The sequence below is a fragment of the Burkholderia ubonensis genome (genome assembly GCF_001718695.1).
GTDB classification, from domain to species: Bacteria; Pseudomonadota; Gammaproteobacteria; order Burkholderiales; family Burkholderiaceae; genus Burkholderia; species Burkholderia ubonensis_B.
Genome location: NZ_CP013420.1, coordinates 1,536,453 through 1,647,129, shown reverse-complemented (window position 1 = coordinate 1,647,129; position 110,677 = coordinate 1,536,453). Strand labels below are relative to the sequence as shown.

The window sequence follows — 110,677 nt, the reverse complement described above, 5'->3', positions numbered from 1 at the left end:
AGCGCGTTCGCGTGCGTGCGCTGGCTGCTGCGTTACGTCGCGTCGCACGATTTCACCGCGTTCGCGTGGTACCGGATCGTGTTCGGCCTGTTCGTGCTGCTGGTCGGATACAGCGGCTGGCTGAACTGGGCGTGACGCGGGGCGGCGCAGGCCGGTCCTGACGCCTGACGCGCGGTTCGGCGAGCCCAATGACGGACGGCCCGGCCGGCAGATGCCGGCCGGGCCGTCGTTGCTTGTGCGGCTTGCGTGACGCGGGGCGATCAGCCTGCGCGCTTGCGGAAAATCAGGTCCCAGACGCCGTGGCCGAGCCGGATCCCGCGCCGCTCGAATTTCGTCACCGGGCGGTAGTCGGGGCGGGGCGCGTAGCCGTCGGCGGTGTTCTCGAGCGACGGCTCGGCGCCGAGCACTTCGAGCATCTGTTCCGCGTAGTTCTGCCAGTCGGTCGCGCAATGCAGGTACGCGCCGGGCTTCAGCCGCGACGCGAGCAGCTTGACGAGCGGCGGCTGGATCAGCCGGCGCTTGTGATGCCGCGCCTTGTGCCACGGATCGGGGAAGAAGATGTGCACGCCGTCGAGGCTGTCCGGCGCGAGCATGTGCTCGAGCACTTCGACCGCGTCGTGCTGGATGATGCGGATGTTCGTCAGGTCCTGCTCGCCGATCAGCTTGAGCAGCGCGCCGACGCCCGGCTCGTGCACCTCGACGCCGAGGAAGTCGTCGTCCGGACGGTGCGCGGCGATTTCGGCGGTCGACGCGCCCATCCCGAAGCCGATTTCGAGGATGCGCGGCGCGTTGCGGCCGAACACGGCGCTCCAGTCCGGCGTTTCCGGCGTGTACGGGACGACGAAGCGCGGGCCGAGGTCGTCGAGCGCGCGGCGCTGGCCGGTCGACACGCGGCCGGCGCGGGTCACGAAGCTGCGGATGCGGCGGCGGTGCAGCGGATTGACTGCGTCGTCGCCGGCGGCGGCTTCGTCGTGGATGGCGTCGTCGTGCGGCGGCAGGCCGGCTTCGTTCGGGTCGTCGTGCATCATCGGTGACAGAGAAAGGCTCGGTTCGGGCGCGAGGCCGTTACGCGTAGCGGTGCGCCGGATGAACGGGCACATGGTACAAAAAAGCCGCCTTCGACGAGGCGGCTGACGCGCAGGCTGCGATGCAGCCGGAAAGTGGAGCGGGCGATGGGAATCGAACCCACGTCATCAGCTTGGGAAGCTGAGGTAATGGCCATTATACGACGCCCGCAGAACGCGCAATTGTACAGGGGGTTGGGTGGGGATGGCAAGGGGGTGGTGGGGCGAGTCTCCGAGCGGTTTGCGGAATGTGCCATTCACGCGAACTGCGCATTTTCGTGGCGCTGCGCAGCATCGGTGCCCAATATCAACGGCTCGACGGACGTGGCGAGTACTCTTCCCGGCAGAGCGGAAATGATCGGCCAAGATCAGACAGGAAGGCTATGCGCGGCGAACCACTGCCGTTGTCGGAAAACAATCGACTGAAGAACAGAACCAATGATGCTGAATACTCTCACCATGACTCCAGAGCAGGAGTCCGATGCGCGCGCCAAAGCGTTTCACCTCCTCAAGAAATGGACGAGTGTTACGTTCCTCGATCATGCAGTTGATCTGTTCAGGGATTTCCTTCACGCGTACGCCAGGCAGTTGGACACGCCGCGCCCGAATCAACAGGAATTGGAGGCAGCGTATGTCAACGATTTCCTGAGCGCGTTGATAAGGATGGATCAAGGCATTGAGACACTGCGACAAGGTGCCGACAAGCGATCGGCTTACGATGCGCTCATAACGGGGAGCGAAAAAGGTGGTGAGCTTTTGCTCGGGCGGAGTGCGCACGAGGTTGGTCGAACGTATGACCCGTTTTTCCACGCACTTGGCGTGAGGGACTCGAGATTTTCGGATTTCGAATACGCAACTGGGTATGCGGAAGGGGCGTGGATTGAAGAGTTGAGCTGTCAGGCGCTCAAGTGCACTGTCGGACTCGATTTTTCCGAATACCTCAGCTATGGCAAGCGTGCCGACGGCGGTACTCGTGTGTTCAAGCACTGGACGTATGAGTCGTTGTTCCAGGACCCGTTGTTTCCAGCATGGCGATATTGGCCGCCCGGTCGCAGCTATCCCGCCGACCTTCCTCCGTGCCCGCCGAAGAACGAATCCGCGGCCGGGGAGATTCACAGCGGCGAGGAGATTCCAGTCGAGGGTATCTGGGAGCCATGGTTTCCGGCCGGCAAGGTCGGTTGCCCGAGTTACTTCCTGAAAGGCAGTATCGCCCACACCTACTTGCTGGAAGGCACCAACGACGAACATGCGGTGGCCTGGCGGCTGCTGTGGGAAGACAAGCGTTACCGGGACGGCAGCATTCCGGCGGAAGAGGCGACTTATTTCCCGACGCCTGTCGTGCAACCGAGGCTCCGGGCCCTGCCCGGGGAGCCTTGTCCGCGCAGAGGTTACTGGCAAAGTCCGGCTGTCAAGGATTCGGTTCACGTCGAAGCCGGAGCGCCGATGCCGGGGCCGCAGCGCACGACGTGGGGAATGGTCATCTGGCATTACGCGGACCCGCAGCCCCATCACGCGAGTTGAGCGACAGGTTTGCTGCCCATCGGGGCGACGATGGGCCCAGTCCGGTGTGCAAGACAATCGGCGCGATCGAGTGTGATGCTCGTTGCCGCCGCCGTCTATGACCTAGCGCCGCTCGCGCACAGGTCGAACAGCACCGGAATGATCATCGACGACGAGCCTGACGCGTGCCTCGAAGCGACGCGGCTCCCAAAACGCACTCGCCACCCCTCCGCCCGCCCATGTCGAAAATGAACGACTCGATGTCGGAACGACACAAGCCGTGCGCGACCATTCGAACTAACGTGACAGTCCTCTCATCCGTTCGTTCTTCAGGAGCTGACATGTCCGATTTCATCACCGTTTTGCGCGAAACCTGCCCGACGCCGGTCCTTGACGCGACCAAGTGGAAGCGCATCGGCGGCGATCCGCACACCGTGAACCTCAACGCTTACGTCTCCAAGGACGGCAGCAAGATCATGGGCACGTGGATCTGCACCCCGGGCAAGTTCGAGGTGAACTACGAGAAATGGGAGTTCTGCCACTTCCTCGACGGCTACTGCATCATCACGCCGGAAGGCGAGGAGCCGGTGCACCTGAAAGCCGGCGATGTGTTCGTGATTGAACCCGGCATGAAAGGGACCTGGGAAGTGGTGGAGACTGTGCGCAAGTATTTCGTCTTCGCGTGAACGAACCGTTCGGTCCGTCCGGTGCGAAAGCGCCGGTCGGAGACCGATGCGTCCAACCGCGCGCTCCGCTAATCGACGCTCAGCGCCTTTTCGATCGCGGCGATCAATTTGAACGCGTCGTCGCGACCGATCCGCAGGCCGCGGCTGGTGTACTCGCAGCCGAACGCGTAGAAGCTCGGCAACAGCGTGATCGCATCGTTCTGTCGATCGAAGTCGACTTCGCATTTCGTCAATGGAAAGAACGGACGCACTTCGACGGGCGGCTCGTACACGACTCGCGCCCTAGTACAGCTTCCGCGGCGGCAGCATGCGCTTCGCGCGGAGTCGCTGTCTCGACACGGCGCTCGCTTTCTTGCGTTTGCGCTCGGTGGTCGGTTTCTCATACCCGGTGCGGCTGCGCAACTCGCGGATGAGTCCGGTTTTCTCGATGTTTCGCCGGAAGCGGCGCAGCGCGACCTCGACTGGTTCGTCGGGCTTGAGGATGATGGTCGTCATGCAGATCCTGTTCTAAAAGCGTGTGGTGGGAAGCTAGCCGAGTCGCGTCATGACGGCGCTCGCTATCCCGTCGGACTCGAACTCGGAATATCCGGCGCCGATCGACAGTGCGCGCACGGCAGCGAACATTTGCAACTCGGGTTGATGGCGCAACGCGGATCCGGCAAGCCGGTGTTGCGGGACAGCGTCGGTCGGGGAAATCTCGTGTCGCTCGATCAGGCCGAGCAATTCGTCGATGATCATTTCGCGCTCCGAATCGCCAGCCGACTGTCGCCGGCCGCGTCGACATGCATCGGTGGAATCGGTGGAACTACGCGAACAGCGGCTGCTCGCCGCGATTGCCATCGATGACCTGCTCTGCGTACAGCACCGACGCCCGCCGCGCATCGCCCGCCGATTCGAACGGCGTCTTGCTGGCCAACCGGAACGTCTCGCTGCGGGTCAGCGTGTCGATGGTGCCGCGCAGGCAGATCTTCACGGCCGCGTCGAAGCCGCCGTCGTAGTTGTGCGCACTGCCGTTCCGCGACGGAACGTGCGGGTAGATCAGCGGGTAAATTTCGAAGCCACGATACAGATGCATGCTCATGAGGAACTCCTCTGTTCGTCGCGACAAATCGCACGGACGAACGCAACCGACCGGTATCACCGCTACGCGGCGCGACGGGTGGGGGTGAAAAGAAAACGATGCGTGCGGATGACGGCGCAACGCAGCAAGAGGGCAGAGGGCGGGACGAGCGATCTGGGACGTGACGCGCGCTCGGATGAATTGATCATACGCGCTTCGTGGCCGATGTCCATCTTATTCTCGACGGGGGCGCTGCAAGGCTTCGACCCCTAGCGACGCGCGTCTCGCCAAGTCGCAAATCCCCGTTCGTCATCCAATATCGCGCGGTGCGCCGACGGCTCGCGGCGCGGTCGCCGACGTCAGCCGATCGCATGCATGACGACCAGCAACAACGCCCCGACGACGATCAGCAGCACCGCATGAACGCGCGTGAGCATCACGCATGCAGTCGACGCAAGCGCGATCGCGCGGGCCGGCCACCCGCCGTCGAGCGCCTGCAGCAGCACCCAGGCCGACGCCAGAATCATCCCCGCTGCAACCGGCCGCAGGCCGGCCTCGAGGGCGACTTGCCAACGTGCGCCCTGGTGCCGCCGCCATAGATGCGCGACGCCGTAAATGAGGAACGCGGTCGGCCCGAACAGCGCGAGCGTCGCGATCACCGCGCCCCAGAAGCCGGCCACCTGCCACCCGATCAGCGTTGCAAGCAGAGAGCCGGGGCCCGGCGCCATCCGCGCAATCGCGAAGTCGTTCACGAACTGTGCGGCCGTCATCCAGTGATGAACATCGACGACCTGCCGCTGGATATCGGCGACGATCGCCTGGCCGCCGCCGATGGTGGCGATCGACAGCGGCGCGAACACGCCGGCCAGCGCGACATAGCGGGACAGCGTGATCATCGGCCGCTCCCCCCGGCCGTCGCGCGCGCCGCACGACGGTATTCGAGTGCGACGCTCAGCGTGCCGCCGATCACCACGGTCCACACGAGCGGCCAGTGCAGCACGGCCACCGACACGAACGTGAGCGTCATCACCGTCAGCGGCAGCGCACGGCGCGGCAGTCGGCGCACCGCGGTGATCGCCATCGAGATCGACAGCCCGATCGCCGCGGCCGCGGCGCCGGCGAGCGCGACGTGGGCGAGCGTGAAGCGCGTGAGTGCAGAGAGCGCGACGCCGAACAGCACGATCAGCACGGCGGGCGGCGCGATGACGCCGGTGAAGCCGGCCACCGCGCCGCGCCATCCGGCGAGCCGGTAGCCGATCCAGATCGCGAGGTTCTTCACATTGACGCCCGGCAACGCCTGCGACAACGCGAGTCCGTTCAGGAACGCCTCCTCGTCGAGCCAGCGCCGCTCGTGCACGAATGCGCGCATCATGCGCCCGCTCAATCCGCCGCCAAAGCTGGTCAGGCCGATCTGCGCGAACGCGGCGAACAAGGCGAGGATGCCCGGAGGCGGGGCGATAGCGTCTGGAACGGAGGTCGGGGCGGTCGGCATCGGGCGGGCGCTGACGTGTCGGTTGGGCAGTCGCCCATGGTAGCAAGGGCTGTCTGTCGGCACGCTGACGTGGGGCCGTCGGCGCTCATCCCGCTTTCCGCCGCGCTACGCGCGCACGACCGTCACGCCGGCCGCCTCGATCGGCTTCGTCAGCGCGGCGTCGGTCGCTTCCTCGACGACGATCGTCTGCGCGAGCGCGAGCTCGCCGATCACGAACGGCGACGCCGCGTTGAGCTTGGACGACGACGCGAGCACGACCGTTTCCGCCGCGCATCCCGCCAGCGCGCGCTTGATGCCTGCTTCCTCGAAATTGCCGGTGGTCAGCCCGGCCACCTGATGAACGCCCGTCACGCCCATGAAGTACAGGTCGGCATGGATGCGCGAGATACCTTCGAGCGCCGCCGCGCCGACCGTCACGATCGAGTGCTTGAACAGCTGGCCGCCGATCAGGATCACGTCGACCGACGGATGCGCGACGAGCGCGACGGCGACGCTCGGACTGTGCGTGACGACCGTCGCCCGCAGGTCGGCCGGCAACTGGCTGACGAGCAGCGCCGACGTCGTGCCGCCATCGACGATCGCGACTTGTCCCGGCGCGATCATCTGGGCGGCGCGACGCGCGATGCGCCGCTTTTCCGCGGTTTCCAGCGTCTCGCGCTGCGCGAACGGCGCGACGGCCGGCGACGCCGGCAGCGCGCCGCCGTGCACGCGCTGCAACAGCCCTTCGGCGGCCAGCTCGCGCAGGTCGCGCCGCACGGTGTCTTCGGATACGCCGAATTGCGCGCTCAGTTCGACGGCCAGCACCTGGCCGTCACGGGCGAGCGCGTCGAGGATCGCTTTCTTGCGTTGGGTCGTCAGCATCGCATTGCACGAAATATCTTGAAATTGCACGAAACTGCACGTTACCATGGGCGCCGTCCTATGTCGAATGGGGAGGCCGCGATGGCCGCAACGCATGAGCGCGTCCGTATCGTCGATACGACGGTGCTGTCCGATGACTGGTACGTGCTGAAGAAGGTGACGTTCGATTTCCTGCGCCGCGACGGCACCTGGCAGCGGCTGAGCCGCGAGACCTACGACCGCGGCAACGGCGCGACCATCCTGCTGCGCAATGCGGCGACGGGCGACGTGCTGCTCACGCGGCAGTTCCGGATGCCGGCGTTCGTGAACGGCCACGACGGGATGCTGCTCGAAGCGGCGGCCGGCCTGCTCGACGATGCGACGCCCGATGCGCGTATCCGCGCGGAAGCCGAAGAGGAAACCGGCTACCGCGTGCGCGGCGTGCGCAAGGTGTTCGAGGCGTTCATGAGCCCCGGCTCGGTGACGGAGAAGCTGCATTTCTTCGTCGGCGAATACGACGCGTCGCTGCGGATCGGCGACGGCGGCGGCGTCGCGGAAGAGGGCGAGGATCTCGAGGTCGTCGAGATGCCGCTGCGTGCGGCGCTCGACGCGATCGAGCGCGGCGAGATCGTCGATGCGAAGACCATCATGCTGCTGCAGTACGTCGCGCTGCGGGAAACCGCCGGCGTGCGCCCGACATGACGCCGCTGCTGGTGCTCGTCGCCGGGCCGTGGCGCAGCGGCACCGACGGCGACCCCGCGCGCATCGCCGCCAACCTGCGCCGGCTCGAGCAGGCCGCGCTCGCGGTGTATCGCCGCGGGCACGTGCCGATGATCGGCGAGTGGCTGTCGCTGCCGCTCGCCACGGCGGCCGGCGCCACGGCGATCGGTGACGCGATCAGCGAATCGTTCCTGTATCCGGCGGCGCACCGGCTGTTGCGGCGCTGCGATGCGGTGCTGCGGATCGACGGCGCATCGCGCGGCGCAGACGCGGACGTGACGCTTGCGCGGCAGCTCGGCAAGGCGGTCTACTCGTCGGTCGAGGCGATACCGGTCGTGCAGGAGAGTTCACAAGCCTGAACGCGATGCCGTGCGGCGTGCCCGACCGTGCGTGCGGCGGCCACGGCCGGTTCGCGGCGCGCTCGGCGCTCGGCGCGGCACTGCGCTGCGCAACACCACGCCACGCCACGCCGCCGCAGCATCGCGCTCGAACCGGCGTATGATCGCGCGACATCCGCCGCCTACCGTTCGATTCTTTGCCCAGCTTCGCCATGCCGCTTTCCCGTTCCTTCGATGCGTCCGCCGCACCACTCCCACTGCCCACTGATCGCGTCGGCGCCGCCGTCGAGGCGCTCGCGCGCGCCGATGCGCTGCTCGTCACGGCCGGCGCCGGCATCGGCGTCGATTCCGGCCTGCCGGACTTCCGCGGCACGGACGGCTTCTGGCGTGCGTATCCCGCGCTGCGCCACGAGCGCTTCGAATTCCACGAGATCGCCTCGCCGCAGGCGTTCCGCGCGCGGCCGCAACCCGCGTGGGGCTTCTACGGCCACCGCCTCGGGCTTTACCGGGCGACCGTCCCGCACGCGGGATTCGCGATCCTGCGCCGCTGGATCGACGCGATGCCGAACGGCGGCTTCGTGCTGACGAGCAACGTCGACGGGCAGTTCCAGAAAGCCGGCTTCGATCCGGCGCGGATCGTCGAGATCCACGGCTCGATCCACCGGATGCAGTGCCTGCGGTCGTGCACGGACGACACGTGGGATGCGGCATCGTTCGTCCCCGACGTCGACGCCGCCGCGTGCCGGCTGATCGGCGAGCCGCCGCGCTGCCCGCGCTGCGGCGGCCTCGCGCGGCCGAACATCCTGATGTTCGGCGACGCCGGCTGGATCGGCGCGCGCTACGACGCGCAGGCGCGCGCGCTGGAAGACTGGCTGGCCAGGGCCGGGCGCGTGGCCGTCGTCGAAGTCGGCGCGGGCACGGCGATTCCGACCGTGCGGCTGATCAGCGAACGGGTCGGCGCCGACGTGATCCGCATCAACGCGCGCGAAGCGCACGCACGGCGCGCGGACGTGATCAGCCTGAAGGGCGGCGCGCTGGCGACGCTCGTCGAACTCGAGCGCGCGTGGCACGGCGGTTGAACGCGGCGGCGGCGCGCGGCCGCCGCCGCCGGTTGTGCGGTTACGGCTGCGCGACGAGCGCCTGCACGAGCGACGGCGCGAGCGGCGAACCGAGCCCGGTCACGTAGTCGTAGCCGCCCGCGGCGGTGCAGATCGCGCCGCAACTGCCGTTGGCGCCGGTCGTCACGTCGTGATAGTTGCTGCCGTACGCGGCTTTCCCGGCCGCATACAGCGCGTCGTACGTGCCGCTCAGCCGTGCCTTGCCGGCCGCCGCGCGCAGCGAATTCGCAATCGCGACGAGCGCCGACCATTGCGGCGCGCCCGCGCTCGTGCCGCCGACCTGGAACCAGCCCGACTGCCCCTGATAGTTGACCGAATCGTAGACCGCGAACCCGCTGGACGGATTCGCGTCGTAGCTGACGTCCGGCACGCCGCGCTTGCCCGCGACCGGAATCGGCCACGCGGACTGTCCGGCGGGCTCGGCTTCGCCGCTGCTCACGCCGCCGCCGCTGCCGCTCCAGGCCGCCTCGCCGACGTAGTTGCCGTAGGTAGCGGTCGGTGGACAGCGTCGTGCCGCCGACCGCGACCACGTACGGCGACGCCGCCGGGTATTCGGTGCCGGTGCCGCTGTCGCCGGACGACGCGACGAAGGTGACGCCCGGCGCGCCGAAGTGGCCGTCGAAGCCGGATTCGCCGCTGAATTCGTTGCCGCCGAAGCTCATCGACACGACCGACGCGCCGCGCTGCACCGCGACGTCGACCGCGGCCATCAGGTCGTTGAAGCTGGCGGACGCGGCTTCGACGAGCACGATCTTCGCCTTCGGCGCGATCGCGTGCACCCATTCGACGTCGAGCGCCATTTCGAGCGACCAGCCGGCGTCGCCGCGGGGCCGGCTGCCGCGCGCGTACACCTTCGTGAAGCAGCCGTTCGACGTGGTGCAAGGCGGCAGCGAGAACGCGTTGCTGAACACGCCGAGATCGGATTCGATCCGCGGGTCGTCGTACGCGTCGACGATCGCGACGACCACGCCGTCGCCCTGGTTGGCGATCGCGTCGAAGCCGTATGCGTGGCGCGCGAGTGCGGGCGTGAGCCCGGCGACCGTGGCCGTGCTCGCGCGCGGCTTCGTGTGGAACGGCGGACGCGCAAACCCCTTCGGCGCGCGGTTGCCTTCGACGTAGGACGGCGGGCCGCCGCTTTCGGCGAACGCGACGGCCGACGTGAGCAGCGACATGCACAGCGCCGGAATCAACATGGACGACAGGCGGATATTGTTCATTTTGAGAATCTCCCCGTGCCGACGGATCGACGGCGAATTGATTCTATGAAATAGCCGGAATGAATTACATCGAATATCGGCAGGATGCGGGAATGTCTGGATGAGGGTAAATACGCGGAATGCCCGGCGCATGGGGCTTGTCATGACCGGAACGGACCGCCTGGCGCAGGTTTCTCCGACTTCCGAACGGCCGCTGACTCATTAATCGATTTATTTTGTGGATTTGTAATGTTCGGCGTAATTCATCGGAAAATGGCGAATCCGGCGGCCGTGTGCGAACGATACGACGCGCCGGCATTGCGGCCGCCGCACGATTGCGCATACAGTTCGGCGTACGCCGCGCCGGCCATCCGGCGCCGTCAGCAAGGAGTTTTCGTGTTCCCTTCGATCGTCGCGATCTTCGCCGGGGCCGGGCTCGGCGCGCTGCTGCGCTGGTTCCTGAGCCTCGCGCTCAACGAATTCTTCCCCGAGGTGCCGCTCGGCACGCTCGCCGCGAACCTGATCGGCGGCTACGTGATCGGCGTCGCCGCCGTCGTGTTCACGATGCGCGCGGGATTGCCGCCCGAGTGGCGGCTGTTCGTGATCACCGGCTTCCTCGGCGGGCTGACGACGTTCTCGACGTATTCGGTCGAGGTGATGACGCACGCGCTGCAGGGCGAGTTCGGATGGGCGTTTGCGGTGGCTGCCCTACACTTGATGGGATCGTTCACGTTGACGGCCCTCGGCATGTGGACCGCCCGTGCGTGGCTGGCCGCAGCGTAGGGAGGAGGCGATGGACAAGATTTTCTTGCGCTTCTACGTTCACGAGCAGCACCGCCTGCACTGGAAACCGCTGTGGGAATGGCTGCTCGAGGAAGGGCGGCGGATGGGCGTCGCGGGCGGGTCGGCGTTTCGCGCGATGGCGGGCTTCGGCGAGCACCGGGTGCTGCACGAGGACCGCTTCTTCGAACTGCAGGGGTCGCTGACGATCGAGGTCGAGTTCATCGTCACCGACGACGAGGCGCGGCGCCTGCTCGAGCGGCTCGGCCAGGAGAAAGTGCGGGTGTGCTACGCGATGATTCCGGCGCGCTTCGGCGTGATCGACACGCTCGGCGCGCCGGCGGCGCAGGGGCGGGAAGGCGCGTCTTAGATGCTGAACAGCATGAGCGCCGCGGCGGCGCGCGACACGATCATCAGCAGCACCTGCACGATCACGAACAGCAGGATCGGCGACAGGTCGAGGCCGCCGAGATTCGGGATCACGCGGCGCAGCGGATTGAGGAACGGCGCGGTCAGCTGGTAGAGGATCGGCATCGCCGGTGAGCGCGGGTTCAGCCACGACACCAGCGCCATCAGGATCGTCATCCAGATCACGAGATAGAGCACCCACTCCACGACGTGGAGCAGTGCGGCGACGACGATCGTCGGAATCAGCCCGAGCGGGTCGACGCCCGCCATCACGACCAACAGCACGACGTATACGAGCGCCGTCAGCAGCGCGGCGACGATGCTCGCCCAGTCGATCCCGCGCACGCCTGAGATCACGCGGCGCAGCGGCAGCACCAGCCAGTTGGTCGCCTGCAGCACGGCCTGCGTGACGGGGTTGTACGGCGGCACGCGCACGGCTTGCATCCAGACGCGCAGGATCAGCGCGGCGCCGAACAGCGTGAAGAGGGTATTGAGCAGAAAACGGGCGATCTCGCCGAACATCGTTGGCTTCCTTTTTATACGGTCGGGTAGCGTGCGGCCGCCAACGCCGGATGGCGGCGCATCGGCCGACACCTTATCACGCCTCGTCGCGCGACGGGGAGGGGCGCGCTGCCGCGCGCGCGAGCGACGCTTCCACGGCATCCGCGAGCGCCGGCAGGGCCGCGGGCGGGGCCGCGCGCTTCGCGGCGAGCGCGACGGCGCGGCGGGTCAGCAGCGCGTAGAGCGTTGCGTGATCTCCGCCGCGCGCCTCCAGCAGCGCGAGCTGGCGTTCGACGATGCCGGCGTCGCCGCGCGACACGGGGCCCGAGAGCGCATTCGAGAGCCCTTTGTCGCGCGCGGTCTCGATCGTGCCGGCCAGCATCGGCAGCAGCGCGCGCAGCGCGGCGTCCTCGTCGAAGCCGAGCGAGCGCCACAGCTCGACCGCTTCGGCGAGCCCGCACAGCGCGAAGCTCGCCGCATAGTGCGCGGCCGCGTGGTAAAGCATGCGGCCGCCCGCCGGGATCGACAGCGGATGGCAGCCGAGCGCGGCCGCGAGGCGCACGAGCGTCGCGTGCAGCGCGCCGTCGGCCTCGATCGTCACCGAGCAGCCGTCGATGCGGGTCAGGTCGGCGTCGCCGCCGCCGAACAGGTACAGCGGATGGAAGCCGCCCGTCGCTGCGCCTTGCCGTTTCGCCGGGTCCAGCAGGCCGACGTCCGACGCGCCGCTGCAATGCACGAGCGCCTGCCGCGCGGCGCGCGACGCATCGAAGCGCAGGCCCGCGGCGCTCGCCGCGAGATGGTCGTCGGGGACGGTCAGGAAGATCAGGTCGGCCGCGTCGACGACCGCCTGCGGGATCGCGACCACGCGGCAGCCGTCGAGCCGCTCGGCGAGCGCGGCGGCGGACGCCGGCGTACGGCTCGCCACCGCGACCACGGGAAAGCCGGCCTGCGCGAAACGCTGCGCGACGCAGCGCGCGAGGCGGCCGGCGCCGATGAAGCCGAGACGGGGCGTGACGGGGAGGGGCATGGCGGTCGACGAGGCGAAAAACGGGAAGCCGCCAGTATCGCAGGAATGGCGACGCGCTCGCGCCAGCCGCGTTTCAGCGCCACGTCGCGATCCGTCCCCGAGCGGCGGCTTCGCGAACCGTCGGATTCTTGTCTCAAATTTGTAATCGTTGATTACGACGCTTCGCGCGCGGCGCGCACGGCGATCGGTAAGACTGACCTGACGAAACCGCTTCCGCTGTCCGGTCCGACGGATTGCCGCGATCCGCGGCGGCCTCCGGCGGCCCGTCGCGCCGCGCGGCGCGGGGGCGCGATTGCAATTTGCAACAAATGCCCGACCCGGGGATTCCGGGTTTTCGCTACATTGCTTGCATGCGACGTGCATGCCCGCCGTTGCCGACAGGAGCGCCTGAAATGATCGCTCCAGCAGGAGAATCGAAGTGAAGAAGCTCGTTCCGTTCATCGCCGCCGCCGCGCTGGGCTTGGGTGCCGCTAGCGCCGCGCAGGCCCACGTGTCGATCGGGGTCGGCATCGGGGTTCCGGTCGCGCCCGCGTATCCGGTCTATGCGGCGCCGCCGCCCGTCTATTACGCGCCGCCGCCTCCGCCTGTCTATTACGCACCGCCGCCGGTCTACTATCCGCCGCCCGCCGTGGTCGTCGGCGGCTACGGCGGCTACTATGGCCGCCCGTACTGGCGTCATCACGGCTACTACGGCCACGGCTACTGGCGTCGCTGATTGATTCCCGCGCGGCTTGACCGCGCGTGGCGAACGGCGCAGCGTCTCGTGACAGGACGCTGCGCCGTTTTTTGCCGGCGCGGCGCGCTGGGTCAGACCGCGTGGGCGATCAGGTCGCGATAGCCGCCGACGATCACGCTGTACGAGAAATACGCGAACAGCAGCGCCGACGCGACATGGCAGGCGCGCATCAGCCCCGCGCCCGCGCGCTTGCGGCCCTGGCTCGCGAGCGTGCACATGAAGAGGGTCCACGCGAGGCCGCCGAGGAAGAAGCCGGACAGGAACACCGACGCGGTCGCCGGCGTGGTCGCGCCGGCCTTCGCGATCAGCGCGCCGCCGACTGCCGCGAACCACAGGATCGCGCTCGGCGACGACATCGCGAGCAGCATCCCGCGCATGAAGCTGCGCCGCGCGCTCGCACGGGGCGGCGCCGTGTCGTCCGCGCCGTCGCCGTCGGGCGCCTTGGCCGGCGCCAGCGCTTCGCGCGCCATCTTCCACGTCAGGAACAGCAGCACCGCGCCGCCGCCGATCCACACCACCCAGCGCACCGCGTCGAACTGCAGCAGCACGGCCATCCCCGCGAGCGCGAGCGCCGCGTAGACGAGATCGCCGACGCACGAGCCGACGCCCAGCCAGAAACCCGGCCGGAAGCCGTGCGAGAGCGTGAGCGACAGCATCGCGACGTTGACGAGGCCGATGTCGAGACACAGCGACAGCGACAGGAAGAATCCGTCGGACAGCATCGAGGCGGGTGGAAAGCTCATCGTCGTTGCTCGGGTGGAGTCGATGGTGCGTGCCGACGCGTGTCTGCGCACGGGCCGATCAAAGTCCGATCTCCTGCCAGAGCCGGTCCACGCGCGCCTTGACGGCCGCATCCATCTCGATCGGGCGGCCCCATTCGCGGGTCGTCTCGCCGGGCCACTTGTTGGTCGCGTCGAGCCCCATCTTCGAGCCGAGGCCGGCGACGGGCGACGCGAAATCCAGGTAGTCGATCGGCGTGCTGTCGACCATCACGGTGTCGCGCACCGGATCGACGCGCGTCGTGATCGCCCAGATCACTTCCTTCCAGTCGCGCACGTTCACGTCCTCGTCGACGACGACGATGAACTTCGTATACATGAACTGGCGCAGGAAGCTCCAGACGCCGAACATCACGCGCTTCGCATGGCCCGCGTAGCTCTTCTTCATCTGGACGATGGCCATCCGGTAGCTGCAGCCTTCGGGCGGCAGGTAGAAGTCGGTGATCTCCGCGAACTGCTTCTGCAGCAGCGGCACGAACACCTCGTTGAGCGCGACGCCGAGCACCGCGGGCTCGTCAGGCGGCTTGCCGGTGTAGGTCGAGTGATAGAGCGCGTCGCGGCGCATCGTGATGCGCTCGACCGTGAACACCGGGAACCACTCCTGCTCGTTGTAATAGCCGGTGTGGTCGCCGTATGGCCCTTCGAGCGCGTGCTCGTACGCGGCGGACGCACTGTTCGCCGGGCGCGGCGGCGCGCCGGCGGGGGCGGGCCCGGGCGTGCCGTCCTGCGGATAGATGAAACCCTCCAGCACGATCTCCGCGCGCGCGGGCACCTGCAGCGTGTCGACGCCGGGTGTCAGGCACTTCGCGAGCTCGGTGCGGCTGCCGCGCAGCAGGCCCGCGAACTGATACTCCGACAGCGAATCGGGTACGGGGGTGACCGCGCCGAGCGTCGTGGCGGGGTCCGCGCCGAGCACGACGGCGACCGGATACGGCTTGCCGGGGTTGCGCAGCGCGAATTCGCGGAAGTCGAGCGCGCCGCCCCGATGCGCGAGCCAGCGCATGATCAGCTTGTTGCGGCCGATCAGCTGCTGGCGGTAGATGCCGAGGTTCTGGCGCGGCTTGTTCGGCCCACGCGTGACCGTCAGGCCCCACGTGACGAGCGGGCCCGCATCGCCCGGCCAGCAGGTCTGGATCGGCAGCCTGGCGAGGTCGACGTCGTTGCCTTCCCAGACGATCTCCTGGCACGGCGGCGACGACACCGTCTTCGGCGCCATGTCCCACACGGCCTTCGCGAGCGACAGCAGCTTGCCGGCGTCCTTCAGGCTGCGCGGCGGATCGGGCTCCTTCAGCGCGGACAGCAGACGCCCGAGGTCGCGCAGCGACGCGAGCGCGGCCTCGTCGCCCGCATCGACGCCCATGCCGAGCGCGACGCGCCGCGGCGTGCCGAACAGGTTGCCGAGCACCGGGAACGCGTAGCCGGGCGGCGCATCGAACAGCAGCGCGGGGCCGCCGGCGCGCAGCACGCGGTCGCACAGCTCGGTCATTTCGAGTACGGGCGACACCGGCTGGTTGATGCGCCGCAGTTCGCCGAGCGCCTCGAGGCGCTGGATGAAATCGCGTAAGTCTTTGTATTTCATGAAGATGGTCCGGATTGCCCGCGACGCGGGCAACGGTGAGCGGGCGCAACTGCCGGTGCGGCCCCGAATCGATCGCCGATTTTACCCGCGCCGCCGCGCGCCCGCCCGCCAGTGAAAAAAGTAGACCGCGCTGGAAGCCCCTTCGGCAGGGGCCTCGCGATCTGAAGGCTGCTTCAACATTACTTTTTGTTATGATTTCGATGTTTTATAGTGTTGACGATCTATAAAACCCTGTTAGAATCCGCTGACATTGGTTGCAGGGTACAAGGCTTCAAGCCGCCAATCACCGATCCTTTGACGCAGCGCGTCACCGTCTGCCGAAACCTGCACGGCCTGTCCGACGGCTCTAGTCGTAGTCACAGCCAGCGCCTCCTGACGCTGGTTTTTTGCGTGAGTGCCACCGCGTTTGCCCACCTTGCACAAGATGCAAAGGTGCTGGCCTTCTTACACCGTGGCCTCGAACGGTACTTATACCGTTTCTCCGATGCCTGCCGTCCAGACCAGACGTGCGGCGTCGTGATTCCGCGGCGCATTCTGTCTCGCCATCGAGCTGAGCGAGCCGCACGAATCATGTTCATGGGAGATCTGAATGAACGCTTGGTTATCGTGGCGTCCCAGTGAGCAGCATGCACAAATCGTGCGCGATATGCTGCGTCGCGGGACGCGTGTCAGTCACCACTTATTCAGCGTCGTAGGCTGTCTCGCTGTTGCGATTGCGCTTGCCCTCTGGCTGATGCCAACCGCGCGCGGCACGCTCGCCGCGAAGCTGATGCCGGTCGTGTCCGCGGCCGTGCAGGCCGGTCCGGCGCGTTTGCTGACCGGCCATCCGCTGCCGAATTTCGCGCCGGCCGGCGCGCAGCCGCAGCAGGACGACGGTCCGGAAACCGACGCACTGGCGGTCGGTCTCGACGTCGCATCGGACGCTGTCGCGCAGAACGACGCGGCCGATGCGTCCCGCAACAGCCCGTCGCCCGTTACGCTCGCGAAGCTGATCCCGGCCCAGCGCGTCGCCGCCGATGCGCGCGACGACCGCTCGCTCGCGTCGAACCGCCAGCAGGCGCTCGTCGCCACCTATCTGTCGCGCCGCTACCGCGTCGCGCAGGAGCCGGTCGGGCAGCTCGTCAAGGCCGCGTTCCAGACCGGCCACGACATCGGCCTCGATCCGCTGCTGCTGCTGTCCGTGATGGCGATCGAGTCGGGCTTCAATCCGTATGCGGAGAGCGGCGTCGGCGCGAAGGGCCTGATGCAGGTGATGTCGAAGGTCCATTCCGACAAGTTCGAGTATTTCGGCGGCACCGACACCGCGCTGCAGCCGCTTGCCAACCTCCAGGTCGGCGCGCTCGTGCTGAAGGACTGCATCGCGCGCGGCGGCTCGCTCGCGAGCGGCCTGCGCCTGTACAACGGCTCGACGAACCCCGACGACAATGGCTACGGCTCGAAGGTGATGGCCGAGCGCGCACGCCTGCGTGACGTCGCGCGCGGCCGCAGCGTGCCGGTCAATGCGCCGCAGGCGCCGGCGAAGCCGATCGTCACCGCCGCGATGACGGCGGCGGCGGGCGGTGCGAAGCGCGTCCACGCGACGCTCGAAGCGGCCCAGCCGATGACGGCGAAGACGGGCGCGCCGAAGGCGCAGCAGCAGGACGATGCCAGCGTCGACACCGCGAAGCAGCCGCACGGCGATCACTCGGAGCTGGGCGCATAACGCGAGTAGCGTCCCCACCGGAAACAAAAAAAAAGCACCCAATGGGTGCTTTTTTTTCGTTTCTGCGCCGGTAAACCGCCGGTCAGCGCAGCCGGAACAGCGTCGCGAGCCGCTCGACCGCCTCTTCGAGGCGCGAGTAGGCGGTCGCATAAGACAGCCGGATATAGTCGCGCGGCGCATGGACGCCGAAGTCCATGCCCGGCACGAGCACGACGCCGGCATCGTGCAGCATCGCCTGCGTGAGCGCCGCGCTGTCGCCGGCCGCCGGATGCGCGACACCGCCGCAATGCGCGTAAACATAGAATGCCCCGTCCGGCATCACGGGCACCGTGAAGCCGAGCTGCCCGAGCGCCGGCGCGATGAAGTCGCGGCGCCGCTTGAATTCGAGGCGGCGCGCTTCGTAGATGTCGAGCGTGGCCGGCTCGAAGCACGCGAGCGCCGCGTGCTGCGCGAGCGCGGACGGGCAGATGAACAGGTTCTGCGCGAGCTTCTCGAAGGTGCCGACGAGCGCCGGCGGGACGACCAGCCAGCCGAGCCGCCAGCCGGTCATGCTGAAGTACTTCGAGAAGCTGTTGACGGTGACCACGTCGTCGCCGAACGACAGCGCCGACACGGGCGGCGCGTCGTAGCTGAGCCCCTGGTAGATCTCGTCGACGATCGTGAAGCCGCCCCGGGCGCGCACCGCCTCGACGATCCGCTTCATCTCGTCGGGCTCGAGCGACGTGCCGGTCGGGTTCGACGGCGACGCGAGCAGCACGCCGCGCGTCCTGTCGCCCCATAGCCGCCGGACGTCGTCCGCGGTGAGCTGGAAGCGCGCGGCCGGGCCGCTCGGCACGAGCACCGCGCGGCCCTCGGCCGCCGCGACGAAGTGCCGGTTGCACGGATACGACGGGTCTGGCATCAGCACCTCGTCGTCGCGGCCGACGAGCGCGAGGCATGCGAGCAGCAGCGCGGCGGACGCGCCGGCGGTCACGACGATCCGCTCGGGGCTGACGGTGAGGCCGTACGCGCGCGCATAGTGCGCGGCGATCGCCTCGCGCAGCGGCGCGATGCCGAGCGCGCTCGTATATTGCGTGACGCCCCGGCGCAGCGCCGCGGCGGCAGCCTCGACGACCGGCTCCGGCGCGGTGAAGTCCGGCTCGCCGATGCCCATGTGGATGATGTCGCGACCGGCGGCTTCGAGCCGCTGCGCCTCTTTCATCAGTTCCATCACGTAGAACGGCTGGATCGCGTCGACGCGCGCTGCGAGCGTGACGAGCGAATCGGCGGTGGTATTCATCGGCGGTCGGGGGAGGGGAGCGATAAAAAAAACGGGCGCATGCGCGCCCGTCGGAGGATCAGCCGTTGCGGCGCGCCTGCGTTTCGGCGGGGCGCAGCTTGGCGGCGAGCTTGTCGAGCACGCCGTTCACGTACTTGTAGCCGTCGGAGCCGCCGAACGTCTTGGTCAGCTCGACCGCTTCGTTGATGATCACGCGGTACGGCGTTTCGACGTGGTGCGTGAGCTCGAACGTCGCGATCAGCAGCACCGCCCGTTCGATCGGGGAGAGCTGGTCGATCGGACGGTCGAGGCACGGCGTGAGCGCTTCCGCGAGCGTCGCGTGCTCGCGGATCACGCCGTGCAGGATTGCGTCGAGCAGGTCCTTGTCAGCTTTGTCGTAACCCAGCGCGCCGCGCAGTTGCGCGTCGATCTCGCCTGAGGACGCGTTCGACAGCAGCCACTGATACAGGCCTTGCGTCGCCAGCTCGCGCGATTGTCGGCGGGCGCTCTTCTTCATGCGCGCTCCTCTTCGTCGTCTTCGTCCTCTTCTTCGTCTTCCTCGTCGCCGAGCTGGTCGAGCGCCATCGTCAGATTGGCCATCTCGACCGCGACGCGCGCCGCGTCACGACCCTTTTCGGTCATGCGCGCGACGGCCTGCTCGTCGGTGTCGGTCGTCAGCACCGCGTTCGCGATCGGCAGGTTGAAGTCGAGGCCGATGCGGGTAATGCCCGCGCCGCTCTCGTTCGACACGAGTTCGAAGTGGTAGGTCTCGCCGCGGATCACCGCGCCAAGCGCGATCAGCGCGTCGAACTGGCCGCTTTCCGCGAGCTTCTGCAGCGCGAGCGGGATTTCGAGCGCGCCCGGCACCGACACCAGCAGCACGTCTTCGCCGGAGACGCCGAGGCGCTCCAGCTCTTCGACGCACGCATCGGCGAGGCCGTTGCACACGGGCTCGTTGAAGCGGGATTGCACGATGCCGATACGCAGGCCGTCGCCTTCGAGATTCGGTTGGTATTGTCCGATTTCCATGATCTTTGTCCGTGGTGTGGATAAGCGGTTATAAGGCGAAAATGCCGTGACGGGTTACGCGTGCGGCGCGGAGCCGCAGGCCTTGGCTTCGCCGCCGGGCATCGGCACGAAGCCCGTGACTTCGAGGCCGTAGCCGGACATGCTGCCCAGCTTGCGCGGATTCGACAGCACCTGCATCTTGCCGACGCCGACATCGCGCAGGATCTGCGCGCCGATGCCGAACGTCTTGAAATCGACCGGCCGGCGCTTCAGCGCCGCGGCCTTCTCTTCCTCGTCGAACGCCTTGAATACGTCGACCAGATGTTCCTTCGTGTCGCCGCAGTTGAGCAGCACGATCACGCCGTGGTCGCGCTGCGCGATCTCGCGCATCGCGGCGTCGAGTGTCCACGAGTGCGTCGAGGTGCCGGTCTCGAGCAGGTCGAGCACCGACAGCGGCTCGTGCACGCGCACCGGCGTGTCGACGTCCGGCGACGGCGTGCCGCGCACCAGCGCGATGTGCGGCGAGCCGGTCGGCTGGTCGCGGTACAGCACCGCGCGGAACGTGCCGTGCGCGGTCTGCATCATGCGCTCGGCGACGCGCTCGATGATCGACTCGGTGCGGCTGCGGTAGTGGATCAGGTCGGCGATCGTGCCGATCTTCAGCCCGTGTTCCTTCGCGAACTCGATCAGGTCGGGCAGGCGCGCCATCGTCCCGTCGTCCTTGATGATCTCGCAGATCACCGCGGCGGGCGTGAGGCCCGCGAGCGCGGTGAAATCGCAGCCGGCCTCGGTATGGCCCGCACGCACGAGCACGCCGCCCGGCTGCGCCATGATCGGGAACACGTGGCCCGGCTGCACGATGTGCTCGGGGCGCACGTCGTGCGCGACCGCCGTGGCGATCGTATGCGCGCGGTCGGCCGCGGAGATGCCGGTCGTCACGCCTTCGGCCGCTTCGATGCTGACCGTGAACGCGGTGCCGTACTGCGTGCCGTTGCGGTACGTCATCAGCGGCAGGTGCAGCTGCTTGCAGCGTTCCTGCGTCAACGTCAGACAAATCAGGCCGCGGCCGTACCTGGCCATGAAGTTGATCGCTTCCGGCGTCACGAATTCGGCGGCGATCACCAGATCGCCTTCGTTTTCGCGGTCTTCTTCGTCGACCAGGATCACCATCCGGCCGGCTTTCAGCTCGGCGATGATGTCGGGCGTGGAGGCGAGCGTCATAAGGGGGCGAGAAAGAGGAAAGTGCGTATTTTACGCCAGCCGGACCGGGTTTCGGCTGGCGCGGGCGGCGCCGGCCGCGGGGCCGGTCCGGCACGGTCGCCGCGCCGCCCGGACCGGCGGCCGGGGCGCGTCACATGCGGCCGTCGCGGCCGCCGAGAAAATCGAGCTTGCCGAGTTCGACGCCGTTGTGGCGCAGGATGTCATACGCGGTCGTCACGTGGAAGAAGAAGTTGGGCAGCACGAAATTCAGCAGGTACGACTGGCCCGAGAATTCGAGCGGGCCGACGCGCATCTTGAGCACGATCTCGCGCGTTTCCGAGCCGTCGATCTGCGCCGCGTCGAAGCCGTTCAGGTAGTCGATCGTCTTCTGCAGGCGTGCGTGCAGCTCGTCGAACGTCTGCTCGACGTCGGGGTAGCTCGGAATCTCGACGCCCGCGAGCCGCGCAGCGCAGCCCTTCGCGGTGTCGGTCGCGATGTAGATCTGGCGCGCGAGCGGCGCCATGTCCGGAAACAGCCGGGCGCCGATCAGCACCGACGGATCGATCTGCTTTTCGGCCGCGTGCGCCTGGGCTTTGCCGAGGATGTGCTGCAGGTTGGTCAGGCCGCGGATCAGGACAGGCACCGAGGCCTGGTACATCGAAATGGACATGGAAACGACTCCTGGTGGAAAAGGGAGCAGCCGGTACGCGGCGTGGCGCCGAATCCGCTGCCGTTGCATCTTAGCGCGACGCGCCGGCGCGTGCGCGCCGTTGGCCGTCCGGCCAGGTGTCGGCACGCGCCGCCGACGGCCATCGGACGACCGCGGGCCCGCGCCCGTCGCATCAGTCCCGGTGCAGGCTCTGCGACGCGCAGATCATCCGCTCGATCGCGATGCTGTGGCCGAGTGCGCCATCGGGGGAGGTGGAGGCCGCCTGCGTGCACGGTCAGCCGCACGCAGGCGTCGGCGTCGTCCGGCGCGCCGAGCGGCCGGCGCGATTCGATGCGGCCGACGGCCGCGACAATTCCGGTAAACATCGTGACGGCGAAGGCGCCGTTCAGTGGGCGCCCGCGGGCGGCGCGAAGCGCGCCAGGATCCGCAGATCGTCGCCGATCCGCTCAATGCTGTGAAATGAGAGCCGCGCGCGCGCGTCGAGGCTTGCCGGCGCGGCGAGATCGAACATGCCGGCCGCGTCGGCGCCGAGCAGGCTCGGCGCGAGGTAGACCAGCAGCTCGTCGACGCAGTGCTCGCGCAGCAGCGAGCCGTTCAGCTTGTGGCCCGCCTCGACGTGCAACTCGTTGATGCCGCGCGCGCCGAGCGCCGTCAGCATGCCCGGCAGGTCGACCTTGCCGTGCGCGTTCGGCAGCGGCACGATTTCCGCGCCGCGCACCTTCAGCGCCGCCGCGCGCGCTTCGCCCGCGGCGTCGAGCCGGCCGCAGAAGATCAGGAGCGGCGCGCCTTCGAGCAGACGCGCGTCGAGCGGCAGCTCGAGCCGGCTGTCGACCAGCACGCGCCGCGGCTGGCGCGGCGTGTCGATGCCGCGCACGGTCAGCTGCGGGTCGTCCTCGCGCACGGTGCCGATGCCGGTGAGGATCGCGCACGCGCGCGCGCGCCATGCATGGCCGTCGAGCCGTGCGTCGTCGCCGGTGATCCACTGGCTCTCGCCGGACGGCAGCGCGGTGCGGCCGTCGAGCGACGCGGCGGTCTTCATCCGCACCCACGGGCGGCCGCGCGTCATCCGCGACACGAAGCCGATGTTGAGTTCGCCCGCTTCATGCGCGAGCAGCCCGCAGCGCACGTCGATGCCCGCGTCGCGCAGCATCCCGAGGCCGCGCCCCGACACCTGCGGATTCGGGTCTTCCATCGCCGCGACGACCTTCGCGACGCGCGCGTCGATCAGCGCGTTCGCGCACGGCGGCGTGCGGCCGAAGTGGCTGCACGGCTCGAGCGTCACGTAGACGGTCGAGCCCGCGACATCGTGGCCGCGCGAACGCGCATCCTTCAGCGCCTGCACTTCCGCGTGATCCTGGCCGGCTGGCTGCGTGAAGCCTTCGCCGATCACGTCGCCGTCCTTGACGATCACGCAGCCGACGCGCGGGTTCGGCGTCGTCGTGTACATGCCGCGCGCCGCGAGCGCGAGCGCGCGCTGCATGTGGGCGAAATCGGTATCCGAGAACATCCGCGCGGCCCCGGCTTACGCGGCGGCCAGCGCGGCGAACGCGCGGCGCGCGGCGGCGAGCGTCGCGTCGATCACCGCGTCGTCGTGCGTGCTCGACACGAACCCGGCTTCGTACGCGGACGGCGCGAAATAGACGCCCTCGTCGAGCATCAGGTGGAAGAAGCGGTTGAAGCGCTCGATGTTGCTCAGCGTGACTTCGGCGAAGCTCGCCGGCACGCGCTCGGCGAAGTAGAGGCCGAACATCGCGCCGATCGAATCGGCCGCGAACGGCACGCCGGCCGCGCGCGCCTCGGCGGCGAGGCCGGCGGCGAGGCGCTTGGTCTGCGCGGTGAGCGCGTCGTAGAAGCCGGGCGCCTGGATCAGCTGCAGCGTCTTCAGGCCCGCGGCGACCGCGATCGGGTTGCCCGACAGCGTGCCGGCCTGGTAGACGCCGCCGAGCGGCGCGAGGTGGGCCATGATGTCGCGCCGGCCGCCGAACGCGGCGGCCGGCATCCCGCCGCCGATCACCTTGCCGAGGCAGGTCAGGTCGGCCGTGATCCCGTAGTACGCCTGCGCGCCGCCGAGCGCGACGCGGAAGCCGCACATCACTTCGTCGAAGATCAGCACCGCGCCGTGCTTCGTGCACAGCGCGCGCAGCGCGTTCAGGAATTCCGGCGTGCCGCGCACGAGGTTCATGTTGCCGGCGACCGGCTCGACGATCACCGCGGCGATTTCGTCGCCGAACGCGGCGAACGCTTCCTCGAGCTTCGCGACGTTGTTGTATTCGAGCACGGTCGTGTGCTTCGCGATGTCGGCGGGCACGCCGGCCGACGTCGGGTTGCCGAACGTCAGGAGGCCCGAGCCGGCCTTCACGAGCAGGCTGTCCGCGTGGCCGTGGTAGCAGCCCTCGAACTTGACGATGCGGCTGCGGCCCGTGAAGCCGCGCGCGAGGCGCAGCGCGCTCATCGTCGCCTCGGTGCCGCTCGACACCATCCGCACCTGCTCGATCGACGGCACGAGCTTGCAGATTTCCTCGGCGATCTCGATCTCGGCCTCGGTCGGCGCGCCGAACGAGAAGCCGTCGCCGAGCACCTTCTGCACGGCCGCGAGCACTTCCGGATGGACGTGGCCGACGATCATCGGGCCCCACGAGCCGATGTAGTCGATGTACTGCTTGCCGTCGGCATCCCAGAAGTACGGGCCTTGCGCGCGCGACACGAAGCGCGGCGTGCCGCCGACCGAGCGGAACGCGCGGACCGGCGAGTTGACGCCGCCGGGAATGGTTTGCTGCGCGCGTTCGAAGAGGATCTGATTGTTGGACATGAGCGAAACCTGCGCGAGAGAACGGCGCGGGCGGGCCGGTGCACGGGCCGCGGCGCCTGGGCGGAACGATCGTCCGATTGTACCGGAGACGCGCGCGGCGAGCCGGCGGGCGGCGTGCGGCCATTCGGCGCGTGGGGGATTGGGGCAACGGCCCTAGCGCGCCGGCTTGCGCTTGCCGGTCAGCTCGGCCCAGCGCTTCTCGAGCGGGCCTTCGACCATCGGCTTGATCGACGTGCCGGAGGTCTGCGCGTCCCAGGTCTGCACCGAGTACGGGTGCGCGCGCAGCGCATCGCGCGGGATCGCGACTTCCTGGTGCGCGTCGACGAGCCAGTCGTAGACGAAGTCGATGCACAGGCGGTAGCCGCGCTTCGTCGACGGATCGGCCACCTCGTACGGCGCGCGCGTCACGTAGCCGGAGCCGAACACGCCCTTGGGCTCCTTCGCGACCCGGTGCAGGAACACGCGGTCGCCCGGCAGGATGCCGCGCGCGAAGCCGCAGCCCCACACGTCGTGCACGGCCTCGCCGGCCTTCACGCGCGCGGCGACGTCGGGCAGCTCGGGCCAAGGCCATTTCTTGGGGCTCCAGATCAGCAGGAAAGCGGTCATCGGTTCGGTCGGGGCGAGGATTGGTCAGACAAGGGAAGCAAGCTTAATCCAATCGGCGCGCGGCGGCGCGCCGCGCGCGCGGGTTGGCGCCGAATCAGGTGGCCTGAAAAAGTTGCGCGTACAATCATGGGCCTGGCGGCGCCGCACCCGGCTGCCGCGCTCCCGTCTTCACCGCCGCGCGCGCTCGATGCGCGCCGGCTCCTTTGCGGATTTCCATGCCTCACGTCGTCCGGCGCCGGCCCGATGCCCGGCTGATCCTGTTGCTCGGCGCGCTCGCCGCCTGCGGGCCGATCGCCACCGACATGTACCTGCCGAGCCTGCCGTCGATCGCGCAAGGCTTCTCCGTCAGCCCCGGCGCCGCGCAGCGCACGCTGACGAGCTTCATGGCCGGCTTCTCGATCGGCATGCTGCTGTACGGCCCGCTGTCCGACACCTGGGGCCGGCGCCCCGTGCTGCTCGGCGGCATCGCGCTGTTCACGCTCGCGAGCATCGGCTGCTTCGTGGCCGGCTCGATCGACATGCTGATCGTCGTGCGCTTCCTGCAGGCGCTCGGCGCCGGCGCGGCGTCGGTGCTCGCGCGGGCGATCGCGCGCGACGCGCACGAACCGACCGACGCGGCGAAGGTGCTGTCGATGGTGGCGATCGTCACCGCGGTCGGGCCGCTGCTCGCGCCCTTGCTCGGCGGACAGATCCTGCGCTTCGCCGGCTGGCGCGGCGTGTTCGTCGTGCTCGCGGCGTTCGGCGCGCTGTGCGCGGTGACCGCATATCTGCGCGTGCCCGAGACCTGGCCGAAGGAGCGACGCAAGAGCGCGGCGGTGCTCGCGTCGTTCGCGTCGTACGGACGCATCCTGTCCGATCCGGTCGCGTGGGGGCACATGCTGTGCGGCGGGATGGCGTTCGCGTCGATGTTTTCGTACATCACCGCGACGCCGTTCGTCTATATCGAGTACTTCCACGTGTCGCCGCAGCATTACGGGCTGCTGTTCGGCCTGAACGTGGTCGGCATCATGATCGGCAACTTCTCGAATACGCGGCTCGTCGGCCGGGTCGGCTCGCTGCGGCTCATCGCGGCGGCGTCGCTCGTGAGCTGCACCGCGTCGCTCGCGGTCGCGCTCGTCGCGCTGACGGGGTGGGGCGGGCTGTGGTCGATCGTGGTGTGCCTGTTCTTCGTCGTCGGTGTGGTCGGGATTCTGTCCGCGAACTGCACGACCGACCTGATGCACCGCTATCCGCACAACGCAGGCGCGTCGGCGGCCGTGTTCGGCGCGATGCAGCTCGCGCTCGGCGCGCTTGCGAGCGTTGCGATCGGCGCGCTCGCGGACGGCACGCCGTTCGCGATGGGCGTGACGATCGGCGTGACCGGCGTGCTGTGCTTCGTCGGGCGAACCCTGTTGCTGCGCTGGCATGGGCGGCCGGCGAGGGCGGGCGCCTGATTCACGGCTCCGGATAGAAAAACGCCACCGTGCGCGATGCGCCGGTGGCGTTTTTTCATGGAGCGGGCGAAGACACCGCGCGCGTCAGTCCCGCGCGGCGTCCCTCGCCGCCGGCGACGCGCCGTGGCTCAGCCAGTCGAGCACGTCGGCAGTCTCGTCGTCATTCGCGCGCGCCTTCGCCTGCGCGACGGCCTCGGTCAGCTCCGCGTTCGGCGCGGCGGCGCGGCGGATCGCGACGCCGACCGCGAGGATGTCGATCATCAGCAGATGCAGGATTCGCGAGATCATCGACAGCTGCGATTCGCGCATCTCGATGTGATCGGTCTCGAGCGCGACGGTCGCGCGCTTCGCGAGCGGCGTGTTGCTCGACGTGATCGCGATCACCTTCGCGCCGGCCTGCATCGCGACTTCGAGCACGCGCAGCAGCTCCGGCGCGCGGCCCGACTTCGACACCGCGACGATCACGTCGCCCTTGCCGAGCAGCGCGGCCGACGCGGCCTGCATGTACAGGTCGCCGTACGCGATGGTCGGAATCCCGAAACGGAAGAACTTGTAGTGCGCGTCCTGCGCGACGATGTTCGAATTGCCGAGCCCGTAGAACTCGATGCGCCGCGCGCCGTTCAGGATCTCGATCGCGTTCTCGACGTGCTCGAAGTTCAGGTGCTCGCGCAATTGCAGGATCGACGACACGGTGTTGTCGAGCACCTTCGCGCCGAAGTCGGTCGCGGTGTCGCCGAGATGCACCTGGCTGTGGCTCATCGGGATCGTGCCGGTGAGGCCCGTCGCGAGCTTCAGCTTGAAGTCGGACAGCCCCTGGCAGCCGAGCGAGCGGCAGAAGCGGATCACCGTCGGCTGGCTCACGTCGGCCTTGCGCGCGATGTCGACGATCGGGTCGTTGATGATCGAGCGCGGATGGTTCAGCGCGAGATCGGCGACGCGGCGCTCGGCAGGCGTGAGCGCGTCGCGCATCTGGCGGATCCGCTCGAACACGGCCGACGACGCGCCGCCCGAGCGGTTCGACAGCTGTTCCGCGAGGATCGCCGATACGCCGAGGAAGGCCGGATATTCGGCGGTGATCAGGTAGGTCGGGATGTTCGCGAGATACGCTTCGAAGCGGCCCTTCGCCTCGAAGCGCGCGCGGAACGGCGAGCGCGTGAACAGCTCGCCGAGCTTCAGCGCGACCCCGCCGCCGATGTAGACGCCGCCGAGCGAGCCGAGCGTCACCGCGATGTTGCCGGCGAACGTGCCGAGGATCGAGCAGAAGCACTCGACCGTCTCGAGCGCGAGCGCGTCGCCCGCATGCGCGCGCTCGACGATCTCGGCGGTGTCGACGCTCGCCGCGACGCGCTTCTTGTCGCGCGCGGCGAGCGCGCGATAGACGATCTCGATGCCGGGCCCCGCGCACACGCGTTCGAACGATACGTGCGCAAACTTCTTGCGCGCGTACTGCAGCACGAGATCCTCGCGCTCGTCCTGCGGCGCGAACGACGCGTGGCCGCCCTCGCTGCCGAGCGCGATCCAGCGGTCGTCGGCCGGAATCAGCCCGGACACGCCGAGCCCGGTGCCGGGGCCGAGCAGCCCGATCACGCCGTTCTGGCGGCGCGTGCCGCCGCCGATCTGCACGCGCTGCGCGTCGGTCAGGCCCGGCAGCGCCATCGCGAGCGCGGTGAAGTCGTTGACGACCAGCAGCGTGTCGAAGCCGAGCGCGCGGCGCGTTGCCTCGATCGAGAAGGTCCAGTCGTGGTTGGTCATCGTGACCTGGTCGCCGTCGACCGGGTTCGCGATCGCGATCGCCGCGTGGTTCACGCGGGCGATCTTCACGTCCTTCAGGTATTTGCGGATCGCGTCGGTGAGCGTCGGATACTCGGCGCCCGGGTAGACGCGAATCTGCGTGATCTCGCCCGGGCCGGTTTCCAGCGCGAAGCGCGCGTTGGTGCCGCCGACGTCCGCGAGCAGGCGCGGGCCGTCGGCATGCTGGCCCGCGGCGGCGACTTTACTTTGCGCACCAGTAGACATCGAGCTGGGTCCCCTTGTCGTTGGCCAGTTGCGAAATGGCGTTCTTCTGCGGCGACGAGGCGGCGGCCTCGAGCACCTCGCGCTTGCGGCTGCCCGCGATCAGCAGGAACAGCCGGTCGATGCGCTTGAGCGCATCGAGCGAAAAGCTCACGCGCGCATGCGGCGCGGCGCCGGGATGCACGGCGACGAAGCGATCGGCGGTCGTGATCGCATGGTCCCATTCGGGCGCGTCGGCGAAGATCGACGCGGTGTGGCCGTCCTCGCCCATGCCGAGCACCGCGACGTCGGGCAGGCGATGCGCGGGGTTCGCGTTCAGCGCGGCGACGTGCGCGTCGAGCGCGGCGCCGGTGTCGACGAGCGGCAGGAACGTGCGTGGCGGGCGCGGCCGCATGCTGCAGCAGCGTGCCGCGCACGAGGCGCGCGTTGCTCGCGGCATCGTCTTCCGGCACCCAGCGGTCGTCGACCAGCGTGACGTCGACGTGGGTCCAGTCGAGCGCGGCGTGCGACAGCGTCTGCAGGAACGGGCGCGGGCTGGTGCCGCCGGACACCGCGAGCGTCGCGCGCGCGGGGCGGGCGAGCGCCGCGCGCAGCGCGTCGCCGACGGCCTGCGCGAGCGCATCGCCTTGCGCTTCCTGGGTGTCGAAAGCGTGAATCTCGATCACATCTCCTCCGGACTGCTGTTGTCTGTTGAATCGTATGGTGTTTGGGTACGGCGGCGGACGCCGCGTGCGCAGCGCCCGCCCATTGCATCAGTTCTCTTCTTCGAGCCAGCAGGTGCCGTGCTGCGCGAGCATCGCGCTCGCCGCGGCCGGGCCCCACGTGCCGGCCGCATACGGCTTCGGCGGCTTCAGCGAGCGCGCCCATTCGTTCAGGATCGGCTCGACCCAGCGCCATGCGGCTTCCTGCTCGTCGCGGCGCACGAACAGCGCGAGGCGGCCGTTGATCACGTCGAGCAGCAGGCGCTGGTACGCCTCCATCTGGCCTTCCTTGAAGAACTGGTCGAACGCGAGGTCGAGGTGCACGCTCGCGAGGTTCATCCCTTCGCCGGGCTGCTTCGCGAGGCAGTACAGGCGAATCGTCTCGTTCGGCTGCAGGCGGATCACCAGGCGGTTCGAGCCGGGGCGCAGCGCGGTCGCGCCGAGCGCCGAGTGCGGCACCGGCCGGAAGTTGACGACGATCTCGGCGACGCGGTCGGCGAGCCGCTTGCCGGTGCGCAGGAAGAACGGCACGCCGGCCCAGCGCCAGTTCTCGATCTCGGCCTTCAGCGCGACGAAGGTCTCGGTCGGGCTGTCGGGCTTCACGCCCGGCTCGGTCGCGTAGGCCGGCACCTGTGCGCCCTTGATCACGCCCGCGTGATACTGGCCGCGCACCGCGACCTTGCCGATGTCGCGCGGATCGACGGGCTTCAGCGCACGCAGCACGCGCAGCTTCTCGTCGCGCACCGAATCGGAATCCATCGAGTGCGGCGGCTCCATCGCGACGATCGACAGCAGTTGCAGCAGGTGGTTCTGCACCATGTCGCGCAGCGCGCCGGTATTGTCGTAGAAATCGCCGCGCGCTTCGACGCCGAGCTCCTCGGCGATCGTGATCTGGATGCTCTCGACCCATTCGCGGCGCCACAGCGGCTCGAACAGCGCGTTGCCGAAGCGCAGCGCGAGCAGGTTCTGCACCGGCTCCTTTCCGAGGTAGTGGTCGATCCGGTAGATCTGGTCTTCCGCGAAGATCTCGCCGACTGCGTCGTTGATCGCGTTCGACGAGCGCAGGTCGTAGCCGAGCGGCTTCTCGAGCACGATGCGCGCGCCCTGGTTCAGGCCGACCGACGCGAGCGCCTTGCAGATCGGCTCGAACAGCGACGGGCCCGTCGCGAGATAGAACACCCGGGTGCCGGGCAACGGGGCGACCGTGTCGCGCAGCAGTGCGTAATCTTCCGCGCGGCCGAGGTCGAGCTTCACGTACACGATGCGCTCGACGAAGCTTTTCCAGGCGGCCTCGTCGAACGCGCCGCGCGATGCCTTCGCCGCGTGCGGCTTCACGTGTTCCTCGACCCACTCGAGATACTCGGCGAGATCGGCCGAGTGACGTGCGACCGCGACGATCCGGCCGCTCTGCGCCAGCATGTTCGCACGGTGCGCCTCGAACAGCGCCGGGAGGATCTTGCGCATCGACAGGTCGCCGGTGCCGCCGAAAAGTACGAAGGTAAAGCTGGAATCGGTATGCATGTGTCTCCGCCCGGGTTGGGGTGCTCTGAAGCGATCCGTAGTGCGATAAAAATATTTTTGACACTGAATTGTAGTTTAACTACAATCCGCCGCAAGGGGTAGCACCCGGACGAAGAAAAAATGAAGCGCGGTCGATGCAACAGCGCGTGCTTCGTCGCCGGGAGCACCATGTGCCGAATGTTATCGGACATTGATGGCGCGCATCGTGCGCACGTCGTCGGCCCCGGGCTCGCGCCGCGTCGCGGCGGGCCAGAAACACAAGAGGAGACACGCCGTTGAATCTCAAGTCACGCTTTCTGTAAGAGCCCGGCCGGTCATCGGCCCCGTACGCGCGCAGCGTCTCGCGGCTCGATTTCCCCGTCGTCACCAAGAAGCCGGTTCCTGAACGGAACCTCACGAGTTGATTCAGTCTGGAGGAGATAAGTAATGAAAGTTCGCGCGATCATGGGCGCGCTGTGCGCCGCAGGCCTGATGGCCGGCGCCGCGGCGGCGCAGGCGGCCGAGAATGTGACGGTGCTGCACTGGTGGACCTCGGGCGGCGAATCGAAGGCCGTCGGCGTGCTGAAGGACGACCTGCAGAAGCAGGGCTACGTCTGGAAGGACTTCGCGGTCGCGGGCGGCGCGGGCGCAGCGGCGATGACCGCGCTGAAGACCAAGGTGATCAGCGGCGACGCGCCGTCGGCCGCGCAGATCAAGGGTCCGCTGATCCAGGACTGGGCCGACCAGGGCGTGCTCGTCAACATCGACCAGGCAACCGGCGACTGGAAGCAGAACCTGCCGCCGGAAATCGACAAGATCATGAAGTTCAAGGGCCACACCGTCGGCGCGCCGTTCTCGGTGCACCGCGTGAACTGGCTCTATATCAACAAGGCCGCGCTCGACAAGGTCGGCGCGAAGGCGCCGGCCACCTGGCCCGAATTCTTCGCGGTCGCCGACAAGCTGAAGGCCGCGGGCATCCAGCCGATCGCGATGGGCGGCCAGCCGTGGCAGGACCTGACGCTGTGGGAAGACGTCGTGCTGTCGCAGGGCCCGGCGTTCTATAAAAAGGCGCTGGTCGATCTCGACCAGGCGACGCTGACGTCGCCGCAGATGCTGTCGGTGTTCAATACCGTGCGCAAGATCCAGGGCTACTTCGACAGCGGCCGCAACGGCCGCGACTGGAACCTCGCGACCGCGATGGTCATCAACGGCAAGGCCGGCATGCAGTTCATGGGCGACTGGGCGAAGGGCGAGTTCGAGACCGCGGGCAAGAAGGCGGGCAAGGACTACATCTGCGCGCCGGTGCCGGGCACCGCGAACGCGTTTACGTTCAATGTCGATTCGTTCGTGTTCTTCCAGCAGAAGGGCCAGAGCGCCGCGACGCCGGGCCAGCTCGCGCTCGCGAAGACGATCATGACGCCGGACTTCCAGGAGCAGTTCAGCCTGCTGAAGGGCTCGGTGCCGGTGCGCCTCGGCGTGAAGATGGACAAGTTCGACGACTGCGCGAAGAAGTCGTATGCGGACGAGCAGACCGCGATCAAGTCGGGCGGCTTCGTGCCGTCGCTCGCGCACGGCATGGCGCAGGGCGACGCGACCGCCGGCGCGATCACCGACGTCGTCACGAAGTTCATGAACTCGCAGCAGGATTCGAAGAGCGCGGTCGCTGCGCTCGCGAAAGCCGCGAAGGTGAAGTAACGCACGCGACGAACGCCCGGCTTGCCCCGTTTCATCCGCCGGGCGTTCTTGCATGCGCAGCAAACGGGCCCGTCCGCCGGGCCCGCGCCGCACCCGACGCCGGCCGGATCGAGGCCGGCGTCACTCTCGTTCCAGGAGTCGAATCAAGTGGCTGCCCCTCTTAGCGGAAACGGATCCGGCGCTGCCGTGCGGCGCACGTCGCCGATGTCGGCCTTCGCCGATCGCTGGATTCCGAAGCTGGTGCTCGCGCCCAGCGTGGCGATCGCCGTGGTGTTCATCTACGGCTTCATCCTGATTACCGGCTATCTGTCGCTGACCCGTTCGCGGCTGTTGCCGAACTACGAGTTCGACGGCTTCGGCCGCTACACGGACCTGTTCCAGAACGACGTGTGGTGGACCTCCGCCGCGAACCTCGGCTGGTTCGGCATTCCGTTCATCGCGATCTGCGTCGCGCTCGGTCTGTTCCTCGCGATCCTGCTCGACCAGAAGATCCGCAACGAAGGCGCGCTGCGCGCGATCTTCCTGTACCCGATGGCGCTGTCGTTCATCGTGACCGGCACCGCGTGGCAGTGGATCCTGAACCCGGGCCTCGGCCTCGAGAAGGTGATGCACGACTGGGGCTGGACGAGCTTCTCGTTCGGCTGGCTCGACGATCCGGACAAGGCGATCTTCTGCGTCGTGATCGCGGCCGTGTGGCAATCGACCGGCTTCGTGATGGCGCTGTTCCTCGCGGGCCTGCGCGGCGTCGACAGCGAGATCTTCAAGGCCGCGCAGGTCGACGGCGCGACGCTGCCGACCATCTACCGCAAGATCGTGATCCCGAGCATGCGCCCGGTGTTCTTCTCGGTGCTGCTGATCCTCTGCCACATCACGATCAAGACCTTCGACCTCGTCGTCGCGCTGACGGCGGGCGGGCCCGGCACGTCGTCGTCGCTGCCGGCGATGTTCATGTACACGTTTTCGTTCAACCGCGGCCAGCTCGGCCTCGGCGCCGCATCGTCGGTGATGATGCTCGCGACGGTGGTGGCGGTGCTCGTGCCGCTGATGTATATGGAATCGAGGAGCACCCGCAATGCAGCCTAAGATGCAAATCAGCCGGGCCGCGACAGGCCGGGCGGCGACAGGCCGGGCGGTGATCTACGCGGCGCTGATCCTGTTCGCGCTGTACTTCCTGTTCCCGATCTACGTGATGCTGTCGACGTCGTTCAAGGATCTCGACCAGCTGCGCACCGGCAACCTGCTGACGCCGCCCAGCACCCTGGACCGTCGAGCCGTGGGTGAAGGCGTGGAGCGGCGCGTGCACCGGCGTGCGCTGCGACGGCATGAAGCCGTTCTTCCTGAATTCGCTGCAGATGGTGATCCCGGCCGTGCTGATCTCGTCGCTGATCGGCGCGTTCAACGGCTACGTGCTCACGCACTGGCGCTTTCGCGGCGCGGACGCGCTGTTCACGATGATGCTGGTCGGCTGCTTCATTCCGTTCCAGGTGATCCTGCTGCCGATGGCGCGCCTGCAGGGGATGCTCGGGCTCGCGAACACGATTCCGGGCCTGGTGTTCGTGCACGTCGTGTACGGGATCGCATTCACGACGATGTTCTTCCGCAACTTCTACGTGAGCGTGCCGGCCGAGCTCGTGAAGGCGGCGCGCATCGACGGCGCGGGCTTCTTCACGATCTTCACGAAGATCCTGCTGCCGGTGTCGCTGCCGATCTTCATGGTGTGCCTGATCTGGCAGTTCACGCAGATCTGGAACGACTTCCTGTTCGGGATCGTGTTCTCCGGCGTCGACTCGATGCCGATCACGGTCGCGCTGAACAACCTCGTCAACACGTCGACGGGCGTGAAGGAATACAACGTCGACATGGCCGGCGCGATCATCGCCGCACTGCCGACGCTGCTCGTCTACGTGATCGCCGGCCGCTACTTCGTGCGCGGCCTGACGGCGGGCGCGGTGAAGGGCTGAGCGCGCGGTTTCATACGAGACGACGAACCGGCCGCGCGACGCGCGGCGCATCGAAACGATACCGACGCGGCGCGCGAGGCGCGCTGCTTGAGACAGAGGATTCACAGCATGGCAAGCCTTTCCATCCGTGACGTGTACAAGACCTACCCGAACGGGGTGCCGGTCCTGAAGGGTGTCGACATCGACATCGAGGACGGTCAGTTCCTGATTCTCGTCGGCGGCTCGGGCTGCGGGAAGTCGACGCTGCTCAACATGATCGCCGGGCTCGAGACCGTCACGAGCGGCGAGATCCGGATCGACGGCAAGGTCGTCAACGACCTGTCGCCGAAGGATCGCGACATCGCGATGGTGTTCCAGTCGTATGCGCTTTATCCGTCGATGACGGTGCGCGAGAACATCTCGTTCGGCCTGAACATCCGCAAGGTGCCGAAGAGCGAGCAGCAGCAGATCGTCGACCGCGTGTCGCAGATGCTGCAGATCCAGCACCTGCTCGAGCGCAAGCCGGGCCAGCTGTCGGGCGGCCAGCGCCAGCGCGTCGCGATGGGCCGCGCGCTTGCGCGCGACCCGGCGCTGTTCCTGTTCGACGAGCCGCTGTCGAACCTCGACGCGAAGCTGCGCATCGAGATGCGCGCGGAGATCAAGCTGCTGCACCAGCGCCTCGGCACGACGATCGTCTACGTCACGCACGACCAGATCGAGGCGATGACGCTCGGCGACCGCATCGCGGTGATGAAGGACGGCGTCGTCCAGCAGTTCGGCGCGCCGCAGGACATCTACGATTCGCCGTCGAACCTGTTCGTCGCGGGCTTCATCGGCGCGCCGCCGATGAACTTCATCAACGGCCGGCTGGTGGAGCAGGGCAGCGGCGTCGCGCTGGAGATCGACACGGGCGTCACGCGCGGCGCGCTGAACCTGCCGTTCGACACGGGCAAGCTGAAGGCGCACGTCGGCCGCGAGGTGATCCTCGGCCTGCGCCCGGAGCGCATCACCGACGTGCGCCACGCGCACAACGGCGACGCGTCGCACCTGCAGCCGCTCGATGTGCGCGTCGACGTGACCGAGCCGACCGGCCCGGATACGCACGTGTTCGCGCAGGTGAACGGCAAGCGCATCGTGAGCCGCGTGCACCCGGCCGCGAACCCGCAGCCGGAGCAGACGCTGTCGCTGCTGTTCGACGTGTCGAAGGCGGTGCTGTTCGATCCGGCGTCGGAGGAGCGGATCGCGTGACGCAGCGCGTGCGCTGATGCGCTGAATGAAACGGAACGGGGCCGTCGATGGACGGCCCCGTTCGTTTTCGGGCGCCGGCGCGGCACGGCATAGGGTGGGGCGCGACGATGTCAGTGCGGCAGCCGCACGTCGAACTTGAACGTGACGAGCCGCGCGACGAGGATGAAGCCGGTCGCCGTCAGCACGCTGTAGACCGAATCGACGTCCAGCCACATGAGCGCCAGGTAGAACCAGCAGCCGACGAACGCGCAGGTCGCGTACGGCCGCGAGTCGCGCAGGATCAGCGGGATGTCGTTGCACAGCACGTCGCGGATGATGCCGCCGACGACGCCCGTGATCACGCCCATCATTACCGCGATGAAGCGCGGCATCTCGGCGTCGAGCGCGATCGACGTGCCGGACACGCTGAAGATGCCGAGGCCGACCGCGTCGGCGACGAGCAGCGTCCGTTCGGCCGACAGCCGCGACAGCATCCGCAGCACGAACGGCGCGCACAGCGACAGCGCGAAGATCACCAGCACGTAGTCGTCGTGCACGACCCAGTAGAACGGCCGGCGTTCGAGCAGGATGTCGCGCAGCGTGCCGCCGCCGAACGCCGTCGCGAGCGCGACGACGAACGTGCCGACCGAATCGAGCCGGTTCTTGCGCGCTTCGATGAAACCGGAGATCGCGAACGCGAGCGTCGCAATGGCCTCGAGTACCGTGATCGCGAGCGTCAGCCTAGGATGCGGCACGCGGCCCCCGCTCGCCGGGCGCGGCCGACGGCTGCAGCAGCACGAGCACCGCGCCCGCGCCGCCGTCGTGGCCGCGCGCCTCGCAGAATGCGATCACTTCCTCCTTCTGCACGAGCCACGCGCGCACCTTGCCCTTCAGCACCGGCTCCTTGCCGACCGAGCCGAGGCCCTTGCCGTGGATCACGCGCAGGCAGCGCAGCCCCTTCTTGCCGGACTCGCGGATGAACCCGGCGAGCGCGTCGCGCGCTTCGTCGCGGCGCATCCCGTGCAGGTCGATCTGCGCCTGGACGATCCATGCGCCGCTCCTCAGCTTGCGCACGACGTCGCGGCTCACGCCGGGGCGGTGGTAATAGAGCGACTCGTCGCTGTCGAGCAGCGTCTCGGGATCGAACTCGTCGGACAGTGTCGCGTTCAGCACCGCCTCCTCGTCGCGCTGGGTCTGCTTCGGCACGGGCGCGGGCGGCTCGCGGCCGGAACGCGGCGCGCGCGGGCGCGTTGAGCGGCCGGATCGCGCCGATCTCGTTGCGGAACAGGTTCGCGTCGGCTTCGGCCTGGCGCGCGGCCTTCGCGGTTTCGACGCGATCGCGCTCGCGGCGCTCGGCTTCGCCCTTGAGCGCGGTGCGCAGCGCACCGAGGCCGGCGAGGCCCTGGCCGCGCAGCGCGGCGGGCTCGGGCGCCGGCGGCGCGGCCGGGGCGGGTTGCTGGGGACGGGCGGCGGCCTGCCGCTTCGCGGGGTCGCTCGGATGGGGCTGGTTCTTCGCCATGATTCACACACGCAAGGCAAACGCGCGCGGGCGCGCGGGCATGAAAAAAGCCGCTGCGCCGGCAGCGGCTTTTCGTCAAGCGTGCGTCGCGGCAGCGGACGCCATTGTAGCGCCCGGCGCGCGCGGCTTACTTGTGGTCGTGCAGGCTTTCGAGGTAGCGCTGCGCGTCGAGCGCGGCCATGCAGCCGGTGCCCGCGCTGGTGATCGCCTGGCGGTAGATGTTGTCCTGCACGTCGCCCGCGGCGAACACCCCCGGCACGCTCGTCGACGTCGCGTTGCCCTGCAGGCCGCTCTTCGTCAGGATGTAGCCGTCCTTCATCTCGAGCTGGCCCTGGAAGAGGTCCGTGTTCGGCTTGTGGCCGATCGCGACGAACAGGCCCTGCACCGCGAGGTCTTCCGTCGCGCCCGACTGCACGTGCTTGATGCGCAGGCCCGTGACGCCCGAATCCTCGCCCGTCACTTCGTCGAGCACGTGGTTCCACTTGATCTCGACCTTGCCTTCCTTTTCCTTCTCGAGCAGGCGGTCGACGAGGATCGGCTCCGCGCGGAACTTGTCGCGGCGGTGGATCACGGTGACCTTGTTCGCGATGCCCGTCAGGTAGAGCGCTTCCTCGACCGCGGTGTTGCCGCCGCCGATGACCGCGACGTTCTGGCCGCGATAGAAGAAGCCGTCGCAGGTCGCGCAGGCCGACACGCCCTTGCCCATGAACGCCTCCTCGGACGGCAGGCCGAGGTACTGCGCCGACGCGCCGGTCGCGATGATCAGCGCGTCGCACGTGTATTCGCCGGCGTCGCCGATCAGGCGGATCGGCTTCTCGTGCAGCTTCGCGGTGTGGATGTGATCGAACAGGATCTCGGTGTTGAAGCGCTCGGCGTGCTCGAGGAAGCGCTGCATCAGCTCGGGACCCTGCACGCCCTTCGCGTCCGCCGGCCAGTTTTCGACGTCGGTCGTGGTCATCAGCTGGCCGCCCTGCGCGATGCCGGTGATCAGCACCGGGGACAGGTTGGCGCGCGCCGCGTAGACGGCAGCCGTATAGCCGGCGGGGCCGGAACCGAGAATCAGGACTTTGGCGTGTTTGGGCGTGGACATGTGCGAAAATCCGTAAAAGGCGGCCGCGGCGGGCGGGGTGAGCGCGCCGGACGGTCGGGGTAGACCGGGATGCCACCGTAGATGGGTATCAGACGCGCATTATAAAGGCCCTGTTGTTGCGCTGCCGAACGAGAGTTTCAATCGGGGCGATAGCGTTCGGCGGGGCGGGGGCGACGGGGCGGTCGCCGGCCGGCGCCCATGTAACCGTCATTTACACTTGGCGGCGCGGCGCAGCGTTTACAATAAGCGGGCTCGAACGATCGGCGGGCGCGCGGCGTGCGCGGCGTGCGCGGCCCGTCTTCTCTATACGGATTCATGGCAAAAGCTCCTTATTCCGCTCAGGCACAGGCGTTGCCGCACCGGATGTCGAAGCTCCTCACGGAGATCCGCTGGATTCTCCAGGTCGCGCTGTGCGCATTTCTGGTGATGGCGCTGCTGAGCTACAGCCGGCGCGATCCGAGCTGGACGCACGCGGCGCAGGTCGATCACATCACCAACTGGGCGGGCCGCGTCGGCGCGTGGACCGCCGACATCGTGCTGCTGCTGTTCGGCCTGTCGGCCTACTGGCTGCTCGTGCCGCTCGGGCGCCGCATCAACGCCACCTATCGCCGCATCACCCGCCACGAAGCGCTGCCCGACGAGCCGGAGCGGCCGGTCGGCTGGCTGACCGAGGTATTCGCGTTCGTGCTCGTGCTGCTCGCGTGCGACGGCATCGAGGCGCTGCGGATGTGGTCGCTGAAGGTGCAGCTGCCGCGCGCGCCGGGCGGCGTCGTCGGCGAGGCGGTCGCGGGCGCGATGTCGCACGCGTTCGGCTTCACGGGCGGCACGCTGCTGCTCTTGATCGCGCTCGCGATCGGCCTGTCGCTGTATTTCCGCTTTTCGTGGCTGTCGGTCGCCGAGCGCGTCGGCGGCGCGATCCTGTCCGCCGTCAACGTCGCGAAGCTGCGCCGCGAGGCCGAGCGCGACCGCAGGCTCGGCGAGGCCGCGGCCGTGCGCCGCGAAGGCAAGGTCGAGGAAGAGCGCGTGCGCATCGAGGATCACGAGCCGGTGACGATCGTGCCGCCGGTCGTCACGCCGGTGAAGTCCGAGCGCGTCGAGAAGGAGCGCCAGGTGCCGCTCTTCACCGACCTGCCGGGCGATTCGACGCTGCCGCCGGTCTCGCTGCTCGACCCGGCGCCGAAGGCCCAGGAGGCGATCTCCGCCGACACGCTCGAATTCACGTCGCGGCTGATCGAGAAGAAGCTGAAGGATTTCGGCGTCGAGGCGAGCGTCGTCGCCGCGTATCCGGGCCCGGTCGTCACGCGCTACGAGATCGAGCCGGCCACCGGCGTGAAGGGCAGCCAGATCGTGAACCTCGCTAAGGATCTCGCGCGCTCGCTGTCGCTCGTGTCGATCCGCGTCGTCGAGACGATTCCCGGCAAGAACTACATGGCGCTCGAGCTGCCGAACCAGCGCCGCCAGACGGTGCACCTGTCGGAGATCATCGGCTCCGAGGTGTACGCGGCCGCGTCGTCGGCGCTCACGTTGAGCCTCGGCAAGGACATCGGCGGCAAGCCGGTGTGCGCCGATCTCGCGAAGATGCCGCACCTGCTGGTGGCCGGCACGACCGGCTCGGGCAAGTCGGTCGGGATCAACGCGATGATCCTGTCGCTGCTGTACAAGGCGACCGCCGACCAGGTGCGCCTGATCCTGATCGATCCGAAGATGCTCGAAATGAGCGTCTACGAAGGCATTCCGCATCTGCTGTGCCCGGTCGTCACCGACATGCGCCAGGCGGGCCACGCGCTCAACTGGACGGTCGCCGAGATGGAGCGGCGCTACAAGCTGATGAGCAAGCTCGGCGTGCGCAACCTCGCCGGCTACAACAACAAGATCGACGAGGCCGCGAAGCGCGAGGAGAAGCTCCCGAATCCGTTCAGCCTGACGCCGGAGGACCCGGAGCCGCTCGGCCGGCTGCCGAACATCGTCGTCGTGATCGACGAGCTGGCCGACCTGATGATGGTCGTCGGCAAGAAGGTCGAGGAGCTGATCGCGCGGATCGCGCAGAAGGCACGCGCGGCCGGCATCCACCTGATCCTCGCGACGCAGCGTCCGTCGGTCGACGTGATCACCGGCCTCATCAAGGCCAACGTGCCGACGCGCATTGCGTTCCAGGTGTCGTCGAAGATCGACTCGCGCACGATCCTCGACCAGATGGGCGCCGAATCGCTGCTCGGGATGGGCGACATGCTGTACCTGCCGCCCGGCACCGGGCTGCCGGTGCGCGTGCACGGCGCGTTCGTCGCCGACGACGAGGTGCACCGCGTCGTCGAGAAGCTCAAGGAGCAGGGCGAGCCGAACTACGTCGAGGGCCTGCTCGAGGGCGGCACCGCCGACGGCGACGAGGGCTCGGCCGGCGCGGGAACCGGCGAAGGCGGCGGCGAGTCTGATCCGCTGTACGACCAGGCGGTCGAGATCGTCATCAAGAACCGCCGCGCGTCGATCTCGCTCGTGCAGCGCCATCTGCGGATCGGCTACAACCGCGCCGCGCGGCTGCTCGAGCAGATGGAACAGTCGGGGCTCGTGTCGGCGATGTCGTCGAGCGGCAACCGCGAAATTCTTGTGCCGGCGCGCGACGCGGAATGAGTCCGCGGCGCACGCAGGCCACCCAGGGAGAAAACCGCATCATGCAGCAACATCCGTTCGCCCCTTCCCTTCGTTCGACGCGGCGCTGGCTCGGCGCGGCGCTCGCCGGCGCATCGCTGATGCTCGCGGCGACGCATGCGTTCGCGGGCGGCACCGAACAGCTGAAGGCCTTCGTGTCGCAGGTGCGTTCGGCGAAGGGCGAATTCACGCAGCAGATCGTCAAGGCGCCGGCGAAGGGCGCGAGCGCCGCGCAGGCAGCGCCGAAGTCCACCGACAACTCGAGCGGCACGTTCGTGTTCGCGCGTCCGGGCAAGTTCATCTGGACCTACCAGAAGCCGTACCAGCAGGTGCTGCAGGCCGACGGCGACAAGCTCTACGTGTACGACCGCGACCTGAACCAGGTCACCGAGCGCAAGCTGGCCGGCGCGCTGGGCGCGAGCCCGGCCGCGATCCTGTTCGGCAGCAACGACCTCGACAAGAACTACACGCTGCGCGACGCCGGCGAGAAGGGCGGCATCGAGTGGCTCGAGATGCTGCCGAAGGCGCAGGACACGCAGTTCCAGCGGATCGGCATCGGCTTCAGGAACGGCACGCTCGCCGCGATGGAGCTGCACGACGTGTTCGGCAACGTCACGCTGCTGACGTTCACGAACATCCAGACGAACCCGCCGCTGAAGTCGGATACGTTCAAGTTCGTCGTGCCGAAGGGCGCCGACGTGATCACCGGCTGACCGGCGCCCGCGCGCCGCAGTTGCCGACGGGCCTGCCAGCGATGGCAGGCCCGTGTCGTTTGCGGGCGCGGGCACCAGGCGCGGGCACCGGGCGCGGGCACCGGGCGCGGGCACCAGGCGCGGCGGTCGTGTCGCGCGGCTGTCATAATGTCGGGTCCGGCGGCCGCGTTCGGTCGCCACCGTATGATGGGGAGCGAGGGTTCATGTCCGACCTGTTTCAAGTCGAACCGCGCCGGCCGCTCGCCGAGGCGCTGCGGCCGAAGACGCTCGCCGAGGTGATCGGCCAGACGCATTTGCTGGGCGAAGGCAAGCCGCTGCGGCTTGCCTTCGAATCGGGCAAGCCGCATTCGATGATCCTGTGGGGCCCGCCCGGCGTCGGCAAGACCACGCTCGCGCGGCTTACCGCGCTCGCGTTCGACTGCGAGTTCATCGCGCTGTCCGCGGTGCTGGGCGGCGTGAAGGACATTCGCGAGGCGATGGAGCAGGCGAAGGACACGCTCAACCGCACCGGCCGCCACACGATCCTGTTCGTCGACGAGATCCACCGTTTCAACAAGGGCCAGCAGGATGCGCTGCTGCCGTTCGTCGAGTCGGGGCTCGTGACCTTCATCGGCGCGACCACCGAGAACCCGAGCTTCGAGGTCAACTCGGCGCTGCTGTCGCGCGCGCAGGTCTACGTGCTGAAGTCGCTGACCGACGACGAGATGCGCCAGCTGCTCAAGCGCGCGCAGGAGATCGCGCTCGAAGGGCTAGCGTTCGACGACAAGGCGGTCGATACGCTGGTCGGCTATGCGGACGGCGATGCGCGGCGTTTCCTGAACCTGCTCGAGCAGGCGCAGACGGCGGCCACGTCGGCCGGCGTGACGACGATCGACGCGGATTTCGTCAGCAGCGCGATGACGCTGAACGCGCGCCGCTTCGACAAGGGCGGCGACAACTTCTACGACCAGATCTCGGCGCTGCACAAGTCGGTGCGCGGCTCGAGCCCGGACGGCGCGCTGTACTGGTTCTGCCGGATGATCGACGGCGGCGCGGACCCGAAGTATCTCGCGCGGCGGATCGTGCGGATGGCGTGGGAGGATATCGGCCTCGCCGATCCGCGCGCGATGCAGATGGCGAACGACGCGGCCGAGACCTACGAGCGGCTCGGCTCGCCGGAAGGCGAGCTCGCGCTGGGCCAGGCCGTGATCTATCTCGCGTGCGCGGCGAAGAGCAATGCGGGCTACAACGCGTTCAACCAGGCGATGGCGTTCGTGAAGCAGGACAAGTCGCGCGAGGTGCCGGTGCATCTGCGCAACGCGCCGACCAAGCTGATGAAGGAGCTCGGCTACGGCCACGCGTACCGCTACGCGCACGACGAGCCGAACGCGTATGCGGCCGGCGAGACGTACCTGCCGGACGGGATGCGCGAGCCGCGCTGGTACAAGCCGGTGCCGCGCGGGCTCGAATCGAAGATCGCCGACAAGCTCGCGTGGCTGCGCGAGCTCGACCGCGAGGCGGGCAAGAAGGACTAACGAACGGAGCGCGGGCCGCTCAGCGCTTGCGGGCGGGCCGCTTCTTCCAGTAGTCGAACGGCTCCTGATGGCAGTCGATGTCGAGTTCGGCGACGCGCGTATGCAGGCTCGACTGCGCGTCGGCGATCGCGAGGTTGTAGATCGCGGGGCCGATCTCCTCGACGAAGAAATGCAGCAGCGCGCCGGCCTGGATGTTGCCGATCGGCTCGTCCATGTTTTCTGTGAAATAACGTTGCAGCGACGCGATCGCGCGGTCGCGTACGTCCTTGTCCAGTTCGATGGCCATCGGTTCTCGGGTCCCCTGCGTGGCGGTTTGCCGGCGGGCGACATGCGGCCGGCACCACGAGTCTGCCACGGCCGGCCGCGGCGTGTTCCGGCGTTGTCCATCCGGCCGATGCCGGCACGGGCGCGCGGTGCGTTAGAATTCCCGTCTTACACAACGAATTTCCTGTCCTCCCATGCTCGACATCCAGTTGCTGCGCAAAGACCTCGACGGCGTCGCCAAGCGCCTCGCCGATCGCGGCTACACCCTCGACGTCGCCGCGTTTTCCGCGCTCGAAGCGGAACGCCGCGCGATCCAGACCCGCACCGAAGAGCTCCAGGCGCGCCGCAACAGCCTGTCGAAGCAGATCGGCGCGATGAAGGGGCGGGGCGAGGACACGTCGGCGGTGATGGCCGAAGTCGGCGGCATCGGCGACGAGATGAAGGCGTCGGAGGTGAAGCTCGGCGAGATCCAGGCGCGCCTGTCCGACCTGCTGCTGCTCATGCCGAACCTGCCGCACGACAGCGTGCCGGTCGGCAAGGACGAGAACGACAACGTCGAGGTGCGCCGCTGGGGCACGCCGCGCCAGTTCGACTTCGACGTGAAGGATCACGTCGACGTCGGCACGCCGCTCGGCCTCGATTTCGAGACCGGCGCGAAGCTCGCCGGCGCGCGCTTCACGATGCTGCGCGGCGCGATCGCGCGCCTGCACCGCGCGCTCGCGCAGTTCATGCTCGATACGCACACGCTGCAGCACGGCTACACCGAGACGTATACGCCGTACATCGTGAACCCCGAGATCCTGTACGGCACCGGCCAGCTGCCGAAGTTCGCGGACGACATGTTCCGCGTCGAGAAGGGCGGGGCGGAGAACACCGTCACGCAATACCTGATCTCCACGTCGGAAATCTCGCTGACGAACACCGTGCGCGAGTCGATCGTCGAAGCGTCCGCGCTGCCGATCAAGCTGACCGCGCATTCGCCGTGCTTCCGTTCGGAAGCGGGCTCGTACGGCCGCGACACGCGCGGGATGATCCGCCAGCACCAGTTCGACAAGGTCGAGATGGTGCAGATCGTCGAGCCGGAAGCGTCGTATGCGGCGCTCGACGAGATGGTCGGCCATGCGGAAGCGATCCTGCAGAAGCTCGGCCTGCCGTACCGCGTGATCACGCTGTGCACCGGCGACATGGGCTTTTCGGCCGCGAAGACGTTCGACCTCGAAGTGTGGCTGCCCGCGCAGAACACGTATCGAGAGATCTCGAGCTGCTCGAACACCGAGGCGTTCCAGGCGCGCCGGATGCAGGCGCGTTTCCGTAACGCGCAAGGCAAGCCGGAGCTCGTGCATACGCTGAACGGTTCGGGCCTCGCGGTCGGCCGCACGCTGGTGGCCGTGCTCGAGAACTACCAGAACGCCGACGGTTCGGTCACGGTGCCTGAAGCGCTGCGCCCGTACATGGGCGGCGGGGAGCGGATCGACGCGCCTGCGCAGGCGTCGTAACGCGGGTCTTGCGAAGCCCTCGTAAAAAATTTTCAGAAAGGGCTTGTCAGCCGCGAAGAGATCGTCTTATAATCTTTTCTTTCCCGGAAACGACCAACCGGGGAAATGCAGTAAAGGAAGGAGAGGTGGCAGAGTGGTCGAATGTACCTGACTCGAAATCAGGCGTACGGTTTCCCCGTACCGTGGGTTCGAATCCCACCCTCTCCGCCAAAATACGAAGCCCCTTGATCCGGAAGGATCAAGGGGTTTTTCGTTTTGTCCGTGCGATCGCGAACGGAAGCGGTGTCGATGCCTTCGATGCCCCGCATGCGCGCCGGCAGGCATTCCGCTCCGCAACGTCGCCAGCACCGCCCATCCCCGCGGCTTCGCCGCTTCAGCCCCGGCCCCTTACGCCGTTAACAGAAGTCAGCAACGCGCGTTTTCCGCGTCGTCGCCGTCTTCCGATTCAAGGTCCCATGAAGCTAAGCTACAAGATTCCCCTCGCGTTCGCCGTCGCGCTGCTGCTGATGTTCGCCGGCGCGCTGTACGGCATTCACATCCTCAATCGCTCGATCGACACGTTCACGAACGACGTGCAGACGAACGTCACCAACGAGCGGCTCATCTCGGCGACGCTCGTGCAGTTCAAGCTGCAGGTCCAGGAGTGGAAGGACACGCTGCTGCGAGGCAAGCAAGCCGACAAGCTCGACAAGTACTGGAGCGCGTTCCAGACGCGCGAGCGTGCGGTCAACGCGCTCGCCGCGCAGCTCGACAAGCAATTGCCGGCCGGCGAGAGCCGCACGCTCGTCGAGCAGTTCATGCGCGCACACGCGACGATGGGCGACGGCTACCGGCGCGGCTTCGACGCCTTCAAGGCCGCCGGCTTCGATCCGACGGCCGGCGATGCGGCAGTCGCGGGCGTCGACCGGACGCCCGCCGCGTTGCTCGAACGCGCGGCGAAGGTGATCGCCGAGCAGAGCGCGGCGGTGTCCGCGCAGGCGAGCCGCGATGCGAGCTACGCGAGCGTGACGAGCATCGTGCTGATGCTGGTCGTGCTGGTCGTCGCGATGATCGGCGCGTTCCTGTTCAGCCGCGCGATCCTGCGGCCGCTCGACGCGGCGGTCGCGTGCGCGAAGGCGGTCGCCGACGGCGACCTGACGCGCGAGTTCTCCGTGGCCGGCCGCGACGAGATCGCCGACCTGCTGCGTGCGTTGCAGACGATGCAGGCAAGTCTGTCGGGCGTCGTGCTCGAGGTGCGCGCACACGCCGAGTCGGTCGCGACCGCGAGCGCGCAGATCGCGTCCGGCAATCATGACCTGTCGGCGCGCACCGAGGCGCAGGCCGCGTCGCTCGAGGAAACCGCGGCGAGCATGACCGAGCTGACCGGCATCGTCGGTAAATCGGCTGAGCACGCGCAGTATGCGGCGCAACTGGCGCGCGACGCGTCCGAGGTCGCGTCGGCCGGCGGCGGCGTGATGGCGCAGGCCGTCGAGACGATGAGCGGCATCGCCGACAGCTCGGCGAAGGTCGGCGAGATCATTTCGGTGATCGACGGGATCGCGTTCCAGACCAACATCCTCGCGCTGAACGCGGCGGTCGAGGCCGCGCGGGCGGGCGAGCAGGGGCGCGGGTTCGCGGTCGTCGCGGCCGAAGTGCGCACGCTCGCGCAGCGCAGCGCCGCCGCGGCGAAGGAAATCAAGGCGCTGATCGATCAGTCGACGCAGCGCGTCGATGCCGGCGCGGCGCTGATCGGCCGCGCGGGCGAATCGATTCGCGAGATCGTCGGCGCGGTGGAGCGGGTCACGACGATCGTCGGCGAGATTTCGTCGGCATCGCAGGAGCAGAGCGGCGGCATCCACCAGGTCAACATCGCGGTCACGCAGATGGACGACGCGACGCAGCGCAACGCGGCGCTCGTCGAGCAGGCGTCGGCCGCGACGCAGGCGCTTGCGGAGCAGGCGGGCGCGCTGCGGCACGCGGTGGCGGTGTTCAAGCTGCCGGCAACGGCAACGGCGACGGCCTGAGCGGGTGGCGGCGCGGCAAGCCGCACCGTCGCGCGCAACGCGTCGCAGGAAGGGCTCAGGCCGCCGCGCCGTACTGCGCGAGAACCTTCTCGCGGATCGACGGCTTGATGTTCGAATGCGCCATGTTGCCGCCGTAGTGCGCGACGACGCGCGGGTTCATCACGCGGTACCAGAGCGGCGGGACGTACGCGAGCAGGATCATCGTCGCGTAGCCGGCCGGCAGCTGCGGCGCATCGTCGAAGTGGCGCAGCGCCTGGTACGAGCGGGTCGGATTCGCATGATGGTCGGCGTGCCGCTGCAACTGATACAGAAACAGGTTCGTCACGACGTGATTGCTGTTCCATGAATGCTGCGGCGCGCAGCGCTCGTAGCGGCCGTTCGGCAGCTTCATGCGCCCGAGCCCGTAATGCTCGACATAGTTCACGACTTCGAGCAGCGACGCGCCGTACACCGCCTGGATCAGCAGGAACGGGACCACCACCTTGCCGGCCAGCGCGATCGCGATGCCCCACACGACGACGGTCATCGCCCACGCATGCAGCACCTCGTTGCGCCACGTCCACGGCGACTTCCCGAGCTGCGCGAGGCGCGTGTGCTCCAGATGCCACGCGGAGCGGATGCTGCCGGTCACGGTGCGCGGCAGGAACGCCCAGAACGATTCGCCGTAGCGCGCGCTCGCCGGGTCCTCGGCGGTCGCGACCCGTACATGATGGCCGCGATTGTGTTCGACGAAGAAATGGCCGTAGGCGACCGGCGCGAGCGTGATCTTCGCGAGCCGGCGCTCGAAGCGGCTGGTCTTGTGGCCGAGCTCGTGCGCGGTGTTGATCGAGATGCCGGTGGCCGCGCCGACCGACAGCGCGAAGCCGACGTAGTCGTACCATGCGAGCGTGTGCGTGCCGACGATCCAGACGCCCACGAAGAACGCGACGTATTCGACGAGCGTCGCGAGATAGACGATGAGCCGGTAGTAGCGGTCCTGTTCCAGGCGGGGCACGACGCTCTCGGGGGGATTGTCGCGATCGTCGCCGATCAGCGTATCGAGAATCGGGATCACGCCGAACGCGAACAGCGGCCCGAACCACCAGAACACGTGGATGCCCGTCGACAGCGCAAGCTGGGCGGCGAGGATCGGCAGCGTGATCGTCAGCGCGCCGAGCAGCCACAGGTAACGCTTGCCATCCGACCAGCCCGCGGCCGGTCCGTCGGTCGTCGCCATCGTCTCCCTCCATTGGGGGCCGGCTGCGCCTGCAAGCGCGACGGCCGCTCGTGTCATTTCGTCGTGGTGGTCCGCGATGCGGCGTGAGGCAGGCGCGGCACCGGATCGATCGTCCGGCTGTGCCAGTTATACGACGGGCGCGGCCGCTTTCCAAACTCCGGCGCTAGGCGCGAAACTCCAAACGGCGGACCGCATGTGGGGCTCGCGGGCGGGCGGCGACGCCGGGCGATTGAAACGGGCACCGCGCGGCGCGATCTGCCCGCGCGGCCCGCGTTCTGATCAGATGAATGCATGCCCGAAGCCTGTGCGACAGCCGACGACCGACGCTGCAACGAATGTTGCGTCGCAATATCGATCGCGCGACGAGGACGGCGCGCGCCGCGTTTTCGCATGTGCGGATGCCGGACGCTGACGGTTTCGACGTCTCCGCATCGGACGTCGATTGCTCGAATGCCCGAGTGACAAGCCGAGCGAGGCGCACGGTCCGAAGGCCGGACGCGCTCGTCGTGACGGTTCACCGACCGACGGCAGCATGCTGCACGTGCACAGCGGCGGCGGCCCGCACGCGCTTGCGTTGCGCGCCGACTCTCGATCGGCGCGGCCGTTTGAAAATAACGATTTGACTCATGCCCCGCTTTCGGATGAAGCTTATAGCTTGCTGTCCGAAGGGGGCTGTGCCTGCATGAGTTCGACCTTGACCGTTCGTCGTATCGCTGCCGACCAGGGCAACGTGTATCGCGAACTCCGCGCCGCGTCGCTGCGTGAGCCCTACGCACCTGGCGAAGCGCCGGAGGCCGAATTGCTGAACGTCGATGCCGACGCGGCGGCGGCCATTGCCGCGCAGCGCGCGACGTCCGATCAGTCGACGACGTTTCTGCTGTACACGGAAGGCCATCCGGCCGGCATGATCGGCGCGTATTTCGACAACACGCCCGAGCGCCGCGCCTTCGTGAGCGAGCTGTGGGTCGCGCATGCAGTCCGTCATCTGCGCGGCGGGCTGCTGCTCGACACCGCGAGCGCGTGGCTCGCCGAGCGCGGCGCGCAGGAAGTCTATGCATGGATCGCCGACGCGAACCGCAACGCGATCCGCTTCTACGAGCGTGCCGGCTTCGGCAACACCGGCGAGCATGCGCCGATCGCGCGAATGCCGGGCGCGATGAAGTCGTTGTTCGTATCCCACATCGATACGCCGTGACGCGCGCAGGTGCGGGCCCGCGCCGAGTGACGAAGGCCCGTGCGCGCGTCCCGCTGTCCGCGCGCCGGTCGCGCGCGTCTTGCGACACCGCTTGCCAGGTCGCCCAAAAATAATGGCTGGTCGCGTGGACGCCTGTAAAATACGCAAAAAATTTTTGCAGAGTGTCCATGTCGCTTAAAAAATCGCCATTCTTCGAACTGCGCAGCGGCTCGGTCGATACGTTGCTGTTTACCGTAAAGACGACCGATCTCGACGCGTTGCGCGCCGAGCTGGTCAAGCGCTTCGAAGCGACTCCCGAGTTTTTTGCCGACGACGTCGTGGTGATCGACGTCCGTCGTCTCGCGGAAGGCGAGCGCGTGGCGCTGGGTGACATCCGCCAGATGCTCAACGACGTGCGGATGCGCCCGGTGGGCGTCGTCGCGCTGGCGTCGCAGGGCTGGGCGGGCGAGGCGGGCCTGCCGCTGCTCGAGGCGCGCGATCGCCGCGGAGCCACGGCGAAGCCGGAGCCGGCCGACGAGGCCGAGCCGCCTGTCGCTGCGGCGGCAGCGGAAGCGGTGCCGGAACCGGCGCCAGAGCTCGCACCGAGCGCGCCCACGACGGGTGCGCAGACGCTCGTGGTCGATCGGCCGTTGCGCTCGGGGCAGCAGGTTTACGCGAAAGGAGACCTCGTGGTGCTCGCGCCGGTCAGTCACGGCGCCGAGATCATTGCGGAAGGCAATATCCACATTTACGCGCCGTTGCGCGGCCGCGCGTTGGCGGGCGTGCACGGCAATCACGACGCGCGCATTTTCTGCACGTGTCTGGAGCCGGAACTGATTTCGATTGCGGGTATCTATCGAACCACCGAGAACCCGCTGCCTGCCGACGTGCTGGGCAAAGCGGTGCAGATCCGGCTCGAAGAGGAAAAATTGATGATCGAACCGCTGCGCCTGACGTGAAGCACGCGGCGCACGCCGGATCGATCGGCTCTCATTGACGAACACAGGGTATAGGGGAAATGGCAAAAATCATCGTGGTGACTTCCGGCAAGGGCGGCGTGGGCAAGACGACGACGAGCGCGAGCTTCGCGTCCGGCATCGCGCTGCGTGGCCACAAGACGGCCGTGATCGACTTCGACGTCGGCCTGCGCAACCTCGATCTCATCATGGGCTGCGAGCGTCGCGTCGTGTACGACCTCGTGAACGTGATCCAGGGCGAAGCGAACCTGAACCAGGCGCTGATCAAGGACAAGAAGTGCGAGAACCTGTTCATCCTGCCGGCGTCGCAGACCCGCGACAAGGATGCGCTGACGCGCGACGGCGTCGAGAAGGTGCTGAACGACCTTGCCGCGATGGATTTCGAATACATCATCTGCGATTCGCCGGCGGGCATCGAGGCCGGCGCGCTGCACGCGATGTACTTCGCGGATGAAGCGCTGATCGTCACGAACCCGGAAGTGTCGTCGGTGCGCGACTCGGATCGCATTCTCGGCATCCTGTCGTCGAAGACCAAGCGCGCGACCGAAGGCAAGGACCCGATCAAGGAGCACCTGCTGATCACCCGCTACAGCCCGAAGCGCGTCAACGAAGGCGAGATGCTGTCGCTCGAGGACATCAGCGAAATCCTGCGCATCAAGCTGATCGGCGTGGTCCCGGAGTCGGAAGCGGTGCTGCACGCGTCGAACCAGGGCCTGCCGGCCGTGCACCTCGACGGCACCGACGTCGCCGAAGCGTACAAGGACATCGTCGGGCGCTTCCTCGGCGAGGACAAGCCGCTGCGCTTCACCGAATACCAGAAGCCGGGCCTGCTGCAGCGCCTCTTCGGCAGCAAGTAACGGAGGCCGCCCATGTCCATTCTGTCGTTTCTCCTCGGCGAGAAAAAGAAGTCCGCGTCGATCGCGAAGGAGCGCCTGCAGCTCATCATCGCGCACGAGCGGGTCGGCGGAAAGCCGCCGGCCGACTACCTGCCGGCACTGCAGAAGGAACTCGTCGCCGTGATCTCGAAGTACGTGCAGATTTCGAACGATGACATCCGCGTGAGCCTCGAGCGTCAGGACGATCTCGAGGTGCTCGAAGTGAAGATCGAGATTCCGCAAGCCTGACCCGCGTTGTTCCCGTTCCGCGCGGCGAGCACCCGCCGCCGCGCGCGTCTTACGCCCTGTTGCACTTTCGGGCACGCCGTAACACGGCGCCTGTCGGCCGTAACCCCTGCTCCCGCATTGAACGAATACGCTCGCGTTGCTTGTTCAATCAGGAGGTTGTAATGGCTGTCTTTACTGTTCAACGCCGTATCGTTTCGCTGGCCTTGTGCGTCGCGGGCCTGTCGGCCGTCGTCGCGCCGCTCGCCGCGCGCGCGGACGAGATTCTCGTCGGCGCGCCGCTGATGGTGCCGTCGGGCCGGATGGTCGTCGCGGAGCCGGTCGCGATGCCGGCCGAGCAGATCGTCGTCGTCGCGCCGAACGCGCCGCCGCCTGTCCGCCATGAAGTCGTGCCGGCCGCGCGGGTCGGCTACGTATGGGAGCGCGGCCACTGGCGCTGGGATCATGGCCAATACGTATGGATCGGCGGCCACTGGGAAACCGAGCGCATCGGCATGCACTGGGTACCGGGCCACTGGGACCAGCGCGGTCCGAACTGGTTCTGGACGCGCGGGCACTGGGCGTAACGGGGGCGTGCGATGAAAAGAACCGTATTCGTGATCGCGCTCGTCGCCGTCACGCTCGCCGGCTGCGTCGTCGTGCCGGCCCGTCCCGTCTACTACCGGCCGGCGCCGGTGGTGATCTACTGAGCGTCGCGCGGGTCGGCTGCCGTCGACGCCGGCGAGTCGGCATCGGGCCGTGCCGCAGAGGCGTGCGCTGCGTCGTGGCCGGCTGCGGGTGCCGATCCGGATGACGGCGATTGCGCCTGCGTCGCGACCTCTGCGTCGCCGTCTTCTTCGCGCAGCGTGTCGAGCGGATCGGCTGGCGCATCCTGCGGCTCCGTGACGCCGCTCGCGGCCGTAGCCGCCGCGGCAGCGGCAGCCGCCGCTGGTGCCGTAGCGGACGGTGCGGCGGCCGGCGGCGCGAGATAGCGCTGCGCGAGCGTCTCGTACAGCGGCGGCACGAAGAAGCGCGAGACGCGGCTCGAGATCAGCGCGGTGGCCATCAGCGAAATGACGAGCGCGTGGCCGTTGATCATCTCCATCACGATCACGAACGACGTGATCGGCGATTGCGTGACCGCCGCGAGGTAGCCGACCATCGCGAGCGCGATCAGCACCGGCAGGCTCATGTTGCCGAACACGACGTGCAGCAGGTTGCCGAAACCCGCGCCGATCGACAGCGACGGCGCAAAGATGCCGCCCGGGATGCCGGGCAGGTAAGACGCGACCATCGACACCATCTTCAGGAACGGATACAGCACGGACAATTGCTCGCGCCCGTCGAGCAGGCCGCGCGCTTCCGCATAGCCGCTGCCGAACGTCGTGCCGCCCGACACGAGACCGACCACGGCGATCACGAAGCCGCACAGCGCGGCGAACGCGATCGGCCGCTCGCGATACAGCGCGAGCAGCCGCGCCGGCAGCCAGCGGCCGGTATTGAGCAGCAGCCAGCAGAACAGCCCGCCGGCGACGCCGGTCACGACCGCGGCGACGAGCACCGCGACCGCGAGCAGCTTCGGGAAATGGGCGCCGGCGTCGATCGTCCCGAAATACGTGTAGTTGCCGTTCAGCCCGAGCGCGACCACGCCGGCGATGATGATCGCGGTGATCAGCACGCCGCTCGCGCGCGCGGAGAAGCTGCGCGTCAGCTCCTCGATCGCGAACACGATGCCGGCGAGCGGCGTGTTGAACGCGGCCGACAGACCGGCCGCCGCGCCCGCGAGCACGAGCTGGCGCTCGATCTGCGCGGTCGAGCGCGGATAGAAGCGCCGCAGGTTGAACATCAGCGCCGCGCCGACCTGCACGGTCGGCCCTTCGCGGCCGATCGTGAAGCCGCCGAGGATCGCGAAGAACGAAAGCAGGATCTTGCCGAACAGGATGCGCAGCGTCAGCAGCCGCGCGCCGAACGCGCCGGGGCGCGCGTGCAGCGTCGCGATCACCTGCGGGATGCCGCTGCCTTCCGCGCCGCGGAAGAAGCGGCGGGTCAGCCAGACCGAGCCGGCTGCGATCGCAGGAGTCAGCAGCAGCGGCAGCCAGGGCGCGTGCTGCCGCAGCGTGCGGAACGCGTCATACCCCCAGTCGATCAATCGCGCATAGAACACGGCAGTCAGGCCGACGGCGATCGCGCCGAGCCAGAACACGCCGTACTGGCGCCACAGGCGCCGGGTGCGGCGGGTGAGGGCGGGAAACAATGGCGGGGAACGTTGCATCGGCGCGGCCGCTGGCAAAGGACCGATTATAAAAAAGGAAATCGCGCCGTGACGTGTTTAACAAGCCGTCACAATAAAGATACATTTTGTTGCAAATGTAAGTTGATTGTATTCCTCACGTCGTCCGGGCTTCACTAGTATCCCTAAATTCCCCGCTCTCGCAATTCGAACATAAACGTGAACCGCATCCTCATCGTAAAAGTGACGTCGCTCGGCGACGTCGTCCAGACCCTGCCGGTGGTCGCCGACCTTCATCGCGCGTTTCCGGGCGTGACGGTCGACTGGGCCGTCGACGAATCGTGTGCGGAGGTGGTGCGCTGGCACCCCGGCGTGAACAACGTGTTGTGCGCGCCATTGCGGCGGTTCAAGAAGCTGCGCGGCGGCGCCGACCTGAAGGCGATCTGGGCCTCGATCAGCGCGTTGCGCGCGCACCGTTACGATGCGGTCATCGACCTGCACGGCGTCTACAAGAGCGCGATCATCTCGGCGCTGGCGCGCGCCGCGCGCCGGGTCGGCTATCAGACGCAGGATCTCGGCGAATCGGGGGCGCGCTTCGCGTATTCGGACCATTTCGGCCCGCGGCCCGCATGCGATGCCTGGCACGGGATGCGCGTGAGTGCGGGCGAGGCGTTCGGCTACGCGCCGCAGGGCGCCGCCGATTACGGGATCGTCGCGCCGCCCGACGACGCGTGCCTGCCGGCCGCCGTGACCGACGACGGGCCGTTCATGCTGATGTTCCATGCCACGTCGAACGACGACAAGCGATGGCCGGTCGAGCGCTGGGCGGCGCTTGCGACGCGGATGATGGCGCGCGGCATGCGCGTGCTGCTGCCGTGGGGCTCGCCGGCCGAGCACGCGGTCGCTCAGGAGATCGCCGCGCGTGCGCCCGGGGCAACCGTGCTGCCCGCGATGTCGGTGCGCGAACTGGGCGCGGCGATCGGTCTGGCGACGCTCGTGGTCGGTGTCGACACCGGCTTCGTGCATATGGCGCACGCATTGAAGCGCCCGACCGTGATGATCTTCGTCGCGACGTCGCGGCACCATTGCGGCATCGGCGGCGCGCCGCATGCCGTGTCGATCGGCGAGCCCGGTGCGCCGCCGTCGGTTGCGCAGGTGCTCGACGCGATCGATGCGGTCGGCCCGGCGCATGGCGCGCGGCGTGTGCGCTTGACGGCCTGACGGGGCTATCGACGCCGCTGTGCGCGCGAGCGCTTCACGCGAGCAACGCTTCGACCGTCACCACCGCCGCGATCGCGGCCAGATTCGCCAGCAAGGCTTCGACGAGCAGCCCGCGCCAGCTTTGCGGCCGAAAGCGCGCGGCGAGCAGCAGCGCGCTGCCGAGCGCGAGCGCGAGGATCAGCACGAGGTCGGCGTTGTTCAGATGGACGTTCATCGCGGCGCCTCCTTGAGATGGAGAAGTTCCGGGCGCGGTGCGCCCGGCTCCGAGTATAGGCAGCGCCGCGCGCCGTACAACGGGGGCTGTCCCGGAGTTCAGACGAGCGATGCGTCGCGGGTTTCGCGCATCAGCAGCACGCCGATCAGGCTGAGCGCCGCCGCGACGGACACATAGCCGCCGACCCACGACAGGCCGCCGTGCGCGGCAAGCAGCTGCGCGATGTACGGCGCGATCGACGCGCCGAGGATTCCGCCGAGGTTGTACGCGACGCCCGCGCCCGTATAGCGGACATTGGTCGGGAACAGTTCCGGCAGCAGCGCGCCCATCGGCGCGAACGTCACGCCCATCAGGAACAGCTCGAGCGTCAGGAACAGCGCGACGAGCGGCATCGAGCCGCTGCCGAGCAGCGGCGCCATCGTGAAACCCGACAGCAGTGCGGCGATCGCGCCCACGATCAGCACCGGCCGGCGGCCGAAGCGATCCGACGCCCAGGCCGACAGCGGCGTCGCGAGCCCCATGAACACGACCGCGAGGCAGAGCAGGCCGAGGAAGCTCTGGCGCGGGATATGCAGTGTCGCGACGCCGTACGACAGCGAGAACACGGTCGAGATGTAGAACAGCGTGTAGCAGACGACCATCGCCAGCGCGCCGAGCAGCGTCGGCTGCCAGTGTTGCGTGACGAGCGTCGCGACCGGCACGCGCACGCGTTCGTTGCGCTCGAGCGCGGCCTGGAACGCGGGCGTCTCGGCGATCTTGAGCCGCACGTACAGCCCGAGCGCGACGAGCACCGCGCTCACGAGAAACGGAATGCGCCAGCCCCAGCTGCGGAACTGCGCGTCGGACAGTGATAGGGCGAGCGCGAAGAACAGCCCGTTCGACATCAGGAAGCCGACCGAGGGCCCAAGCTGCGGGAACATGCCGAACCAGCCCCGCTTGCCTTGCGGCGCGTGCTCGGTCGCGAGCAGCGCGGCGCCGCCCCATTCGCCGCCGAGGCCGATGCCCTGGCCGAAGCGCAATACGCACAGCAGCACCGGCGCGAGCGTGCCGATCGCGTCGTAGCCGGGCACGAGGCCGATCGCGGTGGTGGACAGGCCCATCACGAGCAGCGACGCGACGAGCGTCGACTTGCGGCCGATGCGGTCGCCGAAATGACCGAACAGGAACGAGCCGATCGGCCGTGCGATGAACGCGATGCCGAACGTGACGAACGCGGACAGCGCCTGCGCGGTTGCGGAGCCGTGCGGGAAGAACACCGGGCCGATCACGAGCGCGGCGGCGGTCGCGTACACGTAGAAATCGTAGAACTCGATCGCGGTGCCGATGAAGCTCGCGAACACGATGCGCTTGTGGCTGACGGCGCCGGCCGTATTGGTTGCGTGCGCAACGGCCGGTGAGGATGCGGACATGGATGTCTCCGTTTTTTGGTCTTGATGAACGCCCGGTGAGGTGCGCGGCCACGCAGGCGGATGCCTGCCCGGACCGTCGAGCGGGAGAAGGTGGCGGCATGGATGCGCGCCGCAGCGCGGATCGTCGCCCGCCGGTCGACGCTGGAGACGGATGGTCGCCGCCGTGATCGGCTCGCCTGCCTGGTGAGGCGCGAGCCCGCGTGCGGCGTGATGGCCGCGGCGAATGCGGAAAATTATAGCCAGCGCTGCCGAGCGCCGGCAATCGCGCACCGCTTCAGTCGATCGTTTGCGCCTGCGCCGACGCGGTGCTCTGCAACTGGAACTTGCCGTTGTCGTTGAAGAGCCAGCTTTCCATCAGCTCTACCTGGCCGTTGCCGTCGAGCAGTTTCGCGGGCGGCGGCGGCAGCGGCGCCGAACGCCGCAGCGACGCGAGCGCGAGCGACTCGGCCTCGCTGTCGCCGTTGCTGCGGTATACCGATGCGTGCACGAGCTGGCCGCTGCGATCGATCGTGAACGCGAGCACGACGAGCGAGCGCAGCATCGCCTGCGGCGTGCCGCGCAGCACGCCGGACGGATTGCGCTCGGCGACGTGTTCGGCAACTTCGGTGCGGTACTGGGCGAGGGTGGCGCTGCGTATGACCGACGGCATCGTCAGGACCGCGCGTGGGGGCGGCAGGGTGATCGTGCAGGCAGCGAGCATGGCGACGGCGGCCGCGGCGGCAACACGCAGCCGGCCGACGCCTGACAGGGGGATGGCGAACATGGCGTGGCGCCGGGGAACACGATAGACAAATGATAGTCGCGCGATGGATCGCGCGACATCGCGACAAACGTATATCGCGCGGCGCGCGTGGCTGCGACGGCTGATGACGCGCGCCGTACCTGCGCCGCTCCTGTCGGCTGATCGTCAGGCGACGCGTGCCGGCCCGCTCAATACCCGTGCGTGACGAGCGACAGGACCGACAGGTCCGGATGCGTGCCGTCGACGATGCTCTTGCCGATATGCACGGCTTCGTGGACGGCTTCGTCGACGGTCGAGTAGCTTTCCTCGCCGTCCGCATGGAACGGCACGGCGTGGCCGGGCAGCGCGGGATTCGCGCCCGGATGGCAGACATAGCCGGTGTAGGTGAAGCGTGTGTCGTTGCCCGGCATCGAGGTTGGCACGACATGGATCTCGAAGCCTTCGTAGTAATCGACGTGGCGGATCGGAGTCGACTGTTCGGACATGGCGGTCTCCGTGTGCGGCGCGGGCGGGTAAGCCCGTGCGGCATCGAATGCGCGGCGGCGTTCGTGTCGCCGTTCTGATCCGAATTCTAGGCGATGGCCACGCAACGGGGCAGGCAGGGAATACCGCCACGTGTCGTGCCGCATGCCGTGCGGCGGCGCAAACAAAAACCCCGTCATTCAGGGAATGGACGGGGTTTGGCGAACCTTGCTGGCGGAAGCGGTGAGATTCGAACTCACGGACAGTTGCCCGTCGCTGGTTTTCAAGACCAGTGCCTTAAACCGCTCGGCCACGCTTCCACGAGGCGGCATTGTAACCGAAATGCCGCCCCTGTCGACCGGAGTTGGCACTTCAGTGCTTACTCCGGTCCCATGCTTTGCGGTCATGTTCAATCGTCGCGCAGGAACAGTTCCTGCAGGTCGTTGAGGAAGCGCTGGCCGAGCGGTGTCGGCGCGATCTGCGCGAAATCGCGCGCGATCAGCCCGCGCCGTTCGGCTTCCTTCAGCGCCGGCTCGATCGTGCTCATCGGCAGCCCCGTGCGCTCGGCGAAGCTGTGCACCGGGAAGCCCTCGACGAGCCGCAGCGTGTTCAGCATGAACTCGAACGGCAGGTCGCGCGCGCCGACTTCGCGTTCTTCCTGGACCGGCGTGCCGGCCATCGCCTGCTCGATGAAGGTCGCCGGATGCTTGTAGCGCGCCTGCCGCAGGATGCGGTTCGGGAACGACAGCTTCGTGTGCGCGCCCGCGCCGATCCCGAGATAGTCGCCGAAGCGCCAGTAGTTCAGGTTGTGCTTGCACTGGTGATGCGGCTTCGCATACGCGGACACTTCATAGCGTTCGTAGCCGGCCTCGGCCGTGCGCGCATGAATCCACTCCTGCATGTCGGCGGACGCGTCGTCGTCGGGCACCACGGGCGGAAACTTCGCGAACAGCGTGTTCGGCTCGAGCGTCAGGTGATACAGCGACAGATGCGGCGGCGCGAACGACAGCGCGGTCTCGATGTCGGCGCGGCATTCGTCGAGCGTCTGGTTCGGCAGCGCGAACATCAGATCGAGATTGAAGTTGTCGAACGTGTTCGCGGCGACCTCGACGGCCGCGCGCGCCTGCGCGGCGTCATGGATGCGGCCGAGCGCCTTCAGGTGCGTCTCGTTGAAGCTCTGGATGCCGACCGACAGGCGATTCACGCCGCTCGCGCGGAACTGCGCGAACTTCGCGGCTTCGAAGGTGCCGGGATTGGCCTCGAGCGTGATTTCCGCATCCGCGTCGAGCGGCAGCAGCGCGCGCACGTCGGACAGCAGGCGGTCGAGGCCGGCTGCGGACAGCAGGCTCGGCGTGCCGCCGCCGATGAACACGGTATGCACCTGCCGACCCCACACGAGCGGCAGCGCGTGCTCGAGATCGGCGCGCAACGCGTCGAGGTACTCGGTCTCCGGAAACCGCTCGCCTTTCCATTCGTGCGAGTTGAAATCGCAATACGGGCACTTGCGCACGCACCACGGGAAATGCAGGTACAGCGCGAGCGGCGGCAGCGACGTCAGCCGCACCTGCCCGGGCGACGTGAAGGTCGCGACGACGCGCGCGCCGGTGTCCGCGGCCTGGCTCATGGCGCCCCCCGCGAACGAATGTGAGCGTGGGGGCGGTTCATTCTCCCTCCGCAAGCCGCGCGAGCAGCGCCTTGAGCGCGAGCGCGCGATGGCTGAGCGCGTTCTTCACCGGCGGCTCGAGCTCGGCGGCCGTCGCGCCGAGCGACGGCAGGTAGAAATACGGGTCGTAGCCGAATCCGTGCGCGCCGCGCGGCGCGTCGACGATCTCGCCGTGCCAGCGGCCTTCGGCGAACAGCGGTTCCGGATCGTCGGCATGCCGTACGAGCGCGAGCACGCAGCAGTAGTACGCGCGGCGGTCTGCGACGTCGCGCAATTGGTCGACGAGATGCGCGTTGTTCGCCGCGTCGCCTTTCTCGAGCCCCGCGCGTTGCGCGTAGCGCGCCGAATAGACGCCCGGCGCGCCGCGCAGCGCGCGCACGCACAGCCCCGAATCGTCGGCGATCGCCGGCAGCCCGGTGAGCTGCGCCGCGTGCCGCGCCTTCGTCAGCGCGTTCTCGATGAACGTGCGGTACGGTTCTTCCGCTTCCGGAACCGCGAGGTCGCCCTGCGGAATCACGTCGATGCCGACGGTCGAGAACATCGCCGTGAATTCGCGCAGCTTGCCCGCATTGTTCGACGCAAGCACGATGCGCGACAGCGGCGGCGTGAGGCGATCGTCAGACATGGCTCACACCCAGCGCGTCCTTCTGCAGCCGCACGAGCTCGCCGATCCCGCTTTGCGCCAGGTCGAGCAGCGCGTTCATCTCGTCGCGCGAGAACGGCACGCCTTCCGCCGTGCCCTGGACTTCGACGAAGCCGCCCGCGCCCGTCATCACGACGTTCATGTCGGTGTCGCAGCGCGAATCTTCCGGGTAATCGAGATCGAGCACCGGGGTGCCGTCGAACACGCCGACCGAAATCGCGGCGACGTGGTCGGTGATCGGCGAGCGCGCGAGCTTGCCGGCGGCGATCAGCTTCGACACCGCATCGTGCGCGGCGACGAACGCGCCGGTGATGCTCGCGGTGCGCGTGCCGCCGTCGGCCTGGATCACGTCGCAGTCGATGTGGATCGTGCGCGGGCCGAGCGCCTCCAGGTCGAACACCGCGCGCAGCGCGCGGCCGATCAGGCGCTGAATTTCCTGCGTGCGGCCCGTCTGCTTGCCGCGCGCCGCTTCGCGATCGCTGCGCGTATGCGTTGCGCGCGGCAGCATGCCGTATTCGGCGGTCAGCCAGCCTTGCCCGCGGTCGCGCAGGAATTCGGGCACGCGCTCGGCGACGCTCGCCGTGCAGATCACCTTGGTGTCGCCGAATTCGACCAGCACGGAGCCTTCCGCGTGCTTCGTGTAGTGGCGCGTCAGGGTGACCTTGCGCAGTTCGTCGGCGCGGCGGCCGCTCGGACGGGAAGTGGATTGCGTCATGAGGGAAAGATGGCTGGGAGGAAACCCTGATTTTAGCGCCGAACGGCCGGCGCGCCCGGCGGGGTCTGCGCCAAAAATGGGATAATGCGCGTTTCCCGCCCCGCGCTTGCGAATGCGCCGGGCGCCTCGACTTATCCCCGGCCCGCGAGGGCATTCAGACGGCGAGACGAACCATGATCTACAGCATGACGGGCTACGCGAGCGCGACACGCGAACTCGCAGCGGCGACGGGCAACGGCGGCACCAGCGTGTCGGTCGAATTGCGTACCGTGAACTCGCGTTTCCTCGACCTGAATTTCCGCATGCCAGACGACGTGCGCGCGTGCGAACCCGCGCTGCGCGAGATGCTGATGAACAAGCTGTCGCGCGGCAAGGTGGACGTGCGCATCAACCTGCAGCGCGGCGAGCAGAGCATCGGCGCGGGCGCGCTGAACCAGGCGGCGCTCGGCCAGCTCGCGGACCTCGAGCGCACGGTGCTCGAGTCGTTCCCGGGCGTGGGCCGCCTGCGCGCGGGCGAGATCCTGCGCTGGCCCGGCGTGATCGCCGAGAGCGGCGTGTCGGCCGACGCGATCCGCGACGCGGTGCTCGCGTGCGGCAAGGAGGCGATCAACGAGCTGGTCGTCGTGCGTTCGCGCGAAGGCGCGCAGCTCGCGGCGATGCTGCTGTCGAACGTCGCCGAGATGGAGGCGATCGTCGCGCGCATCACGCCGCTCGTGCCGGAGCTGATCGCGAAGCATCAGCAGAAGATCGTCGAGCGGCTGCAGGAAGCGCTCGGCCTCGCGGCGCCGGAAGGCAGCGCGCCGATCGTGTCGCGCGAGGAAGCCGCAGAGCGCATCCGTCAGGAAGTGACGATGTACGGCATCCGGATCGACATCGCGGAAGAGCTGTCGCGGCTCACCGCGCACCTGAACGAAACGCGTCACGTGATCGAGAAGGGCGGCCGCGTCGGCAAGCGTCTCGACTTCATGATGCAGGAACTGAATCGCGAGGCGAATACGCTCGGCTCGAAAGCGGCGGCCAAGGAACTGGCCGATGCGTCGATGGCGCTCAAGCTGCTGATCGAGCAGATGCGTGAGCAAGTGCAAAACCTGGAGTAACGCAACATGACCGAATCCACCCACGACGGCCACGCCGCGCATGCGCTGCACGGCGGCATCTATCCCGGCAACCTGTTCATGGTCGTCGCGCCGTCGGGCGCCGGCAAGTCCACGCTGGTGAACGCGCTGCTGTCGAAGGACACGGATATCTGCCTGTCGATCTCGTACACGACGCGCAAGCCGCGTCCGGGCGAGCAGGATGGCCAGCATTATCATTTCACGACCGTCGACGATTTCCGTGCGCGCCACGCCGCGCACGAATTCCTCGAGAGCGCGGAGGTGCACGGCAACTTCTACGGCACCTCGCGCGTCTGGATCGAGGAGCAGATGAAGAACGGCCACGACGTGCTGCTCGAAATCGACTGGCAGGGCGCGCAGCAGGTGAAGAAGCAGTTCCGCAACGCAGTCGGCATCTTCATCCTGCCGCCGTCGCTCGACGCGCTCGAGGAGCGCCTGAAGAAGCGCGGCCAGGACGAGCCGAACGTGATCACGCGGCGCCTCCTCGCGGCCGGCAGCGAGATGGCGCACGCATCGGAAGCGGAGTACGTCGTGATCAACGAGAACTTCGATCGCGCGCTCGCCGAGCTCGAATGCATCGTCGCCGCGACGCGCCAGCGCTTCATTTCGCAGTACGCGCGACATGCGGAGCTGTTCATCGAGCTCGGCATCCACCAGCCGCACGCGGAATGACGGGCGAGTGTCGAGGGACATAAGGTAGAATAAGCACTATATTCAGAAGGAATTACCCAACATGGCTCGCATTACCGTCGAAGACTGCCTGAAGCAAATCCCGAACCGCTTCGAACTGGCGCTCGCCGCCACCTATCGCGCGCGGCAGCTCGCGCAAGGCCATACGCCGAAGATCGAAAGCCGCGACAAGCCGACGGTCGTCGCGCTGCGCGAGATCGCGGCCGGCCAGGTCGGCCTCGAGATGCTGAAGAAGGTGCCGGTCTAACGCGCACCGGTTCACTCCAGCCATGTAGTCCACGCGCGCAACGATTGCTGACCGAGGAGGCGAATATGAGCACCACCCCATCGTCCGCCTCCGCGGATCCGACCACCGAAGCCACGGCACAATCGCCTGCGCGCCAGTACATCGACGCGGTCCTCGAACAGTCGTTCCGGCATCTGTTCGGGCCGACCGCCACGCCGGAGCAGCCGCGCAAGCACGGCGTCGTTTCGATCGCGAAACTGACCGCCGCGCTTGCCGAATACCTGGCGCCGGAAGAAATCAAAGAGGTCAAGGCGGCGTTCCACTTCAGCGACGAAGCCCACCTCGGTCAATATCGCCAGAGCGGCGAACCCTACATCACCCATCCTGTCGCCGTCGCGGAAATCTGCGCCGGCTGGAAGCTCGACGCGCAGGCGGTCATGGCCGCGCTGCTGCACGACGTGATGGAAGACCAGGGCGTGACCAAGAGCGAGCTGGCCGAACGGTTCGGGCCGAAGGTCGCGGAACTGGTCGACGGGCTGTCCAAGCTCGACAAGATGGAATTCCGCAGCCGCGAGGAAGCGCAGGCGGAAAACTTCCGCAAGATGCTGCTCGCGATGGCGCGCGACGTGCGGGTCATCCTCGTCAAGCTCGCCGACCGTCTGCACAACATGCGCACGCTCGGCGCGGTGCCGATGGAAAAGCGCCGCCGCGTCGCGCGCGAAACGCTCGACATCTACGCGCCGATCGCGCACCGGCTTGGTCTGAACAATACCTATCGCGAGCTGCAGGACATGAGCTTCGCGAACTTCAACCCGCATCGCTACGCGACGCTCGAGAAGGCGGTGAAGGCCGCGCGCGGCAATCGACGCGAGGTGATCAGCAAGATCCTCGAGGCCGCGCAGCGTGCGATGGCCGACGCGAAGATCGACGCCGAGATCACCGGCCGCGAAAAGACGATCTACAGCATCTACCGGAAGATGCGCGACAAGCAGCTGTCGTTCTCGCAGGTGCTCGACGTGTACGGCTTTCGCGTCGTCGTCGAGAATCCGCTCGACTGCTATACGTGCATCGGCGCGCTGCATGCGCTGTACAAGCCGGTGCCGGGCAAGTTCAAGGATTACATCGCGATCCCGAAGATCAACGGCTACCAGTCGCTGCACACGACGCTCGTCGGCCCGTTCGGCGCGCCGATCGAGTTCCAGGTGCGCACGCGCAAGATGCACGAGATCGCCGAGGCGGGCGTCGCCGCGCACTGGCTGTACAAGAACGGCGGCGCGGATCTCAACGACGTGCAGAAGCGCGCGCACCAGTGGCTGAAGTCGCTGCTCGACATCCAGAGCGAGGCCGGCGATTCGAGCGAATTCCTCGAGCACGTGAAGATCGACCTGTTCCCGGATGCGGTCTACGTGTTCACCCCGAAGTCGAAGATCATGGCGCTGCCGCGCGGCGCGACGGCGCTCGACTTCGCGTATTCGATCCACAGCGATCTCGGCAACCAGTGCGTCGCCGTGAAGATCAACAACGAGCTGCTGCCGCTGCGCACCGAGCTGAAGAGCGGCGACATCGTCGAGGTGATCACCGCGCCGTATTCGAAGCCGAATCCCGCATGGCTCGGCTTCGTGCGCACCGGCAAGGCGCGTTCGGCGATCCGTCACTACCTGAAGACGATGCGCCTGAACGAATCGGTGCAGCTCGGCGAGCGGCTCGTCGACCAGAGCCTGAAGGGCTACGGTCTCGCGCTTGCGGACGTCACGCCGGAAGTATGGGAAAAGCTCGTGCAGTGGACGGGCAACAAGAGCCGCCAGGAAATCTTCGCGGACATCGGCCTCGGCCGCCGCGTCGCCGCGGTGATGGCCAAGCGCATCGAGGTGCTGATGAGCGGCCGCGACGCGGACGACGACCTGCCGAAGGCCGAGCGTCATGCCGCGCATCATGCGCCGCCGGTCGTGATCACCGGCACCGAAGGGATGTCGGTGCAGCTGTCCGCGTGCTGCCGGCCGATTCCGGGCGACGCGATCATGGGCTATATCGGCATCGGCTTGGGGATGGCGATTCATACGACCGATTGCCGCGTTGCGCAGCGCATCCACCGGCGCGATCCGGGCCGCTGGATCGACGTCGAATGGGCGCCGCAGCCGGGGCGCCTGTTCGACGTCGCGGTGAAGGCGCTCGTGAAGAACACGAAGGGGATCTTCGCGCGCGTGGCGGCGGACATCACGTCGGCTGACGCGAACATCGTCCACATCGCGATGGACGAGGACCTCACGCACGAGTCGACGGTGCTGCGCTTCGTGATCCAGGTCAGCGACCGCGTCCACCTTGCGAACGTGATGCGGCGCGTGCGGACCAATCCGGACGTGATGCGGATCATGCGCGAGCGTTCGACCGACGACGGCGCGCATGCGCGTCACGACGGCGGGATGCGGATCGAGCGCGAGCGGCAGGACTACTGACGCTGCACGGTTGCGGCGAGTCGAGACGGCGGCCACGGGCCGCCGTTTTCTTTGGGGCGACGGAAGGGAAGTCGAAGAAGGGAGCGGAAAGGAAAAAAGGGCCTTCCCGGAGGAAGGCCCTTCTGAAGTGGCGCGGCTGGCAGGATTCGAACCCACGACCCCTTGGTTCGTAGCCAAGTACTCTATCCAACTGAGCTACAGCCGCACGCAAAGCGGTACTACTTCAACTGTCGGGACCTTCTACGGTGGGAAGGCCCCCAAAAAAGTGGCGCGGCTGGCAGGATTCGAACCCACGACCCCTTGGTTCGTAGCCAAGTACTCTATCCAACTGAGCTACAGCCGCACGCAAAACGGTACTGCATCGAACTGAAAGGGCCTTCGATTCGGAAGGCCCTCGAAAATGGTGGCGCGGCTGGCAGGATTCGAACCCACGACCCCTTGGTTCGTAGCCAAGTACTCTATCCAACTGAGCTACAGCCGCACGCAGAAAAGGGATTATAGCAGGGTCGCGTAAAAAGGGAAGCCTTATTCGCAAAAAATGTCGCCTGATCTTGCATGCCCGCGTTCGTGTACCCTTGGGGCATCAGTCATTCACGTATCGAATCAGCATCATGAACAAGGCGTTTGTGAAAGAGTCGGACGGCGACGACGACGATCTCGACCAGGCCCAGACGGCGATCCCGGCGGGCTCGAAGAACTACATCACGCCCGCGGGGCACAAGCGCCTCAGGGACGAGCTGCTGAACCTGATCGACGCCGAGCGGCCCGAAGTCGTGCGGCTCGTGTCGTGGGCGGCGTCGAACGGCGACCGCTCCGAGAACGGTGACTACATCTACGGCAAGCGGCGGTTGCGCGAGATCGATCGGCGCATCCGTTTCCTCACGAAGCGGCTCGACATCGCCGAAGTGGTCGACGCGAGCCGGCAGGAGAACACCGACCAGGTGTTCTTCGGCGCGACCGTCGACTATGCGACGCCGGACGGCGAGGAACACACGATCACGATCGTCGGCATCGACGAGGTCGATCTCGACCACGGTCACGTGAGCTGGATCTCGCCCGTCGCGCGCGCGCTGCTGAAGGCGAAGATCGGCGACACCGTCACGCTGATGACGCCCGCCGGCCCGCAGCCGATCGACGTGCTCGACGTGCGCTATCCGGCGCGGGACGACGCATGAGCGGGTAGCGGCGTGCGGCGTCGCAGTGATGCGTATCGACGTCCGCGGCGCCCGCACGGCCAGCGCCCGTGACGGCTGCGATGGTTCAGAAGCGGTGGCGCATACCCGCGGTGACGGCGATTTGCTTGTTCGTCGACGACGCGCTGCCGAGTCCGTTGATGTTCGCGCCGATCGCCAAGCCGTCCGCGTTGACGCGCTGGTATTCGCCCTGCAGATAGAAGTCGGTGCGCTTAGACAACGCGTAGGCGGCCTGCAGGTTGAATTGGTGCCATTTCGGCGACTGGCCGACGATGCGCCCGTCGGTGTACGTGTACGAGCCGGCGAGCGACAGTGCCGGCGTCAGCGCATAGCGGCCGTTGATTTCATAGTTGTTGAAGCGGGTGCCGCCCGCGAGCGCGATGCCGCGCGACACACCCGACTGTCCGGCGCTGATGCCGGCCGAATCGGTGAGGCGCGTCTGCGTGAACACGAAACCGGCCGTTGCCGGGCCGAACGAGTAGTTCAGGCCCGCGCCCCAGGTGCGCTGACGGCTGGCCGCGAACGTCCAGTCGCCCGCGACTGCGCCGGGATCGCTGACCGCCTGCGCCAGTCCGTTCACGTTGTTGTTCAACTGCATGTATGCGGCCGCGACGTTGAAGCCCATGAAGCTGTACGACGCGCCGACGCTGTACGCGCGGTTGTTCGCGAAATTGCTCGAATTCGAGAAGCCGTACAACGCGCCGAACTTCAGGCCGTTGTAGTTCGCGCTCTGGTACTTGACCGCGTTGTTGATCCGGAACGAGTTGTTCAGGTTGTCGTTGTCGAACGGGTGCGCGAACTGGGTGCCGCCGTATTGCGTGCCGGTCAGCGACAGCGGGCCGAGATAGTCGACGACGCTGTCGTACTGGCGGCCCAGCGTGACCGAGCCGTACACGCTGTGCGAGAGCCCGACGAATGCCTGACGGCCGAATTCGCGGCCGTTCTGCTTGAGCGTGCCGTTATTGATGCCGAAGCCGTTTTCCAACGTGAAGATCGCCTTCAGGCCGCCGCCGAGGTCTTCGGCGCCGCGCAGGCCCCAGCGGCTGCCGTTGACCGAGCCGGTCGATTGCTGCCAGGCGCTGTGGCCGCCCTGGTTATTCGTGTACGTGATGCCGGCGTCGATCAGGCCGTACAGCGTGACGCTGCTTTGCGCGTGCGCGGCGGTCGCGGGAATGCCGGCCAATGCGGCAACGATCAGCGTCTTTTTCATGATCTGTCTCCAAACGATTGTTGTCGATCGAAGCGGCAGTGGGCTGTCGCGCGCATCGCCATCGAGCGGTACGCGCGCGACATGCGGGGCAGCGGCCGCTCAGTCACCAATCCGTTTTGTAGTGTATGAAGCGCCGTGGCTCCGGTAGAGAAGCGCGTGCCGCAATACTGTATTTAGGATGGCGCAAGAATCGTCGCGCGGGCGGAGTGCCCCGATTATCCGGGCATTGCGGCGGCGCAACATACGATTGCAGTCGTCAGCAGTGCGTACTGACGTTGCGCCGTCGCGACACTGCCAACGCCACCGCGCAAACAATCCGATTATTGACACATCGGCAATAGAGGTTTGTGCGGAGCATGGATAATGAAAGGATGTTATGTCGCTATACTGCGATTTCTGCTTTCCGAAGCAGACTTTTTCGTTGACGGAAAAGATCTCCAAACCTTTGTCGGCGCGACTTTCCAGTCGCGCTTTTTTTTGCCCGTCGTTCCTGTCCTTCCCCGCGGCTTCTCCCGCGCCGCTACGAGTACGAGCGTCGCTTGCGTCTCGCAGCCGGTTCCGCGTCGTTGGTTTGCGCCTGCGGCGGCGTGTACGTCCAGTCTTCCATCACGTAGTGACGCGCATCGAGCGGCGACGCCAGCAGGTTCTGCCAGTGGTCGCCATGCCAGGTCGTATCGAATTCGGCCTCGCAAGGTTGTTCACGTGCAGGGTCGGCAAGGGCGCGCGACTTTCGGCGGCCGCGGCCGAGCCGGCTCGCGAAGCGCTTGATTCCGTCCAGCCACATGACTTTCTCCTCCAATTGCGTGACTCCAGCATCGCAACGTGGCGCGGCTTGCGCAACCGGAAAAAACCCCGAGGATTTTACCGGCATGATTCGACCCCGGTATGTTTTTCATCATTTCGATTAACGGTGCTCCATGCCCGGTAATATTGACAGGGTTTTGGCGCGAATTAGTTAATAGAAGACGAGTGTGTGCCCATTCCAATGGCATTGATGTGATTTTGATAAAGAGGGCGTTAAAAATTTGCTTGACGCGCCTCGATCGTCCAATTTATAAAGTCAGCACTCCGTCCCCGGACGCAGCGCCCATTGGGAATCGGCACGCTGTTACGGGTGTTCGGGAAGCGGCTATAAATGGTAGCTATTTTGATCAAATCGAGTGGGGAACGAAGGTATGGATACCGGTATCGTGAAATGGTTTAACGATGCTAAAGGTTTCGGTTTTATCACGTCAGACAATGGCGGTGAGGATCTGTTTGCGCACTTTTCCGAAATCAAGATGGATGGCTTCAAAACGCTGAAGGAAAATCAGCGTGTTTCCTTCGACGTGAAAGTCGGGCCGAAAGGCAAGCAGGCTGCGAATATCCAGGCGATCTGACGCACCGCGCATTGCCGATCACGTCCGAGCCCCCGCTTCGTCGGGGGCTTTTTGCTTTTCCGGCCGCGAAAACGGTCGACGGGCGGATCGATTTCGGTTGCACTGGCCCGCGACACCCGCGCCGGTGCATACTCGCGGAAGCATCGTTTCTCCCGTCTCTTCATGTCCGACCTTTATCCGTCCGATCCTGCCAGCGAACAGCCGCTCGTCTTCGTCGACCTCGAAACCACCGGCGGCTCGTCCGCCGAGCACCGCATCACCGAAATCGGCGTGGTCGAAATCGGCCCGCTCGGCGTGTCGACGTGGACCTCGCTCGTCAATCCCGGGCAGCCGATTCCTCCGTTCATTCAGCAACTGACCGGCATTTCGGATGCGATGGTGCGCGATGCGCCGTCGTTCGCATCGCTCGCGCCCGCGCTGTTCGAGCGGCTAGACGGCAAGCTGTTCGTCGCACACAACGCCAGCTTCGACCGCGGGTTCCTCCGCGCCGAGTTCGAGCGCATCGGGCTGGCATTCAATCCCGACGTCCTGTGCACCGTGCGCTTGTCGCGCGCGCTGTTCCCGCGCGAATCGCGGCACGGGCTCGACGCGCTGATCCAGCGGCACGGACTCGTGCCGTCCGCGCGGCACCGGGCGCTCGCGGATGCCGACCTGCTGTGGCAGTTCTGGCGCCAGTTGCACGAGACCGTGCCGCTCGAGCGGTTGCGCGACCAGATCACCCGTACGACCCGCCATTTCCGTCTGGCGGGCGGACTGACCGAGGCGTGGCTCGACACCGCGCCGGCGGGATGCGGCGCCTATGCGTTGTTCGGCGAAGCGGACGAACCGCTCTATGTCGGGCGCAGCGTGCGGGTGCGGCAGCGGCTGCGTGCACTGCTGACCGGCGAGCGGCGCTCGTCGAAGGAACTGCGGCTCGCCCAGCAGGTACGGCGCGTCGAGTGGCGGGAGACCGGTAACGAACTCGGCGCGATGCTCGCCGAAGCGCAGTGGATTGCGCGCCTGCGCCCGGCATACAACCGGCGACCCACGGCTGCGGCCGTACGTGCCGGTGATGCGCCGTGGCCGTTCGACGGTGCGGTTGCGTTCGAGGCGCACGGCGAGCGCCGGCTGTTCCACGTGATCGAAGGCTGGCGCTACCTCGGCGCGGTGGAGACGCTCGACGCAGCCGCGCGGCTCGCGGCGGACGGCACGGACGGCGCGTTCGAGCCCCATACGCAGCGTCTGTTGCAGACCTATCTCGCGCGCGGCCTCCAATTGATCCCGCTGGCGGCGTTCGCGGCAGCCGACTGAGAATCGCGCGCGGCTGCCTGCGATCGTGGCGGCCGGTCAGCCGATCGCGCTTGCGCCGCCCGCCGCGCACACATGAGACAGCGCGGTGCCGAGCGCCTGCGTACGCGTCGAATCGTAGCGCGTCAGCGCCTTCCAGTTGGCGATGCTGCGCGCGAGCCGCGCCTGGCAATCCGGTGCGTCGCGTACCGGCGCGGCTTGCGCGAGCGCGGCCAGCATCTTCTGCGTGAGCCGGTCGAGCTTCGGGCGTGTGCTGGTCGCGAGATCGGGCGGCGTGCCTTCGGGCGGCCGGGTGGCCCGCCACGTCGCGAACAGCGCGTTCTGCACGTCCTTGCTGGCCGCGATCTGGTCCTCGAAGAACCGTCGGGCGAATGCCGGATCGATGCCGGCCTGCGTCGCGCGCTTCTCGACGGACGCGAGCAGCGCCGCTTCACGCGGGCGATCCTCGATCGGCTTGCCGTTCGCCCATTTCCAGCGCGCGACCGGCTCGGCGAGCGCGAGGCGCTGAGAGGCAAGCGCGACGAGATTGGTCAGCGCCGTATCGTCGCCGTCTGCGCGCGCTGCGGGCGGCGCCGAAAGGAATGCGACACCCAGCGTGGCGACAGCGAGGCTGGCACGAATGGCTTGTTTCATCGGGACGTTCGGAAGTGGCCGCAGGGGCCGTGGCGGGAAAAACAGAAGAATAGACGAAGACAGTCGCGCGGCGTGGCGACGCGACAGCGGATATTCAGCGGACGCGCCGAACCGGCACCGTCAGGCCGTTGCAGCCCGGGTGCAAAGCGATCTGCGCACGAAACGCAGCGAGAAACCGCACGATCTCGATCGACACGCGACGGTTACAGAGCGGAACGCTCGTTCACTTCGGCGAGTACAGCTTGTGCTGCTCGTCGAAGAACGCCCGCACGTGCTCGGGCAGCTCGGCGAGGAATTCCACGCCAACGGGTTCCGGGTCCGGGCTCATCACTTGCTCCGGCGGCGGCATGCGGATCGGCTTTTCGTCCATGATCGTTTCTCCAACGGGTTCAATGATTATCAGCCTCGTGCTCAGATTTATGCCAGCAACGAATCGTTAGATTTTGTCTCTGTTGTATTCGCGGCACATGCGTTGGCGCGCGCTGTCCGATGCCGACTATTGCGCCGCGCAGGATCGGCAACGATCGGTCCGCTTGCTATACTTGCGCGCACTTTTCCTGGACCGCGATGAAACGAACGACGCGATGGATCGGCCTCGTCTGGCTGGCGCTGGTACTGAACGTACTGTCGCCCGTCGTCGGCTACGCGCGCGTCGCGGCGAGCGGTTCCGGCGCGCTTCCGCTCGAGCTGTGCAGTGCGGCCGGCGCCCACCGCGTCGTGTTCGCACCGTCCGCCGACGAGCAGGGCGCGGCGTCGTTCGATCATGCGGGCGTGCCGCATTGCGTGTACTGCCCGGGCTTCGCGTCGAACGTCGCGCTCGCCACCAGCGTGCCTGTCTTGCCCGGCTTCGTGCGCGCGTTCGCCTACCGGGCCGTCGCACCTGTCGTGCCCGATCGTCCCGGGCAGCCTATCCGACTCGCGCAGCCGCGCGCGCCGCCTGAAATCGTCCCGATCTGATTGATATCGTCCGCGCGCCTCGACGGCGCGCGTGCCGCCCGCGGGCGCGTTCCGCGCGCCACGCCTCACGCGCGCGCTGCGTGCGCTCGCGTGCTGCGGCATTCGGTCACGTTTTCAGGAATTGATCCATGTCGTTCACCTTCGCCGCGCGGCCGTCGCGCGGCCGGGTCGCGCTTGCCTGCGCGGCCGCTTTCGCATGGCCGCTCGCGCAAGCGGCCCCGATCGACGGCGCGTCCGCCGATCCGACCTCCGGCGCGACGCGCGTGTCCGCCGACGGCGCGCCGTCCGCTGCCGTGCCCACGCCCGCACCCACGCCGACCGGCGACACGCTCACCGCCGTCAGCGTGACCGCGCAGCGGCAGCCCGTCGACCCCGACACGCCGGCTGTCGTCGAATCGATCTCGCGCGACCGGATCGACGCGCACACCAACGTCAACACCGAGGACGCGCTGAAGTACGCGCCGAACCTGATGGTGCGCAAGCGCTACATCGGCGACCGCAACGCGGTGTTCGCAGGTCGCGACTTCAACGAGCTGCAAAGCGCGCGCGGGCTCGTCTATGCCGACGGCTTGTTGCTGTCGAACCTGCTCGGTTCGAGCTATGCATACCCGCCGCGCTGGTCGCTGATCCCGCCCGACGACATCGCGCGGGTCGACGTGCTCTATGGCCCCTTTTCCGCGCTGTATCCGGGCAACGCGATCGGTTCGACCGTGCTGCTTACGACCCGCCGGCCGGAGCGGCTCGAGGCGTCGCTGTCGACGCAGTTCTTCACGCAGCGCTACCGCGACGGATACGGGTTCGCCGACAGCTTGGGCGGCAACCACCAGACCGCGCGGATCGCGAACCGCGTCGGCCGCTTCTGGTTCGCGCTGTCGCTCGACCGCCTCGAAAACAACGGGCAGCCGATGCAGTATGCGAGCCCGAACGCGAGCTACAACCCGAAGCTCGGCCGCGCGGTGCCGGTCACCGGCGCCGCGACCGACATCGGGCCGAACGGCAGGCCGCGCACGATCGTCGGCGCGCAGTCGATCGAGCGCACCGAGCAGATCAACGAGACGGTGCGGATGGGCTACGCGTTCACCGATCACGTCGACGCGACGCTCACGCTCGGCCACTGGGAGAACCACTACCGGCAGCACGGCGAGACCTTTCTGCGCGACGCGGCGGGCAACCCGGTGTACGGCGGCAACGTGTCGATCGGCGGGCAGAACATGACCGTTGCGCCGAGCGCATTCGCGCCGCAGCGCGGCGACCAGGAGAACTGGCTGTACGCGCTCGGGCTGAACGCGCGGCTCGATTCCGGCTGGCGGCTGTCGGGCGTCGTGTCCGCGTACGACGTGTCGCGCGACGTGCTGCGCGCGGCGTCGACCGCGCAGGGCGGCCCGGGCACGCAGTTCCAGGGCGACGGCACCGACTGGCGCACGCTCGACCTGAAGGCGGAAGCGCCGGAGCTGAAGGGGCATACCTTCATGTTCGGCTATCACTACGACAACTATTTCCTGCGCAACGTCACATTCAACACGGCTGACTGGCAGGCCGGGCCGACCACGTCGCTCGCGAGCGTCTATCGCGGCGACACGCGCACGCAGGCACTGTTCGCGCAGGACGCGTGGCGCTTCGCGCCGGGATGGCTCGCGACGCTCGGCCTGCGCTACGAGCGCTGGGACGCTTACGGCGGCGCGCTCGGCAACGCGAGCGGCACGTTCGGCTATGCGGATCGCAGCGCGAATGCGCTGTCGCCGAAGGCCGCGCTGCAGTGGGATGCGACGGACGTCTGGCGCTTTCGCCTGTCGTTCGCGACCGGCACGCGTTTTCCGACGGTCGGCGAGATGTTCCAGGGCTCGATCTCGAACAACGCGATCGTCAACAACAACCCGAACCTGCGGCCGGAAAAGGCGATCGACTGGGACTTCACGGCCGAGCGCGACGTCGGCGTCGGCGTCGTGCGCGCGAGCGTGTTCCAGAGCGACCTGCGCGATTCGATCTACAGCCAGACGACGGTGTCGGGCGCGTCGACGGTCACAAACACCTCGAACGTCGATCGCGTTCGCGTGCGCGGCGTCGAACTGGCGTTCAGCGGCCAGAACGTCGGGCTGACAGGGTTCGACGTCGATGCGAACGTGTCGGCGAGCAATGCGCAGATCCTGTCCGACGCGGCGAATCCTGCGTATGTCGGCTCGCGGTTTCCACGCATTCCGCGCATGCGCGCGAATCTGCTCGCGTCGTACCGCTTCGACGAGCACTGGCTCGCGAGCGTCGGCGTTCGCTATTCCGGGCGTCAGTTCAACACGCTCGACAACAGCGACGTGAATCCGGGCGTCTACGGCGGCACCAGCGCGTTCACGGTCGTCGACCTGAAGGCGCGCTACCGCTTCGACCGGCACTGGGTCGCGTCGGTCGGCATCGACAACCTGACGGACCGCCGCTACTACGTGTTCCACCCGTATCCGGGCCGTACTTTCTTTGGAGAGCTGAAATGGTCGCTGTGAAATCGTTCGCGGCAGGCTGCGCGCTCTGGCTCGCGGCGCTGTCGGTCGCCGGTGCGCATGAGGCGGCGAAGCCTGCCGATCCGCATGCCGCGCACATGGGCGCGCAGACGGCGCCCGCACCGCAGAAGCAGCCGCTCGCGACGGGCGCTGCGTTCGACAAGCGGCATCGGCTGTGGGTCGCGTGGGTGGAGGGCGAGCATGTGGTCGTCGCGCATTCCGACGACGCGGGCCGCACGCTGTCGGCGCCCGTCACCGTCAACGCGATGCCCGAGCCGATCTATACGAGCGCCGAGAATCGCCCGAAGGTCGCGACGAGCCCGGACGGCCGCGCGATCTACGTATCGTGGTCGATGCCGCTCGACGCGCCGTACACGGGGATGGTGCGCTTCTCGCGCTCGCTCGACGGCGGCGCGACGTGGAGCGTGCCGATCACCGTGCACCGCGACCGGCAGATGATCACGCACCGCTTCGACATGATGGCGGTCGACCCGGCGGGCCGGATCCATCTGGCGTGGATCGACAAGCGCGACCTGGGCGCGGCGAAGGCGGCCGGGCAGGCGTACGACGGCGCGGCCGTCTATTACGCGGTGTCGCGCGACGGCGGCGCGTCGTTCGAGCCCGAGCGCAAGGTCGCCGACCACACGTGTGAGTGCTGCCGGATCGCGATGGCGATCGATCCGGCCGGGCGCGTCGAGGCCGCGTGGCGCAACGTGTTCCCCGGGCAGATCCGCGATCATGCGCTCGCGGTGCTGCCGATCGCGGCATCGGAGCCGGTTGCGCCGCTGCGCGCGACGTTCTCGAACTGGCACGTCGAGGCGTGTCCCGATCACGGTCCGGCGCTCGCGATCACGGCCGACGGCACGCGCCATCTCGCATGGTTCGGCGTCGTCGACGGTCGCGCCGATGTGTTCTATTCGCGGATCGGCGCCGACGGGCAGCCGCTCGGCGCCGCCTGGGCGTTCGGCGCGAATCCGGCCGCGCCCGGCGAGCAGGCGTCGCATGCGGCGCTCGTCGCGCGCGGCGACGTCGTGTGGCTCGCGTGGAAAGCGTTCGACGGCGACACGATGCAGATCAAGCTGCGCCGCTCGGACGATCGCGGCGCGCACTGGTCGGACCCGCGCGTGATCGCATCGACGTCGGGCGCAAGCGACAACCCGCAACTGCTCGACGACGCGGGGCGTGTCTATCTGTCGTGGCGCACGCGCAATGACGGTTATCGCCTGATCGCGGTGGAGGGCGGGCAATGAAGCGAGGGTGGATCGTGGCGCTCGGCGCGCTGCTCGCGAGCGTGCCGGCATGGGCCGGCGAGCTGCAGCCGCTGCGTGCGGCCGAGGTCGCGACGCTGTACGCGAGCGCGCATGAGCGGCCGCTCGCCGTCGAGATCTGGTCGCTCGACTGCGGCTACTGTCGCGAGAACGCCGCGCATCTCGTCGCGTGGCAGCGCCGTCATCCGGAGGTGCGCGTCGCGATGATCGCGATGGATGCGTACGACGAGAACGGTGCGGCGATCGAGCAGGCGCTCGCGCAGATGAACCTGCCGTCGCACGTCGCGCAGTACGCGAACGCCGACGCGATGCCGGAACGCCTGCGCGCGGCGCTCGATGCGGGATGGCGCGGGGAACTGCCGCGCACCGTGTGGATCGGCCGCGATGGCGCGCGCGACGCGCGCAGCGGCTTGCTGACGTCCGACGTGCTGGACGGCTGGCTGCGGCACGGCAACGGCCGCTGACGAGGACGGCGGCGCGCGAAGGGCTGCGCGCCGCGTCTCGGTGGGCCAGAAACGAAAACGCGCCCGAAGGCGCGCGAGAAGATCGTCAGGCCGCTCGCCTGAACAGCCGGATCACGAACAACAGGATCACCGCGCCGATCACCGCGATGATCACGGAGCCGACGAAGCCGCTGCCGATATGGATGCCGAGCAGCCCCGCGAGCCATCCGCCGATGACCGCGCCGACGATCCCGACGATGATGTCGACGATGAGCCCGAAGCCGCCGCCCTTGACGAGCACGCCGGCAAGCCAGCCGGCGATCGCGCCGATGATGAGCCACATTATCAAGCCATGAGTCATGGTGATCCTCTCCTTGTGTTTGAGTCGAAATGACCGGACGCCGGCTGTTCTGCCGCATGCTGCTTGAAGGCGACAGTGCGACCCGCCGCGCCGCCTTCGCAATGTAACGCGATAGGCGGGTCGGAATCGTTAAGTAATGTTATGCACGCTTAAACGCTTTTTCCAGCAGATTCGCCGGCTCACCGGGCGTGGTGCGTGGGAGAGGAGAGCGGTGTCGGGAGCGATGCTGGCTGAGCGGCGGCTGCCGCAACGTGGCGCACGGCAAGGTGTCGCAGCGGCAATCACGCGGCTGCGTAGCGCAGGCTGAATGAGAGGGAGAACGGGCGCACGCGGTGTTGCACGAACGTGGGTCGGAAAAAAGAAAAGGCCTGACGAGCATTACTCGTCAGGCCTTTATGTCTTGGTGCCGGAGATAGGAGTCGAACCTACGACCTTCGCATTACGAATGCGCTGCTCTACCAACTGAGCTACACCGGCAGCAGAGAAATGAAATTATATGGTCAAGTCCGAGATCTTGGCAATAGGTTTTGCGAAATTTTTTCAGCTTGCTGCTGCTTCTACTTCGCGAAACCGTCGATCCGGCGGGCTTGCCGCTTTCACTTCACTACGATGCGGCTTGTGAGGGCCGCATCGCGAAGGCGCGATTCTACTGAGGTCGCGCGCCTTCGTCCAGTGCTTCGATGCAAATTTATTTGCCTTCGGTGTGATACCCGGTCACGCGCTCGACTTCGTTCTTCGAGCCGAGGAACACCGGCACGCGCTGGTGCAGGCCGGTGGGCTGCACTTCCATGATGCGCTGCGTGCCCGTCGTCGCGGCGCCGCCGGCCTGTTCGACGATGAACGACATCGGGTTCGCTTCGTACATCAGGCGCAGCTTGCCCGGGCGGTCCGGCGTGCGCTTGTCGGCCGGGTACATGAAGATGCCGCCGCGGTTCAGGATCCGGTGCACGTCGGCGACCATCGAGGCGATCCAGCGCATGTTGAAGTTGTCGCCGCGCGGGCCGTCCTTGCCGGCGTTCAGTTCGTCGATGTAGCGCTTCACCGGGTCATACCAGTGGCGCGCGTTCGATGCGTTGATCGCGTATTCGCGCGTCTCTGCAGGGATCTGCATGTTGCTCTGCGTGAGCACCCACGAGCCGACTTCGCGATCGAGCGTGAAGCAGTTCACACCGTTGCCGGTCGTCAGCACGAATACCGTCTGCGGGCCGTATACCGCGTAGCCGGCCGCGACCTGCTGCGTGCCGGGCTGCAGGAACGACTGCTCGGTCGCCTGCTGGCCGTCCGGGCAACGCAGCACCGAGAAGATCGTGCCGATCGATACGTTCACGTCGATGTTCGACGAGCCGTCGAGCGGATCGAACACCAGCAGGTATTCGCCGCGCGGGTAGTTCGACGGGATCGGGAAGAACGTTTCCATTTCCTCGGACGCCATCGCGGCGAGGTTGCCGCCCCATTCGTTGGCGTCGAGCAGGATTTCGTTGGACAGGATGTCGAGCTTCTTCTGCACCTCGCCCTGGACGTTCTCGCTGCCGGCGGTGCCGAGCGCTTCGCCGAGCGCGCCCTTCTGCACGTTGTAGCTGATCGCCTTGCATGCGCGGGCGACGACTTCGATCAGGAGGCGGAGGTCGGCGGGGAGGTTGTTGGTCTCACGCTGCTGTTCGATCAGAAACTTGGACAGCGTGGTGCGGCGGGCAATGGACATGACAGACTCCGAGAGGCCAAATGAATCCTTGAATTGCGTCAATTTTACCCGGCACGCCCGTCGCGCCGCCGCCTTTTTTCGTCCGGTTACATGGACGCGACGCGCCCGTGCGGCGGCCCCGCCCGAGCCTGGCCGGTGTGGAGCCGACAAAAAAAAGCCGGCGCCGCATCGAGCGGCGCCGGCTTGGTCGCAGCGGCAGGCGATGCGTCGCGCGCGTTATGCGAGCGCCTTCTCGACGATCTCGCGCACGTCGCGCGACTTGGCGCCGGCGGCGACCTGCTCGAGCGCGGCCTTCATCCGCTCGCGCAGCGCGGGCGTGAAGCGGCGCCACAGTTCGAGCGAGCGTGCGAGGCGCGCGGCGACCTGCGGATTGATCGCGTCGAGCGCCAGCACCTGCTCGGCCCAGAACGCGTAGCCCGAGCCGTCCGCCGCGTGGAACTGCGCGGGGTTCGCCGCGCAGAAGCTGAAGATCAGCGAGCGGGCGCGGTTCGGGTTCTTCAGGTTGAACGCCGGATGCGCGAGCAGCTTGCGTACCTTGTCGAGCGTCGGGTGCGCGGGCGTGCCGCGTTGCGCCGCCTGCATCGCGAACCACTTGTCGATCACCAGCGCTTCCTTTTCGAAGCGCCGGTAGAAGTCGGCGAGCGCGCGCTCGGCCGGTTCGTTCGCGCCCGCCGCGGCGGCCGACAGCAGCGCGCCCAGCGCGGCCGCGCGATCGGTCATGTTGTTCGACGCGTCGTATTGCGCGCTCGCGATGCGCACCGCGTCGGCCGGGTCTTCCAGCTCGGCGAGGTAGGCGAGCGCGAGATTCTTCAGCGCGCGGCGGCCGGAGGCGTCCGGCGTCGGTTCATAGGCGCCCGGCGTCTGCTGGCCGTCGTATGCGGCGAGCCAGTCCGCGCGCAGCGCAGTCGCGAGCTGGCGGCGCACGAACTGGCGCGCGCGATGCACGGCGGCCGGATCGGACTCGGCCATCTGGTCGGCGAGGTAGGTTTCGGACGGCAGCGTCAGCGCGAGCTCGCGGAACGCGGGCGACAGCGCGTCGTCGGTCAGCACGCGGCGGAACGCTGCGACGAAATTCTCGCCGAGCGCGAGCGGCTCGTTTGCGGCTGCGCACGCGGCGAGCGTCAGCAGCGCGCGGGTCGCGAGGCGCTGGCCCGCTTCCCAGCGGTTGAACGGATCGCTGTCGTGCGCGAGCAGGAACGCGAGGTCGTCGTCGCTGTAGTCGTACTCGACGATCACCGGCGCGGAGAAGTTGCGCAGCAGCGACGGCAGCGGCTCGTCCGGCACGTCGACGAACGTGAAGGTCTGTTCGGCGTCGGTGAATTCGAGCACGCGCGTCGTGCCGGCGGCGGCCGTCTCGCCGTCGAGGCGCAGCGGCAGGTCGCGGCCGTCGCGGCCGATCAGGCCGATCGCGAACGGAATCAGGAGCGGACCCTTCTGCGTTTCGCGCGCGGCGGGCGATGCGTCGCCGAAGCCCTGCGCGAGGGTCAGCGTGTAGCGGCGCGCGGCCGCGTCATACGCGGTCTTCACCGTCACGCGCGGCGTGCCGGCGTGGCTGTACCAGCGCTCGAACTGCGCGAGGTCGCGGCCGTTCGCGTCCGCCATCGCGTGGCGGAAATCGTCGCAGGTGACCGCGTGGCCGTCGTGGCGCTTGAAGTACAGGTCCATCCCCTTGCGGAAGCCGTCGCGGCCGAACAGCGTCTGGTACATCCGCACGACTTCCGAGCCTTTCTCGTAGACGGTCATCGTGTAGAAGTTGTTGATCTCGACGTAGCTTTCCGGGCGCACCGGATGCGCCATCGGGCCCGCGTCCTCGGCGAACTGCAGCTGGCGCAGCACGCGCACGTCCTCGATGCGCTTGACCGCGCGGGCCGCCGAGTTCGCGTCGTCGCCCGCAGCCATGTCGGCCGAGAATTCCTGGTCGCGGAACACCGTCAGGCCTTCCTTCAGGCTCAGCTGGAACCAGTCGCGGCAGGTCACGCGGTTGCCGGTCCAGTTATGGAAATACTCGTGGCCGACCACCGACTCGATGTTCGCGAAATCGGTGTCGGTCGCCGTTTCGGGATTCGCCAGCACGTACTTCGTGTTGAAGATGTTGAGCCCCTTGTTTTCCATCGCGCCCATGTTGAAGTCGCCGACCGCGACGATCATGAAGCGGTCGAGATCGAGCTCGAGGCCGAAGCGCTGCTCGTCCCAGCGGATCGAGTGGATCAGCGAATCCATCGCGTGACGGGTCTTGTCGAGGTCTTGCGGCTCGACCCACACCTGCAGCAGCTTCTCTTTGCCGGAGCCGGTCGTGATCTTTTCCTCGATCGCGACGAGCTTGCCCGCGACGAGCGCGAACAGGTAGCTCGGCTTCCTGAACGGGTCTTCCCACTTCGCGAAGTGGCGGCCGTCGGGCAACTCGCCGGAATCGACCAGGTTGCCGTTCGACAGCAGCACCGGGTACGCGGCCTTGTCCGCGCGCAGCGTCACCGTGTACGACGCCATCACGTCGGGACGGTCCAGGAAATAGGTGATGCGGCGGAAGCCCTCGGCCTCGCACTGCGTGAAGAAGTTGCCGCTCGACACGTACAGGCCCGACAGCGTCGTGTTCTGGTCGGGTGCGCAGGCGCTGTCGAGCGTCAGCTCGAACGCGTCGGGCACGTTCTCGATGGTCAGCCCGCGCTCGTGCGCGCGCACGGCCGCATGCGGCGCACCGTCGAGCGATGCGCCGACGAATTCGAGCGCTTCGCCCATCAGCTCCAGGTGCGGGGCGGGCGCGGCGTCGGGATTGCGGCGCACGCGCATCGTGTTCCTGACGATCGTGCGGGCCGGCGCGAGGTCGAATTCGAGCGCGACGGAATCGATGAGGAACGCCGGCGGCGTGTAGTCGGCGCGGCGGATCACGGTGGAGGAGGCGTTGTCGGACATGGTCGTCGAGGTCGGTGGAATCGGGATCGGGCGCGCGGCGCGGGCCCGGCGAATCGGCCCATTGTACAAAGGCTTGAGTTTGCGTGCCGTGCGAACTTTTTACCGTTTCGGACAGTCCGCGTATTATCGGCATCCCGACCGTTTCGCGCGACGCGACGGGCGGGTGACGGATTGACGAGGACGATCATGAGATGCGAACGGATTTTTCGCGGTGCGGGTTGGGCGGCGGCGCTGTGCGTGGCGCTGCTGGCGGGCTGCACCAGCTACGTGACGACGCAGGTCACGGCCTTCTCCGACTGGAGCGGCAGCGACGCGACACGCACCTATGCCTTCACGCGCAGCGACGCGCAGAAGAACAGCATCGAGCAGTCGACCTACGAGCCGATCGTTGCCGGCGAGCTGTCCTCGTATGCGTTCCGCCAGGTGCCGCAGGCGAGCGCCCGCTACCTGGTCGGGCTGACCTACGGCGTCGGCAGCGACCTGGTGGCGGTGCCGACGCCGGTCTATTACGACCCCTGGTTCCCGGGGCCGTACTGGCGGCGCGGGCCGTGGGGCCCGTGGGGGCCCTGGGGGCCGTTCCCGGCCGGCTACGTGAACCAGACTTACCAGGTGTTCGACTACACGCTCGGCATCCGCATCACCGAGCGCGCGACGGGCAAGGAAGTCTATAACGTGACCGCGCGCACGACCGGCGACAACGGGGTGCTGCTGTATGCGATGCCGTTCCTCGCGCGCAGCGCGCTCGCCGATTTCCCGCTCGGCAACGGCGCGGTCAGGACGGTGCGGCTGCCGGTCGACAAGAAGGGCGGGCCGGCCGCGCCGGCGGCCAACGAGCGCGCGGTGTCGGCCGCGCCGGCGTCGGGCGCGGCGGCGGTCAAGTAGCGGCGGTTGTGGCGTCGCGGCCGCCGGCCGGCCACGGCGCCGCGCGGGTCATGCCCCGACGCCGAACAGCGCGAGCACGCCGAGCACGACGAACAGCACGGCCGCGATGCCGTGCACGACCTTCGTCGGCAGGCGGTGCGCAAAGCGGTCGCCGAGCAGGATCGCCGGCACGTTCGCGAGCATCATCCCGAACGTCGTGCCGGCGACGACGCCGATGTAATCCTGGAAGCGCGCGGCGAGCGCGACGGTCGCGATCTGGGTCTTGTCGCCCATTTCGGCGAGGAAGAACGCGACCAGGGTCGCGCCGAACACGCCGAGCCGCGAGCGGTTCGCGTTGGCTTCGTCGGCGTCGAGCTTGTCCGGCACCAGGATCCACAGCCCCATCCCGATGAACGAGAACGCGAGCGCCCAGCGCATGATCGACGGCGTGACGAGCGCGCCGAGCCATTCGCCGAGCGCGCCCGCGAATCCGTGGTTGACGAGCGTCGCGACCAGCACGCCGAGAATGATCGGAACGGGCTTGCGGTAGCGCGCGGCGAGCACGAGGGAAAGCAGTTGCGTCTTGTCGCCGATTTCTGCGAGGGCGACGGCGCCGGTGGAGATCAGGAAGGCTTGGGTCACGTACGGGGGGTTCCACGGGCCTGTCGTTATGCGTGCGAGCGACGATCCACGGCGCGCCGGGCCCTGATGCGGCGCACTGTGAACCATCGGTCTCGCCAGGCCTTCGGTGGCTGCGCCCGCCATGGCCGAACGGCCAAGTCTGTTGACGGACGCCTCCGTCACGATGCGCGCCGGTGGCGCGGGACATCGAGCGGAGCGGCTACTCCCCAATGAGGAGCGGATTCTAGCACGGTGCGCGCCGCGCGCAAAAGCGGTTCGGACACCGCATCGCGCGACGCGCGCCGGCGTTCGGTCAGGCGGCGCGGCGCGCGGTGCCGCGCTCGTGCACGCAGCGGCCGGCCGCGTAAGTACGGTACACGGCCCGGTCGTCGCCGAGCAGCGCGAACGCGAACAGCAGCTCCTCGAGCGATTCCGCGCGCTGCGTGCGGCGCGCGAGCAGCGGCGTCGCCTGCGGATCGAGCACGACGAAGTCCGCCTCGGTGCGCGGCGCGAGCGTGCCGACCGTGTCCGCGAGGTCGAGCGCCTGCGCGGCGCCCGCGGTCGCGAGCCAGAACATCCGCGTGGCGCTCAGGTGATGCCCGGACAGCCGCGCGACCTTGTGCGCCTCGTTCATCGTCTGCAGCATCGAGAACGACGTGCCGCCGCCGACGTCGGTCGCGAGCGCGACCGGCACGCCGTATTCGCCCGCCTTGTCGAAGTCGAACAGGCCGCTGCCGAGGAAGAAGTTCGACGTCGGGCAGTGCGCGACCACGGTGCCCGTCTCGGCCATCCGGCGGCGGTCCTCGTCGTCGAGATGGATGCAGTGGCCGTACACCGCGCGGCGGCGCAGCAGCCCGTAATGATCGTAGATGTCGAGGTAGCTGCGGTGGCCGGGGAACAGCTCGGCCGCCCATTTCACCTCGTCGACGTTCTCGGCGACGTGGCTCTGCACGAACACGTCCGGATGGCGGCGCGCGAGTTCGGCGCACGCTTCGAGCTGCGCGTCGGTCGACGTCGGCGCGAAGCGCGGCGTGAGCGCGTACATCTGGCGGCCGCGGCCGTGCCAGCGGCCGATCAGCTCCGCGCTGTCGTCGTACCCCGATTGCGCGGTATCGCGCAGGAATTCGGGGCAGTTGCGGTCCATCAGCACCTTGCCCGCGATCATCCGCAGGTCGCGCGCGTCGCTCACCGTGAACAGCGCGTCCGCCGACTGCTTGTGCACCGTGCAGTAGACGAGCGCGCTCGTCGTGCCGCACGCGAGCAGCTCGTCGACGAAGAATTCCGCGACCTCGCGCGCATGGTCGGCGTCGCCGAACTGCCGCTCGGTCGGGAACGTGTACTTGTCGAGCCACGGCAGCAGGCCGGGCGCCGGCGATGCGATCATGTCCGTCTGCGGATAGTGGATGTGCGTGTCGATGAAGCCGGGCACGATCAGCTTGTCGCGCAGGTCGTGCACGAGCGCGTCGGGCGGCAGCGTCGCGGCGAGCCGCGCGTGCGGGCCGGCCGCGACGACCTTGCCGTCGTCGACGATCAGAAGGCCGTCGGTCTCGTAGTGCACGGCCTGGGCGGATTGCGCCGGGTCGCCGCTGAAGGTCAGCAGCCGGGCGCGGAAAGCGGTTTGCGTCATGACGAATGGTCCTGCGTGGAAAAAACGATCAGCGTGGTGCGAGCGGCGGCGCGGGGCGGGTTGCGACGGCCCGCGCCGTCTCGGATATCAATCGGAAAAGCGTTCCTCATCCTCAAGGTCTGTCGCCGTGACCGCGGCGGTCCGCATTCGTCGGCCGCATCGTCAGGCGGCGTGCCAGTACGCGTCGAGGCGCGCGGTCAGCGCGTCGCGCTGCGCGGCGTCGACGAACGACGCCTCGAAGCCGTTGCGGATCACGGTGTGGACTTCCGCGTCCGTCAGGCGCAGCCCTTCGACGGTCGCGAAATAGTTGTCGTTGACGTAGCCGCCGAAGTAGGCCGGATCGTCGGAATTGATCGTCACCGCGACGCCCTGGTCGAGCAGCGCCTTCAGCGTGTGCTTCGCCATGTCGTCGAACACGCACAGCTTCAGGTTCGACAGCGGGCAGACGGTGAGCGCCATTCGCGATCGGGCGAGACGCTCGACGAGCGCCGCATCCTCGATGCTGCGCACGCCGTGGTCGATCCGGTCGACCTTCAGCAGGTCGAGCGCTTCATGCACATATGCGGGCGGGCCTTCCTCGCCCGCGTGCGCGACGAGCTTCAGGCCGAGCGCGCGCGCCTTCTCGAACACCCGCGCGAACTTCGACGGCGGGTTGCCGCGCTCGGACGAGTCGAGGCCGACGCCGATCAGGCGATGCTTGTACTGCTCGAAGAGCGGCAGCGCGGCGTCGAACGTCGCGAGCGCATCCTCTTCGGACAGATGGCGCAGGAAGCACATGATCAGCCGGCTCGACAGGCCGCGCTGCTCCGCGTCGGCGAGCGCGCGCTCGATCCCCGCGACGACCGTTTCGATCGGCACGCCGCGCTCGGTGTGCGTCTGCGGGTCGAAGAACAGCTCGGTGTGGACGACGTTGTCCGCGAGCGCGCGTTCGCAGTACGCAGCCGTCATGTCGTAGAAATCCTGCTCGGTGAGCAGCACGCTCGCGCCCGCGTAGTAGATGTCGAGGAACGACTGCAGGTCGGTGAACGCGTATGCGGCGCGCAGCGCGTCGATCGAGTCGTACGCGAGCTTCACGTCGTTGCGCTTCGCGAGCGTGAAGATCAGCTCCGGCTCGAGCGAGCCTTCGATATGGATGTGCAGCTCCGCTTTCGGCGCACGGGCGATTTTCTCTTTGAATGTCGGGGTCATGGCGTTTTTCTTGGTCGGTCAGAAAGTAGGGGAGGCCTGCGCGGGCGCATGCGCTTCGACGGCCTGCAGCAACTGCGCGGCCACCGAGATCGCGATCACTTCGGGCGCCTTGTCGACGATGCCTTCGACGCCGATCGGGCAGCGCATCCGCGCGATCTGCGCCGGATCGATGCCGATCGCCGCGAGCCGGTGATCGAACTGCACGCGCTTCGTGTGCGAGCCGATCATCCCGAAGTACGCGTAGTCGCCGCGCCGCAGGATACGCTCGGCCAGCGCGAAGTCGCGCGCATGATCGTGCGTCATCACGACGAAGTAGCTCTGCGGCGGCGCGGCGTCGACGGCGTCGTCCGGCGTGTCGCTCGCGTCGATCGTCAGGTTGCCGATCCCGGCGAGCGTGTCGGACGGCGGGAACGCCGCGTCGCGCCGGTCGACCCAGCGCACGGCTGCACGGCAGCGTCGCGAGCACTTTCACGAGCGCGGCGCTCACGTGCCCGGCGCCGAACAGCACGACCGGGAACGCATGCGGCGCGATCGTCTCGGTCATCAGCGCGACGCCGCCGGTTTCCCACAGCAGGCAGTCGGCGCGCGCGGCGGCCGGCTCCGGCTCGCTCAGGAGCGGCGCGCCCGGCGAGGGGCCGAATGATACGCTGCGCACGGTCGCGGCGCCGGCCGCGACGCGTTTCGCGAGCGACATGATCCAGCCGAGATCGCCGACGTCGAGCCGCTCGAACGCGAGCACCACCGCGCCGCCGCAGCACTGGCCGAGGCTCGGGCCGAGCGCGAGCCGCTCGAGCTTGCGTGCGTGCGGCACGTGCGCGCCGTCCTTCAGCAGGTGTCGCGCGATTTCGATTGCCTTCCATTCCAGATGGCCGCCGCCGATCGTGTGGCGCGCGGTGTCGCGCGTCACGAGCATCTTGGTGCCGGCTTCGCGCGGCGCGGAGCCGTCGGTGTGCGCGACGGTGACGAGCACGGCCGCTTCGCCGTGCGCGAGCATGTGCTGGAGATCGCCGAGCCACGGTTCCATCAGCGCGCTCCCGGACGGTCGGCGCAGGATGCGCGGCGCGGGCCGGCGGGCCCGGAGCGGGGCGGGCGAGGTGCGCCGCCGAATGCGGCGCGGACGCCATGAGGGTGACAGATGCGGATGGTTTGCGTTGTCATGATGAATCCGGTCGACATTGCGGATCAGGCGCGCGTTACGCAGGGGTCGAAACCGCCCGGCCTCGCGCACGTAGATCGCCATCCAGTCGGGAAGATAACACCGCGACGCGCCGGCAACATGGCGGCGCGGTGATCCGGGCTATCAGACGGCGATCATGTCGATCATAGGCCGGCTGCGCACGGGCAGGGCGCCGAGGTGCGCGGCGCGGGCGGAAACGCGCGTGCAGAGGGGTTGCGCGAGCGAGCCGGGGAATCGGCGCGGGAGGCGTTGAGGGTTCGAGCGCGCAGGTGGAGCGGCGCCGCGCCGGCTGTCTCGCGCCCGATGGACGCGGCCGGTGCGGCTCGGCCGCGTCGCTTCAGCGTGCGAGTTTGCGGCGATGGCGCCAGAGGCTCGCGGCAACCGGGATCAGGATCGCCGCGAAGCCGATCAGCGCCCAGCCGGGCAGCAGGATGCCGAAAATCGGCGGATAGACCGTCTCGCACAGACCGGCGACCTTGAACATGCCGGGGAACCAGTGCGCGGGCGGCAGGCTGTCGACGATCGGCTGCAGCGTGTCGAAGCCGCAGCTGAAGCCGGGGTTCATCTGGATCGACAGATGCCGCGCGGCGGTGCCGACGCCGGCGGCCGCCGAGATCGCGATCAGCAATTCGAGCAGCCAGACGCCGCGCCAGTGGCGCATCCCGGCGGCGAGGAACGCGAAGATGCCGATCGCCGCGAAGAAGTAGCGCTGGATGATGCACAGCGGGCATGGGTCCTCGTTCTTCACGTACTGCAGATAGAGCGCGCCGGCGAGCAGGGCGATGCATACCCAGCCGAGCAGCATCAGCAGGCGGCGTTCACGGCGTAGCGCAAGCGTGTGGTCGTTCATGGGTCAGCGAGGTTCCTCGTGGGTCGGTCCGGAAAACAATCGCGCGATTTTAGCGCGAACGGACTGGCACGAAACCGACAGCGCGCTCGTCGCGCCCCGCTCACGCGTCAGCGGATCGTGTTCAGCACCGCTTCCACCGCCTGGCCGATCGCGAGCAGCGCGTCGTCGCGATGCGGCGCGGCGGCGAGCATCAGGCCGACCGGCGCGGCGTCGCGCGGATGGCACGGCAGCGACAGCGCGCATGCGTCGAGGAAGTTGAACGCGCTCGGGTTGCGCAGGATCAGCGCGTTCGCGCGCGCGAACGCGTCGTCGTCCGTTTCCAGTTCGGCGATGCGCGGCGGCACGACCGGCACCGTCGGCGCGACCAGCGCATCGAAGCGCGACCAGACCGTGTGCGCAGCTTCGTCGAGCAGCGCGTGGCGCGCGGCGAGCAGGTCGAGGTAGTCAGCCGCGCTCGCGGGCTCGCCCTTCAGGATCCGCGTCAGCACGCGCGGGTCGTAACGTTCGCGGTGCCGCGCGAGCAGCGGCCGGTGCCATGCGTAGGCCTCGATCGGCGAGAAGCCGAAGCAGTTGATGTCCGGCAGCCGGTCGAGCGCCGCGAAGCGCACCTCGGCGACGATCGCGCCGGCCGCTTCCAGATGCTTGAGCGCGGCGTCGAGCGATGCGGCGACCTCGGCGTCGACGCCGTCCGTCACATAATTCGTCAGCACGCCGAGCCGCACGCCTTCGAGCGGGCGCGCGGCGGGCACGTGCGGCTCGAGGCCGGCGAGCATCCGGTCGACGAGCGCGCAGCACGCGACCGTCAGGCCGATCGGGCCGAACGAGTCGAGCGTCGTCGACAGCGGCACGCCGCCTTGCCGCGGAATCCGGCTCGCGGTCGGCTTGAAGCCCGTCAGCCCGCACAGCGCGGCCGGGATGCGGATCGAGCCGCCGGTGTCGGTGCCGAGCGCGACGGCCGCCATGCCGTCGGCGACGGACGCGGCAGCGCCCGACGACGAGCCGCCGGCGATCCGCGCGTCGCCCGGCACGTCGCGGCGATACGGCGAGCGCGGCGTGCCGAAATGCGGATTCAGGCCGAGGCCGGAGAACGCGAATTCGCTCATGTTGGTGCGGCCGACCAGCACCGCGCCCGCGCGCTTGAGCCGCGCGACGGCGATCGCGTCGGTCGCGGCGGGCGGCGCGCCGTCGAGCACGCGCGAGCCGGCCCGCGTCACCTGGCCGGCGACGTCGAACAGGTCCTTCACCGACACCGGGATGCCCGCGAGCGGCGACAGCACGGTGCCGGCCGCGCGCAGCCGGTCGTGCGCATCGGCGGCGGCGCGCGCGTTGTCGGCGTCGACTTCGGTGAACACGACCGCGCCCTGGCCGGCCGGATCGGCGATCCGTGCGAGCGCGGTGTCGACGAGCGCGCGGCTCGTCGTCCTGCCGGACGCGAGATCCGCGGCGAGCTGGGCGAGCGGAGGGAAGGGCGTGAAAGTGGTCATGGTCGGCTCAGGGGTGAAGATGTTGAACAAGTGTGGCGCGGAACGAGTCGATATGGCGTTCGACGGCCGCGCGCGCACCGGCGGCGTCGCGCGCGGCGAGCCGCTCGAACAGTTCGCGGTGTTCGCGCTGGACGTCGGCGAGGTGGTCCGGTGCGGACAGCGTGACGAACCAGAAGCGCAGCGAGCGCTCGTGCAGCCCGCGCAGGATCTCGGCCAGCACCGGGTTGCGCGCGGCCGCGCCGATCGTCAGATGAAACGCGCGGTCGAGCTCCATCATCCCCTCGACGTCGTGCGCGTCGGCGCGGGTCTCGCCGTCGTCGAGCAGCGCGGCCAGGCGCGCGAAATCGTCCGGCGTCGCGTGGCGGGCGGCGAGTTCGGCGCAGTGCGCTTCATTGATGCGCCGCACGTCGATGATCGCGACGATGTCGTCGAGCGACAGCGGCTGCACCATCAGCCCCTTGCGCGGGATGACCGACAGCAGCCCCTCGAGCACGAGGCGATGCACGGCCTGATGGACCGGCGTGCGGCCGATGCCGGTGCGCGCGACGAGCTCGGCTTCGTTGAGCGCGGCGCCGGGCTTGAGGCGCATCGTGATGATGTCGCGCTGGATCAGCGCATACGCGCGTTCGGCGAGGCTGGCGGACGAGGCAGGGGGCCGGCGGGCGTGCGGGGCGTCGATCCGGGTGTTCATGCGGATGGCGGCGTGGCGGCCGGGTGAGGCGAGGGCATGCGGATTGTTCCGGCGCGTGGGCAATGCGTCGATATTATGGTGATATATCACTGAAGTCCAGCACGTCCGGCGGGCGGCGATTTCCGTGCGGGAAGTGACCGGACCCTTGCAACATTGATGACAAGATGTTGTCGGCTCCCCGCGCGATCGGGCACTGAAGCATAATGAACCTTCGTCAATCCACCCGCGTGAGCGACGCAGCAGACCACCGTCATGAGCGAAAACACGCCTTCCTTCGCCGGCTCGGCCGGCACGTCATCTCCTTCTTCCGATCCCACCCGTCCGATTTCGGTGAACGCAGCGGCCGGCACGGCCGCCCAGACGTCCGAGGCACAAGGCGTCGTCCATGACGTCGCCGGGGCGGGCGCTTCGCCCGTTACCGGGACGTCCGAGCCGGGTGCGCCGGGGGTCGCTGCCGGCAGCGCCGGCACGACGGCAGGCGCGACGGCGAACGAACGCAAGCCGGGCGCGCCGCCGCCGGGATTCGGCGCGCCGCCCGACTTCGACACGCCGCGGCCGCCGCCCGCGAGCGCGCAGACCGCGCCGCCCGCCTACCTGAAGCAGAGCGACACGCCATGGTCGGTGTTCGGCCGGATCATCGCGGCGCGCGCGCGCCGCCTGTTCGACCGCGCCGGCCAGCGCATCACGCAGCGCACGCTGCGCATCGGCGTGTCCGCGCGGATCTTCCATCCGGAGCCCGGTGCAAAGGGGCTGCGCGGCAAGACGCTGCAGTATCTGGAGGAATCGATCGCGCACTGGGTGATGTCGCGCGACGTGCTGGTCTTCATGATTCCGACCGTCGGTCATCAGGGGATGCTGCATCCGAGCAACATCCGCCTGCGCGACTATGCGAAGCATCTCGACGGCCTGCTGCTGCAGGGCGGCGCCGACGTGTCGCCGCAGACCTACGCGGCGTCGGACGCACATCCCGAATGGCCGGGCGACCGCGTGCGCGACATGTACGAGCTCGAGCTGCTGCACGAATTCGTCGAGTCCGGCAAGCCGGTGCTCGGCGTGTGCCGCGGCTGCCAGCTGATCAACGTCGCGTTCGGCGGGTCGCTCTACCAGGACATCGCGACCGACGTGCCGACCGCGAACCCGCACGTGAGCGAGCATTACGACCAGCACCGCCACGCGATCCGGTTCCCCGACAGCTCGACGCTCGCGAGCATGTTCCCGGGGCGCCGCGAGGCGATCGTCAACTCGATTCACCACCAGGCGATCCGCGACCTGGGCCGTGACCTGAACATCGAGGCCGTCTCGGCCGGCGACGGGATCATCGAGGGCATCCGCTACCGGCGTGCGCCGTTCGTCGTCGGCGTGCAGTGGCACCCCGAGTTCCATCGCGCGGGCGGGGCCGAACTGCTCGATTGCACGCCACTGCTCGACGCGTTCCTGCGTGCTGCGCGCGAGACCCGCCTGTAAGACCGTCGAGCATTGCAGCGACGCGCCGCATCTCGCTAAATTCGAGATGCGGCCTCGGCGAATTGAACGATAATCGCGAGTTTCCGATTCGTCCGCCGGAGTCTGACGTTGGTCTTCAGAAATCTTTCCCCTGTCCGATGCGCAACGTGGATCGTTGCGATGGCCGCATGCGCGCACGCCGTTGCGGCGTGGTCCGCCGACGACACGGCGCCCGTCGCCGGCACCCGCCCGGCCGTGACGAGCCTGAGTGGCGACGCGGCGTCGGCCACGTCGCCCACGGCGGCCGATGCGACCGCGCAAGGCAACGTCGCCGAACTCACGCAATTGCTGCACGACGGGCGAATGGTCGAGATGCGCACGACCTACAACGGCAGCTACGGCGCGAGCCTGATGTTCGATCCGCAGGAAATGACGTACTACGTCGCGCTGTTCCAGGACAAGCACCTGTGGCGTGTGATCAAGTCGCAGGACAAGAGTCGCGCGGAAATGGTCTATGCGAACTTCAGTCAGCAGACCGTACAGTTGTCGGACATCGAAATCCGCCGGACCGAACTGCAGGCGCAGAAGGCGTTTCTCGAGCGCGTGATCGCATTGTCGAACAGTCGCGCGCAGCAGCTGCAGGCGGACCTGGGCATCGCGCGCAGCCAGCAGGCGGAAGTCGCGCAGCGGCAACGCTCGGCACGCGAACAGGCACAGGCGCTGCAGATCGAGAAGCGCGCAGCGCAGGCGCAACTGCGCGAACTGCAGCAGCAGGTACAGCAGCTCGAGCGGCAGACCGAGACGGGGTTGCCCGCGCACAAGTGACGACGTGGCGGTCCGTGGATCGACGTATCAACGAAACCCGGCGAAGCATGCTTCGCCGGGTTTTTTGTTTGCGCGCCAGTCAGCGGGTGAACAGGTCGGGCGCGTCGGTCAGGCGGCGGTGCGACAACCGGGCGGTCCAGTCGAAACCGGTGGCGGGCATCGTGGCCCGACGCGCGGGGAGTTCCGCCTGCAACGCATCGGCCAGCGCGATCAGCGTGAGCAGATCGTCGGCTGCATCGTGCGATGCGTCGGGATGGGGCAAGCGGTGCGGGTGGTCGAGCGATGCCGTCTGCGACGTGTGGCCTGTGATCGGCCATGTGGCCGCAGGTCGCGTAGTGGCCGACGCGTAGCGTGGCGCAGATAGCGTGCGCACGATGTTCGATCGATGCGGCGGCGTGTCCGCTGCCGCGACCGACGCGAGCGGCGATGGTGCGGGCGCGGTGGCCGCGGCGCGCGCGCGGCGCGCTGCTTCCGATGATGTCGGCACGGGCTGCGCTGCGGCGCGCGGATGAGCCGGGACGACGACCGAGGCATTCGGCGCGATCGGCTCGGTCGTCGCGACGCGCACGGCAGCCGCCGCTGGCGCGGCGTGGGGCTGCATGACGGCGGCGTGCTCACGTGCGGGCTCCGGCGCGAAACGCGGGAACGGTTCATGCGTGGCGATCAACGCGCCGATGATGCCGAGCGCGCCGATGCTCCAGCACGCGGCGTGTAACGCCCGCCGATCGCGCGGGCGTCCGGCAGTACGAACGATGGACCGATCGGCGGTGGGAGCGACAGACGGCGGCTCAACGGTCAGCGGTAGCCAGCGGCACGCGCGATGCGGCGCGTCGATGTCGACGCATGAGGTCGTCAGCGTGGCGACGCAGCGCATGCGGCGTCCGGCGCCGGACGCGGGACGGAACGTCCATTCACGGCCGAACGACGGCACACCGCCGAGCGGCGCGACGCGGGGGAGGGCGAGTTTGCCTTCGACGGGAACGGCGGGCGGCTGGATCATGGACGGATACGCAGTGCGAAGCGACCACCGCGCCGGACCGGGCGCGGATCGCCGCGCAAATCCTGACATTGTGGTGAGCCGATCGCGATCGGTCGATCAGACCGATCTGATTTTGGCGTGCCGACCGCCCCGTCTGGTACGACCCGTACGCAGCGACGCACGCCGCACGGCCGGCACCGCGGGCACTGCGGGCACAAGGCAATTGTCGGCTTCGCATGGCATTATTTTCAGACCACGCCGGCGACGTCCGTGCGCGCCGGGCCGGTGCGTCGCCCATCGCGGCCTTGCCACATCGCTGCATCGCCACGGCGCGAACGCCGCCCCATTCGAGTCGAGAGAAAAACATGTCCACCACCACGCCTGCCGTCGCGACGGAATCGAAGGTCCGCACCGTATTCCGCGTCGTCAGCGGCAACTTCCTCGAAATGTACGACTTCATGGTCTACGGCTATTACGCGTCGGCCATCGCCAAAACGTACTTCCCGAGCGGCAACGCGTTCGCATCGCTGATGCTGTCGCTGTCGGTGTTCGGCGCGGGCTTTCTGATGCGGCCCGTCGGCGCGATCGTGCTCGGCGCATACATCGACCATCACGGCCGCCGCAAGGGGCTGATCCTGACGCTGGGGCTGATGGCGCTCGGCACGCTGACGGTGGCCGCGGTCCCCGGCTACGCGACGATCGGCGTGCTCGCGCCGGCGCTCGTGCTGCTCGGCCGGTTGCTGCAGGGTTTTTCGGCGGGCGTCGAGCTCGGCGGCGTGTCGGTCTATCTGTCGGAGATCGCGACGAAGGGGCACAAGGGCTTCTATACGTCGTGGCAATCGGGTAGCCAGCAGGTGGCGGTCGTGTTCGCCGCGTTCGTCGGCGTGCTGCTGAACCGTATGCTGCCCGCCGACCAGATGACGGCATGGGGCTGGCGTATTCCGTTTCTGATCGGCTGCCTGATCGTGCCGTTCCTGTTCCTGATCCGGCGCTCGCTGAAGGAAACCGACGAATTCCTCGCCAAGCATCATCGTCCGACGATGGGGGAGATCATGCGCTCGATGCTCGAGAACTGGGGCGTCGTGATCGCCGGGATGGGGATGGTGATCATGACGACGGTGTCGTTCTACATGATCACCGCGTACACGCCGACCTTCGGCAAGGAAGTGCTGCACCTGTCGTCGCTCGATGCGCTCGTCGTGACCGTGTGCGTCGGCCTGTCCAATCTCGTGTGGCTGCCGTTGTCGGGCGCGCTGTCGGACCGCATCGGCCGCCGCCCGGTGCTGATCGCGTTCACGGTGCTCACGCTGCTGTCGGCCTATCCGGCCGTGCAGTGGCTCGTGGGGGAACCGTCGTTCCTGCGGCTGCTCGCGGTCGAGCTGTGGCTGTCGTTCCTGTACGGCTCGTACAACGGCGCGATGGTCGTCGCGCTGACCGAAGCGATGCCGGCCGACGTGCACAGGGCCGCCTTCTCGCTCGCGTACGGCCTCGCGACGACGATCGACGGCTTGACGCCCGCGATCTCGACACTGCTGATCCACGAGACCGGCAACAAGGCCGCGCCGGGCCTGTGGTTGAGCGTCGCCGCGATTTGCGGGCTGATCGCGACGCTCGTGCTGTACCGCACGCCGGAGGCGCGCAACCAGTACAAGGCGGCCTGATGCCTCGCGTGTGACACGCCGAACGAACAACGGAGCGCCTCGCCGCTCCGTTTTTTCTGTGAGCCTCGGCCGTCAGGCCGCGCGTAGCGCGTCGGCGACTTTCGCCGCGACGTCGCGCCATTGCCCCGGCGCGGGCTGGCGCACGAGCAGGGCCTGCGGATACCACGGGCAGTCGCGACCGCCGAACCAGCGCCAGTCGGCCGCGAACGGCAGCATCAGCCACAACGGCTTGCCGAGCGCGCCGGCGAGGTGCGCGGCCGCGGTGTCGATCGAGACGACGCCGTCGAGCCGTTCGATCAGCGCCGCCGTCGCGGCGAAGTCGGTCAGCCGGTCGCCGAACGGGTGGACGCGCGGATGCGCGTCGAGGCGGGCCCGCTCGTCGTCGTCGACGGCCGGCTGCAGCACGATCCAGTCGACGTCGGGCAACGCGAACAGCGGCTCGAGCGCATCGAACGGCATCGAGCGGTTTTCCTGCGCCTGTCGGCGCCCGGACCATGCGAGCCCGAACTTGCGCCTCGACTGCCCGCCGAGGGAACCGCGAAAGCGCCGGCGCGCGCTGTCCGGCGCGTCGAGATAGCGCGCGCCCGCGGCGATGTCGCCCGGTTGCAGGCCGAGCAGGAACGGCAAGCTCATCAGCGTGCATCCGAGGTCCGCAGCGGGCGTTTTCGTGGTGTCCTGCGCGACGAGCGTGACGCGCCAGCGCGCGGCGGCCGGTTCGAGCAGCGCGACGAGTTCCGGCTGCACTTCGAGCACGACGTGCGCGCAGCGCGCGCGGGCAAGCGGCACGAAGCGGACGAACTGCAGCGTGTCGCCGAACCCTTGCTCCGCGCGGATCAGCAGCGTGTGCGACGCGATCGGCTCGCCCTGCCAGCGCGGCAGCGCGCCGAGCGGGGTCGCGCCGGGCGTGGCGTGGCGCGCCTCGTAGGCGGGCAGGCCGCGGGTGAAATCGCCGAGCGTCAGCAGCGTGACCGCGCGATGCAATTGCGCCAGCGTGAAGTCCGGCTCGACGCGCAGCGCCTGGTCGAACGCGCGCAGCGCCATCTCGTGCGCGCCGAGCGCGTGGTGCGCGGTGCCGAGGTTCAGCCATGCGAGGCTGAACGACGGATCGAGGCCGACCGCGCGCTCGTAGTAGGGCAGCGCGTCGCGATGGCGGTCCTGCGCGCTCAGCGCGTTCGCGAGGCCGAACAGCGCGAGCGGAAAGGACGGATGCAGCGCGAGCGCGGCTTCGAACGCCGCGGCGGCTTCGGCGTGGCGGCCGACCGCGTCGAGCGTGTTGCCGAGGTTGAAATGCGCGGCGACGAAGCGCGGCTGCGCGGCGATGGCCGCGTGGAAATGCGCGATCGCGTCGTCGGCCCGGCCCATCGCGGACAGCGCCATCGCGAGGTTGTTGTGTGCGCCGGCGTGGCCCGGCCGCAGCGCCAGCGCGCGATGGAACGCGGCCAGCGCGTCGTCGTGGCGGCCGAGCGCGTTCAGCGCGTTGCCGAGATTGTTGTGGATCGACGCGTCGTCGGGCGTGAGCCGCAGCGCGCGGCCGAACGCGTCGATCGCCTCGTCGTGACGCTGCAGCGCCGCATACGCGTTGCCGAGGTTGTAGTGCGCGAGCGGAAACTCGGGCGCGAGCGTCAGCGCGTTGCGAAAGCGGTCGAGCGCCTCCTCCACGCGGCCGAGCGCTTTCAGCGCATTGCCGAGATTGAGCTGCAGCGCGGCATCGTCCGGGCGCAGCGCGACCGCGCGGCCGACGAGATCGGCCGCTTCGGCGTGCTGCCCCTGCTGATGCCGAAGCACGCCGAACAGATGCAGCGCGTCGGCGTCAGCGGGATTGGCGGCGAGCGCGGCGCGGTAGCCGTGCTCGGCGTCGGCGAGGCGGCCCGCGCGATGCGCGGCGTACGCTCGGTCGAAAGCGGAATCCATGACGCGAAAACTGGCGGGAAACGCGCATTGTCCCATACCCGGCCAGGGCCCCCCGTCGGCCGTCCGGCATATGGTCCCGTCGGGCGGAGCGGCGTAGACTTGCAGGGTCGCGTGTCATCGAGGTTCTCATGGTCGACGAACTGCTCGATATCCCACCCGTGCTGGTCGTCGGCGCGGGGCCGACCGGCCTTGCCGCCGCGATGAGCCTTGCCCGGGCGCGCGTGCCGGTGCGCGTGATCGACCAGGCGGCGGAGCCGTCGCCGTATTCGCGCGCGATCGGCATCCAGGCGCGCACGCTCGAATTGCTGGAGCAGCATCGCGTGGTCGAACCGTTTCTCGCGAGCGGGCATCGCGCGCACGCGGCGGCGCTGCACGCGGACGGCCGCGTGATCGCCCGGCTCGATTTCGATCCGCTGCAGACGCGCTATCCGTATCTGCTGTTTCTCGACCAGAGCGTCACGGAGCGGTTGCTCGCCGAGCATCTCGAAAGCCTCGGCGTCGCGGTCGAGCGCGGCCTCACGCTCGTCGCGTGCGAGGCGGACGGCACGTCGCTCGACGTGACGCTGCGCGGCGCCGACGGCCGCGAAGCGCGCTGCGCGCCGTCGTACCTGATCGCCGCCGACGGCGCGCACAGCACGGTGCGGCATCTGCTCGGCGTGGGCTTTGCCGGCCGGCCGTTCGAGCAGACGTTCCTGCTCGCCGATCTCGCGGCGATTCCCGACTGGCCGGACGACGAGATTCATCTGTTCACGACGGCGGAAGGCATTGCGGGCCTGTTTCCGATGGGCGACGGCCGCTACCGGCTGGTCGCGGACCGGCCGCGGGAGAACGGGGCGCTGTCCGACGAGCGCGGGCCGTCGCTTGCACAATGCCAGGAGATCGTCCGTGCGCGCATGGGGACGCCGATCGTCCTGAGCGACCTGACGTGGTCGTCCTATTTCCACCTGCACAGCAGGATGGTCGAGCGCTTGCGGCACGGGCGCGTGTTCTTCGCGGGCGACGCCGCGCACGTCCATAGCCCGGCCGGCGCGCAGGGCATGAACACCGGCATCCAGGAGGCGTTCAACCTCGGCTGGAAGCTCGCGCGGGTGCTGGGCGCGGGGGCGCCGGAGCGGCTGCTCGACACGTATCACGCGGAGCGCCATCCGATCGAGCGCGACGTGTTGCGGCAGACGAGCTTCCTGACGCAGATCGTCGAGGCCGATCGCGGGCCGATGAAGCTGTTGCGCGATCACGTCGTGCCGCTGCTGGCGTCGTTCGGGCCGATGCGCGACGCGGTGCGGCGCACGGTCAGCGAACTGGGAGTGCAGTACCGCAAGAGCCCGCTCACGCTCGAGCGCGTGCTCGACGGCGGCCCGCGCGCGGGCGAGCGGGCGCCCGATGCGCTCGTGCACGTGATCGACGGGCCGCTCGGGCAGGCGCCGGGCGTCGCGCGGCTGTTCGACCTGCACGAGCCGACGGGCTTCACGCTGCTGCTGCTCGAGGAGCCGCCCCAGGAGGGCGGGGCGGGCGCGCCGCCGCCCGCTGCCGAGGCCGCGCAAGCGCTTGCGCAGTCGCTCGAACGGATCATGCCGGGCGCGGTGCGCGTGTGGCGCGTCGCCGATACCGAAGGCGACGGCGCAGCGGGGCTGGCTGACGCCTACGGCAGGTCGCGTCCGTCGTTCTACCTGGTGCGGCCCGACGGCTATATCGCGGCGCGCGGCCGGCTCGCGTCCGACACGAACGCGCTGCTGCGCCACTGTGAAAGCTGGTTCGCCGGCGCATCGCTGCCCGCGTAGCGGCGGCGATGCGCCGGCCAGGCGTTCAGACGGGCGCGGCGGCGGGCGCCAGCGTGTCGCGATAGGCGGCAATCGCCTCGCGGACGATCGGCGCGGCGCGCTGCGCCGCGTCGCCGGCCGGATCGTCGAACGCCGCCAGCAGCGCGCGGCGCATCCGCGGTTCCCAGAAGCGCCGGATGTGGTCGGCGATGCCGGCCAGTGCTTCGTCGCGATCCGGCATCGACGCGAAGAATTCGCCGATCTGGTTGGCCATGTCGATCAGGTGTCCGGTGTTCATGGCGTCCTCACTTGCCGGTCGTCGCGGCCGCGGGCGAGGCCGCGCGGCGTTCGAGCAGGTCGAGCTGCTCGGCGTTGAAGCGCGCGTACGCGCGCTGCCAGTCGGACGGCTGCGCGACCGGCATCACCTGTACCGCCGTCACCTTGTACTCGGGGCAGTTCGTCGCCCAGTCCGAGCTGTCGGTCGTGATCACGTTCGCGCCCGATTCGGGGAAGTGGAACGTCGTGTACACGACGCCCGGCTGCATGCGCTCGGTCACGAGCGCGCGCAGCACGGTCTGGCCCGCGCGCGACTCGATGCCGACCCAGTCGCCGTTCCGGATCCCGCGGTCCTGCGCGTCGTGCGGATGAATCTCGAGCCGGTCCTCCTTGTGCCACTGCACGTTGTCGGTGCGGCGCGTCTGCGCGCCGACGTTGTATTGCGACAGGATGCGGCCCGTCGTCAGGATCAGCGGGTAGCGCTGCGTGACCTTTTCCGGCGTCGGAATGAACTGCGTGATCACGAACCTGCCCTTGCCGCGCACGAACGCATCCGTGTGCATCGTCGGCGTGCCTTCCGGCGCATGCTCGTTGCATGGCCACTGGATGCTGCCGAGCGCGTCGAGCTTCGCGTACGACACGCCCGAGAAGGTCGGCGTGAGCCGCGCGATCTCGTCCATGATCTCCGAAGGATGCGCGTAGTCCATCTCGTAGCCGAGCGCGCGGGAGAGCATCAGCGTCACTTCCCAGTCCGCGTAGCCGGCGAGCGGGGGCATCACCTTGCGCACCCGCGAGATGCGGCGCTCCGCGTTCGTGAACGTGCCGTCCTTCTCGAGGAACGACGAACCGGGCAGGAATACGTGCGCATACTTCGCCGTCTCGTTCAGGAAGATGTCCTGGACGACGATGCACTCCATCGACGACAGCGCGGCCGCGACGTGCTGGGTGTTCGGGTCCGACTGCACGATGTCCTCGCCCTGGCAGTACAGCCCCTTGAAGCTGCCGTCGAGCGCCGCATCGAACATGTTCGGGATGCGCAGCCCCGGCTCCGGCTGCAGCTTGGCCGCCCACGCGTCCTCGAACAGCGCGCGCACGCCGGCGTCGCCGATATGCCGGTAGCCGGGCAGCTCGTGCGGGAACGAGCCCATGTCGCACGAGCCCTGCACGTTGTTCTGGCCGCGCAGCGGATTGACGCCGACGCCTTCGCGGCCGATGTTGCCGGTCGCCATCGCGAGGTTCGCGATGCCCATCACCATCGTCGAGCCTTGCGCGTGCTCGGTCACGCCGAGCCCGTAGTAGATCGCGGCATTGCCGCCCGTCGCATACAGCCGCGCGGCGGCGCGCACCTGCTCGGCCGGCACGCCGGTCACGTCCGCGGTCGCTTCCGGCGAATTCTCGGCGCGCGAAACGAACTCGCGCCACTGCTCGAACGCGCGCGTCTCGCAGCGTTCGGCGACGAAGGCCGTGTCGACGAGCCCTTCGGTGACGATCACGTGCGCGAGCGCATTGACGATCGCGACGTTGGTGCCGGGGCGCAGCTGCAGGTGATGCGACGCCTTCACGTGCGGGCCGTCGACCACGTCGATGCGGCGCGGATCGACGACGATCAGCTTCGCGCCTTCGCGCACGCGGCGCTTCAGGCGCGAGCCGAACACGGGGTGGCCGTCGGTCGGGTTCGCGCCGATCACGACGATCACGTCGGCCTTGGCGACCGACGCGAAGGTCTGCGTGCCGGCCGATTCGCCGAGCGTCGTCTTCAGGCCGTAGCCGGTCGGCGAGTGGCACACGCGTGCGCAGGTGTCGACGTTGTTGTTGCCGAACGCGGCGCGCACGAGCTTCTGCACGAGATAGGTTTCCTCGTTCGTGCAGCGCGACGACGTGATGCCGCCGATCGAGTCGCGGCCGTACTTCGCCTGCAGCTTGCGGAACTGCGTGGCGGCATAGGTGAGCGCCTCTTCCCAGCTCACTTCGCGCCACGGGGCGGTGATCCTCTCGCGGATCATCGGTTTCGTGATGCGATCCTTGTGCGTCGCATAGCCCCACGCGAAGCGTCCCTTCACGCACGCGTGGCCTTCGTTCGCGAGGCCGTTCTTGTGCGGCGTCATCCGCACGACCTGCGTGCCTTTCATCTCCGCCTTGAACGAGCAGCCGACGCCGCAATACGCGCAGGTCGTCACGATCGCGTGCTCCGGCTGGCCGAGCTGCACGACCGACTTCTCCTGCAGCGTCGCGGTCGGGCACGCGGCCACGCACGCGCCGCACGACACGCATTCCGAATCCATGAACGCTTCGCTTTCGCCCGCGGCGACGCGCGATTCGAAGCCGCGCGCTGCGATCGTCAGCGCGAACGTGCCCTGCGTTTCCTCGCAGGCGCGCACGCAGCGGTTGCAGACGATGCACTTGGACGGGTCGTACGTGAAGTACGGATTCGACTCGTCCTTTTGATCGCGCAGATGGTTCGCGCCGTCAAAGCCGTAGCGCACCTCGCGCAGCCCGACGACGCCCGCCATGTCCTGCAGTTCGCAGTCGCCGTTGGCGGGGCAGGTGAGGCAGTCGAGCGGGTGGTCGGAGATGTACAGCTCCATCACGTTGCGGCGCAGCGCCTGCAGCCGGTCGGACTGCGTGCGCACCTTCATGCCGGCTTCGGCGGGCGTCGTGCACGACGCCGGATAGCCGCGCCGGCCTTCGATCTCGACGAGGCACAGCCGGCACGAGCCGAACGGTTCGAGCGAGTCGGTCGCGCACAGCTTCGGCACGTTCACGCCGGCTTCGATCGCCGCGCGCATCACCGACGTGCCGGCCGGCACCGTGACCGGCTGGCCGTCGATCTCGAGCGTGACGTCGGTATCGGCGTAACGCTGCGGCGTGCCGTAGTCGGTGTCGTCGAACGGGTCGCGCGCGCGCGCCTGCGCGGCGCTCTTGCACGCGCACTGGCCCGAGCCGCAGCCGCCTTGTCTTGGAATTGAGCGCATCGAGGGACATGCAATGCTCCTTCTGGGTCAGGCCGCGGCCTTGGCCGGGCCCGGCGCGGCATCCTTGCCGGCGGCGAGCCCGAAATCTTCGGGGAAATGGTCGAGCGCGGACAGCACCGGGTACGGCGTCATCCCGCCCATCGCGCAGAGCGAGCCGGCGAGCATCGTGTCGCACAGGTCGCGCAGCAGCGTGACCTGGCGCTCCGACGTGTCGCCCCGGCGGATGCGCGCGATCGTCTCGACGCCGCGCGTGGAGCCGATCCGGCACGGCGTGCATTTGCCGCACGATTCGATCGCGCAGAATTTCATTGCGTACTCGGCGAGCTCGGCGAGGTTCGACGTGTCGTCGTGCAGCACGATGCCGCCGTGGCCGACCACCGCGCCGATCGCCGTGTACGCCTCGTAATCGAGCGGCACGTCCCATTGGTGCTCGGGCAGGTAGGTGCCGAGCGGGCCGCCGACCTGCGCGGCGCGCGCGGACCGGCCGCTGGCGGTGCCGCCGCCGAAATCGAACAGCAGCTCGCGCAGCGTGACGCCGAACGCGAGTTCGACGAGGCCGCCGTGCCGGATGTTGCCGGCGAGCTGGAACGGCAGCGTGCCGCGCGAGCGGCCCATCCCGAAGTCGCGATAGAACGCGGCGCCGCGCGCGAAGATCACCGGTGCGGTCGCGAGCGTGATCACGTTGTTGATCACGGTCGGCTGGCCGAACAGCCCGGCGAGCGCCGGCAGCGGCGGCTTCGCGCGCACGACGCCGCGCTTGCCCTCGAGCGATTCGAGCAGCGCGGTTTCCTCGCCGCATACGTACGAGCCTGCGCCTTTCGCGACGTGCAGCTCGAACGCGTGCGCGGAGCCGAGCACGCTCGCGCCGAGCCAGCCGGCGTCGCGCGCGCGCGCGATCGCGGCTTCGAGTGTCGCGATCGCGTGCGGATATTCGCTGCGCACGTAGATGTAGCCGATCGTCGCGCCGGTCGCGATGCCCGCGATGATCATCCCTTCGATCAGGCAGTACGGATCGCTTTCCATGATCAGGCGATCGGAGAACGTGCCCGAGTCGCCTTCGTCCGCATTGCAGACGATGTATTTCTGATTCGCGCTCGCGTGCCGCACCGTGCGCCATTTGATGCCGGCCGGAAACGCCGCGCCGCCGCGTCCGCGCAGGCCCGACTCGATCAGCGCGTCGCACGCGGCGTCGCCGTCGAGCGCGAGCGCGTTCTTCAGGCCGGCGAGGCCGTCGTGCCGCAGGTAGTCGTCGATCGACAGCGGGTCGGTCAGGCCGATGCGCGCGAACGTGAGGCGCTGCTGGCGCGCGAGATACGGCAGCGCGTCGACGAGGCCGACGCCGCTCGGGTGCGCGCCGCCGTCGAGCCAGTTGGCGTCGAACAGGGCGGGTATGTCCGCGGCCGACAGGTTCGCATAGCCGACGCGGCCGGCCGCCGTGCCGACCTCGACGAGCGGTTCGAGCCACAGCAGGCCGCGCGTGCCGTTGCGCACGAGGTCGATCGCGACGCCGCGCCGTTCGGCTTCCGCGACGATCGCGGCGGCGAGCGCGTCGGCGCCGAGGGCGAGCGCGGACGAATCGCGCGGCACATAGATGCGGGTCGTCATGCCGCCTCCTGAGCGTGGGCGACGGCGTCGGCGAGCAGCGCGTCGAATTTCTCCGGGGTGACCCTCGCGTGCAGCACGCCGTTGACCATCATCGACGGCGATTGCGCGCAGAGCCCCAGGCAGTAGACGGATTCGAGCGCGACGGCGCCCGCGTGCGACGCGTCGAACGTGCAGCCGGTGCGCGCTTGCGCGTGCGCCGCGAGCGCTTCGCAGCCCATGCTGCGGCATGCTTCGGCGCGGCACATCTGGATCGTCACGCGCGCCGGCGGCTCGGTGCGGAAATGGTGGTAATACGTGAGGACGCCGTGCACTTCCGAGCGCGACAGGTTCAGCGCCTTCGCGAGCGGCGCGATGCAACCGGGCGGCACGTAGCCCGCTTCGTCCTGGATCGCGTGCAGCACGGCGACGAGCGGCCGGCCGCCGTGCGCATGCCGCGCGACGAGTGCGTCGGGCGCTTCGGAAATCGGGGACATCTGTTATGCTCCTCCAAAGTCTCATATGCGCCGGTGATTCATATACTGCGCATGCTGACTTCGTTCTGTTGGATTTGGGTCAACGATAAGCGGAACATTGAGTGGTCGCAATAGGAAGTCAGGGTGCATAAATGATTCGAGTCGAATGCGACGCAAATCTGATCGTGCGCGACAGCGAGGGGCGCAAGGCGAGCCTGTCGGACGTCGCGCCGCTGCTGGAGCTCGTCGCCGGGACGGGCAGCATCGCGCAGGCGGCGCAGGCCAAGGGGTTGTCGTACCGGCATGCATGGGGGTTGCTGCGCGCGCTGGAGGCCTGCGTCGGCGGCGCGCTGATCGAAACCGCGCGAGGCAAGGGCTCGGTGCTGTCCGAGCTCGGGCAGGCGGTCGTCGACGCACAGCGCCTCGCACGCAGCCGTCTCGACGGGAACCTGCGCGCGCTGGCCGCCGAAGTCGCGAGCGACCTGAACCGGCGGCTCGCGCAGCGCGACGGCGGCGTGCGGATCCACGCGTCGCACGGTTATGCGGTTGCGGCGCTCGTCTCTGCCCTGGTCGACGCGCATGCGGCGGTCGACATCAAGTATCGCGAGAGCGTCGAGGCCGTGCAGGCGCTCGCGCGCGGTGAATGCGAGCTGGCGGGGTTCCATCTGCCGCGTGGCGAGTTTCGCGAACAATGCGCGCAGATCTACCGCCCCTGGCTCGATGACGCACGCCACGTGCTGATCCACCTGACGCGGCGCAAGCAAGGGTTGTTCTTGCCGCGCGGCAACCCGAAGCAGGTGCGCGGCCTGTCCGACCTCGCGCGCGACGACATCCGCTTCGTCAACCGCCAGCCGGGCTCGGGCACGCGCATGCTGCTGGATCTCGCGTTGCGCCGGATCGGTGTCGATCCCGAACGCATCAACGGCTATGCGTCGGCCGAGCTGACCCATTCGGCGATCGCCGCGTTCGTCGCCAGCGGGATGGCCGATCTCGGCTTCGGCGTCGAGCCGGCCGCGCATCATTTCGGTCTCGATTTCATTCCGGTCGTCGACGAGGATTACTACTTCGCTTGCGAGCGCGAAGGGCTCGACGAGCGGCCGCTCGACGGCGTGCTGGCGCTGCTGCGCGATGCGCGCTACGTCGAGCGGGTCGCGCGTCTCGACGGCTACGATCCGGCCGCGTGCGGCACGCTGATCGGCGTTGCGGCGGGGCTCGACGGGGACGCTGCCACCGTGCCGGGCGGCAACGGAAGGTAATGCACGCGCGTGCGGCGCGCGCTGCAGCAGCAGGGGATTTGCGCTACGCTTGCCGCTCGATCAACGTTCCAACAAGCACGCCAGCCAGGCGTCGTCACGCCATGAAACTTTCCCTTCCCCTCGCCGCGGCAGCGTTGACCGCGGGGGTGCTGATCGCCGCTTCGCCGCTCACGTTCGCGCAGAATTCGCCCGGCGTGCCCGGCGGCATCCTGAGCGACCAGTTCCGGTTGAATGAACATCCGCAGATGCCGTTTGCGGCGTCGGCGCCGTCGAAGAAATATCAGAGCGGCAAGAAGTCCGCGCTGCGCCGCAAGGGCGACCTGGGCGATCCGAACGGCTGCAACCTGAAGTGCCCGATGGATACGCAGTAACCACCGCTTCCCGATCGCAGCGCGCGTAAGCACAATCGCCGCGCAGCGCGCCGGTCTGCCGAGCCCCGCGAAGCCTGCCGCTTCGCGGGGCTCGCGTTTATCCGGCGCACTCGGACGGTGCCAGTGCACCGGTGGACTATAGGGTTAACCCGTAATCCTGAAAGAATGTCTTCCCGAAACCTGCCTTATTCTTAAGCAACTGCCTACATAAACTTCAGGTGTCAGCGATGAACGAGGCGTTCATCGCGAAAACGGACAAATCTGGAGGTAGGTCATCATGAAATCGCTCGTTCAAGCCGTCGTCGTTGCTGCAGCCCTCGTTGCCCCGGTCGTGTCGTTCGCGCAGCCGGGTTCGCAGATCACCCGCGCGCAGGTGCGCGCCGAACTGGTTCAGCTCCAGCAGGCTGGCTACAACTCGGCACGCGGTGAAGATCCGCATTACCCGGAAGCGATCCAGGCCGCGACCGCGCGCGTCGCCGAGCAGCAGCGCAATGCCGTCGCGCAGGCGCAAGGCGTCGATGCCAGCGGTTACGGCGCGCAAGCGCAGGGCGCATCGGCGTCCGGTTCGCGCGCAGCGGGCGTGCGTCCGGCCACTGCCGACGAAATGAACTTGCTGTATCGCGGCAGCTAAGCTGCGCACTGCCCGACGAAAGCGCGGGCCGGGAGCGACGAGGTGTCGTGCTCCCGGCCCGCGCCGTCGGGCAGACGCCGTTCGGCGCGGTCGATCGCCGCGCGAGCGGCTGCGGACGTCCGTCACCTCCTGCCGCCGGCGTACCGGCGGTATTCTGCCCAGCCCGTCCGGGGCTGGGCGCTTTTTCAAATGGCGCGTGACGTATCGTTCGTTGGCAACAAGCAACCCCGCAGACGCGTGTCGTGCGGGGTTTTGTTCGTCTGGACGGGAAGTTTGCGGGGCGCTGCGGGCTGGCTGTACTAGGGCAGCTGTGTTTCAACGCGGGCCGCGATCGGGCAGAGCGCCTTCCCGCATTGGAAGAGTTCGAGACACATCCGGCAGGACAGGGGCACGACACGGAAATCGCCGCGCGGCGAAATTTCGCTCCGCACGTGTGATTGTGGGCGCTCGGACCAGCCGAACGGCAATAAAAAACCCGCGAAGCGTGACGCTGTCGCGGGTTTTTCCTGGCAACGCGCCGAACTGCGTTGCCGTGTATTTGGTGGAGGCGGCGGGAATCGAACCCGCGTCCAGAAGCGCTCCACGACCAGTTCTACATGTTTAGTTCTGTCATTTGATTTAACCGCAGCGACGCGGACGAACACGCTGCACTACGGCGATTCGCTAAGTTTTCGACCCGGGCGTCGCGACGCCGCCAAGGCTTAACTGACGTAAATGACCTCTGGCGGTATTGCTACCGGTCTTGCGACGCTAGCCCGTCAGTGAACTAGGCAGAGGACGGCGGCCCTTAGGCTGCCAGTGCGAACGTATCGTCGTTTGCAGTTACGTTTTTCCCATTGATTAACGAGGTGACGGGTCCTCGACATGCCCTAGCCGCTTCACAACCCCTGTCGAAACCAGGTCGCCCCCGCGGATAAGATTCAACATTATAGCCCAACATCGCGCAGCAGCTCGCGTAATTGCTGCGTCGTTTCGACAAGGTGCTGCGCTTGCCAGTCTCCCGGCGCGGCGCCGTCGCCGCAATAGCCGTAGGCGGCCGCGACGGTCGCCATGCCCGCCGCGCTGCCGGCCTGGATGTCGCGCAGGTCGTCGCCGACGTAGACGATGCGTTCGGGCGAGATCGTCAGCTGCCCGGCCGCATGCAGCAACGGGGCAGGGTGCGGCTTCGCGTGCGGCGTCGTGTCGCCCCCGACGACGCACGCCGCGCGCGGGCCGAGGCCGAGCAGGCCGACGAGCGGTTCGGTCAGGCGCATCGCCTTGTTCGTGACGATGCCCCAGCGCACGCCGCGCGCGTCGAGCTCGTCGAGCAGGCGTGTCGATGCCGGGGAACAGCGTCGTGTGCACGCAAAGGTCGGTTGCGTAGTTGGCCAGGAACTCGTCGCGCATCGCGTCGTAGTCGGCCGATTGCGGGGTGATGCCGAACGCACCGCCGAGCAGGCCGCGCGCGCCGGCGGACGCCAGCGGCCGCAGCGTGTCGAGCGGGGTCTCGGTCAGCCCGCGCGCGCGCTGCATCTTGTTGACGGCGGCCGCGAGATCGGGCGCGGTATCCGCGAGCGTGCCGTCGAGATCGAACAGCACCGCGTCGCAGCGCTGCAGGCCCGATTCGTCAGGCGCGGCCCGCGTGGGCGAGAGGGAAGTCGTCATACCGGTCGAATCGTTGTCACGCGCCGCGACGGCACGCGACGAGGTAATTGATGTCGGTGTCGTTCGACAGCGCGAAGCGCTTGCCGAGCGGATGATACGTGATGCCCTTGATCTCCACGACGTGCAGATCGGTGGCGCGCACGAAGCCGGCCAGTTCCGACGGACGGATGAAACGTGCGTAGTCGTGCGTGCCCTTCGGCAGCATCTGTGCGATGTACTCGGCGCCGATCACCGCGAACAGGTAGGACTTCAGGTTGCGGTTCAGCGTCGAGAAGAACACCCAGCCGCCCGGCTTGACGAGCGTCGCGCAGGCCGCGACGACATTGGCCGGCGACGGCACGTGCTCGAGCATTTCCATGCACGTGACCACGTCGTAGGTGCCGGGCTCGCGCTCCGCGATCGCTTCGGCCGCGATTGCCTCGTAGTCGACCGTCACGCCGCTCTCGAGGCTGTGCAGGTCGGCGACGCCAAGCGCTTCGGTGGACAGGTCGATGCCTTTCACCTGTGCGCCAAGCCCCGCCATTGATTCGGACAGGATGCCGCCGCCGCAACCGATGTCGAGCACGCGCTTGCCGGCCAGATGGGCGTGCGCGTCGATCCAGCCGAGCCGGACCGGGTTCAGGTCGTGCAGCGGCTTGAATTCGGCATTCGGATCCCACCACCGATGGGCGAGGTCGCTGAATTTCTGGAGTTCGTGCGGATCGGCGTTGGTCATGTCGGCAAACGGGCCTACGGGAGGAGGGCGATGCATCGCTGCATCAAGCCCCGAGTATATAAGCGGGCGAACGGCGAGGCCAGCGAGCGCCCCGGCAGGCGTCAATGAAAAAGCCCCGCCGAGGCGGGGCTTTGAGGCAGTCGAGGACCGCGGCTTACTGTGCCGGAACGGTCGTCTTCTGCACTTCTTGCGTACCGACCACTTCGACTTCCACGCGGCGGTCCGGTGCGAGGCAGGCGATCAGCTGCTTGCGGTTCTTCTGGTTGCAGCCGGTCGTGACCGGGTTGCGCTTGCCCTTGCCTTCCGTGTAGATCTTGTTGGCCGGGATGCCCTTGCTGACCAGGTACGACTTCACGGCTTGTGCACGGCGCAGCGACAGACGGTCGTTGTACTTGTCCGAACCGATGCGGTCGGTGTAGCCCGTTGCGACGACCACTTCCGTGTTCATGCCCTGGATCTTGCCAGCCAGGTCGTCCAGCTTCTGCTTGCCCAGCGGCTTCAGCGTTGCCTTGTCGAAGTCGAACAGTGCGTCAGCCTGATACGTGATCTTCTGGCTCGAGATTGCCGGAGCTGCCGGTGCGACCGGGGTCGGTGCGGCTGCCTGGGCGACCAGTGCGCCATCGCACTTCGCGTTGGCGGTGGCCGGCGTCCAGAATGCATCGCGCCAGCAAAGCTCGTTCGTGCCGTTCATCCAGACGTATTCGCCGGTACCGTTCACCCAGTTGTCATTCACGGCTTGTCGCGATGCCGGCACCGATTGTGCCGATGCGGATGCAGCCATAACTGCGGTAGCTGCAATGAACGCGAGCTTTGAAAGTTTATTCATATTTCTCCTCTCGAAATTGAGATTACCGCAGGTTTACTGCGAGCCTGTTGACGGTGACAAGTCATACATTGCTCGAAGTATAACATTGGTGCGGCACAAAAAACGCGGCGCCGCTCTGTGTAGACTTCGAGCAGCGTCTAACTTTCAGTGCGTTGGCATTTTGCCATATCGTTCCCTTCCCACGAAAAAAAATCCTCCCCACCCCAACATCGCCTCTCCGTTTGTGGCGCATGCGCAACACCGCCCTGCCGCAACTTTTAGAGATTGTCAAGAGTGGAGCGGGGAAATTGCGGGAAACGACGCCTATGTTTACCCGCTGCCGCGACGCCACGTCGCAGGACTCGCCCGCGCACCAAAGGAGGGCGCGATTGCGGCCGGGGCGGGCATCGCACCGCAGCTCCGATTTTTGCTGTTTACATATAGTTGGGGGTCGCGAATTGGCTGCGGATGGGCGCATGTTAGAATCTCGCGTTGCGTTGCGCATGCAGCGCTCATGCGAAAGGCGTTCCCGTCTTCGCTCCGAAAAGATACGGATACATGGATCAATTCGCCAAAGAGACCCTGCCCACCTCCCTCGAGGAGGAAATGCGCCGTTCGTATCTCGATTACGCGATGAGCGTGATCGTCGGACGTGCCCTTCCGGATGTCCGCGATGGCCTGAAGCCCGTGCACCGGCGCGTCCTGTTCGCGATGCACGAACTGAACAACGACTGGAACCGGGCCTACAAGAAGTCGGCGCGTATCGTCGGCGACGTGATCGGTAAGTACCACCCTCACGGCGACAGCGCGGTCTACGAAACGATCGTGCGGATGGCGCAGGATTTCTCGCTGCGCTACATGCTGGTCGACGGGCAAGGCAACTTCGGCTCGATCGACGGCGACAACGCCGCCGCGATGCGTTACACCGAAATTCGCATGGCGAAGATCGGTCACGAGCTGCTTGCCGACATCGACAAGGAAACCGTCGATTTCGGCCCGAACTACGACGGCAGCGAGATGCAGCCGCTGATCCTGCCGTCGCGGATCCCGAACCTGCTGATCAACGGCTCGTCGGGCATCGCGGTCGGCATGGCGACCAACATCCCGCCGCACAACCTGAACGAAGTCGTCGACGCGTGCCAGCACCTGCTGCACAACCCTGAAGCGACGATCGACGAGCTGATCGAGATCATCCCGGCGCCGGACTTCCCGACGGCGGGCATCATCTACGGCGTCGCCGGCGTGCGCGACGGCTATCGCACCGGCCGCGGGCGTGTCGTGATGCGCGCGGCCACGCACTTCGAGGAGATCGACCGCGGCCAGCGGATGGCGATCATCGTCGACGAGCTGCCGTACCAGGTCAACAAGCGCTCGCTGCTCGAGCGCATCGCCGAGCTCGTCAACGAGAAGAAGCTCGAGGGCATCTCCGACATCCGCGACGAGTCCGACAAGAGCGGCATGCGCGTCGTGATCGAGCTCAAGCGCGGCGAAGTGCCGGAAGTGGTGCTGAACAACCTGTACAAGGCGACCCAGCTGCAGGACACCTTCGGCATGAACATGGTCGCGCTGGTCGACGGCCAGCCGAAGCTGCTCAACCTGAAGGAAATCCTTCAGTGCTTCCTCGCGCATCGCCGCGAAGTGCTCACGCGCCGGACGGTCTACGAACTGCGCAAGGCGCGCGAACGCGGCCACGTGCTCGAAGGCCTCGCGGTTGCGCTCGCGAACATCGACGAGTTCATTGCGATCATCAAGGCCGCGCCGACGCCGCCGATCGCGAAGCAGGAGCTGATGGCCAAGGCGTGGGATTCGTCGCTGGTGCGCGAGATGCTCACCCGCGCCGAGACCGAGAACGCCACGGCAGGCGGCCGCGACGCGTATCGTCCGGAGGGGCTGAACCCGGCGTTCGGCATGCAGGGCGACGGCCTGTACAGGTTGTCCGACACGCAGGCCCAGGAAATCCTGCAGATG

Annotated in this window: 100 protein-coding genes, 7 tRNA genes, 1 other RNA gene, 8 pseudogenes and 1 riboswitch (2 of these 117 only partly in view); of the genes and pseudogenes, 48 read left to right on the top strand and 68 right to left on the bottom strand. The window is 68.0% G+C overall.

Going from position 1 to position 110,677, the window contains the following annotated elements; genetic code table 11:
- Positions 1-135, top strand: the 3' portion of a protein-coding gene (locus tag WJ35_RS07500) for an undecaprenyl-diphosphate phosphatase (protein WP_060231487.1). Its footprint begins 696 nt before the window's first position; the window shows 135 of its 831 coding nt (coding positions 697-831); the start codon falls outside the window, past its left edge; the stop codon is at positions 133-135.
- Between the two features lie 125 nt (positions 136-260).
- On the opposite strand, the gene trmB is transcribed toward WJ35_RS07500, so the two are convergent.
- Together trmB and WJ35_RS07490 are read right to left on the bottom strand one after the other, a co-directional pair.
- On the bottom strand, positions 261-1,028 hold the full coding sequence (trmB, locus tag WJ35_RS07495; RefSeq protein ID WP_010091624.1) for a tRNA (guanosine(46)-N7)-methyltransferase TrmB: 768 nt from the start codon (positions 1,026-1,028) through the stop codon (positions 261-263).
- 133 nt (positions 1,029-1,161) lie between these two features.
- Positions 1,162-1,236: transfer RNA gene (locus tag WJ35_RS07490), tRNA-Gly, on the bottom strand.
- 266 nt (positions 1,237-1,502) lie between these two features.
- On the opposite strand from WJ35_RS07490, the gene WJ35_RS07485 reads away from it, so the two are divergent.
- Complete coding sequence (locus tag WJ35_RS07485) at positions 1,503-2,585, top strand: Imm71 family immunity protein (protein ID WP_069238985.1); 1,083 nt, start codon at positions 1,503-1,505, stop codon at positions 2,583-2,585.
- A 320-nt stretch (positions 2,586-2,905) separates the two neighbouring features.
- Complete coding sequence (locus tag WJ35_RS07480; RefSeq protein ID WP_059535917.1) at positions 2,906-3,250, top strand: cupin domain-containing protein; 345 nt, start codon at positions 2,906-2,908, stop codon at positions 3,248-3,250.
- 68 nt (positions 3,251-3,318) lie between these two features.
- Here the strand turns inward: WJ35_RS07480 and WJ35_RS07475 are convergent, their stop codons facing one another.
- From WJ35_RS07475 to WJ35_RS07445, 7 genes are all read right to left on the bottom strand, one after another.
- Entirely contained in the window at positions 3,319-3,522 is a 204-nt protein-coding gene (locus tag WJ35_RS07475; RefSeq protein ID WP_014722600.1) for a hypothetical protein, read from the bottom strand.
- A 10-nt stretch (positions 3,523-3,532) separates the two neighbouring features.
- On the bottom strand, positions 3,533-3,745 hold the full coding sequence (gene rpsU / locus WJ35_RS07470; RefSeq protein WP_011883613.1) for a 30S ribosomal protein S21: 213 nt from the start codon (positions 3,743-3,745) through the stop codon (positions 3,533-3,535).
- Between the two features lie 33 nt (positions 3,746-3,778).
- Positions 3,779-3,988 (bottom strand): hypothetical protein, encoded by a 210-nt coding sequence (locus WJ35_RS07465; protein ID WP_011883615.1) that lies wholly within the window; start codon positions 3,986-3,988, stop codon positions 3,779-3,781.
- 67 nt (positions 3,989-4,055) lie between these two features.
- A complete protein-coding gene (locus tag WJ35_RS07460; protein ID WP_014722601.1) occupies positions 4,056-4,331 on the bottom strand; it encodes a hypothetical protein in 276 nt (91 codons plus the stop codon).
- A 338-nt stretch (positions 4,332-4,669) separates the two neighbouring features.
- A complete protein-coding gene (locus WJ35_RS07455; RefSeq protein ID WP_011883619.1) occupies positions 4,670-5,206 on the bottom strand; it encodes a chromate transporter in 537 nt (178 codons plus the stop codon).
- Positions 5,203-5,802 carry a chromate transporter gene (locus WJ35_RS07450; protein ID WP_041493782.1) on the bottom strand — a complete coding sequence of 200 codons (600 nt, stop codon included), beginning with the start codon at positions 5,800-5,802 and terminating at the stop codon, positions 5,203-5,205. The genes WJ35_RS07455 and WJ35_RS07450 overlap by 4 nt, the downstream gene beginning before the upstream one ends.
- Positions 5,803-5,907: 105 nt before the next feature.
- Positions 5,908-6,663: a DeoR/GlpR family DNA-binding transcription regulator gene (locus tag WJ35_RS07445; RefSeq protein WP_069238984.1), complete on the bottom strand. Its 756-nt coding sequence runs from the start codon at positions 6,661-6,663 to the stop codon at positions 5,908-5,910.
- A gap of 81 nt (positions 6,664-6,744) precedes the next feature.
- Between WJ35_RS07445 and WJ35_RS07440 the strand changes: the two genes are divergently transcribed.
- From WJ35_RS07440 to WJ35_RS07430, 3 genes are all read left to right on the top strand, one after another.
- A complete protein-coding gene (locus WJ35_RS07440; RefSeq protein ID WP_059567025.1) occupies positions 6,745-7,344 on the top strand; it encodes an NUDIX domain-containing protein in 600 nt (199 codons plus the stop codon).
- Complete coding sequence (locus WJ35_RS07435) at positions 7,341-7,721, top strand: hypothetical protein (RefSeq protein WP_059695206.1); 381 nt, start codon at positions 7,341-7,343, stop codon at positions 7,719-7,721. The genes WJ35_RS07440 and WJ35_RS07435 overlap by 4 nt, the downstream gene beginning before the upstream one ends.
- Positions 7,722-7,912: 191 nt before the next feature.
- Positions 7,913-8,779 (top strand): SIR2 family NAD-dependent protein deacylase, encoded by an 867-nt coding sequence (locus tag WJ35_RS07430; protein WP_069238983.1) that lies wholly within the window; start codon positions 7,913-7,915, stop codon positions 8,777-8,779.
- 40 nt (positions 8,780-8,819) lie between these two features.
- Here the strand turns inward: WJ35_RS07430 and WJ35_RS07425 are convergent.
- A pseudogene (locus tag WJ35_RS07425) lies at positions 8,820-10,035 on the bottom strand (S53 family peptidase).
- A 375-nt stretch (positions 10,036-10,410) separates the two neighbouring features.
- Here WJ35_RS07425 and crcB point away from each other — a divergent pair.
- Both crcB and WJ35_RS07415 read left to right on the top strand, forming a co-directional pair.
- Positions 10,411-10,797 (top strand): fluoride efflux transporter CrcB, encoded by a 387-nt coding sequence (gene crcB, locus WJ35_RS07420; protein WP_069239415.1) that lies wholly within the window; start codon positions 10,411-10,413, stop codon positions 10,795-10,797.
- 10 nt (positions 10,798-10,807) lie between these two features.
- The gene (locus WJ35_RS07415) at positions 10,808-11,164 is read left to right on the top strand and encodes a DUF190 domain-containing protein (RefSeq protein ID WP_059733372.1); all 357 of its coding nucleotides are present in this window, start codon (positions 10,808-10,810) and stop codon (positions 11,162-11,164) included.
- Here WJ35_RS07415 and WJ35_RS07410 read toward each other — a convergent pair.
- Positions 11,161-11,724, bottom strand: coding sequence for a YggT family protein (locus tag WJ35_RS07410; RefSeq protein ID WP_059733371.1), 564 nt, complete (start codon positions 11,722-11,724; stop codon positions 11,161-11,163). The genes WJ35_RS07415 and WJ35_RS07410 overlap by 4 nt on opposite strands.
- 76 nt (positions 11,725-11,800) lie before the next feature.
- Entirely contained in the window at positions 11,801-12,730 is a 930-nt protein-coding gene (locus WJ35_RS07405; RefSeq protein ID WP_060231478.1) for a Rossmann-like and DUF2520 domain-containing protein, read from the bottom strand.
- 418 nt (positions 12,731-13,148) lie between these two features.
- Between WJ35_RS07405 and WJ35_RS07400 the strand changes: the two genes are divergently transcribed.
- Complete coding sequence (locus tag WJ35_RS07400) at positions 13,149-13,445, top strand: hypothetical protein (protein WP_060231476.1); 297 nt, start codon at positions 13,149-13,151, stop codon at positions 13,443-13,445.
- A 92-nt stretch (positions 13,446-13,537) separates the two neighbouring features.
- On the opposite strand, the gene WJ35_RS07395 is transcribed toward WJ35_RS07400, so the two are convergent.
- Together WJ35_RS07395 and WJ35_RS07390 are read right to left on the bottom strand one after the other, a co-directional pair.
- Positions 13,538-14,209 carry a LysE family translocator gene (locus tag WJ35_RS07395; RefSeq protein ID WP_029226450.1) on the bottom strand — a complete coding sequence of 224 codons (672 nt, stop codon included), beginning with the start codon at positions 14,207-14,209 and terminating at the stop codon, positions 13,538-13,540.
- A gap of 58 nt (positions 14,210-14,267) precedes the next feature.
- Positions 14,268-15,824: a UbiD family decarboxylase gene (locus WJ35_RS07390; protein ID WP_069238982.1), complete on the bottom strand. Its 1,557-nt coding sequence runs from the start codon at positions 15,822-15,824 to the stop codon at positions 14,268-14,270.
- Positions 15,825-16,034: 210 nt separating this feature from the next.
- Between WJ35_RS07390 and WJ35_RS31100 the strand changes: the two genes are divergently transcribed.
- Both WJ35_RS31100 and WJ35_RS07385 read left to right on the top strand, forming a co-directional pair.
- A complete protein-coding gene (locus WJ35_RS31100) occupies positions 16,035-16,445 on the top strand; it encodes a hypothetical protein (protein WP_155121884.1) in 411 nt (136 codons plus the stop codon).
- The gene (locus WJ35_RS07385; protein ID WP_060231472.1) at positions 16,414-17,526 is read left to right on the top strand and encodes a lytic transglycosylase domain-containing protein; all 1,113 of its coding nucleotides are present in this window, start codon (positions 16,414-16,416) and stop codon (positions 17,524-17,526) included. Before WJ35_RS31100 ends, WJ35_RS07385 begins: the two co-directional genes overlap by 32 nt.
- Before the next feature lie 82 nt (positions 17,527-17,608).
- On the opposite strand, the gene WJ35_RS07380 is transcribed toward WJ35_RS07385, so the two are convergent.
- The 9 genes and pseudogenes from WJ35_RS07380 to WJ35_RS07345 all read right to left on the bottom strand — a co-directional run bounded on the left by WJ35_RS07380 (position 17,609) and on the right by WJ35_RS07345 (position 25,077).
- Positions 17,609-18,805, bottom strand: a complete 1,197-nt coding sequence (locus WJ35_RS07380) for a pyridoxal phosphate-dependent aminotransferase (protein ID WP_059535932.1) — start codon at positions 18,803-18,805, stop codon at positions 17,609-17,611.
- Positions 18,806-18,863: 58 nt separating this feature from the next.
- A complete protein-coding gene (gene nusB, locus WJ35_RS07375; RefSeq protein WP_010091646.1) occupies positions 18,864-19,301 on the bottom strand; it encodes a transcription antitermination factor NusB in 438 nt (145 codons plus the stop codon).
- Complete coding sequence (gene ribH / locus WJ35_RS07370) at positions 19,298-19,813, bottom strand: 6,7-dimethyl-8-ribityllumazine synthase (RefSeq protein ID WP_010091647.1); 516 nt, start codon at positions 19,811-19,813, stop codon at positions 19,298-19,300. The genes nusB and ribH overlap by 4 nt, the downstream gene beginning before the upstream one ends.
- Positions 19,814-19,867: 54 nt before the next feature.
- Positions 19,868-21,013: a bifunctional 3,4-dihydroxy-2-butanone-4-phosphate synthase/GTP cyclohydrolase II gene (gene ribBA / locus WJ35_RS07365; protein WP_060231470.1), complete on the bottom strand. Its 1,146-nt coding sequence runs from the start codon at positions 21,011-21,013 to the stop codon at positions 19,868-19,870.
- A 130-nt stretch (positions 21,014-21,143) separates the two neighbouring features.
- Positions 21,144-21,662: a DUF1993 domain-containing protein gene (locus WJ35_RS07360; protein ID WP_010099964.1), complete on the bottom strand. Its 519-nt coding sequence runs from the start codon at positions 21,660-21,662 to the stop codon at positions 21,144-21,146.
- A gap of 211 nt (positions 21,663-21,873) precedes the next feature.
- Positions 21,874-22,027, bottom strand: a pseudogene (locus WJ35_RS32050) (riboflavin synthase); the annotation flags it as partial.
- Positions 22,028-22,047: 20 nt separating this feature from the next.
- Positions 22,048-23,169, bottom strand: coding sequence for a bifunctional diaminohydroxyphosphoribosylaminopyrimidine deaminase/5-amino-6-(5-phosphoribosylamino)uracil reductase RibD (gene ribD, locus WJ35_RS07355; RefSeq protein WP_069238981.1), 1,122 nt, complete (start codon positions 23,167-23,169; stop codon positions 22,048-22,050).
- 15 nt (positions 23,170-23,184) lie between these two features.
- Positions 23,185-24,471 carry a glutamate-1-semialdehyde 2,1-aminomutase gene (gene hemL / locus WJ35_RS07350; protein ID WP_060231465.1) on the bottom strand — a complete coding sequence of 429 codons (1,287 nt, stop codon included), beginning with the start codon at positions 24,469-24,471 and terminating at the stop codon, positions 23,185-23,187.
- A gap of 153 nt (positions 24,472-24,624) precedes the next feature.
- A complete protein-coding gene (locus WJ35_RS07345; RefSeq protein WP_060231463.1) occupies positions 24,625-25,077 on the bottom strand; it encodes a hypothetical protein in 453 nt (150 codons plus the stop codon).
- A gap of 215 nt (positions 25,078-25,292) precedes the next feature.
- On the opposite strand from WJ35_RS07345, the gene WJ35_RS07340 reads away from it, so the two are divergent.
- On the top strand, positions 25,293-26,510 hold the full coding sequence (locus tag WJ35_RS07340) for a Bcr/CflA family multidrug efflux MFS transporter (RefSeq protein ID WP_010091652.1): 1,218 nt from the start codon (positions 25,293-25,295) through the stop codon (positions 26,508-26,510).
- Between the two features lie 84 nt (positions 26,511-26,594).
- Here WJ35_RS07340 and WJ35_RS07335 read toward each other — a convergent pair whose 3' ends face one another.
- From WJ35_RS07335 to zwf, 3 genes and pseudogenes are all read right to left on the bottom strand, one after another.
- Positions 26,595-28,526 (bottom strand): bifunctional transcriptional regulator/glucokinase, encoded by a 1,932-nt coding sequence (locus WJ35_RS07335; protein ID WP_069238980.1) that lies wholly within the window; start codon positions 28,524-28,526, stop codon positions 26,595-26,597.
- Positions 28,504-29,116, bottom strand: a pseudogene (pgl, locus tag WJ35_RS07330) (6-phosphogluconolactonase). The gene WJ35_RS07335 and the pseudogene pgl overlap by 23 nt, the downstream one beginning before the upstream one ends.
- 159 nt (positions 29,117-29,275) lie before the next feature.
- Positions 29,276-30,745: a glucose-6-phosphate dehydrogenase gene (gene zwf / locus WJ35_RS07325; protein WP_069238979.1), complete on the bottom strand. Its 1,470-nt coding sequence runs from the start codon at positions 30,743-30,745 to the stop codon at positions 29,276-29,278.
- A 426-nt stretch (positions 30,746-31,171) separates the two neighbouring features.
- Between zwf and WJ35_RS07320 the strand changes: the two genes are divergently transcribed.
- From WJ35_RS07320 to WJ35_RS07305, 4 genes and pseudogenes are all read left to right on the top strand, one after another.
- On the top strand, positions 31,172-32,419 hold the full coding sequence (locus WJ35_RS07320) for an ABC transporter substrate-binding protein (protein ID WP_069238978.1): 1,248 nt from the start codon (positions 31,172-31,174) through the stop codon (positions 32,417-32,419).
- A gap of 147 nt (positions 32,420-32,566) precedes the next feature.
- Entirely contained in the window at positions 32,567-33,502 is a 936-nt protein-coding gene (locus tag WJ35_RS07315; RefSeq protein WP_029226451.1) for a carbohydrate ABC transporter permease, read from the top strand.
- Positions 33,492-34,380: pseudogene (locus tag WJ35_RS07310) on the top strand (carbohydrate ABC transporter permease). The gene WJ35_RS07315 and the pseudogene WJ35_RS07310 overlap by 11 nt, the downstream one beginning before the upstream one ends.
- A 108-nt stretch (positions 34,381-34,488) precedes the next feature.
- Positions 34,489-35,607, top strand: coding sequence for an ABC transporter ATP-binding protein (locus WJ35_RS07305; RefSeq protein WP_060231454.1), 1,119 nt, complete (start codon positions 34,489-34,491; stop codon positions 35,605-35,607).
- Positions 35,608-35,717: 110 nt separating this feature from the next.
- On the opposite strand, the gene WJ35_RS07300 is transcribed toward WJ35_RS07305, so the two are convergent.
- The 3 genes and pseudogenes from WJ35_RS07300 to trxB all read right to left on the bottom strand — a co-directional run bounded on the left by WJ35_RS07300 (position 35,718) and on the right by trxB (position 38,195).
- Entirely contained in the window at positions 35,718-36,341 is a 624-nt protein-coding gene (locus WJ35_RS07300; protein WP_060231450.1) for a trimeric intracellular cation channel family protein, read from the bottom strand.
- Positions 36,328-37,105, bottom strand: a pseudogene (locus WJ35_RS07295) (Smr/MutS family protein). The gene WJ35_RS07300 and the pseudogene WJ35_RS07295 overlap by 14 nt, the downstream one beginning before the upstream one ends.
- A gap of 127 nt (positions 37,106-37,232) precedes the next feature.
- Complete coding sequence (trxB, locus tag WJ35_RS07290) at positions 37,233-38,195, bottom strand: thioredoxin-disulfide reductase (RefSeq protein WP_059535949.1); 963 nt, start codon at positions 38,193-38,195, stop codon at positions 37,233-37,235.
- A gap of 315 nt (positions 38,196-38,510) precedes the next feature.
- On the opposite strand from trxB, the gene WJ35_RS07285 reads away from it, so the two are divergent.
- The 3 genes from WJ35_RS07285 (at position 38,511) to WJ35_RS07275 (ending at position 43,065) form a co-directional block, all read left to right on the top strand.
- On the top strand, positions 38,511-40,820 hold the full coding sequence (locus WJ35_RS07285) for a DNA translocase FtsK (RefSeq protein ID WP_060231446.1): 2,310 nt from the start codon (positions 38,511-38,513) through the stop codon (positions 40,818-40,820).
- 41 nt (positions 40,821-40,861) lie between these two features.
- Positions 40,862-41,551 carry an outer membrane lipoprotein chaperone LolA gene (gene lolA, locus WJ35_RS07280; protein ID WP_059984663.1) on the top strand — a complete coding sequence of 230 codons (690 nt, stop codon included), beginning with the start codon at positions 40,862-40,864 and terminating at the stop codon, positions 41,549-41,551.
- Between the two features lie 203 nt (positions 41,552-41,754).
- A complete protein-coding gene (locus tag WJ35_RS07275; RefSeq protein WP_045566504.1) occupies positions 41,755-43,065 on the top strand; it encodes a replication-associated recombination protein A in 1,311 nt (436 codons plus the stop codon).
- A gap of 19 nt (positions 43,066-43,084) precedes the next feature.
- On the opposite strand, the gene WJ35_RS07270 is transcribed toward WJ35_RS07275, so the two are convergent.
- The gene (locus tag WJ35_RS07270; RefSeq protein WP_010091671.1) at positions 43,085-43,351 is read right to left on the bottom strand and encodes a DUF2164 domain-containing protein; all 267 of its coding nucleotides are present in this window, start codon (positions 43,349-43,351) and stop codon (positions 43,085-43,087) included.
- Between the two features lie 172 nt (positions 43,352-43,523).
- Between WJ35_RS07270 and serS the strand changes: the two genes are divergently transcribed.
- The 3 genes from serS to WJ35_RS07255 all read left to right on the top strand — a co-directional run bounded on the left by serS (position 43,524) and on the right by WJ35_RS07255 (position 46,828).
- Positions 43,524-44,825 carry a serine--tRNA ligase gene (gene serS, locus WJ35_RS07265; RefSeq protein ID WP_060231444.1) on the top strand — a complete coding sequence of 434 codons (1,302 nt, stop codon included), beginning with the start codon at positions 43,524-43,526 and terminating at the stop codon, positions 44,823-44,825.
- Between the two features lie 119 nt (positions 44,826-44,944).
- A tRNA-Ser gene (locus tag WJ35_RS07260) sits at positions 44,945-45,035 on the top strand.
- A 245-nt stretch (positions 45,036-45,280) separates the two neighbouring features.
- Entirely contained in the window at positions 45,281-46,828 is a 1,548-nt protein-coding gene (locus WJ35_RS07255) for a methyl-accepting chemotaxis protein (protein WP_069238977.1), read from the top strand.
- A gap of 55 nt (positions 46,829-46,883) precedes the next feature.
- Here the strand turns inward: WJ35_RS07255 and WJ35_RS07250 are convergent, their stop codons facing one another.
- On the bottom strand, positions 46,884-48,044 hold the full coding sequence (locus WJ35_RS07250; protein WP_060231439.1) for an alkane 1-monooxygenase: 1,161 nt from the start codon (positions 48,042-48,044) through the stop codon (positions 46,884-46,886).
- Positions 48,045-48,576: 532 nt separating this feature from the next.
- Here WJ35_RS07250 and WJ35_RS07245 point away from each other — a divergent pair.
- The 5 genes from WJ35_RS07245 (at position 48,577) to WJ35_RS07225 (ending at position 51,882) form a co-directional block, all read left to right on the top strand.
- A complete protein-coding gene (locus WJ35_RS07245) occupies positions 48,577-49,239 on the top strand; it encodes a GNAT family N-acetyltransferase (protein WP_230459679.1) in 663 nt (220 codons plus the stop codon).
- Positions 49,240-49,406: 167 nt separating this feature from the next.
- Positions 49,407-50,177 carry a septum site-determining protein MinC gene (minC, locus tag WJ35_RS07240; protein ID WP_069238976.1) on the top strand — a complete coding sequence of 257 codons (771 nt, stop codon included), beginning with the start codon at positions 49,407-49,409 and terminating at the stop codon, positions 50,175-50,177.
- Between the two features lie 59 nt (positions 50,178-50,236).
- On the top strand, positions 50,237-51,052 hold the full coding sequence (gene minD, locus WJ35_RS07235; RefSeq protein WP_010091675.1) for a septum site-determining protein MinD: 816 nt from the start codon (positions 50,237-50,239) through the stop codon (positions 51,050-51,052).
- A 12-nt stretch (positions 51,053-51,064) separates the two neighbouring features.
- On the top strand, positions 51,065-51,319 hold the full coding sequence (gene minE, locus WJ35_RS07230; protein ID WP_010091676.1) for a cell division topological specificity factor MinE: 255 nt from the start codon (positions 51,065-51,067) through the stop codon (positions 51,317-51,319).
- A gap of 161 nt (positions 51,320-51,480) precedes the next feature.
- Positions 51,481-51,882 (top strand): YXWGXW repeat-containing protein, encoded by a 402-nt coding sequence (locus WJ35_RS07225; protein WP_069238975.1) that lies wholly within the window; start codon positions 51,481-51,483, stop codon positions 51,880-51,882.
- Between the two features lie 116 nt (positions 51,883-51,998).
- On the opposite strand, the gene WJ35_RS07220 is transcribed toward WJ35_RS07225, so the two are convergent.
- A complete protein-coding gene (locus WJ35_RS07220; protein WP_069238974.1) occupies positions 51,999-53,567 on the bottom strand; it encodes a chloride channel protein in 1,569 nt (522 codons plus the stop codon).
- Positions 53,568-53,744: 177 nt separating this feature from the next.
- On the opposite strand from WJ35_RS07220, the gene waaC reads away from it, so the two are divergent.
- Positions 53,745-54,746, top strand: a complete 1,002-nt coding sequence (gene waaC, locus WJ35_RS07215; RefSeq protein WP_069238973.1) for a lipopolysaccharide heptosyltransferase I — start codon at positions 53,745-53,747, stop codon at positions 54,744-54,746.
- Between the two features lie 34 nt (positions 54,747-54,780).
- Here waaC and WJ35_RS07210 read toward each other — a convergent pair whose 3' ends face one another.
- The 8 genes from WJ35_RS07210 to rph all read right to left on the bottom strand — a co-directional run bounded on the left by WJ35_RS07210 (position 54,781) and on the right by rph (position 60,594).
- Positions 54,781-54,960, bottom strand: coding sequence for a hypothetical protein (locus tag WJ35_RS07210; RefSeq protein ID WP_011883712.1), 180 nt, complete (start codon positions 54,958-54,960; stop codon positions 54,781-54,783).
- 98 nt (positions 54,961-55,058) lie between these two features.
- A complete protein-coding gene (locus WJ35_RS07205) occupies positions 55,059-56,369 on the bottom strand; it encodes an MFS transporter (protein WP_069238972.1) in 1,311 nt (436 codons plus the stop codon).
- 274 nt (positions 56,370-56,643) lie between these two features.
- Positions 56,644-57,132, bottom strand: coding sequence for a TonB family protein (locus tag WJ35_RS07200; RefSeq protein ID WP_060231425.1), 489 nt, complete (start codon positions 57,130-57,132; stop codon positions 56,644-56,646).
- A gap of 167 nt (positions 57,133-57,299) precedes the next feature.
- Complete coding sequence (locus WJ35_RS07195; protein WP_010091685.1) at positions 57,300-57,596, bottom strand: hypothetical protein; 297 nt, start codon at positions 57,594-57,596, stop codon at positions 57,300-57,302.
- Positions 57,597-57,805: 209 nt separating this feature from the next.
- Positions 57,806-57,893: transfer RNA gene (locus tag WJ35_RS07190), tRNA-Ser, on the bottom strand.
- A gap of 89 nt (positions 57,894-57,982) precedes the next feature.
- Positions 57,983-59,197: a radical SAM family heme chaperone HemW gene (gene hemW / locus WJ35_RS07185; protein WP_060231423.1), complete on the bottom strand. Its 1,215-nt coding sequence runs from the start codon at positions 59,195-59,197 to the stop codon at positions 57,983-57,985.
- Positions 59,198-59,234: 37 nt separating this feature from the next.
- Positions 59,235-59,861: an RdgB/HAM1 family non-canonical purine NTP pyrophosphatase gene (gene rdgB, locus WJ35_RS07180; RefSeq protein ID WP_060231421.1), complete on the bottom strand. Its 627-nt coding sequence runs from the start codon at positions 59,859-59,861 to the stop codon at positions 59,235-59,237.
- Complete coding sequence (gene rph / locus WJ35_RS07175; RefSeq protein ID WP_060231419.1) at positions 59,854-60,594, bottom strand: ribonuclease PH; 741 nt, start codon at positions 60,592-60,594, stop codon at positions 59,854-59,856. Before rph ends, rdgB begins: the two co-directional genes overlap by 8 nt.
- A gap of 173 nt (positions 60,595-60,767) precedes the next feature.
- Between rph and WJ35_RS07170 the strand changes: the two genes are divergently transcribed.
- The 4 genes from WJ35_RS07170 (at position 60,768) to WJ35_RS07155 (ending at position 65,078) form a co-directional block, all read left to right on the top strand.
- Complete coding sequence (locus tag WJ35_RS07170) at positions 60,768-61,691, top strand: YicC/YloC family endoribonuclease (protein ID WP_060231417.1); 924 nt, start codon at positions 60,768-60,770, stop codon at positions 61,689-61,691.
- A 6-nt stretch (positions 61,692-61,697) separates the two neighbouring features.
- The gene (gmk, locus tag WJ35_RS07165) at positions 61,698-62,381 is read left to right on the top strand and encodes a guanylate kinase (protein ID WP_010091690.1); all 684 of its coding nucleotides are present in this window, start codon (positions 61,698-61,700) and stop codon (positions 62,379-62,381) included.
- A 61-nt stretch (positions 62,382-62,442) separates the two neighbouring features.
- Positions 62,443-62,646, top strand: a complete 204-nt coding sequence (gene rpoZ, locus WJ35_RS07160; protein WP_006400783.1) for a DNA-directed RNA polymerase subunit omega — start codon at positions 62,443-62,445, stop codon at positions 62,644-62,646.
- Between the two features lie 65 nt (positions 62,647-62,711).
- Entirely contained in the window at positions 62,712-65,078 is a 2,367-nt protein-coding gene (locus tag WJ35_RS07155) for a RelA/SpoT family protein (protein ID WP_029226455.1), read from the top strand.
- Between the two features lie 128 nt (positions 65,079-65,206).
- On the opposite strand, the gene WJ35_RS07150 is transcribed toward WJ35_RS07155, so the two are convergent.
- The 3 genes from WJ35_RS07150 to WJ35_RS07140 all read right to left on the bottom strand — a co-directional run bounded on the left by WJ35_RS07150 (position 65,207) and on the right by WJ35_RS07140 (position 65,559).
- A tRNA-Arg gene (locus WJ35_RS07150) sits at positions 65,207-65,283 on the bottom strand.
- Between the two features lie 61 nt (positions 65,284-65,344).
- Positions 65,345-65,421 (bottom strand) — tRNA-Arg (locus tag WJ35_RS07145).
- A gap of 61 nt (positions 65,422-65,482) precedes the next feature.
- A tRNA-Arg gene (locus WJ35_RS07140) sits at positions 65,483-65,559 on the bottom strand.
- 130 nt (positions 65,560-65,689) lie between these two features.
- On the opposite strand from WJ35_RS07140, the gene greB reads away from it, so the two are divergent.
- Positions 65,690-66,253, top strand: coding sequence for a transcription elongation factor GreB (gene greB / locus WJ35_RS07135; RefSeq protein WP_069238971.1), 564 nt, complete (start codon positions 65,690-65,692; stop codon positions 66,251-66,253).
- An 85-nt stretch (positions 66,254-66,338) separates the two neighbouring features.
- Here greB and WJ35_RS07130 read toward each other — a convergent pair whose 3' ends face one another.
- Positions 66,339-67,481, bottom strand: coding sequence for a porin (locus WJ35_RS07130; RefSeq protein ID WP_069238970.1), 1,143 nt, complete (start codon positions 67,479-67,481; stop codon positions 66,339-66,341).
- Positions 67,482-68,001: 520 nt separating this feature from the next.
- On the bottom strand, positions 68,002-68,265 hold the full coding sequence (locus WJ35_RS07125; protein WP_069238969.1) for a hypothetical protein: 264 nt from the start codon (positions 68,263-68,265) through the stop codon (positions 68,002-68,004).
- A 391-nt stretch (positions 68,266-68,656) separates the two neighbouring features.
- On the opposite strand from WJ35_RS07125, the gene WJ35_RS07120 reads away from it, so the two are divergent.
- Together WJ35_RS07120 and WJ35_RS07115 are read left to right on the top strand one after the other, a co-directional pair.
- On the top strand, positions 68,657-68,860 hold the full coding sequence (locus tag WJ35_RS07120; RefSeq protein ID WP_010091695.1) for a cold-shock protein: 204 nt from the start codon (positions 68,657-68,659) through the stop codon (positions 68,858-68,860).
- A gap of 162 nt (positions 68,861-69,022) precedes the next feature.
- Positions 69,023-70,150: an exonuclease domain-containing protein gene (locus WJ35_RS07115; protein WP_069238968.1), complete on the top strand. Its 1,128-nt coding sequence runs from the start codon at positions 69,023-69,025 to the stop codon at positions 70,148-70,150.
- A gap of 36 nt (positions 70,151-70,186) precedes the next feature.
- Here WJ35_RS07115 and WJ35_RS07110 read toward each other — a convergent pair whose 3' ends face one another.
- Together WJ35_RS07110 and WJ35_RS31780 are read right to left on the bottom strand one after the other, a co-directional pair.
- Positions 70,187-70,780, bottom strand: a complete 594-nt coding sequence (locus WJ35_RS07110; RefSeq protein ID WP_069238967.1) for a chorismate mutase — start codon at positions 70,778-70,780, stop codon at positions 70,187-70,189.
- Between the two features lie 223 nt (positions 70,781-71,003).
- Positions 71,004-71,150, bottom strand: coding sequence for a hypothetical protein (locus WJ35_RS31780; RefSeq protein WP_010091699.1), 147 nt, complete (start codon positions 71,148-71,150; stop codon positions 71,004-71,006).
- 197 nt (positions 71,151-71,347) lie between these two features.
- Between WJ35_RS31780 and WJ35_RS07105 the strand changes: the two genes are divergently transcribed.
- From WJ35_RS07105 to WJ35_RS07090, 4 genes are all read left to right on the top strand, one after another.
- The gene (locus WJ35_RS07105) at positions 71,348-71,737 is read left to right on the top strand and encodes a DUF2946 domain-containing protein (RefSeq protein ID WP_069238966.1); all 390 of its coding nucleotides are present in this window, start codon (positions 71,348-71,350) and stop codon (positions 71,735-71,737) included.
- A 128-nt stretch (positions 71,738-71,865) separates the two neighbouring features.
- Entirely contained in the window at positions 71,866-74,226 is a 2,361-nt protein-coding gene (locus WJ35_RS07100) for a TonB-dependent receptor (protein WP_069238965.1), read from the top strand.
- Positions 74,214-75,473 carry a sialidase family protein gene (locus WJ35_RS07095; RefSeq protein ID WP_069238964.1) on the top strand — a complete coding sequence of 420 codons (1,260 nt, stop codon included), beginning with the start codon at positions 74,214-74,216 and terminating at the stop codon, positions 75,471-75,473. The genes WJ35_RS07100 and WJ35_RS07095 overlap by 13 nt, the downstream gene beginning before the upstream one ends.
- Entirely contained in the window at positions 75,470-75,955 is a 486-nt protein-coding gene (locus WJ35_RS07090; protein WP_069238963.1) for a TlpA family protein disulfide reductase, read from the top strand. Before WJ35_RS07095 ends, WJ35_RS07090 begins: the two co-directional genes overlap by 4 nt.
- Before the next feature lie 85 nt (positions 75,956-76,040).
- Here the strand turns inward: WJ35_RS07090 and WJ35_RS07085 are convergent, their stop codons facing one another.
- From WJ35_RS07085 to pepN, 4 genes are all read right to left on the bottom strand, one after another.
- Positions 76,041-76,295, bottom strand: a complete 255-nt coding sequence (locus tag WJ35_RS07085; protein WP_060231403.1) for a GlsB/YeaQ/YmgE family stress response membrane protein — start codon at positions 76,293-76,295, stop codon at positions 76,041-76,043.
- A gap of 401 nt (positions 76,296-76,696) precedes the next feature.
- A tRNA-Thr gene (locus WJ35_RS07080) sits at positions 76,697-76,772 on the bottom strand.
- A 211-nt stretch (positions 76,773-76,983) separates the two neighbouring features.
- Positions 76,984-77,997: a class 1 fructose-bisphosphatase gene (locus WJ35_RS07075; RefSeq protein ID WP_069238962.1), complete on the bottom strand. Its 1,014-nt coding sequence runs from the start codon at positions 77,995-77,997 to the stop codon at positions 76,984-76,986.
- Between the two features lie 216 nt (positions 77,998-78,213).
- On the bottom strand, positions 78,214-80,907 hold the full coding sequence (gene pepN / locus WJ35_RS07070; protein ID WP_069238961.1) for an aminopeptidase N: 2,694 nt from the start codon (positions 80,905-80,907) through the stop codon (positions 78,214-78,216).
- Between the two features lie 186 nt (positions 80,908-81,093).
- On the opposite strand from pepN, the gene WJ35_RS07065 reads away from it, so the two are divergent.
- Positions 81,094-81,789, top strand: a complete 696-nt coding sequence (locus WJ35_RS07065) for a DUF4136 domain-containing protein (RefSeq protein ID WP_060231243.1) — start codon at positions 81,094-81,096, stop codon at positions 81,787-81,789.
- A 48-nt stretch (positions 81,790-81,837) separates the two neighbouring features.
- Here WJ35_RS07065 and WJ35_RS07060 read toward each other — a convergent pair whose 3' ends face one another.
- The 7 genes and pseudogenes from WJ35_RS07060 to WJ35_RS07030 form a co-directional block, all read right to left on the bottom strand.
- Positions 81,838-82,410 (bottom strand): TMEM165/GDT1 family protein, encoded by a 573-nt coding sequence (locus tag WJ35_RS07060; protein WP_010091713.1) that lies wholly within the window; start codon positions 82,408-82,410, stop codon positions 81,838-81,840.
- 81 nt (positions 82,411-82,491) lie between these two features.
- Positions 82,492-82,630, bottom strand: a riboswitch (yybP-ykoY riboswitch).
- Between the two features lie 72 nt (positions 82,631-82,702).
- On the bottom strand, positions 82,703-84,016 hold the full coding sequence (guaD, locus tag WJ35_RS07055) for a guanine deaminase (RefSeq protein WP_010091714.1): 1,314 nt from the start codon (positions 84,014-84,016) through the stop codon (positions 82,703-82,705).
- Between the two features lie 162 nt (positions 84,017-84,178).
- A complete protein-coding gene (locus WJ35_RS07050) occupies positions 84,179-85,204 on the bottom strand; it encodes an adenosine deaminase (protein WP_060231240.1) in 1,026 nt (341 codons plus the stop codon).
- An 18-nt stretch (positions 85,205-85,222) separates the two neighbouring features.
- Positions 85,223-86,228, bottom strand: a pseudogene (gene xdhC / locus WJ35_RS07045) (xanthine dehydrogenase accessory protein XdhC).
- Between the two features lie 490 nt (positions 86,229-86,718).
- A complete protein-coding gene (locus WJ35_RS07040; protein WP_069238960.1) occupies positions 86,719-87,231 on the bottom strand; it encodes a disulfide bond formation protein B in 513 nt (170 codons plus the stop codon).
- A 107-nt stretch (positions 87,232-87,338) separates the two neighbouring features.
- Positions 87,339-88,715, bottom strand: coding sequence for an amidase (locus WJ35_RS07035; RefSeq protein ID WP_060231238.1), 1,377 nt, complete (start codon positions 88,713-88,715; stop codon positions 87,339-87,341).
- Between the two features lie 7 nt (positions 88,716-88,722).
- A complete protein-coding gene (locus tag WJ35_RS07030; RefSeq protein WP_060231236.1) occupies positions 88,723-89,406 on the bottom strand; it encodes a GntR family transcriptional regulator in 684 nt (227 codons plus the stop codon).
- A gap of 252 nt (positions 89,407-89,658) precedes the next feature.
- Here WJ35_RS07030 and WJ35_RS07025 point away from each other — a divergent pair, with 252 nt between their 5' ends.
- Positions 89,659-90,870: a gamma-glutamyl-gamma-aminobutyrate hydrolase family protein gene (locus WJ35_RS07025; RefSeq protein ID WP_060231233.1), complete on the top strand. Its 1,212-nt coding sequence runs from the start codon at positions 89,659-89,661 to the stop codon at positions 90,868-90,870.
- 159 nt (positions 90,871-91,029) lie between these two features.
- Positions 91,030-91,674 carry a DUF2968 domain-containing protein gene (locus WJ35_RS07020; RefSeq protein WP_420480902.1) on the top strand — a complete coding sequence of 215 codons (645 nt, stop codon included), beginning with the start codon at positions 91,030-91,032 and terminating at the stop codon, positions 91,672-91,674.
- Between the two features lie 79 nt (positions 91,675-91,753).
- Here the strand turns inward: WJ35_RS07020 and WJ35_RS07015 are convergent, their stop codons facing one another.
- A complete protein-coding gene (locus WJ35_RS07015) occupies positions 91,754-92,674 on the bottom strand; it encodes a hypothetical protein (protein ID WP_011883783.1) in 921 nt (306 codons plus the stop codon).
- A 344-nt stretch (positions 92,675-93,018) separates the two neighbouring features.
- Here WJ35_RS07015 and WJ35_RS07010 point away from each other — a divergent pair, with 344 nt between their 5' ends.
- Positions 93,019-94,314: an MFS transporter gene (locus tag WJ35_RS07010; protein ID WP_069238958.1), complete on the top strand. Its 1,296-nt coding sequence runs from the start codon at positions 93,019-93,021 to the stop codon at positions 94,312-94,314.
- 72 nt (positions 94,315-94,386) lie between these two features.
- Here WJ35_RS07010 and WJ35_RS07005 read toward each other — a convergent pair whose 3' ends face one another.
- The gene (locus WJ35_RS07005) at positions 94,387-96,225 is read right to left on the bottom strand and encodes a tetratricopeptide repeat protein (RefSeq protein WP_069238957.1); all 1,839 of its coding nucleotides are present in this window, start codon (positions 96,223-96,225) and stop codon (positions 94,387-94,389) included.
- A gap of 128 nt (positions 96,226-96,353) precedes the next feature.
- On the opposite strand from WJ35_RS07005, the gene WJ35_RS07000 reads away from it, so the two are divergent.
- A complete protein-coding gene (locus tag WJ35_RS07000) occupies positions 96,354-98,003 on the top strand; it encodes an FAD-dependent monooxygenase (RefSeq protein ID WP_069238956.1) in 1,650 nt (549 codons plus the stop codon).
- A 25-nt stretch (positions 98,004-98,028) separates the two neighbouring features.
- Here WJ35_RS07000 and WJ35_RS06995 read toward each other — a convergent pair whose 3' ends face one another.
- The 4 genes and pseudogenes from WJ35_RS06995 to WJ35_RS06980 all read right to left on the bottom strand — a co-directional run bounded on the left by WJ35_RS06995 (position 98,029) and on the right by WJ35_RS06980 (position 103,308).
- On the bottom strand, positions 98,029-98,280 hold the full coding sequence (locus WJ35_RS06995; RefSeq protein ID WP_010091725.1) for a formate dehydrogenase subunit delta: 252 nt from the start codon (positions 98,278-98,280) through the stop codon (positions 98,029-98,031).
- A gap of 7 nt (positions 98,281-98,287) precedes the next feature.
- Positions 98,288-101,240: pseudogene (gene fdhF / locus WJ35_RS06990) on the bottom strand (formate dehydrogenase subunit alpha).
- 17 nt (positions 101,241-101,257) lie between these two features.
- A complete protein-coding gene (locus WJ35_RS06985; protein ID WP_060231223.1) occupies positions 101,258-102,835 on the bottom strand; it encodes a formate dehydrogenase beta subunit in 1,578 nt (525 codons plus the stop codon).
- Positions 102,832-103,308, bottom strand: coding sequence for an NAD(P)H-dependent oxidoreductase subunit E (locus tag WJ35_RS06980; RefSeq protein WP_060231221.1), 477 nt, complete (start codon positions 103,306-103,308; stop codon positions 102,832-102,834). The genes WJ35_RS06985 and WJ35_RS06980 overlap by 4 nt, the downstream gene beginning before the upstream one ends.
- A gap of 131 nt (positions 103,309-103,439) precedes the next feature.
- On the opposite strand from WJ35_RS06980, the gene WJ35_RS06975 reads away from it, so the two are divergent.
- The 3 genes from WJ35_RS06975 to WJ35_RS06965 all read left to right on the top strand — a co-directional run bounded on the left by WJ35_RS06975 (position 103,440) and on the right by WJ35_RS06965 (position 105,545).
- Positions 103,440-104,543 (top strand): substrate-binding domain-containing protein, encoded by a 1,104-nt coding sequence (locus WJ35_RS06975; RefSeq protein ID WP_069238954.1) that lies wholly within the window; start codon positions 103,440-103,442, stop codon positions 104,541-104,543.
- Positions 104,544-104,644: 101 nt separating this feature from the next.
- Complete coding sequence (locus WJ35_RS06970; RefSeq protein ID WP_069238953.1) at positions 104,645-104,914, top strand: hypothetical protein; 270 nt, start codon at positions 104,645-104,647, stop codon at positions 104,912-104,914.
- A 277-nt stretch (positions 104,915-105,191) separates the two neighbouring features.
- Positions 105,192-105,545: a DUF4148 domain-containing protein gene (locus WJ35_RS06965; protein WP_010091731.1), complete on the top strand. Its 354-nt coding sequence runs from the start codon at positions 105,192-105,194 to the stop codon at positions 105,543-105,545.
- 539 nt (positions 105,546-106,084) lie between these two features.
- On the opposite strand, the gene ssrA is transcribed toward WJ35_RS06965, so the two are convergent.
- From ssrA to ompA, 4 genes and pseudogenes are all read right to left on the bottom strand, one after another.
- Positions 106,085-106,454: a transfer-messenger RNA gene (gene ssrA, locus WJ35_RS06960) on the bottom strand.
- Between the two features lie 17 nt (positions 106,455-106,471).
- A pseudogene (gene gph / locus WJ35_RS06955) lies at positions 106,472-107,189 on the bottom strand (phosphoglycolate phosphatase).
- A gap of 16 nt (positions 107,190-107,205) precedes the next feature.
- A complete protein-coding gene (ubiG, locus tag WJ35_RS06950; protein ID WP_010091733.1) occupies positions 107,206-107,904 on the bottom strand; it encodes a bifunctional 2-polyprenyl-6-hydroxyphenol methylase/3-demethylubiquinol 3-O-methyltransferase UbiG in 699 nt (232 codons plus the stop codon).
- 154 nt (positions 107,905-108,058) lie between these two features.
- Positions 108,059-108,730, bottom strand: coding sequence for an outer membrane protein OmpA (gene ompA / locus WJ35_RS06945; RefSeq protein WP_010091734.1), 672 nt, complete (start codon positions 108,728-108,730; stop codon positions 108,059-108,061).
- A gap of 537 nt (positions 108,731-109,267) precedes the next feature.
- On the opposite strand from ompA, the gene gyrA reads away from it, so the two are divergent.
- Positions 109,268-110,677, top strand: the 5' portion of a protein-coding gene (gyrA, locus tag WJ35_RS06940; RefSeq protein ID WP_029226461.1) for a DNA gyrase subunit A. Its footprint extends 1,194 nt past the window's final position; only the first 1,410 of its 2,604 coding nucleotides appear in the window; its start codon is at positions 109,268-109,270; the stop codon falls past the right edge of the window.

Excerpts from the sequence above, each read along its gene's own strand:
- trmB (WP_010091624.1), bottom strand. The coding sequence starts at position 1,028 with ATGATGCACGACGACCCGAACGAAGCCGGCCTGCCGCCGCACGACGAC.
- WJ35_RS07485 (WP_069238985.1), top strand. The coding sequence starts at position 1,503 with ATGATGCTGAATACTCTCACCATGACTCCAGAGCAGGAGTCCGATGCG.
- WJ35_RS07480 (WP_059535917.1), top strand. The coding sequence starts at position 2,906 with ATGTCCGATTTCATCACCGTTTTGCGCGAAACCTGCCCGACGCCGGTC.
- rpsU (WP_011883613.1), bottom strand. The coding sequence starts at position 3,745 with ATGACGACCATCATCCTCAAGCCCGACGAACCAGTCGAGGTCGCGCTG.
- WJ35_RS07465 (WP_011883615.1), bottom strand. The coding sequence starts at position 3,988 with ATGATCATCGACGAATTGCTCGGCCTGATCGAGCGACACGAGATTTCC.
- WJ35_RS07460 (WP_014722601.1), bottom strand. The coding sequence starts at position 4,331 with ATGAGCATGCATCTGTATCGTGGCTTCGAAATTTACCCGCTGATCTAC.
- WJ35_RS07455 (WP_011883619.1), bottom strand. The coding sequence starts at position 5,206 with ATGATCACGCTGTCCCGCTATGTCGCGCTGGCCGGCGTGTTCGCGCCG.
- WJ35_RS07450 (WP_041493782.1), bottom strand. The coding sequence starts at position 5,802 with ATGCCGACCGCCCCGACCTCCGTTCCAGACGCTATCGCCCCGCCTCCG.
- WJ35_RS07445 (WP_069238984.1), bottom strand. The coding sequence starts at position 6,663 with ATGCTGACGACCCAACGCAAGAAAGCGATCCTCGACGCGCTCGCCCGT.
- WJ35_RS07440 (WP_059567025.1), top strand. The coding sequence starts at position 6,745 with ATGGCCGCAACGCATGAGCGCGTCCGTATCGTCGATACGACGGTGCTG.
- WJ35_RS07435 (WP_059695206.1), top strand. The coding sequence starts at position 7,341 with ATGACGCCGCTGCTGGTGCTCGTCGCCGGGCCGTGGCGCAGCGGCACC.
- WJ35_RS07430 (WP_069238983.1), top strand. The coding sequence starts at position 7,913 with ATGCCGCTTTCCCGTTCCTTCGATGCGTCCGCCGCACCACTCCCACTG.
- WJ35_RS07415 (WP_059733372.1), top strand. The coding sequence starts at position 10,808 with ATGGACAAGATTTTCTTGCGCTTCTACGTTCACGAGCAGCACCGCCTG.
- WJ35_RS07410 (WP_059733371.1), bottom strand. The coding sequence starts at position 11,724 with ATGTTCGGCGAGATCGCCCGTTTTCTGCTCAATACCCTCTTCACGCTG.
- WJ35_RS07405 (WP_060231478.1), bottom strand. The coding sequence starts at position 12,730 with ATGCCCCTCCCCGTCACGCCCCGTCTCGGCTTCATCGGCGCCGGCCGC.
- WJ35_RS07395 (WP_029226450.1), bottom strand. The coding sequence starts at position 14,209 with ATGAGCTTTCCACCCGCCTCGATGCTGTCCGACGGATTCTTCCTGTCG.
- WJ35_RS07390 (WP_069238982.1), bottom strand. The coding sequence starts at position 15,824 with ATGAAATACAAAGACTTACGCGATTTCATCCAGCGCCTCGAGGCGCTC.
- WJ35_RS07385 (WP_060231472.1), top strand. The coding sequence starts at position 16,414 with ATGAACGCTTGGTTATCGTGGCGTCCCAGTGAGCAGCATGCACAAATC.
- WJ35_RS07380 (WP_059535932.1), bottom strand. The coding sequence starts at position 18,805 with ATGAATACCACCGCCGATTCGCTCGTCACGCTCGCAGCGCGCGTCGAC.
- nusB (WP_010091646.1), bottom strand. The coding sequence starts at position 19,301 with ATGAAGAAGAGCGCCCGCCGACAATCGCGCGAGCTGGCGACGCAAGGC.
- ribH (WP_010091647.1), bottom strand. The coding sequence starts at position 19,813 with ATGGAAATCGGACAATACCAACCGAATCTCGAAGGCGACGGCCTGCGT.
- ribBA (WP_060231470.1), bottom strand. The coding sequence starts at position 21,013 with ATGACGCTCGCCTCCACGCCCGACATCATCGCCGAGCTGAAAGCCGGC.
- WJ35_RS07360 (WP_010099964.1), bottom strand. The coding sequence starts at position 21,662 with ATGTCCATTTCGATGTACCAGGCCTCGGTGCCTGTCCTGATCCGCGGC.
- ribD (WP_069238981.1), bottom strand. The coding sequence starts at position 23,169 with ATGTTCTCGGATACCGATTTCGCCCACATGCAGCGCGCGCTCGCGCTC.
- hemL (WP_060231465.1), bottom strand. The coding sequence starts at position 24,471 with ATGTCCAACAATCAGATCCTCTTCGAACGCGCGCAGCAAACCATTCCC.
- WJ35_RS07345 (WP_060231463.1), bottom strand. The coding sequence starts at position 25,077 with ATGACCGCTTTCCTGCTGATCTGGAGCCCCAAGAAATGGCCTTGGCCC.
- WJ35_RS07340 (WP_010091652.1), top strand. The coding sequence starts at position 25,293 with ATGCCTCACGTCGTCCGGCGCCGGCCCGATGCCCGGCTGATCCTGTTG.
- WJ35_RS07335 (WP_069238980.1), bottom strand. The coding sequence starts at position 28,526 with ATGTCTACTGGTGCGCAAAGTAAAGTCGCCGCCGCGGGCCAGCATGCC.
- zwf (WP_069238979.1), bottom strand. The coding sequence starts at position 30,745 with ATGCATACCGATTCCAGCTTTACCTTCGTACTTTTCGGCGGCACCGGC.
- WJ35_RS07320 (WP_069238978.1), top strand. The coding sequence starts at position 31,172 with ATGAAAGTTCGCGCGATCATGGGCGCGCTGTGCGCCGCAGGCCTGATG.
- WJ35_RS07305 (WP_060231454.1), top strand. The coding sequence starts at position 34,489 with ATGGCAAGCCTTTCCATCCGTGACGTGTACAAGACCTACCCGAACGGG.
- trxB (WP_059535949.1), bottom strand. The coding sequence starts at position 38,195 with ATGTCCACGCCCAAACACGCCAAAGTCCTGATTCTCGGTTCCGGCCCC.
- WJ35_RS07285 (WP_060231446.1), top strand. The coding sequence starts at position 38,511 with ATGGCAAAAGCTCCTTATTCCGCTCAGGCACAGGCGTTGCCGCACCGG.
- lolA (WP_059984663.1), top strand. The coding sequence starts at position 40,862 with ATGCAGCAACATCCGTTCGCCCCTTCCCTTCGTTCGACGCGGCGCTGG.
- WJ35_RS07275 (WP_045566504.1), top strand. The coding sequence starts at position 41,755 with ATGTCCGACCTGTTTCAAGTCGAACCGCGCCGGCCGCTCGCCGAGGCG.
- WJ35_RS07270 (WP_010091671.1), bottom strand. The coding sequence starts at position 43,351 with ATGGCCATCGAACTGGACAAGGACGTACGCGACCGCGCGATCGCGTCG.
- serS (WP_060231444.1), top strand. The coding sequence starts at position 43,524 with ATGCTCGACATCCAGTTGCTGCGCAAAGACCTCGACGGCGTCGCCAAG.
- WJ35_RS07255 (WP_069238977.1), top strand. The coding sequence starts at position 45,281 with ATGAAGCTAAGCTACAAGATTCCCCTCGCGTTCGCCGTCGCGCTGCTG.
- WJ35_RS07250 (WP_060231439.1), bottom strand. The coding sequence starts at position 48,044 with ATGGCGACGACCGACGGACCGGCCGCGGGCTGGTCGGATGGCAAGCGT.
- WJ35_RS07245 (WP_230459679.1), top strand. The coding sequence starts at position 48,577 with ATGCTGCACGTGCACAGCGGCGGCGGCCCGCACGCGCTTGCGTTGCGC.
- minC (WP_069238976.1), top strand. The coding sequence starts at position 49,407 with ATGTCGCTTAAAAAATCGCCATTCTTCGAACTGCGCAGCGGCTCGGTC.
- minD (WP_010091675.1), top strand. The coding sequence starts at position 50,237 with ATGGCAAAAATCATCGTGGTGACTTCCGGCAAGGGCGGCGTGGGCAAG.
- minE (WP_010091676.1), top strand. The coding sequence starts at position 51,065 with ATGTCCATTCTGTCGTTTCTCCTCGGCGAGAAAAAGAAGTCCGCGTCG.
- WJ35_RS07225 (WP_069238975.1), top strand. The coding sequence starts at position 51,481 with ATGGCTGTCTTTACTGTTCAACGCCGTATCGTTTCGCTGGCCTTGTGC.
- WJ35_RS07220 (WP_069238974.1), bottom strand. The coding sequence starts at position 53,567 with ATGCAACGTTCCCCGCCATTGTTTCCCGCCCTCACCCGCCGCACCCGG.
- WJ35_RS07210 (WP_011883712.1), bottom strand. The coding sequence starts at position 54,960 with ATGAACGTCCATCTGAACAACGCCGACCTCGTGCTGATCCTCGCGCTC.
- WJ35_RS07205 (WP_069238972.1), bottom strand. The coding sequence starts at position 56,369 with ATGTCCGCATCCTCACCGGCCGTTGCGCACGCAACCAATACGGCCGGC.
- WJ35_RS07200 (WP_060231425.1), bottom strand. The coding sequence starts at position 57,132 with ATGTTCGCCATCCCCCTGTCAGGCGTCGGCCGGCTGCGTGTTGCCGCC.
- WJ35_RS07195 (WP_010091685.1), bottom strand. The coding sequence starts at position 57,596 with ATGTCCGAACAGTCGACTCCGATCCGCCACGTCGATTACTACGAAGGC.
- hemW (WP_060231423.1), bottom strand. The coding sequence starts at position 59,197 with ATGAGCCAGGCCGCGGACACCGGCGCGCGCGTCGTCGCGACCTTCACG.
- rdgB (WP_060231421.1), bottom strand. The coding sequence starts at position 59,861 with ATGTCTGACGATCGCCTCACGCCGCCGCTGTCGCGCATCGTGCTTGCG.
- rph (WP_060231419.1), bottom strand. The coding sequence starts at position 60,594 with ATGACGCAATCCACTTCCCGTCCGAGCGGCCGCCGCGCCGACGAACTG.
- WJ35_RS07170 (WP_060231417.1), top strand. The coding sequence starts at position 60,768 with ATGATCTACAGCATGACGGGCTACGCGAGCGCGACACGCGAACTCGCA.
- gmk (WP_010091690.1), top strand. The coding sequence starts at position 61,698 with ATGACCGAATCCACCCACGACGGCCACGCCGCGCATGCGCTGCACGGC.
- rpoZ (WP_006400783.1), top strand. The coding sequence starts at position 62,443 with ATGGCTCGCATTACCGTCGAAGACTGCCTGAAGCAAATCCCGAACCGC.
- WJ35_RS07155 (WP_029226455.1), top strand. The coding sequence starts at position 62,712 with ATGAGCACCACCCCATCGTCCGCCTCCGCGGATCCGACCACCGAAGCC.
- greB (WP_069238971.1), top strand. The coding sequence starts at position 65,690 with ATGAACAAGGCGTTTGTGAAAGAGTCGGACGGCGACGACGACGATCTC.
- WJ35_RS07130 (WP_069238970.1), bottom strand. The coding sequence starts at position 67,481 with ATGAAAAAGACGCTGATCGTTGCCGCATTGGCCGGCATTCCCGCGACC.
- WJ35_RS07125 (WP_069238969.1), bottom strand. The coding sequence starts at position 68,265 with ATGTGGCTGGACGGAATCAAGCGCTTCGCGAGCCGGCTCGGCCGCGGC.
- WJ35_RS07120 (WP_010091695.1), top strand. The coding sequence starts at position 68,657 with ATGGATACCGGTATCGTGAAATGGTTTAACGATGCTAAAGGTTTCGGT.
- WJ35_RS07115 (WP_069238968.1), top strand. The coding sequence starts at position 69,023 with ATGTCCGACCTTTATCCGTCCGATCCTGCCAGCGAACAGCCGCTCGTC.
- WJ35_RS07110 (WP_069238967.1), bottom strand. The coding sequence starts at position 70,780 with ATGAAACAAGCCATTCGTGCCAGCCTCGCTGTCGCCACGCTGGGTGTC.
- WJ35_RS31780 (WP_010091699.1), bottom strand. The coding sequence starts at position 71,150 with ATGGACGAAAAGCCGATCCGCATGCCGCCGCCGGAGCAAGTGATGAGC.
- WJ35_RS07105 (WP_069238966.1), top strand. The coding sequence starts at position 71,348 with ATGAAACGAACGACGCGATGGATCGGCCTCGTCTGGCTGGCGCTGGTA.
- WJ35_RS07100 (WP_069238965.1), top strand. The coding sequence starts at position 71,866 with ATGTCGTTCACCTTCGCCGCGCGGCCGTCGCGCGGCCGGGTCGCGCTT.
- WJ35_RS07095 (WP_069238964.1), top strand. The coding sequence starts at position 74,214 with ATGGTCGCTGTGAAATCGTTCGCGGCAGGCTGCGCGCTCTGGCTCGCG.
- WJ35_RS07090 (WP_069238963.1), top strand. The coding sequence starts at position 75,470 with ATGAAGCGAGGGTGGATCGTGGCGCTCGGCGCGCTGCTCGCGAGCGTG.
- WJ35_RS07085 (WP_060231403.1), bottom strand. The coding sequence starts at position 76,295 with ATGACTCATGGCTTGATAATGTGGCTCATCATCGGCGCGATCGCCGGC.
- WJ35_RS07075 (WP_069238962.1), bottom strand. The coding sequence starts at position 77,997 with ATGTCCATTGCCCGCCGCACCACGCTGTCCAAGTTTCTGATCGAACAG.
- pepN (WP_069238961.1), bottom strand. The coding sequence starts at position 80,907 with ATGTCCGACAACGCCTCCTCCACCGTGATCCGCCGCGCCGACTACACG.
- WJ35_RS07065 (WP_060231243.1), top strand. The coding sequence starts at position 81,094 with ATGAGATGCGAACGGATTTTTCGCGGTGCGGGTTGGGCGGCGGCGCTG.
- guaD (WP_010091714.1), bottom strand. The coding sequence starts at position 84,016 with ATGACGCAAACCGCTTTCCGCGCCCGGCTGCTGACCTTCAGCGGCGAC.
- WJ35_RS07050 (WP_060231240.1), bottom strand. The coding sequence starts at position 85,204 with ATGACCCCGACATTCAAAGAGAAAATCGCCCGTGCGCCGAAAGCGGAG.
- WJ35_RS07040 (WP_069238960.1), bottom strand. The coding sequence starts at position 87,231 with ATGAACGACCACACGCTTGCGCTACGCCGTGAACGCCGCCTGCTGATG.
- WJ35_RS07035 (WP_060231238.1), bottom strand. The coding sequence starts at position 88,715 with ATGACCACTTTCACGCCCTTCCCTCCGCTCGCCCAGCTCGCCGCGGAT.
- WJ35_RS07030 (WP_060231236.1), bottom strand. The coding sequence starts at position 89,406 with ATGAACACCCGGATCGACGCCCCGCACGCCCGCCGGCCCCCTGCCTCG.
- WJ35_RS07025 (WP_060231233.1), top strand. The coding sequence starts at position 89,659 with ATGAGCGAAAACACGCCTTCCTTCGCCGGCTCGGCCGGCACGTCATCT.
- WJ35_RS07020 (WP_420480902.1), top strand. The coding sequence starts at position 91,030 with ATGGCCGCATGCGCGCACGCCGTTGCGGCGTGGTCCGCCGACGACACG.
- WJ35_RS07015 (WP_011883783.1), bottom strand. The coding sequence starts at position 92,674 with ATGATCCAGCCGCCCGCCGTTCCCGTCGAAGGCAAACTCGCCCTCCCC.
- WJ35_RS07010 (WP_069238958.1), top strand. The coding sequence starts at position 93,019 with ATGTCCACCACCACGCCTGCCGTCGCGACGGAATCGAAGGTCCGCACC.
- WJ35_RS07005 (WP_069238957.1), bottom strand. The coding sequence starts at position 96,225 with ATGGATTCCGCTTTCGACCGAGCGTACGCCGCGCATCGCGCGGGCCGC.
- WJ35_RS07000 (WP_069238956.1), top strand. The coding sequence starts at position 96,354 with ATGGTCGACGAACTGCTCGATATCCCACCCGTGCTGGTCGTCGGCGCG.
- WJ35_RS06995 (WP_010091725.1), bottom strand. The coding sequence starts at position 98,280 with ATGAACACCGGACACCTGATCGACATGGCCAACCAGATCGGCGAATTC.
- WJ35_RS06985 (WP_060231223.1), bottom strand. The coding sequence starts at position 102,835 with ATGACGACCCGCATCTATGTGCCGCGCGATTCGTCCGCGCTCGCCCTC.
- WJ35_RS06980 (WP_060231221.1), bottom strand. The coding sequence starts at position 103,308 with ATGTCCCCGATTTCCGAAGCGCCCGACGCACTCGTCGCGCGGCATGCG.
- WJ35_RS06975 (WP_069238954.1), top strand. The coding sequence starts at position 103,440 with ATGATTCGAGTCGAATGCGACGCAAATCTGATCGTGCGCGACAGCGAG.
- WJ35_RS06970 (WP_069238953.1), top strand. The coding sequence starts at position 104,645 with ATGAAACTTTCCCTTCCCCTCGCCGCGGCAGCGTTGACCGCGGGGGTG.
- WJ35_RS06965 (WP_010091731.1), top strand. The coding sequence starts at position 105,192 with ATGAAATCGCTCGTTCAAGCCGTCGTCGTTGCTGCAGCCCTCGTTGCC.
- ubiG (WP_010091733.1), bottom strand. The coding sequence starts at position 107,904 with ATGACCAACGCCGATCCGCACGAACTCCAGAAATTCAGCGACCTCGCC.
- ompA (WP_010091734.1), bottom strand. The coding sequence starts at position 108,730 with ATGAATAAACTTTCAAAGCTCGCGTTCATTGCAGCTACCGCAGTTATG.